At 70.6% G+C, this 115,343-nt stretch carries 91 protein-coding genes and 1 riboswitch (2 of these 92 cut by a window edge); of the genes, 26 read left to right on the top strand and 65 right to left on the bottom strand.

Translation table 11 applies throughout. The annotated features are described in order from the left end of the window. The 4 genes from ACWFRU_RS08765 to ACWFRU_RS08750 form a co-directional block, all read right to left on the bottom strand. A protein-coding gene (locus ACWFRU_RS08765) for a spore photoproduct lyase family protein (protein ID WP_453685407.1) crosses the window boundary here: on the bottom strand, positions 1-861 show its 5' portion. It extends 327 nt beyond the left edge of the window; the window shows 861 of its 1,188 coding nt (coding positions 1-861); the start codon lies at positions 859-861; the stop codon falls past the left edge of the window. 32 nt (positions 862-893) lie between these two features. After that, entirely contained in the window at positions 894-2,261 is a 1,368-nt protein-coding gene (locus tag ACWFRU_RS08760) for a class I SAM-dependent RNA methyltransferase (protein WP_453685406.1), read from the bottom strand. A gap of 107 nt (positions 2,262-2,368) precedes the next feature. Further along, a complete protein-coding gene (locus ACWFRU_RS08755; RefSeq protein WP_453685405.1) occupies positions 2,369-4,417 on the bottom strand; it encodes an APC family permease in 2,049 nt (682 codons plus the stop codon). A 61-nt stretch (positions 4,418-4,478) separates the two neighbouring features. Continuing rightward, positions 4,479-6,764 carry an MMPL family transporter gene (locus tag ACWFRU_RS08750; RefSeq protein WP_453685404.1) on the bottom strand — a complete coding sequence of 762 codons (2,286 nt, stop codon included), beginning with the start codon at positions 6,762-6,764 and terminating at the stop codon, positions 4,479-4,481. Positions 6,765-6,987: 223 nt separating this feature from the next. Between ACWFRU_RS08750 and ACWFRU_RS08745 the strand changes: the two genes are divergently transcribed. The 4 genes from ACWFRU_RS08745 to ACWFRU_RS08730 all read left to right on the top strand — a co-directional run bounded on the left by ACWFRU_RS08745 (position 6,988) and on the right by ACWFRU_RS08730 (position 9,043). Further along, positions 6,988-7,317, top strand: a complete 330-nt coding sequence (locus ACWFRU_RS08745) for an ArsR/SmtB family transcription factor (RefSeq protein ID WP_453685403.1) — start codon at positions 6,988-6,990, stop codon at positions 7,315-7,317. Further along, the gene (locus ACWFRU_RS08740; RefSeq protein ID WP_453685402.1) at positions 7,317-7,556 is read left to right on the top strand and encodes a hypothetical protein; all 240 of its coding nucleotides are present in this window, start codon (positions 7,317-7,319) and stop codon (positions 7,554-7,556) included. The genes ACWFRU_RS08745 and ACWFRU_RS08740 overlap by 1 nt, the downstream gene beginning before the upstream one ends. A gap of 141 nt (positions 7,557-7,697) precedes the next feature. Beyond that, positions 7,698-8,366: a potassium channel family protein gene (locus ACWFRU_RS08735; RefSeq protein ID WP_160507676.1), complete on the top strand. Its 669-nt coding sequence runs from the start codon at positions 7,698-7,700 to the stop codon at positions 8,364-8,366. Next, positions 8,366-9,043, top strand: coding sequence for a potassium channel family protein (locus tag ACWFRU_RS08730; protein ID WP_363209917.1), 678 nt, complete (start codon positions 8,366-8,368; stop codon positions 9,041-9,043). Before ACWFRU_RS08735 ends, ACWFRU_RS08730 begins: the two co-directional genes overlap by 1 nt. 82 nt (positions 9,044-9,125) lie before the next feature. On the opposite strand, the gene ACWFRU_RS08725 is transcribed toward ACWFRU_RS08730, so the two are convergent. The 16 genes from ACWFRU_RS08725 to ACWFRU_RS08650 form a co-directional block, all read right to left on the bottom strand. Continuing rightward, positions 9,126-9,860, bottom strand: coding sequence for a DUF3159 domain-containing protein (locus ACWFRU_RS08725; protein ID WP_453685401.1), 735 nt, complete (start codon positions 9,858-9,860; stop codon positions 9,126-9,128). A gap of 3 nt (positions 9,861-9,863) precedes the next feature. Further along, the gene (locus ACWFRU_RS08720) at positions 9,864-10,262 is read right to left on the bottom strand and encodes an OB-fold nucleic acid binding domain-containing protein (protein WP_453685400.1); all 399 of its coding nucleotides are present in this window, start codon (positions 10,260-10,262) and stop codon (positions 9,864-9,866) included. Between the two features lie 89 nt (positions 10,263-10,351). After that, the gene (locus ACWFRU_RS08715; protein ID WP_249592796.1) at positions 10,352-11,035 is read right to left on the bottom strand and encodes a response regulator; all 684 of its coding nucleotides are present in this window, start codon (positions 11,033-11,035) and stop codon (positions 10,352-10,354) included. Between the two features lie 44 nt (positions 11,036-11,079). Then, positions 11,080-13,626 carry an ATP-binding protein gene (locus ACWFRU_RS08710; protein WP_453685399.1) on the bottom strand — a complete coding sequence of 849 codons (2,547 nt, stop codon included), beginning with the start codon at positions 13,624-13,626 and terminating at the stop codon, positions 11,080-11,082. A 150-nt stretch (positions 13,627-13,776) separates the two neighbouring features. After that, entirely contained in the window at positions 13,777-14,457 is a 681-nt protein-coding gene (locus tag ACWFRU_RS08705) for an ABC transporter ATP-binding protein (RefSeq protein ID WP_453685398.1), read from the bottom strand. A 76-nt stretch (positions 14,458-14,533) separates the two neighbouring features. Continuing rightward, the gene (locus tag ACWFRU_RS08700; RefSeq protein WP_453685397.1) at positions 14,534-15,760 is read right to left on the bottom strand and encodes an alginate lyase family protein; all 1,227 of its coding nucleotides are present in this window, start codon (positions 15,758-15,760) and stop codon (positions 14,534-14,536) included. Positions 15,761-15,858: 98 nt separating this feature from the next. Continuing rightward, positions 15,859-16,779 carry an ABC transporter ATP-binding protein gene (locus ACWFRU_RS08695; RefSeq protein ID WP_453685396.1) on the bottom strand — a complete coding sequence of 307 codons (921 nt, stop codon included), beginning with the start codon at positions 16,777-16,779 and terminating at the stop codon, positions 15,859-15,861. Next, complete coding sequence (locus tag ACWFRU_RS08690) at positions 16,772-19,393, bottom strand: hypothetical protein (RefSeq protein ID WP_453685395.1); 2,622 nt, start codon at positions 19,391-19,393, stop codon at positions 16,772-16,774. Before ACWFRU_RS08690 ends, ACWFRU_RS08695 begins: the two co-directional genes overlap by 8 nt. Positions 19,394-19,690: 297 nt before the next feature. After that, on the bottom strand, positions 19,691-22,960 hold the full coding sequence (locus tag ACWFRU_RS08685; RefSeq protein ID WP_453685394.1) for an FtsX-like permease family protein: 3,270 nt from the start codon (positions 22,958-22,960) through the stop codon (positions 19,691-19,693). A 153-nt stretch (positions 22,961-23,113) separates the two neighbouring features. Then, positions 23,114-23,794, bottom strand: coding sequence for a potassium-transporting ATPase subunit C (locus tag ACWFRU_RS08680; RefSeq protein WP_453685393.1), 681 nt, complete (start codon positions 23,792-23,794; stop codon positions 23,114-23,116). 23 nt (positions 23,795-23,817) lie between these two features. After that, positions 23,818-25,971 (bottom strand): potassium-transporting ATPase subunit KdpB, encoded by a 2,154-nt coding sequence (kdpB, locus tag ACWFRU_RS08675; protein ID WP_453685392.1) that lies wholly within the window; start codon positions 25,969-25,971, stop codon positions 23,818-23,820. After that, positions 25,968-27,632: a potassium-transporting ATPase subunit KdpA gene (kdpA, locus tag ACWFRU_RS08670; protein ID WP_453685391.1), complete on the bottom strand. Its 1,665-nt coding sequence runs from the start codon at positions 27,630-27,632 to the stop codon at positions 25,968-25,970. Before kdpA ends, kdpB begins: the two co-directional genes overlap by 4 nt. 8 nt (positions 27,633-27,640) lie before the next feature. Continuing rightward, positions 27,641-27,730, bottom strand: coding sequence for a K(+)-transporting ATPase subunit F (gene kdpF, locus ACWFRU_RS08665; RefSeq protein ID WP_033264828.1), 90 nt, complete (start codon positions 27,728-27,730; stop codon positions 27,641-27,643). A 387-nt stretch (positions 27,731-28,117) separates the two neighbouring features. After that, entirely contained in the window at positions 28,118-28,891 is a 774-nt protein-coding gene (locus tag ACWFRU_RS08660; RefSeq protein WP_453685390.1) for a DUF3710 domain-containing protein, read from the bottom strand. Position 28,892: 1 nt separating this feature from the next. Beyond that, positions 28,893-29,429 carry a dUTP diphosphatase gene (gene dut / locus ACWFRU_RS08655; protein WP_453443333.1) on the bottom strand — a complete coding sequence of 179 codons (537 nt, stop codon included), beginning with the start codon at positions 29,427-29,429 and terminating at the stop codon, positions 28,893-28,895. Further along, on the bottom strand, positions 29,426-30,010 hold the full coding sequence (locus tag ACWFRU_RS08650) for a PaaI family thioesterase (RefSeq protein ID WP_363209930.1): 585 nt from the start codon (positions 30,008-30,010) through the stop codon (positions 29,426-29,428). The genes dut and ACWFRU_RS08650 overlap by 4 nt, the downstream gene beginning before the upstream one ends. 58 nt (positions 30,011-30,068) lie before the next feature. Between ACWFRU_RS08650 and ACWFRU_RS08645 the strand changes: the two genes are divergently transcribed. Next, positions 30,069-30,515: a DUF3093 domain-containing protein gene (locus ACWFRU_RS08645; protein WP_453685389.1), complete on the top strand. Its 447-nt coding sequence runs from the start codon at positions 30,069-30,071 to the stop codon at positions 30,513-30,515. Positions 30,516-30,536: 21 nt separating this feature from the next. Here the strand turns inward: ACWFRU_RS08645 and ACWFRU_RS08640 are convergent, their stop codons facing one another. The 4 genes from ACWFRU_RS08640 to ACWFRU_RS08625 form a co-directional block, all read right to left on the bottom strand. Continuing rightward, a complete protein-coding gene (locus ACWFRU_RS08640) occupies positions 30,537-31,466 on the bottom strand; it encodes a hypothetical protein (RefSeq protein WP_453685388.1) in 930 nt (309 codons plus the stop codon). Between the two features lie 13 nt (positions 31,467-31,479). Beyond that, on the bottom strand, positions 31,480-31,776 hold the full coding sequence (locus ACWFRU_RS08635) for a DUF4193 domain-containing protein (RefSeq protein WP_055544889.1): 297 nt from the start codon (positions 31,774-31,776) through the stop codon (positions 31,480-31,482). A gap of 393 nt (positions 31,777-32,169) precedes the next feature. Continuing rightward, the gene (locus ACWFRU_RS08630) at positions 32,170-33,402 is read right to left on the bottom strand and encodes a sensor histidine kinase (RefSeq protein WP_453685387.1); all 1,233 of its coding nucleotides are present in this window, start codon (positions 33,400-33,402) and stop codon (positions 32,170-32,172) included. Positions 33,403-33,408: 6 nt separating this feature from the next. Further along, positions 33,409-34,062, bottom strand: a complete 654-nt coding sequence (locus ACWFRU_RS08625) for a response regulator transcription factor (RefSeq protein WP_135331070.1) — start codon at positions 34,060-34,062, stop codon at positions 33,409-33,411. Positions 34,063-34,365: 303 nt separating this feature from the next. On the opposite strand from ACWFRU_RS08625, the gene ACWFRU_RS08620 reads away from it, so the two are divergent. Beyond that, entirely contained in the window at positions 34,366-34,539 is a 174-nt protein-coding gene (locus ACWFRU_RS08620) for a hypothetical protein (RefSeq protein WP_351173867.1), read from the top strand. Between the two features lie 77 nt (positions 34,540-34,616). Here the strand turns inward: ACWFRU_RS08620 and ACWFRU_RS08615 are convergent, their stop codons facing one another. Next, the gene (locus ACWFRU_RS08615; protein ID WP_453685386.1) at positions 34,617-35,414 is read right to left on the bottom strand and encodes an inositol monophosphatase family protein; all 798 of its coding nucleotides are present in this window, start codon (positions 35,412-35,414) and stop codon (positions 34,617-34,619) included. 10 nt (positions 35,415-35,424) lie between these two features. Next, positions 35,425-36,552: a ferrochelatase gene (locus ACWFRU_RS08610; RefSeq protein WP_453685385.1), complete on the bottom strand. Its 1,128-nt coding sequence runs from the start codon at positions 36,550-36,552 to the stop codon at positions 35,425-35,427. Between the two features lie 155 nt (positions 36,553-36,707). Between ACWFRU_RS08610 and ACWFRU_RS08605 the strand changes: the two genes are divergently transcribed. Further along, on the top strand, positions 36,708-37,958 hold the full coding sequence (locus tag ACWFRU_RS08605; protein ID WP_453685384.1) for an MFS transporter: 1,251 nt from the start codon (positions 36,708-36,710) through the stop codon (positions 37,956-37,958). Then, positions 37,906-39,237, top strand: coding sequence for a D-arabinono-1,4-lactone oxidase (locus tag ACWFRU_RS08600; protein WP_453685383.1), 1,332 nt, complete (start codon positions 37,906-37,908; stop codon positions 39,235-39,237). Before ACWFRU_RS08605 ends, ACWFRU_RS08600 begins: the two co-directional genes overlap by 53 nt. A gap of 27 nt (positions 39,238-39,264) precedes the next feature. Here the strand turns inward: ACWFRU_RS08600 and ACWFRU_RS08595 are convergent, their stop codons facing one another. After that, on the bottom strand, positions 39,265-40,527 hold the full coding sequence (locus ACWFRU_RS08595) for a hypothetical protein (protein ID WP_453685382.1): 1,263 nt from the start codon (positions 40,525-40,527) through the stop codon (positions 39,265-39,267). A 462-nt stretch (positions 40,528-40,989) separates the two neighbouring features. On the opposite strand from ACWFRU_RS08595, the gene sepH reads away from it, so the two are divergent. Continuing rightward, positions 40,990-42,087, top strand: coding sequence for a septation protein SepH (sepH, locus tag ACWFRU_RS08590; RefSeq protein ID WP_453685381.1), 1,098 nt, complete (start codon positions 40,990-40,992; stop codon positions 42,085-42,087). 74 nt (positions 42,088-42,161) lie between these two features. Here the strand turns inward: sepH and ACWFRU_RS08585 are convergent, their stop codons facing one another. Further along, on the bottom strand, positions 42,162-43,016 hold the full coding sequence (locus ACWFRU_RS08585) for a sulfurtransferase (protein WP_453685380.1): 855 nt from the start codon (positions 43,014-43,016) through the stop codon (positions 42,162-42,164). Between the two features lie 320 nt (positions 43,017-43,336). Between ACWFRU_RS08585 and ACWFRU_RS08580 the strand changes: the two genes are divergently transcribed. After that, the gene (locus ACWFRU_RS08580) at positions 43,337-44,143 is read left to right on the top strand and encodes a VOC family protein (protein WP_453685379.1); all 807 of its coding nucleotides are present in this window, start codon (positions 43,337-43,339) and stop codon (positions 44,141-44,143) included. A gap of 1 nt (position 44,144) precedes the next feature. Here the strand turns inward: ACWFRU_RS08580 and ACWFRU_RS08575 are convergent, their stop codons facing one another. The 4 genes from ACWFRU_RS08575 to ACWFRU_RS08560 all read right to left on the bottom strand — a co-directional run bounded on the left by ACWFRU_RS08575 (position 44,145) and on the right by ACWFRU_RS08560 (position 49,629). Then, entirely contained in the window at positions 44,145-44,804 is a 660-nt protein-coding gene (locus ACWFRU_RS08575; protein WP_365819590.1) for a thymidine kinase, read from the bottom strand. A 68-nt stretch (positions 44,805-44,872) separates the two neighbouring features. After that, positions 44,873-46,066 carry an alkaline phosphatase family protein gene (locus ACWFRU_RS08570; protein ID WP_453685378.1) on the bottom strand — a complete coding sequence of 398 codons (1,194 nt, stop codon included), beginning with the start codon at positions 46,064-46,066 and terminating at the stop codon, positions 44,873-44,875. After that, positions 46,066-46,662 carry a DUF5998 family protein gene (locus tag ACWFRU_RS08565; RefSeq protein WP_453685377.1) on the bottom strand — a complete coding sequence of 199 codons (597 nt, stop codon included), beginning with the start codon at positions 46,660-46,662 and terminating at the stop codon, positions 46,066-46,068. Before ACWFRU_RS08565 ends, ACWFRU_RS08570 begins: the two co-directional genes overlap by 1 nt. Before the next feature lie 42 nt (positions 46,663-46,704). Further along, positions 46,705-49,629 (bottom strand): bifunctional acetate--CoA ligase family protein/GNAT family N-acetyltransferase, encoded by a 2,925-nt coding sequence (locus ACWFRU_RS08560; RefSeq protein WP_453685376.1) that lies wholly within the window; start codon positions 49,627-49,629, stop codon positions 46,705-46,707. Positions 49,630-49,762: 133 nt separating this feature from the next. Between ACWFRU_RS08560 and ACWFRU_RS08555 the strand changes: the two genes are divergently transcribed. Continuing rightward, positions 49,763-50,044, top strand: coding sequence for an HPr family phosphocarrier protein (locus ACWFRU_RS08555; RefSeq protein WP_190085156.1), 282 nt, complete (start codon positions 49,763-49,765; stop codon positions 50,042-50,044). Positions 50,045-50,184: 140 nt separating this feature from the next. On the opposite strand, the gene ACWFRU_RS08550 is transcribed toward ACWFRU_RS08555, so the two are convergent. The 4 genes from ACWFRU_RS08550 to ACWFRU_RS08535 all read right to left on the bottom strand — a co-directional run bounded on the left by ACWFRU_RS08550 (position 50,185) and on the right by ACWFRU_RS08535 (position 55,009). Continuing rightward, entirely contained in the window at positions 50,185-50,871 is a 687-nt protein-coding gene (locus tag ACWFRU_RS08550; RefSeq protein ID WP_453685375.1) for a GntR family transcriptional regulator, read from the bottom strand. Positions 50,872-51,084: 213 nt separating this feature from the next. Further along, complete coding sequence (locus ACWFRU_RS08545) at positions 51,085-51,888, bottom strand: M23 family metallopeptidase (RefSeq protein WP_453685374.1); 804 nt, start codon at positions 51,886-51,888, stop codon at positions 51,085-51,087. A gap of 12 nt (positions 51,889-51,900) precedes the next feature. Beyond that, a riboswitch (cyclic di-AMP (ydaO/yuaA leader) is annotated at positions 51,901-52,064 on the bottom strand. A gap of 207 nt (positions 52,065-52,271) precedes the next feature. Then, complete coding sequence (locus ACWFRU_RS08540; protein WP_453685373.1) at positions 52,272-53,657, bottom strand: M16 family metallopeptidase; 1,386 nt, start codon at positions 53,655-53,657, stop codon at positions 52,272-52,274. Beyond that, complete coding sequence (locus ACWFRU_RS08535; RefSeq protein ID WP_453685372.1) at positions 53,654-55,009, bottom strand: M16 family metallopeptidase; 1,356 nt, start codon at positions 55,007-55,009, stop codon at positions 53,654-53,656. Before ACWFRU_RS08535 ends, ACWFRU_RS08540 begins: the two co-directional genes overlap by 4 nt. Before the next feature lie 213 nt (positions 55,010-55,222). Between ACWFRU_RS08535 and ACWFRU_RS08530 the strand changes: the two genes are divergently transcribed. Beyond that, entirely contained in the window at positions 55,223-57,676 is a 2,454-nt protein-coding gene (locus tag ACWFRU_RS08530) for a DNA gyrase/topoisomerase IV subunit A (RefSeq protein WP_453685371.1), read from the top strand. Here ACWFRU_RS08530 and ACWFRU_RS08525 read toward each other — a convergent pair whose 3' ends face one another. Continuing rightward, complete coding sequence (locus ACWFRU_RS08525; protein WP_453685370.1) at positions 57,677-58,762, bottom strand: CobW family GTP-binding protein; 1,086 nt, start codon at positions 58,760-58,762, stop codon at positions 57,677-57,679. Positions 58,763-59,122: 360 nt separating this feature from the next. Here ACWFRU_RS08525 and ACWFRU_RS08520 point away from each other — a divergent pair, with 360 nt between their 5' ends. Further along, the gene (locus tag ACWFRU_RS08520; RefSeq protein WP_453685369.1) at positions 59,123-59,665 is read left to right on the top strand and encodes a DUF6082 family protein; all 543 of its coding nucleotides are present in this window, start codon (positions 59,123-59,125) and stop codon (positions 59,663-59,665) included. A gap of 197 nt (positions 59,666-59,862) precedes the next feature. After that, positions 59,863-60,090: a hypothetical protein gene (locus ACWFRU_RS08515; protein WP_453685859.1), complete on the top strand. Its 228-nt coding sequence runs from the start codon at positions 59,863-59,865 to the stop codon at positions 60,088-60,090. 71 nt (positions 60,091-60,161) lie between these two features. Here ACWFRU_RS08515 and ACWFRU_RS08510 read toward each other — a convergent pair whose 3' ends face one another. Further along, the gene (locus ACWFRU_RS08510) at positions 60,162-61,340 is read right to left on the bottom strand and encodes a citrate synthase (RefSeq protein ID WP_453685368.1); all 1,179 of its coding nucleotides are present in this window, start codon (positions 61,338-61,340) and stop codon (positions 60,162-60,164) included. 109 nt (positions 61,341-61,449) lie between these two features. Between ACWFRU_RS08510 and ACWFRU_RS08505 the strand changes: the two genes are divergently transcribed. The 4 genes from ACWFRU_RS08505 to ACWFRU_RS08490 are packed head-to-tail and all read left to right on the top strand — an operon-like array spanning position 61,450 to position 66,060. Continuing rightward, complete coding sequence (locus tag ACWFRU_RS08505; RefSeq protein ID WP_453685367.1) at positions 61,450-62,712, top strand: citrate synthase family protein; 1,263 nt, start codon at positions 61,450-61,452, stop codon at positions 62,710-62,712. A 36-nt stretch (positions 62,713-62,748) separates the two neighbouring features. Then, a complete protein-coding gene (locus ACWFRU_RS08500; protein ID WP_453685366.1) occupies positions 62,749-63,696 on the top strand; it encodes a sucrase ferredoxin in 948 nt (315 codons plus the stop codon). A gap of 28 nt (positions 63,697-63,724) precedes the next feature. After that, on the top strand, positions 63,725-65,383 hold the full coding sequence (locus ACWFRU_RS08495) for a sensor histidine kinase (RefSeq protein WP_453685365.1): 1,659 nt from the start codon (positions 63,725-63,727) through the stop codon (positions 65,381-65,383). Beyond that, complete coding sequence (locus tag ACWFRU_RS08490; protein WP_453685364.1) at positions 65,380-66,060, top strand: response regulator; 681 nt, start codon at positions 65,380-65,382, stop codon at positions 66,058-66,060. Before ACWFRU_RS08495 ends, ACWFRU_RS08490 begins: the two co-directional genes overlap by 4 nt. A gap of 17 nt (positions 66,061-66,077) precedes the next feature. Here ACWFRU_RS08490 and ACWFRU_RS08485 read toward each other — a convergent pair whose 3' ends face one another. The 3 genes from ACWFRU_RS08485 to ACWFRU_RS08475 form a co-directional block, all read right to left on the bottom strand. Further along, positions 66,078-67,670 (bottom strand): solute symporter family protein, encoded by a 1,593-nt coding sequence (locus tag ACWFRU_RS08485; protein WP_453685363.1) that lies wholly within the window; start codon positions 67,668-67,670, stop codon positions 66,078-66,080. Beyond that, positions 67,667-68,188, bottom strand: coding sequence for a DUF485 domain-containing protein (locus ACWFRU_RS08480; protein WP_453685362.1), 522 nt, complete (start codon positions 68,186-68,188; stop codon positions 67,667-67,669). The genes ACWFRU_RS08485 and ACWFRU_RS08480 overlap by 4 nt, the downstream gene beginning before the upstream one ends. A gap of 213 nt (positions 68,189-68,401) precedes the next feature. Next, positions 68,402-70,525 carry a DNA gyrase/topoisomerase IV subunit B gene (locus tag ACWFRU_RS08475; protein ID WP_453685361.1) on the bottom strand — a complete coding sequence of 708 codons (2,124 nt, stop codon included), beginning with the start codon at positions 70,523-70,525 and terminating at the stop codon, positions 68,402-68,404. Between the two features lie 440 nt (positions 70,526-70,965). Between ACWFRU_RS08475 and ACWFRU_RS08470 the strand changes: the two genes are divergently transcribed. Then, positions 70,966-71,193 (top strand): DUF7455 domain-containing protein, encoded by a 228-nt coding sequence (locus ACWFRU_RS08470; RefSeq protein ID WP_160507629.1) that lies wholly within the window; start codon positions 70,966-70,968, stop codon positions 71,191-71,193. A 168-nt stretch (positions 71,194-71,361) separates the two neighbouring features. Here the strand turns inward: ACWFRU_RS08470 and ACWFRU_RS08465 are convergent, their stop codons facing one another. The 7 genes from ACWFRU_RS08465 to ACWFRU_RS08435 all read right to left on the bottom strand — a co-directional run bounded on the left by ACWFRU_RS08465 (position 71,362) and on the right by ACWFRU_RS08435 (position 82,318). Next, a complete protein-coding gene (locus ACWFRU_RS08465; protein ID WP_453685360.1) occupies positions 71,362-72,192 on the bottom strand; it encodes a serine protease in 831 nt (276 codons plus the stop codon). A 190-nt stretch (positions 72,193-72,382) separates the two neighbouring features. Beyond that, positions 72,383-73,927 (bottom strand): RNA polymerase sigma factor, encoded by a 1,545-nt coding sequence (locus tag ACWFRU_RS08460; protein ID WP_453685359.1) that lies wholly within the window; start codon positions 73,925-73,927, stop codon positions 72,383-72,385. 419 nt (positions 73,928-74,346) lie between these two features. Continuing rightward, entirely contained in the window at positions 74,347-75,234 is an 888-nt protein-coding gene (locus ACWFRU_RS08455) for a FadR/GntR family transcriptional regulator (protein ID WP_365819636.1), read from the bottom strand. 162 nt (positions 75,235-75,396) lie between these two features. Next, positions 75,397-77,355: an ABC transporter ATP-binding protein gene (locus ACWFRU_RS08450; protein WP_453685358.1), complete on the bottom strand. Its 1,959-nt coding sequence runs from the start codon at positions 77,353-77,355 to the stop codon at positions 75,397-75,399. Between the two features lie 225 nt (positions 77,356-77,580). Beyond that, positions 77,581-78,342 carry an NUDIX hydrolase gene (locus tag ACWFRU_RS08445; protein WP_363209966.1) on the bottom strand — a complete coding sequence of 254 codons (762 nt, stop codon included), beginning with the start codon at positions 78,340-78,342 and terminating at the stop codon, positions 77,581-77,583. A 199-nt stretch (positions 78,343-78,541) separates the two neighbouring features. Further along, positions 78,542-80,554: a glycogen debranching N-terminal domain-containing protein gene (locus ACWFRU_RS08440; protein ID WP_453685357.1), complete on the bottom strand. Its 2,013-nt coding sequence runs from the start codon at positions 80,552-80,554 to the stop codon at positions 78,542-78,544. A gap of 282 nt (positions 80,555-80,836) precedes the next feature. Further along, positions 80,837-82,318, bottom strand: coding sequence for a DUF4192 domain-containing protein (locus ACWFRU_RS08435; RefSeq protein ID WP_453685356.1), 1,482 nt, complete (start codon positions 82,316-82,318; stop codon positions 80,837-80,839). 133 nt (positions 82,319-82,451) lie between these two features. Between ACWFRU_RS08435 and ACWFRU_RS08430 the strand changes: the two genes are divergently transcribed. Both ACWFRU_RS08430 and ACWFRU_RS08425 read left to right on the top strand, forming a co-directional pair. Further along, entirely contained in the window at positions 82,452-84,641 is a 2,190-nt protein-coding gene (locus ACWFRU_RS08430) for a RecQ family ATP-dependent DNA helicase (RefSeq protein WP_453685355.1), read from the top strand. Positions 84,642-84,855: 214 nt separating this feature from the next. Then, a complete protein-coding gene (locus tag ACWFRU_RS08425) occupies positions 84,856-85,494 on the top strand; it encodes a hypothetical protein (protein ID WP_453685354.1) in 639 nt (212 codons plus the stop codon). Between the two features lie 207 nt (positions 85,495-85,701). Here the strand turns inward: ACWFRU_RS08425 and ACWFRU_RS08420 are convergent, their stop codons facing one another. The 3 genes from ACWFRU_RS08420 to ACWFRU_RS08410 form a co-directional block, all read right to left on the bottom strand. Continuing rightward, the gene (locus ACWFRU_RS08420; protein ID WP_453685353.1) at positions 85,702-86,376 is read right to left on the bottom strand and encodes a hypothetical protein; all 675 of its coding nucleotides are present in this window, start codon (positions 86,374-86,376) and stop codon (positions 85,702-85,704) included. A gap of 77 nt (positions 86,377-86,453) precedes the next feature. Continuing rightward, entirely contained in the window at positions 86,454-87,155 is a 702-nt protein-coding gene (locus ACWFRU_RS08415; protein WP_453685352.1) for a ribonuclease HII, read from the bottom strand. Positions 87,156-87,202: 47 nt separating this feature from the next. Further along, positions 87,203-87,817, bottom strand: a complete 615-nt coding sequence (locus tag ACWFRU_RS08410) for a TetR/AcrR family transcriptional regulator (RefSeq protein ID WP_453685351.1) — start codon at positions 87,815-87,817, stop codon at positions 87,203-87,205. Between the two features lie 124 nt (positions 87,818-87,941). On the opposite strand from ACWFRU_RS08410, the gene ACWFRU_RS08405 reads away from it, so the two are divergent. Beyond that, positions 87,942-89,498: an MFS transporter gene (locus ACWFRU_RS08405; protein WP_453685350.1), complete on the top strand. Its 1,557-nt coding sequence runs from the start codon at positions 87,942-87,944 to the stop codon at positions 89,496-89,498. A gap of 174 nt (positions 89,499-89,672) precedes the next feature. Here the strand turns inward: ACWFRU_RS08405 and ACWFRU_RS08400 are convergent, their stop codons facing one another. The 4 genes from ACWFRU_RS08400 to ACWFRU_RS08385 form a co-directional block, all read right to left on the bottom strand. After that, entirely contained in the window at positions 89,673-91,448 is a 1,776-nt protein-coding gene (locus ACWFRU_RS08400; RefSeq protein ID WP_453685349.1) for a DUF4153 domain-containing protein, read from the bottom strand. A gap of 222 nt (positions 91,449-91,670) precedes the next feature. Continuing rightward, a complete protein-coding gene (locus ACWFRU_RS08395) occupies positions 91,671-92,579 on the bottom strand; it encodes an ADP-ribosylglycohydrolase family protein (RefSeq protein ID WP_453685348.1) in 909 nt (302 codons plus the stop codon). Positions 92,580-92,591: 12 nt separating this feature from the next. Then, positions 92,592-93,251: a histidine phosphatase family protein gene (locus ACWFRU_RS08390; protein WP_365819660.1), complete on the bottom strand. Its 660-nt coding sequence runs from the start codon at positions 93,249-93,251 to the stop codon at positions 92,592-92,594. A gap of 130 nt (positions 93,252-93,381) precedes the next feature. Then, the gene (locus ACWFRU_RS08385) at positions 93,382-93,987 is read right to left on the bottom strand and encodes a YdbC family protein (protein ID WP_383324094.1); all 606 of its coding nucleotides are present in this window, start codon (positions 93,985-93,987) and stop codon (positions 93,382-93,384) included. A gap of 312 nt (positions 93,988-94,299) precedes the next feature. On the opposite strand from ACWFRU_RS08385, the gene ACWFRU_RS08380 reads away from it, so the two are divergent. Further along, positions 94,300-94,827, top strand: coding sequence for a TerD family protein (locus ACWFRU_RS08380; protein WP_453685347.1), 528 nt, complete (start codon positions 94,300-94,302; stop codon positions 94,825-94,827). 111 nt (positions 94,828-94,938) lie between these two features. On the opposite strand, the gene ACWFRU_RS08375 is transcribed toward ACWFRU_RS08380, so the two are convergent. Together ACWFRU_RS08375 and nrdR are read right to left on the bottom strand one after the other, a co-directional pair. Further along, positions 94,939-97,836 (bottom strand): vitamin B12-dependent ribonucleotide reductase, encoded by a 2,898-nt coding sequence (locus ACWFRU_RS08375; RefSeq protein WP_453685346.1) that lies wholly within the window; start codon positions 97,834-97,836, stop codon positions 94,939-94,941. Between the two features lie 134 nt (positions 97,837-97,970). Next, on the bottom strand, positions 97,971-98,525 hold the full coding sequence (nrdR, locus tag ACWFRU_RS08370) for a transcriptional regulator NrdR (protein ID WP_453685345.1): 555 nt from the start codon (positions 98,523-98,525) through the stop codon (positions 97,971-97,973). A 495-nt stretch (positions 98,526-99,020) separates the two neighbouring features. Between nrdR and lexA the strand changes: the two genes are divergently transcribed. Next, the gene (gene lexA / locus ACWFRU_RS08365; protein WP_363209982.1) at positions 99,021-99,803 is read left to right on the top strand and encodes a transcriptional repressor LexA; all 783 of its coding nucleotides are present in this window, start codon (positions 99,021-99,023) and stop codon (positions 99,801-99,803) included. 93 nt (positions 99,804-99,896) lie between these two features. On the opposite strand, the gene ACWFRU_RS08360 is transcribed toward lexA, so the two are convergent. The 5 genes from ACWFRU_RS08360 to ACWFRU_RS08340 form a co-directional block, all read right to left on the bottom strand. Next, the gene (locus ACWFRU_RS08360) at positions 99,897-101,939 is read right to left on the bottom strand and encodes an ATP-dependent DNA helicase (RefSeq protein WP_453685344.1); all 2,043 of its coding nucleotides are present in this window, start codon (positions 101,937-101,939) and stop codon (positions 99,897-99,899) included. Between the two features lie 40 nt (positions 101,940-101,979). Further along, positions 101,980-103,911, bottom strand: coding sequence for an IucA/IucC family protein (locus ACWFRU_RS08355; RefSeq protein ID WP_453685343.1), 1,932 nt, complete (start codon positions 103,909-103,911; stop codon positions 101,980-101,982). A gap of 58 nt (positions 103,912-103,969) precedes the next feature. Further along, positions 103,970-104,842, bottom strand: coding sequence for a GNAT family N-acetyltransferase (locus tag ACWFRU_RS08350; RefSeq protein ID WP_453685342.1), 873 nt, complete (start codon positions 104,840-104,842; stop codon positions 103,970-103,972). Positions 104,843-104,878: 36 nt separating this feature from the next. Then, a complete protein-coding gene (locus ACWFRU_RS08345; RefSeq protein WP_453685341.1) occupies positions 104,879-106,924 on the bottom strand; it encodes an IucA/IucC family protein in 2,046 nt (681 codons plus the stop codon). A gap of 98 nt (positions 106,925-107,022) precedes the next feature. Then, positions 107,023-108,492 (bottom strand): diaminobutyrate--2-oxoglutarate transaminase family protein, encoded by a 1,470-nt coding sequence (locus tag ACWFRU_RS08340; protein ID WP_453685340.1) that lies wholly within the window; start codon positions 108,490-108,492, stop codon positions 107,023-107,025. 330 nt (positions 108,493-108,822) lie between these two features. Between ACWFRU_RS08340 and ACWFRU_RS08335 the strand changes: the two genes are divergently transcribed. Then, positions 108,823-110,058: a trypsin-like serine peptidase gene (locus ACWFRU_RS08335; RefSeq protein WP_453685339.1), complete on the top strand. Its 1,236-nt coding sequence runs from the start codon at positions 108,823-108,825 to the stop codon at positions 110,056-110,058. Positions 110,059-110,255: 197 nt separating this feature from the next. Then, positions 110,256-111,476: a trypsin-like serine peptidase gene (locus ACWFRU_RS08330; RefSeq protein ID WP_453685338.1), complete on the top strand. Its 1,221-nt coding sequence runs from the start codon at positions 110,256-110,258 to the stop codon at positions 111,474-111,476. 149 nt (positions 111,477-111,625) lie between these two features. On the opposite strand, the gene hflX is transcribed toward ACWFRU_RS08330, so the two are convergent. The 3 genes from hflX to ACWFRU_RS08315 form a co-directional block, all read right to left on the bottom strand. After that, positions 111,626-113,125, bottom strand: coding sequence for a GTPase HflX (gene hflX / locus ACWFRU_RS08325; protein WP_453685337.1), 1,500 nt, complete (start codon positions 113,123-113,125; stop codon positions 111,626-111,628). A 170-nt stretch (positions 113,126-113,295) separates the two neighbouring features. Continuing rightward, positions 113,296-114,783, bottom strand: coding sequence for a M1 family metallopeptidase (locus ACWFRU_RS08320; protein ID WP_453685336.1), 1,488 nt, complete (start codon positions 114,781-114,783; stop codon positions 113,296-113,298). A 109-nt stretch (positions 114,784-114,892) separates the two neighbouring features. Further along, positions 114,893-115,343, bottom strand: the end of a protein-coding gene (locus ACWFRU_RS08315; RefSeq protein WP_453685335.1) for a RelA/SpoT family protein. It continues 1,724 nt past the right edge of the window; 451 of the gene's 2,175 nt are visible here — the last part of the coding sequence; its start codon lies off the right edge, out of view; its stop codon occupies positions 114,893-114,895.

Raw genomic sequence — 115,343 nt, 5'->3', positions numbered from 1 at the left:
CGAGAGGTTGAAGTGCACCTCGTAGCCCGCGTCGAGGAAGTCCGCGGCGGCGGCGATCCGCTCGGCGACCGGGCTGGTGCGGATGTCCAGGAGACGGGCGTCGTCGGCGGGCATGAGGGAGAAACGCACCCGGGTGCGCCCTTGCGGGTCGTAACCGAGCAGATCGGGGTTGACGAACTTGGTCGCGAAGGACGCCTTCGCCGTGGGCAGGCCGCGGAACGCGGCGACGAGATCCGCGGTGTTGTCGCAGACCAGGGCGTCGACGGAGCAGTCGCCGTTCTCCCCGATGTCGTAGACCCAGGCTCTCGGATCGCACTGGTTGGGTTCCGTCTTGGGCCCCTGGGCCCGTACGTGGCGCCGGACGTGGGCGACGATCGCCTCGATGTTCGTGAACAGCGTGATGGGGTTGGCGAAGCCCTTGCGGCGGGGGACGTAGCAGTACGCGCAGGCCATCGCGCAGCCGTTGGAGGGGCCCGGCGCGATCCAGTCGGCGGACCTGCCGTTGTAGCGCGTGGTGAGCGTCTGCTTGACCCCGAGGACGAGCGTCTCGGTCTTGATGCGGACCCACCGGCCGATGTTGCCGTCGTTGCCGTGGAGTTCGGGGATGCGCCAGTGCCCGGCCACCTCCGTCACGCGTACGCCCGGCAACCGGGCCATGATCTGCTGGCCGCGCGGCGAGTCGAGCGCCGCCCGCTCCGCGTAGACCTCCCGCACGTCGAGCATCCGCCGGGCCTGCGGACTGTCCCGGAAGGCCCCGGGCGCGGCGGGCGGCGCCGCGGAGGCGTCCGACCACCCGAAGAGAGCCTGCTGCTCGGGCTCTGACGCCCCGGCCCCCGCCGCTCCTGCCGCAGGCTGCTCCACGTGCCGTCCCTTTCCGCGCCGGGAAGCCGGCGTCAGGAACCCTTGGTGGCGGGCTCCAGAATCGCCACGCACTCCACATGGTGAGTCATCGGGAACAGGTCGAACGCCCGCAGCGTCCGCACCCGGTAGCCGCCCTCACGGAAGTACGCCAGGTCCCGTGCCAGCGCGGCCGGGTCGCAGGCCACGTACGCGATCCTGCGTGCTCCCAGACCCGTCAAGTGTTTCACCGTCTGCTTGCCCGCGCCCGCGCGCGGCGGGTCGAGGACGATCAGGTCGACCTCCGTGATGCCGGTGCGTGGCAGGGCGGCCTCGACCTTGCCCTGCTCGATGCGGACGCGGTCGAAGGCGGCGAGGTTGTGGCGGGCGTCCTCGACGGCTCGCTTGCCGGACTCGATGCCGAGGACGGCGCCCTTGTCGCCGACCCGGTCGGCGATGGCGCCCGCGAACAGGCCCACGCCGCAGTAGAGGTCGAGGGCCGAGTCGCCCTTGCGGGGTGTGAGGCCCTGCATGACGGCGAGCATCAAGGTCTCGGCGGCCTTCGGGTGGACCTGCCAGAAGCCGCCGTTGCCGACGCGGTAGGTGCGGCCGTCGGCGCGCTCGCGCACGAAGGGGCGGCCGTGGACGCGGTGGATGCCGCCGTCCTGTTCGGCGACCCGGAGGACCGACACCGGCTTGTCCAGCTCGACGAGCGGCAGGCGCGCGCCCGGCTTCGGTTCGAGGATGACCTGGCGGTCCTGGGAGCCCGTGGCCGCGATCGCCTCGACCGATGCCATGCCGGCCCAGTCGTGCTTCTCGATGCCCAGCTCGGAGACCCCGGGAGCGGCGATCATGCAGTGCTCGATGGGCTCGACCTCGTGCGAGCGGTGGCGGCGCAGGCCCGCGTTGCCGTCGGGGTCGATCGCGTACTGGACGCGGGTGCGCCAGGACGGGACCTCGCCCGGGGGCAGCTTGTCGCCCTCGGCGGGGACGACCGTGCCGTCCCAGCCCGCCTCCTCGGGGGTCAGACCGGCAAGCCGCTGGAGCTGCTCGGCGATGACCTCGCCCTTGAGGCGGCGCTGCGCGCCCGGCTTCGCGTGCTGCCAGTCGCAGCCGCCGCAGCGGCCGGGGCCCGCGTACGGGCAGGGGGCCTCGACGCGGTCCTTGGACGGGTCGAGGACCGTCACCGCGTCGGCACGCAGGAAGCGGGACTCCTCGTCGCCGTCGGTGACGCGCGCGATGACCTTCTCGCCGGGCAGCGTGTGGCGGACGAAGAGGACACGTCCCTCGGCCGTGCGGGCGACGCAGTGCCCGCCGTGGGCGACGGGGCCCACCTCGACCTCGTACTCCTGCCCGATGAGGGAGGCCGCCTGCGAGCCCTCCTTCGAGTTCCCCGCCTGCGATTTCTTCGGTTCTGCCTGCATGGCGGGGTGACTCCACTACGTAAGGGGGCATCGGCCGAAAGGAAACGGCCGGACAACAGCCCACCAGTCTACGTGGGTGTCGTCCGGCCGCTCACCAACCGCGGGGGTCAGGCCTTGTTGCTGGGCTCCTTGGGGCGCTTCTCCACCGGTCCCCGGCGCACCGCACCCGGCGCGTTCCACTCCGACCGCTTCCGGGCCCGCTTCTTCGCGGCCTCGGAGGAGTCGAGCTGGTAGGGGACGGAGGTGACCATCACGCCGGGGGTGAAGAGCAGGCGGCCCTTGAGCCGGAGCGCGCTCTGGTTGTGCAGCAGGTGCTCGTACCAGTGGCCCACCACGTACTCCGGGATGATCACGCTGACCACGTCACGCGGGCTCTCCCGGCGCAGGTTCTTCACGTACTCGATGATCGGCCGGGTGATCTCGCGGTAGGGCGAGTCGAGGATCTTCAGCGGGACGGTGATGCCGCGCCGCTCCCACTCGCCCTTCAGGGCCTTGGTCTCCGCCGGGTCGACGTTGATGCTCAGCGCTTCGAGCGTGTCCGAGCGCATCAGCTTGGCGTAGGCCAGGGCGCGCAGCGTCGGCCGGTGGATCTTGGAGACCAGGACGATGGAGTGCACGCGCGAGGGCCGCACGCTGTCGTCGGACGGGGTGTCAGGGGCGGCGATCTCCTCGGCGACGCGGTCGTAGTGGCGGCGGATCGCCGACATCGTCGCGTAGAAGATCACCATGCCGAGCAGGGCGACCCACGCGCCGTGCGTGAACTTCGTGACGAGTACGACGACCAGGACCATGCCCGTGAAGAAGGCACCGAAGGTGTTGATCGCCCGCGAGCGGATCATGTGGCGGCGCTTGGCCTGGTCCTTCTCCTTGCTCAGGTGGCGGTTCCAGTGCCGGACCATGCCGATCTGGCTGAGCGTGAAGGAGACGAAGACGCCGACGATGTAGAGCTGGATCAGGCGGGTCGAGTCGGCGCCGTAGATGACGACGAGGAGGGCCGCGGCGCCCGCGAGCAGCACGATGCCGTTGGAGAAGGCGAGCCGGTCGCCGCGGGTGTGCAGCTGGCGCGGCAGGTAGCGGTCCTGCGCGAGGATCGAGCCGAGCAGCGGGAAGCCGTTGTACGCCGTGTTGGCCGCGAGGAACAGGACCAGGGCGGTGGCGGCGGCCAGGACGATGAAGAGGAAGCTTCCGTTGCCGAAGACGGCCTCGGCGACCTGGGAGATCACCGGGTTCTGGACGTAGTCGCCGCCGACCGGGACACCGTTGTGGAACAGGTCCTTGGCCGGGTTCTCCGCCATGCGGACCTTGGTCGTCATGGCGAGCGCGATGATGCCGCAGAACATGGTGACGGCAAGCGCGCCCATCAGGGCCAGGGTGCTCGCCGCGTTCTTGCTCTTGGGCTTGCGGAAGGCCGGGACGCCGTTGCTGATGGCCTCGACGCCGGTGAGCGCGGCACAGCCGGAGGAGAAGGCCCGCAGGAGCAGGAAGACCAGGGCGAAGCCCGCGAGGCCCTGGTGCTCGGGTTTGATCTCGTAGTCCGCCGTGGGCGCCTTCATCGTCTCGCCGAGGACGATGCTCTGGAAGGCACCCCAGGCGATCATGATGAAGACGCCGACGACGAAGACGTAGGTCGGGATGGCGAAGAGCTTCCCGGACTCCTTCACGCCGCGCAGGTTCATCAGCGTGAGAAGCACGATGACGGCGACGGCGCAGAGCACCTTGTGCTCGACGACGAACGGGACCGCCGAGCCGAGATTCTCGATGCCCGAGGAGATCGACACGGCCACGGTCAGGACGTAGTCGACGAGCAGCGCGCTCGCGACGGTGAGTCCGGCCTTGGGGCCGAGGTTGGTGTTGGCGACCTCGTAGTCGCCACCACCACTCGGGTAGGCGTGCACGTTCTGCCGGTACGACGCGACGACGGTGAACATCAGCACGACGACGGCGACAGCGATCCAGGGGCTGAAGTGGTACGCCGACACACCCGCGATCGAGAGGACGAGGAGCACTTCTCCTGGTGCGTAGGCCACGGAGGAGAGCGGGTCGGACGCGAACACCGGTAGAGCGATGCGCTTCGGCAGGAGGGTTTCTCCGAGCCGGTCGCTGCGCAGTGCGCGCCCGATGAGGATCCGTTTGGGCACGTCGGTCAGTTTGGACACGCAGAGGATCGTAAGCGTTCGAATGGGTGCCCGCCCACCCACCACCCCCTAACCGCGCCGGTTAGCCACGACGCGCCGCCGGGCGCTCCGCCTCATGCCCGGAAAGCGGACCGCCGTCGGCGGTCTGCGGTGCCTCCGGCATCTCCCGCGCCTCCCGCGTCCCGTACCGCTCGGCCGCCCGCTGCTCGGCGCGGTGGATCGCGCGGGACGGCCACCAGGTGGCACGGCCGAGGAGCAGCAGCGCCGCCGGCAGGATCATGATGCGGATCACGAACGCGTCGAGCAGGACGGCCGCCGCGAGGACGAAGCCCATCTGCTTCATCTCCAGGATGTGCAGCATCACGAAGCTCGCGAAGACGGTGACCATGACGATCGCGGCACTGGTGACGACCTTGGCCGACGAGCCGATGCCCTCGATGACGGCCTGCCGGGTGGGCACGCCGTTCAGGGCGGCCTCCCGGATCCGGCTGACGACGAACACCTGGTAGTCCATCGAGAGCCCGAAGAGGATCACGATGAGGAAGAGCGGCACCCGCGAGGAGATCCCGCCGAGCGAGACGAACGAGAGCAGTTCCTCGGCCCATTGCCCCTGGAAGACCAGGACGAGCAGGCCGAGCGCCGAGGCGGCGGAGAGCAGGTTGAGCACGATGCCGAGCAGTCCGAGGACGACCGAGCGGAACGCGACGACCGTCATGGCGAAGGTCATCAGGAGCAGGAAGCCGAGGACGAGCGGCAGCTTCTCGTTCTGGTGCTCCACGTAGTCCGTGCCGCGGGGCACCTCGCCGGTGACGGCCGTCTCGACGCCGGGCAATGTGCCGACGGTGGCGGGGAGGTGGTCGTCGCGCAGGTGGTCGAGGGAGGCGACGGCCTTGTCGGAGTACGTGGCGTGCGGGGCGTTGAGCTCCAGCGTGGTGGTCCTGCGGTCCTTCGAGGTGCGCAGGAGCGGGGTTGCGGAGGGGTGCGAGAACAGCGGGTCGGCCTGGGCCCTGCGGTCAAGGGCGGTCAGCGCCTCGCGCACCTCGCCGGCCCGCGAGGCCTCGGCCCGCACCACGACCTGGTGCCGGATGCGCTGCTCGGGAAAGGCGTCGAGCAGCCGGTCGTACCCCTGCATGGCCGGGATGTCGCGCGAGAAGCTGTCGCGCGACGGGTCCTTGAGCTCCATGTCCAGGGCGGGCAGCGCCAGGCCGAGCAGGGCGAGGACGGAGAGGCCGAGGGTGAGCGCGGGGCGCTTGCGGGCCGGGGTCAGCAGCGCGTTCCAGGCCCGTCCGGGCTTCTTCTCGCCGTACGTCCGCACCGGCTTGCCCTGCGCCTGCCGCTTCAGCGCCCGCCGGTCCGCGCGCTTGCCGAGCCTGACAAGGAGCGCGGGGAGCACGGTCACCGAACTGACCACGGCGACGGCCACGACCAGGATGGTGCCGGTGGCGAGGGAGTCGAAGATGACGTCGCCCGCGAGGTAGAGGGCGGCGGTGGAGACGATCACCGCGAGTCCGGAGACCACGATGGCGCGGCCCGCGGTGGCCGCGGCCGCCTCGACCAGCGCCTCGGAGGTCAGGCGGCCCCCCGTGCGGGCCCGTTCCTCGCGCTCACGCTTGAGGTAGAAGAGCGTGTAGTCGACGCCGACCGCCATGCCGATGAGCAGGATCATGTTCATCCCGACGCCGGTGTCGGGCAGCAGGTGCGAGGCCAGCATCGCCAGGCCCATGGTCGCCATGATCGAGGTGACGGCGAGGAGCAGCGGTACGCCGACCATGACCACGGAGCCGAAGACCAGGGCGAGCGTGATCAGCGTGACGGGGAGCGTGATCGCCTCGGAGAAGGCGAGGTCCTCGCCCCGCTGGTCGTTGACGCCCTTGCTCACCGAGGCGGCGCCGGTCTCCTCGATCACCAGGTCCGGGTGGGCCTTCTTGACCTGCTCGGTCTGGGCCTGGAGCGGGATGACGTTCTTCTTGCCGTCCTGGTCGGGCCCGTTCAGCTCCACCTGGACGCGCAGGACGCGTCCGTCCTCGGAGCGGACCGGGGCGGCGACCGACGCCACCTCCGGGAGCGACTTCATCCGGGCGGTGACGTCCTTGACGGCGGCGCCGGCCGCCGCCTTGTCCAGCGGGCCCGACTTGGCGCGGATCAGCACCTGTTCCGTGGGCCGCAGCTGGACGCCGCCCTCGGTCGCCAGGGCCTCGGCACGCCCCGCCTCCCCCACGCGGTAGTCCTCGCTGCTCGCGCTGTTCATGCCGGTGGCGATGCCGCCCCCCAGGCAGAGCACCACGAACACCAGCCAGCCGATGATCGCGCGCCCCGGATGCAGCGCGCTCCATCTGGCCACCCCCACCGTGACCGATCGCTTCCCCATGACCATCCCCACCCCTTCGCCATCTCCTGGCGTTCATTCCTTCATGTGTAAGTAGAGACTTACAGGTGAAGGAGTGAGCCGTCAACTGTCATGCGCGGCTGCGCGGAAGCGGGCGGAAGCGGGCGGAAGCGGATTGACAGCGGTTCCCGTCATGCGTAAGCCTTGGCTGACAGGTTTCGGGACCAGCGCGAAGACGGCTGGCAGACCAGCGATAAGGCGGGCCATGGACAGCGAAGAGCTGCTCGCCTTTCTCTCCGCCGTCGGCCACGCCCAGCGGATCCGGATCATCACCGAGCTCGCCCCGGGGCAGCTGTACGTCAGCGAACTGGCGCGGCGGCTCGGTGTCTCCCGGCCCCTGCTCTACATGCACCTCGAACGTCTGGAGAAGGCCGGTCTCGTCGTCGGCCGCCTGGAGCTCTCCGACGACGGCAAGGCGCTCAAGTACTTCGAACTGGCGCCGTTCGACGTGCGCCTGAACGTGGACACGATCCTCGCGGCCGTCCGGGAGGACGCGTCCGACGAGGCCACACAGCACTCACCTGAGGGGTCTTAATGGACGACGTGATCATCCCGGTCGCCTTCTTCCTGATACTCGCCGGCGCGGTGGTGGCGGTCGCCTACTTCCAGTCGCAGCGCAACCGCGAGCGCGACCGCCAGTGGGCCGAGGCGATGGAGCAGTACCGCGAGGTCGTCGAGCGCGCCAGGTCCGAGCAGGAAGCGGCCCGGCTGCAGATCGTGGAGCTCAGCTACCGGCTCAAGAGCGTCGAGGGCCTGCTGCGCAGCGTGGACTGACCCCCGCGCCGCCTCCGTGAGCACCGGCAGGTGCACGGGGGTGCCCTCCGCGGACCGTGCGTGTGTAGCTTGGGCGTCGGTCTGAGACGCTTTTACCGTTCAGCCTGAGCAAAAAGTATTGACACAGCCGGAAGGACGGGCGTGCACATCGTCATCATGGGCTGCGGGAGAGTCGGATCCGCTCTCGCGCAAACCCTGGAACAACAGGGGCACACGGTCGCCGTGATCGACCAGGACCCCACCGCCTTCCGCCGTCTCGGCTCCGGCTTCGGCGGCCGTCGCGTCACCGGCATCGGCTTCGACCAGGACACCCTGCGCGAGGCCGGCATCGAAGAAGCGGGCGCCTTCGCCGCGGTCAGCAGCGGCGACAACTCGAACATCATCGCCGCCCGTGTGGCCCGCGAGATGTTCGGCATCGAGAACGTCGCCGCCCGCATCTACGACCCGCGCCGCGCCGAGGTCTACCAGCGCCTCGGCATCCCCACCGTCGCCACGGTCCGCTGGACCGCCGACCAGATGCTGCGCAGGCTGCTGCCCTCCGGGGCCGAGCCGCTGTGGCGCGACCCCACCGGCGGCGTACAGCTCGCCGAGGTGCACGCGTCCGCGTCCTGGATCGGCCACAAGATCAGCGAACTCCAGGAGGAGACCGGCGTCCGCGTGGCCTTCCTCACCCGGCTGGGCGAGGCGGTCCTGCCGACCTCGCAGACGGTGCTCCAGGAGGGCGACCTGGTGCACGTGATGATGCGCACCGACGAGGTCGAGAAGGTCGAAGCGGCATTCGCCGAAGGCCCCGAGGAAGGCGGTCACTGATGAGGGTCGCCATTGCCGGAGCAGGCGCGGTGGGACGTTCCATCGCCGGTGAGCTCCTGGAGAACGGGCACGAGATTCTGCTCATCGACAAGGCGCCGACCGCCATCTCGGTCGAGCGCGTCCCGCAGGCCGAGTGGCTGCTCGCCGACGCCTGCGAGATCACCTCGCTCGACGAGGCGGCACTCCAGCGCTGCAACGTGGTGATCGCCGCGACCGGCGACGACAAGGTCAACCTCGTCGTGTCGCTGCTCGCGAAGACCGAGTACGGCGTCCCGCGGGTCGTCGCCCGCGTGAACAACCCCAAGAACGAATGGCTCTTCAACGAGTCCTGGGGCGTCGACGTCGCGGTCTCGACCCCGCGCCTGATGTCCGCGCTCGTCGAGGAGGCGGTGAGCGTCGGTGATCTCGTACGCCTGCTGCGCTTCAGCCACGGCGACGCGAACCTCGTCGAGCTGACCCTGCCGCCCGAGTCGGCGCTCGCGGGCACGACGGTCGGCGACGTCCAGTGGCCCCAGGACACCTCGCTGGTGACGATCATCCGCGGCACGCGTGTCCTCGCGCCGACCCCGGACGACTCCCTGGAGGCGGGCGACGAGCTCCTCTTCGTGGCGGCCCAGGCCCGCGAGGAGCAGCTGGAGGATCTGCTGTCGGTGCGGAAGGAAGACGCGGCCAGCTAGCCGGTGGCGAGCCCGCAGCGTTCTACGGAGAGGGGGCGCCCGGAAACTTCCGGGCACCCCCTCTCCGTACAGCAAGCGCTGCTCAGGCCTCGCGGCCGCGCGCGGCGGTCTTGCGCTCTTCCTCGGCCTTCTCGGCGGCCTCCATCTCGGCGAAGACGTCGATCGGCGGCGGCGCCTTCGCCAGGAAGACCCAGGTCAGCCAGACGGCGAGCAGGAAGGGCGGGATCTTCAGGGCGATCAGGACCCAGCCGAACTGCGTCGTGTCCGCCCACCAGTAGAGCGGGAAGAGGATCGCGCACTTCGCGAGCAGGATCAGGCCCCAGGCCCAACTGGCCTTGGTGTACGCCTTCTTGCGGCCCGGGTTGCGGGTGCGCCAGGAGAGGTTCTCCTTGAAGACCGGGCCGAGGATCAGGCCGATCAGCGGGACGCCCGCGATGGCCGTGATGATGTAGGCCAGGGCGAGGCCCAGCGTGTAGAGCATGCCCGGCAGATAGAAGTCCTTGGCGTTGCCGGTCATCATCGCGAAGACGACACCGAAGGCGACCCCGAAGACGCCGCTGAAGGCGTGCTTGACGGTGTCCTTCATGACCAGGCGGACCGCCACGAGCACCAGGGACACCGCGAGGGCCGCGATGGCCGACATGTGCAGATCCTTGTTGATCGTGAAGATCGTCACGAAGAGGAGGCCGGGCAGAACGGTCTCCACCAGACCCCGCACGCCGCCGAAGGCCTCGAAGAGCGCGGCCTCGGTCACGGCCCTGGAATCGTCTTCCTGATCCGTGGTGCCCTGGTCCGTCGGCTTGTCGAGGGACGTCACCGGCTACTCCCGTCCGAGGGGTCTGAGTTCGTATTTCGGGTTGAAGAGCACCCGGCGGCCCCGGCTCATCGAGACCCGGCCGGACGCGATCAGCCTGCGCCCCGGCTCTATCCCCACGATGGAGCGCCTGCCGAGCCACACCACGTCCAGAGCCGCGGAGCCGTCGAACAGCTCCGCCTCCAGGGCGGGTACGCCGGCGCGTGGTCGCAGGGTGACCGTGCGCAAGGTACCAGTAACCGTGACTATCTGGCGGTCGTGGCAGTCTCCGATACGGGTGCATCCAGCCGTCTCGGAGTCCTCGCGCAGCTCCTCCGACTCCAGATCCTCCTGGGAGGAGGACAGCCGGTCGAGCATGCGCCGGAAACGGCCTGCCGGCTTCTCGGAACCAGGAACAGCACTCATACAGGAAGCGTACCGGGGGTCGCCGACAGCGCCGCAATGGGTGCGCTCATCTGTGCTTATGCCCGCTCAGCCCCGCCTTGACCCTTGACTCATCGCTCGAACCTGTAACCCATTCCCGGCTCGGTGATGAAGTGCCGCGGATGGGCGGGGTCCGCCTCCAGCTTGCGGCGCAGCTGCGCCATGTAGACGCGCAGGTAGTTGGTCTCCGTACCGTACGAGGGGCCCCACACCTCCTGGAGCAGCTGCTTCTGGCTGACCAGTCGCCCGGTGTTGCGCACGAGGACTTCCAGGAGGTGCCATTCGGTGGGCGTCAGACGCACGTCGCGTCCGTCGCGGTTGACCTTCTTGGCGGCCAGGTCGACCGTGAAGTCCTCCGTGTCCACCATCACGTCGTCCTCGCCCGCTCCGGTGGGCTCGGCCCTGCGGATGGAGGCCCTCAGGCGGGCCAGGAGCTCGTCCATGCCGAAGGGCTTGGTGACGTAGTCGTCGGCGCCCGCGTCGAGCGCCTCGACCTTCTCGTCCGAGCTGTGCCGCGCGGAGAGCACCAGGATCGGGACGCGCGTCCAGCCGCGCAGGCCCCTGATGACCTCGACCCCGTCCATGTCGGGCAGACCGAGGTCGAGCACGATCACGTCGGGGTGGCGTGCGGCGGCGAGCTGGAGCGCGGTGGCTCCGTCCGGGGCCGCGTCCACGTCGTACTTGCGCGCCTTCAGGTTGATCACGAGGGCGCGTACGATCTGCGGCTCGTCGTCGACCACGAGCACCCGGGTCATGCGTACCTGCCTTTCGGGCTTGTCGGTGGTGGCCGCCTCGGCGGTCATGAGACGACCTGGGCGGAGAGGTCCGGGAGGGGCGGCGGTCCACCCGCCGCCGCCCGCAGGGTGAGGACCATGGTGAGGCCGCCGCCGGGGGTGTCCTCGGCCTCCAGCGTCCCGCCCATGGACTCCACGAAGCCGCGGGCGACCGCGAGGCCCAGGCCCACGCCCGCGCCGCGCGGAGCGTCACCGTAGCGCTGGAAGGGCTCGAAGATGCGGTCCTTGGCGGCATCGGGGACGCCGGGGCCACGGTCCACGACCCGCAGTTCGACGCGGTCGCCGAGCGTGCTCGCGGAGACCAGGACCGGTTCGGCGGCGCGGCTGTACTTGACCGCGTTCTCGACGATGTTGGCGACCGCGCGCTCCAGGAGGCCCTTGTCCACGGAGACCATCGGCAGCGTCTCGGGGATGTCGAGGTCCGCGCTGCCGTCGGGGACGCCGCCGAGCGCCATCGGGACGACCTCGTCGAGGTCGATCGCGCGGATCAGCGGTGTGACGGTGCCGGTCTGCAGGCGGGACATGTCCAGGAGGTTGCCGACCAGGTGGTCCAGGCGGTCGGCGCCGTCCTCGATGCCTTCGAGGAGCTCGGCCTGGTCCTCCTCGGACCAGGCCACGTCGTCGGAGCGCAGGGAGCTGACGGCGGCCTTGATGCCCGCGAGGGGCGTGCGCAGGTCGTGGCTGACGGCGGCGAGCAGCGCGGTGCGGATGCGGTTGCCCTCGGCGAGGGTGCGGGCCTGTTGCGCCTCGTCCCGCAGGCGCTGGCGGTCGAGGACCACGGCGGCCTGCGCGGCGAACGCGGCGAGCACCCTGCGGTCCTCGGCGGGCAGCACCCGGCCGGACAGGGCGAGCGCCATGTGGTCGCCGACCGGCATGTCCACGTCCGCGTCCTCGGGGCGCTCCAGCGTGCGGCCCTCGCCGACCCGGCCCGCGCAGGTCCAGGGGGCGACGTCACTGGCGCGCTCCAGGAGGGCCACCGAGTCCATGCTGAAGGTCTCGCGTACGCGTTCGAGGAGGGCGTCCAGGCTCGTCTCGCCGCGCAGCACGCTGCCGGCGAGGAAGGAGAGTATCTCCGACTCCGCGCGCAGCCTCGCGGCCTGGTGGGTGCGGCGGGCGGCGAGGTCCACGACGGAGGCGACGGAGATCGCGACGCCCACGAAGACGATGATCGCGACGATGTTCTTGGAGTCGGAGATCGTCCAGAGGTGCAGCGGTGGCGTGAAGTAGTAGTTCAGGAGCAGCGAGCCGAACGCCGCCGAGGCCAGGGCCGGCAGCAGACCGCCGAGCAGTGCGGCGGCGACGGTGAGGGTCAGGAACAGGAGCATGTCGTTGGCGAGCCCCAGGTCCGCGTCGACATGGGTGAGGAGCAGCGTCAGGAGCGCCGGGCCGCCCACGCCCACCAGCCAGCCCCAGATGCTCCGGGACCGGCCGAGCCGTGCCCCGCGCGCCACGGGCAGGCCGCGGCCCTTGGCGACCTCGTCGTGCGTGACGATGTGGACGTCCAGGTCGGGGCCCGATTCGCGGGCCACCGTCGCGCCGACGCCGGGTCCGAAGATGTACTGCCAGGTCTTGCGGCGCGAGGAGCCGAGGACGATCTGGGTGGCGTTGACGCCGCGGGCGAAGTCGAGCAGCGCGGCCGGTATGTCGTCGCCGATGACGTGGTGGAAGGTGCCGCCCAGGTCCTCCACCAGGGTGCGCTGCACCGCGAGCTCCTTGGGCGAGGCCGCGGTCAGGCCGTCGCTGCGGGCGATGTAGACGGCGAGGATCTCGCTGCCGGAGCCCTTGGCGGCCATCCGCGACGCGCGGCGGATCAGGGTGCGGCCCTCGGGGCCGCCGGTGAGTCCGACGGCTATGCGCTCGCGGGCCTGCCAGGTGGAGCGGATGTCGTGCTCGCCGCGGTACTGCTGGAGGTACTCGTCGACCCGGTCGGCGACCCAGAGGAGCGCGAGCTCGCGCAGGGCGGTGAGGTTGCCGGGCCGGAAGTAGTTGGACAGGGCCGCGTCGACCCGGTCGGGCTTGTAGATGTTGCCGTGCGCCATGCGGCGGCGCAGCGCTTGTGGCGACATGTCGACGAGCTCGATCTGGTCCGCGCGTCGCACCATTTCGTCCGGCACGGTCTCGCGCTGGCGTACGCCGGTGATCGACTCGACGACGTCGCCGAGGGACTCCAGGTGCTGGATGTTCACGGTCGAGACGACGTCGATGCCCGCGGTGAGGAGTTCCTCGACGTCCTGCCAGCGCTTGGCGTTGCGCGAGCCGGGGACGTTCGTGTGCGCCAGTTCGTCCACCAGGGCGACGGCGGGCGCGCGCCGCAGGACGGCGTCGACGTCCATCTCGGTGAAGAGGGTGCCGCGGTGGTCGAGTTCCCTGCGGGGCACCTGCTCCAGGCCGTGCAGCATCACCTCGGTGCGCGGCCTGTCGTGGTGCTCCACGAAGGCCACCACGCAGTCGGTGCCGCGCTCGATGCGGCGGTGCGCCTCGGACAGCATCGCGTACGTCTTGCCGACGCCCGGTGCCGAACCGAGGTATATCCGAAGCTTGCCGCGTGCCATGGCCCCATTGTCTTCCCGAAACTGCTGTGTACGCAGAGTCGACCTTACGGCCAACATTTGCCGCGAACCGGACGAAGGTGCGCCCGCGGGCGCACCTTGACACAACCCTGATGTGGTGGGCCACGGGCATCGATGCGGCGGGGGCCGTGATCAGGGCCCGACGATCTCGCCGTCGCGCAGTTCCAGGACCCGGTCGGCGAGGTCGAGCAGCGCCGCGTCGTGCGTGGCGACCAGGGCGGTGACGCCCTCGCCGCGGACGACGGCACGCAGCAGCTCCATCACGGCATGACCGGTCTCGGCGTCCAGCTGCCCGGTGGGTTCGTCGGCGATGAGCAGGGCGGGCTTGTTGGCGAGCGCGCGGGCGATCGCCACGCGCTGCTGCTGCCCTCCGGAGAGCTCGCCCGGCCGCTGCTCGGCGTGGTCGGACAGGCCGACGAGGGCGAGCAGCAGCGCGACGCGCTCCTCGCGCGCGTGAGGGTCGGTCTTTCGGAGCCGCAGGGGTACGCCCACGTTCTCGGCGGCGGTGAGGATCGGGATGAGCCCGAAGGACTGGAAGATGAAGCCGACGCGGTCGCGGCGCAGCTCCAGGAGGCCGTCCTCGCCGAGTCCCGCGAGTTCGAGCCCTTCTACGGTGATCTTGCCCGCGTCCGGGGTGTCGAGCCCGCCGACGAGGTTGAGCAGGGTGGTCTTGCCGGACCCCGACCGGCCCTTCAGGGCGACCAGTTCGCCGCGCGGGACAGCGAAGGAGACGCCGCGCAGGGCGTGCACGGCGGACGCGCCGCTGCCGTACGTCCGGTGCAGGTCCTCGACGACGATCGCGCCCTCGGTCATGCCCACTCCCCCCGTGCGGCTCTGTGGGGCCGGGCGCCAGTATGGGCACGGCGCGCCCGGCCCAACAAGGTTGGTGTCAGCGCGGGTTGTCCGCGTGGGTCAGGGTCTCCCAGGCGACGAACAGGTTGTTGGAACCTGCCGGACGGTTGCGTTCGGTGAGCTTCTGGGTGTTGGTCATGGCGTGGCCGAGACGGTTGTGGAGCGCGTTGTAGCCGACCTCGGTGACGGGCCCGAAGCCCCGGTGGACCGATCCGCCGCAGAGCGAGCTCGGCGGGGCCTCACCCAGTTCGTACTTGGCGTGGAAGCCGAGGCCCTGGCGCAGCCGCTCGCCGACGTCCGTCTTGTAGAGGTCCTCGCCCTGGATGCGGCTGGTCTCGGCGACATGGGAGATCGCGGAGAGCCCGTACCCGGTGTGGGTGAAGTCGCGGCACGTCTCCTGCGAGAGCCCGGTGGTGAAGGTGCCCTGTCCCTGCCAGTACTTGACGATCTTGGCGCGGGTGTCCAGGTTCTGGCTGGGCACGGTCTTGGGCAGGTCGCCGTCGGAGGCGAGATAGACGTACGCGGCGGTACGCGTGCGGAACTTCGCCATGGCCTTGTCGTAGGACCCCTTGTCCTCGATGAAGACGGAGATGCCGATGGCGGCCTCCATCATCGAAAGCTCCCAGTTGCCGTTGGAGTGGGAGCCGTTGATGATCTCGGGCAGGTAGACGGTGCGCAGCATCGTCGCGAAGCGGCCCGAGTTGCTCCAGCCGCCGGTGTACGTGTGCTTGATGATCTCGGCGGCCCTGGGCCAGGTCGATCCCGCCCAGCCGGTCTGCAGCGGGGCGTTGCTGTTGGTGTGGTCCTTGATCGTGCCGGACCAGGCGTCCATCAGCTCGATGGACTTCTTGGCGTAGCGGTCGTCACGGGTGATGTACCAGGCGAGGGCGGTGGTGTACGCGGCTATGGCGTCCTCGCGCTCGTCGGTGCACCCGTAGTTGGGGTTCGAGTAGGAGCCGCACTCGACGACCGCGCGGGGCTTCGGTGCGCGCGACAGGGAGGCGTACTTGCTGCCCATCATCTGGTCGTAGGCGCCCTTCCAGGGCTGGGCGCCGGCGTTGACCTTCTCCCTGGTGAAGTCCAGCTGGCCGCGGGAGACGGTGACTCCGGGGTGCGCGAAGGTGCTGGGCGCCGCGTCGGCGCGCTCGGCGCCGGGCCAGGCCAGGACGGCGGCGACCAGCGCGGTCACCACGGTGGCGAGGGTAGCGAGGACCGGCGTGCGGGGTCTGCGGTGGTGGCGCACGGATGTGGGGGTGTGAGCCATGCGAAGGCCATCCATTCTTGTATGTGAACTTCAAGTGCCTTTCTGAACACGCGTGTTGGGCCGTGACCATAGGTACAGACCTGAGGTCCGTCAAGGCTTCAGGAGGTGGGCGCGGACGAATCCGGCCCTTCACCCCAGACTCCGATGTGATCCGGCTCCTCCGTGAGCCGTACGCGACCGCGCAGCCCATAGCGCTCCACGTAGTCGCGCGGCAGCTGCAACCGCCCAGCCCGGTCCAGAACCGTGAACTCCTCGCCCGCACCGCCCCGTTCACGCAGCGTCTCCGTGGCCGTGCGGCCGTCCCGGATGCGCACGGTGCGGCGGACCTGACCGGAGACCAGCGGATCGTGCGTGACCACCAGGACGGTCGCCCCCAGTTCCTCGTTCGCGCGCCGGAGGGCGGCGAACACCTCCTCGCCACTGGCCGTGTCCAGCTCTCCGGTGGGTTCGTCGGCGAGCAGCACCCGCGGGGCGTTGGCGGTGGCGACCGCCACGGCGACGCGCTGCTGTTCACCGCCGGAGAGCTCGGCGGGCCGCCTCGCGCCGCAGTACGCGACTCCGAGTACGTCGAGCAGTTCGGCGGCCCGCGCCGCGCGTTGGCGTCGGGGCACGCGCGCGTACCTCATCGGCAGCGCGACGTTCTCCAGGGCGGTGAGGTACGGCAGCAGATTGCGCCCGGTCTGCTGCCACACGAAGCCGACGGTGTTCCTGCGGTAGCCCAGGCGTTCGCGGCGCCCCATGGAGAGCAGGTCGTGCCCGGCGACCCTGGCCCGGCCGGCGGTCGGCAGATCGAGCCCGGAGAGGATCGACAGGAGGGTGGACTTGCCGGACCCGGACGCGCCCACGAGTGCCACGCACTCCCCCTCACCGACCACCAGGTCGAGTCCCTGAAGGGCCTGTACCTCCACCTTCTCGGTGCGGTAGACGCGTACGAGGTTGTCGCACACGACAAGGCCCTCGTCCCGCGCGGGGCGGCGCGCGGCGTTCGCGCGGGCCTCCAGATCGGCCAGCTCAGTCATCGTTCCTCCCCAGTCGCAGCACTGCTCCCAGTCCCCTTCGCCGCCCCAGCCAGGTCTCCAGACCCACCGCCACGGCCACCAGGGCGACGGTCCCGGCGGCAAGCACCGCGGTGAACAGGGCGTCGGTCCGCAGGGCGGGTGCGGTGGGACCGCCGGTGAACACCCGCAGGTCGAGGGCGGGGCCTAGCAGTCCGGGCAGGGTCAGACCGAGCGCGAGGCCCCCGGCAACGGCCGCGAGCACCATGGGCAGCAGCTGGAGCAGATGCAGCCCGGCGGTGGCGCGGCCGCCGAGCCCCAGCGTGCGCAGCCGGGCGGCCGTGTCGCCGCGGGCGGGCGCGGACAGCAGGAGTTCGAGGACCAGGGCGAGCAGCGCGAGGAAGACGGCCACGGCGGTGCAGGCGGTGTGCGCGACGGTCATGGCCGCGATCAGACCGTCCTCCTCGGCCTCGGACTGCTCCTCGGCGCGAATCCGCAGCTCCCCGGTGGCGGCGCCGGGCGCGGTGCGCGGGACGACCGAGCGCAGCTCACCGGCGTCCAGACGCGGGCCGTACAGGAGCAGGGCGGACTCCTCGAACTCGCTCGCCCCGAAGGCCTTGAGGTCCCTGTTGTCGGCGAGCAGGAGGTGGTCCCTCGCCTCGGTGGAGGAGCGTACGGGGCCCAGGGCGGGGTCGCGTCGCACGGCCTCGGGGAGGGTGCCCACGACGCGCAGGCGGTGCTCCTTGCCGTGCACGGTGATGGTCAGCAGGTCCCCCGCGTCGGCGGCGTCGGCGAGCACCCGGATGTCACGCCCGGCGCCCTTGGCCCCGCCCCCGCTCAGACCGGCGTCCCGCAGCGCGCGAGCCGCCGCCGAACCTCCCGCGGCGGACCGCAGTTCCGTGCCGTCGACGCCCACCAGGCTCGCGATTCCGTACCGCCCGCCGTCCTCGGCGCTCACCGGGTCGACCCGCAGTTGCCGCACCGCCACCGTCTCCCGCACGCCACGCGCGCGTGCCAGGCGCTTCGCGGTGTCGGGGTCGCGCCCCGCTCCCAGGAAGGAGGCATCGGCGCCCACCCGCCAGGCTGCGGTGTCCCGGCGCCCCTCCGTGAGCGTCTGCGCGACCAGGCCGCCGAACACGGCGCCGGCCAGCGTCACCACCAGGACGAGCAGCGCGAGCGCCCGCGCGGGGGCCTCCTTCGCGGCGCCGCGAAGCGCTACGAGAGCCACGGTTCCGCGTCCACGGGCGGCCCGGCGGGCGACGAGGCGTACCGGCCACGGGTAGAGGCGCACCAGGACCACGACCGTGGCGAGCCCCAGGAGTACGGGGACGGCGGCGAGCAGGGGGTCGCCGCTGGCCCCGCCCTCCGTCCCGCGCGCCCGCAGCGCGAGGACGCCCGCGACGGCGACGGCCACCACACTCACCTCGGCGACGACGCGGCGCCCGCCGCTCGCCCCCTTGCCCCGCAGCAGGGCGCGGTCGCGGACGGCCCACCAGGTGAGCAGCGGCTGCACCAGCCACGCGCCCAGGGCGACGAGCAGTCCCCGCCCGTACGCCGCCGACGACCCCGGCAGCAGCGAGGCAGCCGCGCACCCGCCCACGAACCCCAGCAGCACGGCCGGCGCGGTCACCGCTCCGCGCCCCAGGGCGATCCCCGGGGCCGACGCGCCACGCGCGCGTCGCAGCCGATGGGCGTCGAGGCGACGGCGTACGGAGAGCAGCGCGCCGACGACCACGGTGGCGAGGCCCACCGCCGTCACCGAGGCGAGCGCGAAGGAGATCACGACACTGCCCTGCCGCCACTGCTCCTGGAACTCCTCCAGGGCGTCCGGCAGTTCGGTGGCGGTCTCCGTCTCGGCGGCCGGGTGGGCACCGAAGGCGCAGTACATGCCGCCGCCGACCGCCCCCACCTCACACGTGCCCTGCCGTACGGATTCCGGGTAGCGGAGCATGTGGCGCTCGAAGTCGCGCTGCCCCTGGTCGCCGACGTAGCGCGCGGCGTTCTCGCCGGGGTCCAGGCGCATGCCCCACACCACGGTGAGGTCGGCCTCCGCCTGGCTCTGCAGTACTTCCACGCCCTGGGGCGCGAGCAGGGCGCCCGCGTAGCGCACCGCCCCGCCCCGCGGTTCCTGTCCCGGACGCGCGAGGAGGGGGTGCTCGCGCCAGAGCCGCCGCTCGCCCTCGGCGGCGTAGAACCCGACGACCCGTGCCGGGGCGTCCGCGATCTCCAACGCGCCGGGGCCGAGCCGTAGTTCCTGCCCGAGCCGCAGCTTCAGGGCGTCGCGGGTACGGGTGGAGACGGCGATCTCCACGACGCGTCCCCTCGCGGCGGGGGGCCGGCCGGCTGCGTACGCGGAGCGGGGCGGGGCGTCGCTCGCGTACACGAGGGACAGCGTGGTGCCGTCGCGCGTGCGTACGCCGGGCAGGGCGATGCGGGTGGAATCGCGCCGGAGTTCTCCGCGGAGGGCGGCGGGGGTGGCGTTCTCGACGATCTCCGAGAACCGCCGCAGATCGGCGTCCAGGGTGCTGTCCGCGCCGGGCCGCTTCTCCTCGGGCCCGAACCGCATCCGGTGGGTGATTCCCGGGGCGTCCCGCTGCACCTGCTCGAGCCGGTGCCCCAGCGCCTGCCCCGAAGCCACGTCCAACAACCCCGGCCCACCGGCAGCGACACCACAGAGCACCAGAACAACGAGGGCGAGGCCCCCCAACTCCCCCCACACCCAATCCCTACGCCGCATCGCCCCTCCCCGAACAAGCGCTCCCACCCACCAACGCTCTCCCACCCACCCACCCGATCACCCCGCACCAGCGTGCGGGACTGTTCGGGTTTGTGTCGGTGCGATCCCGTCCCAGGCCCCAGGCCCCGGCCCCGCCCACGCCCCCAGCCCCGCCCCGGACAGACCAATCCCGCCCCCACCCCCCGTCCGCAGTCCCCCTCACCCGTCCTCACCCGCCCGTAGCACCCGCCCCAGGTCCACCCGGCCGAGGACCCGTACCACCCCGCTCACCACCCCGCAGATCACCAGCGTCACGCCGGCCGCCACCAGCCAGACCCGCATCCACGGCACCTCGGTGAGCAGTGCGGGGAAGACCGGGGCGCCGGTCGCGTCGACCGTGACCACCGGCATGATCACCGTGGCGAGGCCCGCTCCCAGGAGGGTGCCGAGGAGGGCTGCCATGCCCGCCAGCGTCAGCTGTTCCGTCCACAGGTACGCGGCGAGTTGGCCCCTGCGTACCCCCAGGGCCCGCAGCAGCGCGAACTCCCGTTCTCTGGCCCGCGCCGCGAGCACCGTGTGCAGCGTGAAGGCGATGACGGCGAAGGCCGGTGCGAGGGCGAGGCAGAGCCAGAGGCCGCCACGGGCCCCCCGTCGCAACGGGTCCTCGCCGAGGGCCACGCGCGCGTGCGGCACGTCCACGGCGCTTCCGAGCCGAGGGCTGTCCCGCACCGCCTTCCACGCGGCGCGCGCCTCACCCCGTACCGCCCCCGCCCACCAGGCGCTCTCCGCCCCCGGCAACGCCCCGCTCAGCGCCAACTGGGCCGCCATCGCACGCGAATCGGCCAGGAGACGGGGTCGGTCGCGCGCCTCGCCCGGCACCGCCTCGATCCGTCCGACGATCTTCAGCCGGACACTGCCACCCGTACCGCGCCGCACCGTCACGACGTCCCCGACCCGCACCGCCCCGGAGTCCAGCAGCGCACGATCGGCGAGAGCGGACGCCGCGGGGCGCCCCTTGGCGCTGTCCGTGCCGAGCCGGACGCTCCACGTCGGGTACTTGAGCCGCGTGTCCGGCCCCCGAAGCACCGCGTCGAGCAGGACACCGGCCCCAGGCCTGTCACCGCACAGCACCGGGCCCGGAGCCTCCCCCACCTCCCCGCGCGGCCGCTCGGCCTGGGGGCACCCCGCCCCGTACCGGTCCGGCGCGTCCTCGCGCAGGTCACGCCAGTCGGCCTTCCGGGTGAGCCCCGGCACGCGGTCGATCCGCAGACGGTAGGTGCGCCGTACCGTCTCGTCCGCCATGCTCAGGTCGATCTGCAGGATGCGCAGACCACCGCTTCGTACGGGCACCTTCAAAGGAAGAGTCCGAGGGCCGCCTTCTTTAAGAAGGAGGGCACTTGAGTGGACGAGACCGTCGTCGTCCTCGAAGTAGACCGTCAGCCGCACCGGCACGGTGCGACCGGGCCCATCGGCCGACAACCTCACCCGCAGCGGGAGTTCACGTACGGGGCGAGTACCGCCGACGCCGTCGACACCGCCAACAACCAGCCCGTGCGCCGGAATCCCCCTCCCCAGCGGCGCCACAAGCTCCCCCACGGGCCGCCCCGCAAGATCCCCCCGCAGCGAAGGCACCGGCCCACGCCCCGTGTTGACGCCCGTGACGGCCACCGCGTCCTGCCCGATGTATCCCTCCGTGGTCACCACGGGAGTGACCGCCTCGACCCCGGGCAACGCACCGTACGTCGCACGCCGCTCCCCGGCGGGCACCCCCTCCCCCGGTTCGATCCGCAGGTCGGCGCCCACCTGGAAAGCGGCCTGGTCGTGGTCCCCCCGGTCGAGTATGGCGAGGGCGGTACTGCTCAGCGCCGCCACGGCCAGGGCCAGCGTGACCACCAGGGCGGGGCCCGCGTGCCGCGCCGCCCGCCGCGCGATCTGCCACCCGCCGAGCGGCAGCACGAGCCCTTTGCCGCGCCGGGCGAGGGGGCCGACGGCCCGCGTCAGGAAGGGCAGCAGGCGCAGCACGAGCAGGGCGGCCGCGGTGGTCATCACCACCGGAGCGAAGACGAGCACCGGGTCGACACCGTCACCGGTCACGGGAGAGCGGTACTGCCGCAGCTGCAGCCACCCCAGGACAGCCACCGCCCCAAGGACCACATCGGCCCCCACCCGCTGCGCCCCCGCGAACCTCCCCACCCGCAGGCGAAGCCGGCTCACCGCCTGCCGGTCCCGCACCAACCGCAGCGTCGGCAGCAGCACCGCACACCCGTGCACCACGACGGCGAAGGCGGCACCCACCCACGCGGCACCGATCACGGCGGCGTCCGGCACCCCGCCGTGCAGCACCCCCGCCCCTTCGAGGAGCCGCAGCAGCGGGCCCGCGAGGAAGGGCGCGGCCACCCCCGCCGGCAGGGCCACCACCGCCCACTGCACCCCGGTCGACACCATCAGCCGCCGCGTCCCGGCACCCCGCGCGGCCAGCAACGCCAGCTCCGCGCGCCGGTGTTCGGCGAGTTGCCGCCCGGTGAGCACCAGGGCCGCGACCGCGAGGGCGGCGAGCAGCGTGGCGGGTACGTAGAGCCCCGCGCGGGCCACGGCAATGGGCGTGGTGAGCCGGTCGAGCGCCCTGCGCAGCCCTGCCGAGACCGTCAGCTCCGCCGCGGGGTCCGAGCCCCGCAGCACCGAGAGCGAGGCATCGCTGCCGCCGAACCGCCGGGCCCGCTCGGCCAGCGGCCCGATGTCGCCGAGCCGCAGCCCCCGCGCGTCGGGCACGCCCAGCCACACCGCGCCCGCGTCCTTCGCGAGCCCGGGCCGCGCCGTGAACGCGCCGCGGGGCACGAGCGCGAGGGAGTCGGGCGTCCCGAACGTACTGCTGAGCCCCGCCCAGACCGCGGGCGCGCGCCCCTCGGTCCCGTAGAGCCCGACGACCCGCATCCGCACCAGGCGCCCACCGGCGCCGCGCACGTTCACCGAATCGCCCGTGCGGACCGCGAGTTCCGCGGCGAACGTCCTGGTCAGCACGGTCTCCACGGGCGCGTCGGCCGAGCCGCCGGCGCCCGCGCGCGGCCACCGGCCCGCCACGAGAGCGGCGTGCGATCTGGCCCCTTGGAGCGCGATCACGGACATGGTGACGTCCTCGCGGCGCCGGCCACCGGCCTCGGTCACGGAGAGCTCGTCGTTGCGCGCCGCCGGTGCCCGCAGCGCGAGCCGGGTCCGATGGGGCACCTCGCCGTAGGTGCGGCCGACCGCGGCGCGTACGTCCGCGTCCAGCCGCCGCACGCTGTCGGCGTCGTAGCGCCCGGCGACCTCGACGGCGGCTTCCCGGTCCGCGGCGAGACGCTGCCGCACCCCGCCCTCGACGGCCTTCTCGGTCAGCGCGGCAAGGGCGGCGAGCACCGTGGCCGCCAGCAGGACGGCAAGCCCGGCCGCCCCGAGCACCATCCCGTGGTACCGGCCGCTCCGCACCACGGCGGGCACGCGCCGTCCGCTCACCGCACCGGTCTCCCCCCGCGTGACCGGCACAGTATGGACGTACGCGATTGTGGCCCGCAATGCTTCGGTCGCCGGGATCACCGGGACCGAACCACCGCGAGCCACAAGGGAGTTGAGGAGCAGGAGGCTCCTCTTCTACGGATTCTACGGAGATCAGCCCCTCCCGCCGACAAGCTCCTTCAGCGCCACATTGAGCTGGAGGACATTGACGCGGGGCTCGCCCATGAAGCCGAGGATCCGCCCGTCGGTGTGCTCGTCGACCAGCTTCTCGACCGCGCCCACGGCGAGGCCGTTCCTCTCGGCCACTCGGTGGGCCTGAAGTTCCGCGTACTCCGGGGAGATGTGGGGGTCCAGGCCCGAGCCGGACGAGGTGACGGCCTCGGCCGGCACGTCCGAGGGCCGCACCTTGAAGCCGGCCGTGGAGTTTTCCTTGACCACGGCCGCCTTGGCCGCCTTGACGTCCGCGATCAGGTCCTTGTTGTCACCGGCCAGGTTCGTCGCCCCCGACAGGATCAGGTCGTACTGGGTGTTCACGCCCGCGTCCTGGTTGGAGCCGAGACCGTTGGACGGGCGGGGCTGGAACCACTTCAGGTCGGGCGCGGCGGTCTCCTGGCCCTTCTTCAGCGGCAAGTCGTAGCGCTGCCCGATGAGTTCGGAGCCGACGACCTCGCCCCCGCTCCTGATCTCGGAACCGTTGGCCTTGTCGTGGAACAGGCCCTGGGCGATTCCGGTGACGGCGAGCGGATAGATGACACCGCAGATCACGGTCAGCACGAGCAGCGCGCGCAGACCCGCGCCCAGCAGCCGTGCGGTACTTCCGACGGAGTTGTTCATGACGATAAGCACGCTTTCAGGAACTACAGCCCGGGGATGAGGGAGATGACCATGTCGATGAGCTTGATGCCGATGAACGGGGCGACGAGACCGCCGACTCCGTAGACGCCGAGATTGCGCCGCAGCATCCTGTCCGCGCTCATCGGCCGGTACCGCACGCCCTTCAGGGCCAGCGGCACCAGGGCGACGATGATCAGCGCGTTGAAGACGACGGCCGACAAGATGGCCGTCTCCGGAGAGGACAGGTTCATGATGTTGAGCTTGTCGAGACCGGGATACACCACGGCGAACATGGCGGGGATGATCGCGAAGTACTTCGCGACGTCGTTGGCGATCGAGAAGGTCGTCAACGCGCCCCTGGTGATCAGGAGTTGCTTGCCGATCTCGACGATCTCGATGAGCTTGGTGGGGTTGGAGTCCAGGTCCACCATGTTCCCGGCCTCCTTGGCGGCCGAGGTACCGGTGTTCATGGCCACGCCCACGTCCGCCTGGGCAAGGGCGGGCGCGTCGTTCGTGCCGTCGCCGGTCATCGCGACGAGCTTGCCGCCCGCCTGTTCCCGCTTGATCAGCGCCATCTTGTCCTCGGGCGTGGCCTCGGCGAGGTAGTCGTCCACGCCTGCCTCGTCCGCGATGGCCTTGGCGGTCAGCGGGTTGTCACCGGTGATCATGACCGTCTTGATGCCCATGCGCCGCAGCTCGTCGAACCGCTCCCGCATGCCTTCCTTGACGACGTCCTTGAGGTGGATGACGCCGAGGACGCGGGCCCCCTTCTCGTCGTCGGCGGCGACCAGGAGGGGTGTGCCACCGGCCTGCGAGATCGTGTCGGTCAGGGCCTGGGCGTCCTCGGAGACCGTGCCGCCGTTCCGCGTGACCCAGGCGACGACCGAACCGGCCGCGCCCTTGCGGACCTTGCGCCCCGCGCCGCCCTCGACGAGGTCGACGCCCGACATCCGCGTCTGCGCGGTGAAGGCGACCCATTCGGCCCCCTCCAACTCCCCCTGGTGACGCTCGCGAAGCCCGTACCTCTCCTTCGCCAGTACGACGACGGAGCGTCCCTCGGGCGTCTCGTCGGCCAGCGACGAGAGCTGGGCGGCATCCGCGAGCTCGGCCTCGGTCGTCCCGCGTACCGGCACGAACTCGGCGGCCTGCCGGTTGCCCAGCGTGATGGTGCCGGTCTTGTCGAGCAGCAGCGTCGAGACGTCACCGGCGGCCTCGACCGCCCGTCCGGACATGGCGAGGACGTTGCGCTGGACGAGCCGGTCCATGCCCGCGATGCCGATCGCGGACAGCAGCGCGCCGATGGTCGTGGGGATCAGGCAGACCAGGAGCGCGGCAAGCACGATCATGGACTGCTCGGCACCGGCGTACACGGCGAACGGCTGGAGCGTGACGACCGCGAGCAGGAAGACGATGGTGAGGGACGCGAGAAGGATGTTGAGCGCGATCTCGTTGGGCGTCTTCTGCCGGGCCGCGCCCTCGACCAGGTTGATCATGCGGTCGATGAAGGTCTCGCCCGGCTTGGTCGTGATCTTGACGACGATCCGGTCGGAGAGGACCTTCGTGCCGCCGGTGACGGCGGACCTGTCGCCGCCCGACTCCCGGATGACCGGGGCCGATTCCCCGGTGATCGCCGATTCGTCGACGCTCGCGACACCGTCGACGACATCGCCGTCGCCGGGGATCACGTCGCCCGCCTCACAGACGACCAGGTCGCCGATGCGCAGCGCGGTGCCGGGCACCTGCTCCTCGGCCGTGCCGTCCAGGCGGCGCGCGACCGTGTCGGTCTTGGCCTTGCGCAGCGTGTCCGCCTGCGCCTTGCCGCGGCCCTCGGCCACCGCCTCCGCCAGGTTGGCGAAGATCGTGGTCAGCCAGAGCCAGACCGCGATCGCCCAGCCGAACCAGTCCCCCGGGTCCTTGACCGCGAGGACGGTGGTGATGACCGAGCCGACGAGCACCACGAACATGACGGGCGACTTGACCATCACCCGCGGGTCGAGTTTCCGCACGGCGTCCGGGAAGGACTTCAGGAGCTGCCTGGGGTCGAACAGGCCCCCGCCGACCCGGCCGCCGTCCTGGTGGCCCTCATGGCCGCCGGGCACGTCCTGGTGCGGCGCGCGGGTGGGAGTAACGGTGGACATGGAGCCGGGCTCCTCTGGCTTCTTCGTCGCGGTGGTCATGACGCCAACCCCTCGGCCAGCGGCCCGAGGGCGAGCGCCGGGAAGTACGTCAGACCGGTGATGATCATGATGCTGCCGACCAGCAATCCGGTGAACAGCGGCTTTTCGGTGCGCAAGGTGCCCGCCGTCGCCGGGATCGGCTTCTGCTCGGCCAGCGAACCCGCGAGCGCGAGGACGAACACCATCGGCAGGAAGCGGCCGAGCAGCATCGCGAGACCGATCGTGGTGTTGAACCAGTTGGTGTCGGCGCTCAGTCCGGCGAACGCCGAGCCGTTGTTGTTGGCGCCCGACGTGTAGGCGTAGAGGATCTCCGAGAAGCCGTGCGCCCCGGAGTTGAGCATCGAGTCCTTGGGCGTGGGCAGCGCCATCGACACCGCCGTGAAGCCGAGCACCAGGGCCGGGGTGACGAGGATGTAGCAGGCCGCGAGCTTGATCTCGCGGGTGCCGATCTTCTTGCCCAGGTACTCCGGCGTACGGCCCACCATGAGCCCGGCGATGAACACCGCGATGATCGCCATGATCAGCATTCCGTACAGACCCGAACCCGTGCCGCCGGGTGCGATCTCCCCCAACTGCATGCCGAGGAGATCGAGTCCGCCGCCGAAGCCGGTGTTGGAGGAGTGGAAGGAGTTGACCGCGCCCGTCGAGGTCAGCGTCGTGGCGACCGAGAAGATCGCCGATCCGGCGATCCCGAACCGCGTCTCCTTGCCCTCCATCGCCCCGCCCGCGATGTCGAGGGCGGGAGCCCCGTGGTGGAACTCCGTCCACATCATCAGTGCGGTGAACACGACCCAGATGGTCACCATCGTGGCGAGGATCGCGTACCCCTGCCTGAGGGAACCGACCATCCGCCCGAAGGTCCTCGTGATCGCGAAGGGGATCACCAGGATCAGGAAGACCTCGAAGAGGTTGGAGAATCCGTTCGGGTTCTCGAAGGGGTGGGCGGAGTTGGCGTTGAAGTAGCCGCCTCCGTTGGTGCCCAGCTCCTTGATGACCTCCTGCGAGGCCACCGCGCCGCCGTTCCACTGCCGGCTGCCGCCCATGAACTGGCCGACCCCGTGGATGCCGGAGAAGTTCTGGATCGCGCCACAGGCGACGAGGACGACCGCGCCGATCACCGATATCGGGATCAGGACGCGTACGACACCGCGCACCAGGTCGGCCCAGAAGTTCCCCAGTTCACCCGTGCGGGAGCGGGCGAAGCCGCGTACCAGGGCCACCGCGACGGCGATGCCGACGGCGGCGGACACGAAGTTCTGCACCGCGAGGCCGCCGGTCTGCACGACGTGGCCCATGGCCTGTTCGCCGTAGTACGACTGCCAGTTGGTGTTCGCCACGAAGGAGGCGGCGGTGTTGAAGGCCTGGTCGGGGTCGATCGACCTGAAGCCGAGCGATCCGGGCAGTGAGCCCTGGAGCCGCTGCAGGAGGTACAGGAACAGCACGCTCACGGCCGAGAAGGCGAGGACCCCGCGCAGATAGGCGGGCCAGCGCATCTCGGCGTTCGGGTTGGCGCCGATGCCCTTGTAGATCCACTTCTCGACGCGCAGGTGCTTGTCGGAGGAGTAGACCCGGGCCATGTGGTCGCCGAGCGGACGGTATGCCAGGGCGAGCGCCACGATCAGCGCGAGGAACTGGAGCACACCAGCAAGAACAGGGCTCATGGCCGTACTCAGAACCTCTCCGGGAACACAAGAGCGAGTACGAGATAGCCCAGCAGGGCGACGGCCACGACGAGACCGACGATGTTCTCGGCAGTCACAGCTTCGCCACCCCCTTGGCGATGAGCGCCACCAGCGCGAAGACCGCGAGCGTGGTGACGACGAAGGCCACGTCGGCCATCGTGTGCTCCTAGATGAGAGATGAGATGCGATTGATCCGGCGCCTTGAGCAAACCTCCTCCCTGGCCGGAAACGACCGCCGTTGACGGCTCCCTTACGGTGCTTGGCGCCTCATTGACGACTCTCTTACGTCTGCGGTCGCCCCACCGCTCTCACCTGCGAAAACGCCGATGGGCCGCACTCCCGTCAGGGAATGCGGCCCATCGGCTTGCGACTCGTGGGGCATCAGCGCCCCGTAAGGGGCGCGGGGAACTGCGCGACCAGCCACCACCGGCCCGCGGGTTCATCACCGCACGGGCAGCGGAGCGCTAGCGCACCTCGGTGATCTCGGGGCCCCTCTGGAGCTGGCCCATGCCACCGGAGAAGCGCGAGCCCTCCTGCTGCTCCTGCTGGACCGCGCCCTCGGCGACCATCTGGGCGTCGTCCGGCAGCTTCAGGACGATCGGGTCACGCGGCGCCATCGGGCCGTCGCCACGCACGACGACGGTGTCCCGGAAGATCTGCTCCAGGAGACCCGCGGCCTGCGGCTGCACCGCGCCCTGGCCGGAGATGACCCCGCGCAGGAACCACCGCGGACCGTCGACGCCGATGAAGCGCACGACCTGCACGCCACCCGTGCCGTCCGGCAGCTGCACCGGCACCTGCGCCCGCAGCTCCCAGCCGAGGGGACCCTCGACCTCGTCGATGACCCCGCCCTGCTGGGTGATGCCCGAGGCGATCTCCTCGCGGACCTCGCTCCAGATGCCCTGCTTCTTGGGGGCAGCGAAACCCTGCAGCTGGATGGCGCTGTCCTGGAGCACGACGGTCGCGGCGACGATCGCGTCTCCCGCGACCTCCACCCGCAGCTCCATGCCCTCGACACCCGGTACGAAGAGGCCACCGAGGTCCACGCGGCCCTCGCCGGGCTCCCGGACCTCCGAGACGTCCCAGGGGCCGTCCGGGCGGGGCTCGGGCTCGAGCCTCACGCGCGACTGCGCGGCGGCCGTGTCGTCGCTGTCAGAACCGTCAGGGCCCTCGACGACCTGCTCGGCCTCGCCCGCCGCGTCCTCGGCGGCACTGTCCTTCTTGCGACGTCCGAACACGTCACTGTCCTTCCCGGTCAGATACGACCGATGCGTATCGATTCCCACCCGTTTTGTCACCCGAGCCGGCGCCCACGGCGGCATGGCCGCCGGTGGACCCGAAGCCCCCCTCGGCCCGCGCCGAGTCGGGAAGCTCCGCCACCTCGCGGAAGCGCACCTTCTCGACCTGCTGGACGACCAGTTGGGCAATCCGGTCGAAGCGCTCGAACCGCACGCGCTCGCGCGGGTCGAGATTCACCACGATCACCTTGATCTCTCCACGGTACCCGGCATCCACCGTCCCCGGGGCATTCACTAGGGCGACACCGCAGCGGGCCGCGAGCCCGGAACGCGGGTGCACGAAGGCCGCGTACCCCTCCGGCAGCGCGACAGACACCCCGGTGGGCAATACCGCCCGCTCGCCCGGGGCGAGTTCGCACGCCTCGGTGGTCCGCAGATCCGCTCCGGCGTCGCCGGGCTGCGCGTACGACGGCAGCGGTACATCGGAGTCGACGCGACGGATCAGCACGTCGAGCTCCGGACGGGGTGCGGGGGTCACGGGTTCACCTCGAAGGCACGTGCGCGGCGGATCTGGTCCGGGTCGTCCATGGCGGCCCGGATCTCCTCCGGGCGGCCGTTGTCGATGAAGTGGTCGACCTTGACCTCGATGAAGAGGGCCTCGGCGCGGACGGCCACGGGCCCCTCGGGGCCGCCGATCCGCCCGGTGGCCCGGGAGTAGATCTTCCGTCCGGAGACGGCGGTCACCTCGGCCTCGAGGAAGAGCACGGTGCCCAGCGGAACGGGCCGTACGAAGTCGGTCTCGAGCCGGCCGGTCACGGCGATCACGCGCAGCAGCCAGTTCAGCGAGCCGAGCGTCTCGTCGAGCGCCGTGGCGAGCACTCCGCCGTGGGCGAGGCCCGGAGCACCCTGGTGGGCCTCGCGGACGGTGAACTCGGCGGTGACGCCCACGCCTTCACCGGCACGCGTCGCGAGGTGCAGCCCGTGGGCCTGTCCTTCGCCGCAGCCGAAACAGTGCTCGTAGTGGGCTCCGATGAGCTCGCCGGGGGCGGGCGCGTCGGGGTGGCGGACGGGCGCTATCGCGTCGGCCGGGGGCGTCAGAGCTGCTGAAGTACCACTCACAGCCGCAGACCTTACCCGCGAGTCCGGCCACACAGCTCATCGTGCCAAGCTTGCATACATGCAGCCTTACGAAGAACGCCTGACGGCGCCCCGTTCCTGGTGGCTTGTCTCGCTCCTGGTCGGTGTCGCGACCGCGCTGATCATGGTCCCCTTCGGCACCCTGCCGCTGCTCGGCGGCCTGGTCGCCGGGACGGCGGTCGCCGCGGTCGTCACCAGTTCGTACGGCTCCCCGCGCATCCGCGTGGTGGCGGACTCGTTCGTCGTGGGTGACGCGAAGATCCCGGTCTCCGCCCTGGGCGAGCCCGAGATCCTGGACGCGGAAGAGGCGCGCGCCTGGCGCGGCCCTAAGGCCGACCCGCGCGCGTTCATGCTTCTGCGCGCCTACATCCCCACGGCGCTGCGCGTGGAGATCACGGACCCGCAGGACCCGACTCCGTACGTGTACGTGTCGACGCGGCACCCGGAGGCGCTGGCGACGGCACTCACGGCGGTTCGCGCCTCGTAGACCCGCGGCGGGGGCTCGGCGTCAGGCGCCCAGCTCCTCCGGCGGGCTGCCGGGACGTGACGGGTCAAGGGGCTGCGCGGGCTGCTCAAGGGGCGGCAGCTCGACGAGGGCGCCCCAGGACACCTGCGACCTCCGCAGGTCCGCACGGACCCGCTCAGCGAGTTTCTTGGTGTCCCGGCGGTTCATCACCGCCCCGACCGCGGCGCCGACCATGAAGGGCATCAGGTTCGGGAGGTTCCGCACCATGCGTTTCATGATCTGCTGGCGCAGTTCGCGCTTCATCTGGCCGCCGAGCGCCGCGTTGATCGACGCGGGCTTGGCCACGTCGATGCCGCGCTCCTCGGTCCACGACGTGAGGTAGGCGGTGCTGCGCTCCTTGAGGTTGCCGGGCGGGCGGCGGCCGTAGACCTCGTGGAGTTCGGCGATCAGCTTCAGCTCGATCGCCGCGACGCCGGTGATCTCGGCGGCCAGCTCCGCGGGCATCGCGGGCGGCACGGGCATCATCACCGCGATGCCGATCCCTGCCCCGACCGTCGAGGTCGCGTTGGCGGCGCCGGAGATGAGCTTGTCCGCGAGCTGATCGGGGCCGAGGCCCGGGAACTGCTTGCGGAGGGTGGAAAGGTCGCGGACCGGGATCCGCGGGGCGTTCTCGATGATCCGGTCGGCGAGATAGCCGATGCCGGCCTTGGCGCCGCGTCCGCTCATGCGTACGCCCGCCATGACTCCGTCCGTGACGGCGGCAACGCGGCCCTTGGATCCTTGGATCCCGGACGCCTTGTCGGCCGCCGTCTCGTCCTGTGCCGTCTCCAGGGCGTTCGCCGGTCCGAGCGAGGCTGTTCCTGTGGGGGAAGAGCCCCGCTCGTCGTCACGCACGCCGTCGGGGACGGCGCTTTCTTGGTCCGCTCCGCGCTTACGGAAGCGGCGCTTCCTCGGCGGGGTCGAGCCTGTCACGGCCGACCCTGCCCTAGTCGCAGTCGCGGCAGATCGGCTGGCCGTTCTTCTCCCTGGCCAGCTGGCTGCGGTGGTGCACCAGGAAGCAGCTCATGCAGGTGAACTCGTCCTGCTGCTTCGGGAGCACCCGAACGGCGAGCTCCTCGTTCGACAGGTCCGCGCCGGGCAGTTCGAGGCCCTCTGCGGCCTCGAACTCGTCGACGTCCACTGCCGAGGTCGACTTGTCGTTCCGCCGCGCCTTGAGTTCCTCGATGCTGTCCTCGTTGACGTCATCGTCGGTCTTGCGTGGGGTGTCGTAGTCCGTTGCCATGTCGCTCTCCCCCTCTGGGTGTCTGCGGTGTCTCAGCGCACGTAACGCGTGAGAGGCCGGACTTGTGCCCGACCTGAGGCGGAGATTTTGCCTCACATCAAGGTCTGTTACTCAATCGACACCCAACCGCACCCCTGAAGAGGTGATCGGTTTGGATGGCGATCGGGACCGTACACGGTCCGAATGTCGCACTTCACAGGCGCCACCCCGTGTACTTCCCGTGATCAAGACCCCTGAAAACCCGGATTTTCCCGGCTTTCCAACGACTTTCACGATCACGGAGAGTAGATGGCCGAAAATTCGCCCCTGTGATCGATCGCACAGAAGATCTCTGGGAACAGGTCCCGAAAATTCCGCGCAAAGCGAACATGGCGGCGCGTCTGCGGCAGCATCTCAGAGAGGAAGGGTGACTCGCATCACGAGCCCTCCCCCCTCGCGCGGCTCCGCGATGATACGGCCCCCGTGGGCCCGTGCCACCGACCGGGCGATCGACAGGCCGAGTCCGACGCCCTTGTCGCTGCCCGTCCGCTCGGTCCTGAGCCGCCGGAACGGCTCGAAGAGATTGTCGATCTCGTACGCGGGCACCACAGGGCCCGTGTTCGACACCACGAGGACCGCCTGGCCGTGCTGGGCCTCCGTGGTGACCTCGACCCAGCCCTCGTCCGGCACGTTGTACCTGACGGCGTTCTGGACGAGGTTCAGGGCGATCCGCTCCAGGAGTACGCCGTTGCCCTGCACGACGGCAGGGCCGCGCTCCCCGCGGATCTCCACGCCCTTCGCGTCCGCCTCCGTCAGCACCTGGTCGACGGCGCGGTCGGCGACCTCGGCAAGGTCTACCGGTTTGCGCTCCACGATCTGGTTGTCGCTGCGGGCGAGCAGCAGCAGGCCCTCCACGAGCTGCTCGCTGCGTTCGTTGGTCGCCAGGAGCGTCTTGCCGAGCTGCTGGAGCTCGGCGGGCGCCCCCGGGTCGGAGAGGTGCACCTCGAGCAGCGTGCGGTTGATCGCCAGCGGGGTGCGCAGCTCGTGTGACGCGTTGCCGACGAACCGCTGCTGGGCCGTGAAGGCCCGCTCCAGGCGGTCCAGCATCTCGTCGAAGGTGTCCGAGAGCTCCTTCAACTCGTCGTCCGGGCCGTCCAGTTCGATGCGCCGCGACAGGTCCGTGCCGGCCACCCTGCGCGCGGTGCGCGTGATGCGGCCCAGCGGCGACAGGACGCGGCCCGCCATCGCGTAACCGAAGGCGAAGGCGATCACCGCGAGTCCGAGCAGGGCGAGCAGCGAGCGGCTCAGGAGGTTGTCCAGGGCGTGCTGGCGCTGTTCGTTGACGCAGGCGTTCATGGCGTTGTTGAGCTCTCCGGCCGACGGCGAGCTCGGGAAGTTGCAGCTGTCGCTGGCCACCTGCCCGGAGACGATCTTGAACGGCAGGTCGGCGCCCACGTTCAGTGCCTGCGCGGCCAGCAGGTAGATGATCGAGAGCAGCAGGATGCCGGCGATCAGGAACATGCCGCCGTACAGCAGCGTGAGCCGTATGCGGATCGTGGGGCGCAGCCACGGGAAGGGCGGTTCGGCCTTCCTGGGGTCCCAGGTGGGTTTCGGAGGCGCTGCTGGCGGCGCCGGGGTCGCGGCCACCGGGGATCAGATCCGGTAGCCGGAGCCGGGCACCGTCACGATGACGGCGGGCTCGCCGAGCTTTCGCCGCAGGGTCATGACGGTCACCCGGACCACGTTCGTGAACGGGTCGGTGTTCTCGTCCCAGGCCTTCTCCAGGAGCTGCTCGGCGGAGACGACGGCGCCCTCGCTGCGCAGCAGCACTTCGAGGACGGCGAACTCCTTGGGCGCGAGCTGGATCTCCTTGCCGTCGCGGAAGATCTCCCGGCGGTTCGGGTCGAGCTTGATCCCGGCGCGCTCCAGGACGGGCGGGAGCGGCACGCTCGTACGCCGGCCGAGGGCACGCACGCGTGCCGTGAGCTCGCTGAACGCGAAGGGCTTGGGCAGATAGTCGTCGGCGCCGATCTCCAGGCCCTCGACGCGGTCGCTGACGTCGCCCGACGCGGTGAGCATCAGGACGCGGGTCGGCATGCCGAGCTCGACGATCTTGCGGCAGACGTCGTCCCCGTGCACGAGCGGGAGGTCCCGGTCGAGCACCACGACGTCGTAGTCATTGACCCCGATGCGTTCCAGGGCGGCCGCTCCGTCGTACACGACGTCGACGGCCATGGCCTCCCGGCGCAGTCCGGTGGCCACCGCATCGGCGAGCAGCTGCTCGTCCTCGACGACGAGTACGCGCACGGCGCTGTCCTTCCTCTGTGCCCCTGCGGGCAGGTCTGTTCGTGGGGTGTGGCCTCCATCCTGCCCCTTTCGGCCATAAACCGGCTGTAAGGCGGTGTCCTGGCCGGGGAATGCGGGATTTTCTCCGGGGGTTGAGGTTTCCGTGGAAGGGAGCGAGGGGAGGACGACCTCACACCCGCGATCACGCTTTGTATGTGGCGCGCCACGAACCGCTTCCTCCAGGGCGGCTTGAGACGTGATCGCCCCTTCTTGAGGGCACACCCCCGTGCCATCGACCCACGACCCAGCCGAGGGGGCGCAACCATGGACGCTTTTACCGCAGGACTGCTGCAGCGCATAAAGGCCACGGAATCCGACCTCACGAAGGCCCGTGAGACGGGCGACGACTTCCTTGCCGAGGTCGAGCAGGCCGAGCTCGAAGATCTCCACCGTCTGGCCGCCGAGCACGGGGTGGAGGTCGGCGTGCTGCACGCCTGATCCATCGCAAGCAGAAGGGCCCCGGCATCCGTGGACGAGATGCCGGGGCCCTTCCGCGTGCCGATCTGCGCGGCGGCTCAGTCGTGCCAGGCCCCGAGCTCCTCCAGGCGGCCCTGCAGGTCCTCGAAGAGGCCGGGCGGGGCGGCGATGGTCAGCTCGCCCGTGGGGGGCTCTCCGGGGCGTCCACCGGTCAGGGCGCCCGCCTCCCGCGCGACGAGGTCACCGGCCGCGAAGTCCCAGGGGTTGAGGCCGCGCTCGTAGTACGCGTCCAGGCGGCCGAGTGCGACGTCGCAGAGGTCGATGGCCGCCGAGCCGCCCCGGCGGATGTCACGGACCAGCGGGATCAGCTGCCGGGCCACCTCGGCCTGCCGGACGCGGCGCTCGGCGACGTAACCGAACCCGGTGCCGACGAGGGCCTGCGCGAACGGGGGTGCGGGGCGGGTGCGCGCGGGCCTGTCGTTGACGAAGGCGCCCTCTCCGAGGACGGCCCGGTAGGTCTCCCCGCGCATCGGGGCGTGCACCACGCCGACCAGCGTCTCGCCGTCCTTGCGGGCCGCGATGGACACCGACCAGTCGGGGCGCCCGTACAGGTAGTTGACGGTGCCGTCGATGGGGTCGATCACCCACTGGACGCCGCTGCTGCCCTCGAAGCTCGCGCCCTCCTCGCCCAGCACCCCGTCGTCGGGCCTGCGTTCGGCGAAGAAGTCGGTGATCAGCTTCTCCGATGCGATGTCCATCTCGGTGACGACGTCGACCGCGCTGGTCTTGGTGGCGGCCACGCCCAAGTCGTCCGGGCGGCCGTCGCGCAGGAAGGCTCCCGCGCGGTGCGCGGCCTCCAGGGCGACGGCGAGGAGTTCGGCCTTGAGGTCGGTCACGTCGGCGTCCTTACGCGTACGGGCTGTCGGCGCCCGCGGCCGCGGGCTTGGGGGCGCGCGCCGGGCAGCAGCCCACCGGGCACAGGTCGTGGCTCGCGCCGAGCGCGCCCAGGGCGCAGGGCGCGACCTCGCGGCCGCTCTCCTTGGCGGAGCGTTCGAGGACCAGCTCGCGGATCGCGGCGGCGAACCGCGGGTCGGCGCCCACCGTGGCCGAGCGGCGGACCGGCAGACCCAGCTCCCCGGCCTTCGCCTCGGCCTCGGTGTCGAGGTCGTACAGCACCTCCATGTGGTCCGACACGAAACCGATCGGGACCATCACCACGGCGGGCGCGCCGGCGTTCTTGCGCTCCTCCAGGTGATCGCAGATGTCGGGCTCCAGCCACGGGATGTGGGGGGCGCCGCTGCGGGACTGGTAGACGAGCTCCCAGGGGTGTTCGACGCCGGTCTCCTCGCGGACCGCGTCGGCGATGAGGCGGGCGACGTCCAGGTGCTCCTTGACGTACGCGCCGCCGTCCCCGTGGTCCTCGACGCGGCCGGAGGTGTCGGCGGCCGCGGTCGGGATGGAGTGCGTCGTGAAGGCCAGGTGCGCCCCTTCCCGCACGGCTTCGGGGAGATCGGCCAGCGACTTCAGGACCCCGTCAATCATGGGGCGGACGAAGCCGGGGTGGTTGAAGTAGTGCCGCAGCTTGTCGACGCGCGGCACGTCAAGGCCCTCGGAGGCGAGCACGGCGAGGGACTCGGCCAGGTTCTCGCGATACTGACGGCAGCCCGAGTACGAGGCGTACGCGCTGGTGGCGAGGACGAGGACGCGGCGGTGGCCGTCCCGGACGATCTCGCGCAGGGTGTCGGTCAGGTAGGGCGCCCAGTTGCGGTTGCCCCAGTAGACCGGCAGGTCGAGGCCGTGGTCGGCGAAGTCCTTGCGCAGCGCGTCGAGCAGGGCGCGGTTCTGGTCGTTGATCGGGCTGACCCCGCCGAACAGGAAGTAGTGCTGCCCCACTTCCTTGAGCCGCTCCTTGGGGATGCCGCGGCCCCGCGTCACGTTCTCCAGGAACGGGACCACGTCGTCTGGCCCTTCGGGGCCGCCGAACGAGAGCAGCAGCAGGGCGTCATACGGAGAGGCATCAAGCGCATCGGACATGTATCCGATCCTGCCACTCGCCACTGACAGCCGGAAAATCATGGTGCGTCCGGCCCTGTCGGAACCGTAAGCTGTATGGGCCATCTTTACGCCTTACCGGGGCCCCTCCGCGCACATCCGTGCGAGGCCGTCCCGGCGCCTCAGCGGAGTCCCACGTGCCCAGCCCCTACCGCGCCATCTTCGCCGCCCCCGGCACCAAGGGGTTCTCCACGGCGGGCTTCCTCGGCCGGATGCCGCTGTCGATGATGGGCATCGGCATCGTGACGATGGTGTCCCAGCTGACCGGGCGGTACGGACTCGCGGGCGCGCTCTCGGCGACGGTGGCGCTCTCCGCCGCCGCGATCGGCCCGCAGATCTCGCGTCTGGTCGACCGGTACGGCCAGCGCCGGGTGCTGCGGCCCGCGACCCTGGCGTCCCTCGCGGCGGTCGCCGGGCTGCTGCTCTGCGCGAAGTACGAGCTGCCGGACTGGACGCTCTTCGCCTTCGCCGCGCTGGTCGGCTGCGTGCCGAGCGTGGGGTCGATGATCAGGGCACGCTGGGCGGTGCTCTACCGGGACACCCCGCAGCTGCACACCGCGTACTCCTTCGAGTCCGTGGTGGACGAGGTCTGCTTCATCTTCGGGCCGATCATCTCGATCGGCCTCTCCACGGTGTGGTTCCCGGAGGCCGGCCCGCTCCTCGCCGGGGTCTTCCTCGCTGTCGGCGTCTTCTGGCTGACGGCCCAGCGGGCCACCGAGCCCGTGCCGCACGGCCGAGAACACCACACGAAGGGATCGGCGCTGCGCTCCGGCGGGCTGCAGGTCCTGGTCGCGACCTTCGTGGCGACCGGCGCGATCTTCGGGTCCATCGACGTGGTGACCGTCGCCTACGCCGAGGACCTCGGCCACAAGGCGATGGCGAGCGTGGCGCTCGCGGTGTACGCGCTCGGCTCCTGCCTGGCCGGAGCGGCCTTCGGGCTCGTGCACTTCAAGGGCGCTCCCGCACCGAGGTGGCTGCTGGGTGTCTGCACGACGGCCGTGAGTATGATCCCGCTTCAATTGGTCGGGAACCTTCCGTTTCTGGCCGTGGCGTTGTTCATCGCGGGCCTCTCCATAGCGCCGACCATGATCACGACGATGGCCCTCGTCGAACAGCACGTACCACGCGCGAAGCTGACCGAGGGCATGACCTGGGTGAGCACCGGACTCGCGGTCGGCGTCGCGCTCGGCTCCTCCGCGGCCGGCTGGGTCATCGACGCTGCCGGATCGGATGCCGGGTACGCGGTCCCCGGAGTTTCCGGGGCCGTCGCGGTGGCGGTCGGATTCCTTGGGTATCGCCGGCTGAACACGCCGGCTCCGCAACGGGGAGGGACCCATGAGCACGGCAACGGGCACGGGCAGCGGGAAGAGCACAGCACCGTGGCGTAACTGGGCGGGCAACGTCACCGCACGCCCGGCCAGGGAGGTCACCCCCGCGTCGGTCGACGAGCTCTCCGCCGCGCTCCGCGCGGCCAGGGAGGACGGCCTCAGGGTGAAGCCGGTCGGCACCGGCCACTCCTTCACGGCGACCGCGGCGACCGACGGCCTCCTGATACGCCCCGACCTCCTCACCGGCATCCGGAACATCGACCGCGAGGCCGGCACCGTCACGGTGGAAGCGGGCACTCCGCTGAAGCGCCTGAACGCGGCGCTCGCCCGCGAGGGCCTGTCGCTCACGAACATGGGCGACATCATGGAGCAGACGGTCTCCGGCGCGACCAGCACCGGCACGCACGGCACGGGCCGGGATTCGGCCTCCATCTCCGCCCAGATCAAGGCACTTGAGCTGGTCACCGCGGACGGCAAAGTCCTCGTCTGCTCCGAGAAGGAGAATCCCGAGGTCTTCGCGGCGGCCCGCATCGGCCTCGGCGCCCTCGGCGTGATCAGCGCAATCACCTTCGCCGTGGAGCCCGTCTTCTTCCTCACCGCCCGTGAGGAACCGATGACCTTCGACAAGGTCACCGCCGAGTTCGACGCCCTGCACGCGGAGAACGAGCACTTCGAGTTCTACTGGTTCCCGCACACCGGCAACTGCACCACCAAGCGCAACAACCGCAGCCTCGGCCCCGCCGCCCCGCCCGGCAAAGTGAGCGCCTTCGTAGAGGACGAGATTCTCTCCAACGGCCTCTTCCAGGTGGTCAACACGATCGGCAGGGCCGTCCCCGCGACCATCCCGGGCATCGCCAAGATCTCCAGCAAGGCACTCTCCGCCCGCACCTACACGGACATCCCCTACAAGGTCTTCACAAGCCCGCGCCGCGTGCGCTTCGTGGAGATGGAGTACGCCGTTCCGCGAGCGGCCCTCGTGGAGACGCTGCGTGAGCTGAAGACGATGGTGGAGCGCTCGAATCTGCGCATCAGCTTCCCCGTCGAGGTCCGTACGGCCCCCGCGGACGACATCGCGCTCTCCACGGCCTCGGGCCGGGAGAGCGCGTACATCGCCGTCCACATGTACCGGGGCACGCCCTACCAGGCGTACTTCACCGCCGCGGAGCGGATCTTCACCGCGCACGAGGGCCGACCCCACTGGGGCAAGATCCACACGCGCGGCGCCGACTACTTCGCGCAGGCCTACCCGCGCTTCGCCGAGTTCACGGCCCTGCGCGACCGCCTCGACCCGGAGCGCGTGTTCGGCAACGACTACTTGCGGCGCGTCCTGGGCGCCTGAGAACGGCCGGCCACGGGGAGGGCCCGCCTACGGAGTGGCGGTCTCTCCCCGCTGTACGTCGCTTCCGCTGTCGGTGCCGTCACCGCTCGACGGGGTCGGCGTCGGAGTCGGGGTGGGGGTCGGCGTCGGGGTCGGGTCCGTCTTCGAGCCGTCGTCGTCCCCGGAGTCCGTGCCGGAGTCCGATCCCTTGTCGGGGTCGTCCTTCGAACCGGAGCCCGAGTCGTTGCCGTTGTCCGGCGTCTGCGCGTTCGTCCCGTCCGGGTCCTGCGACGCGTCGCCGCCCTGCTGCGAACCCTCGTCCGTCCCCGTGGAAGCGCCGTCGGACGGCTGCCCGGAGGGATCGGTCGACGGAGTGGGCTGCTGGTTCGGCGAGCTGTTCCTGCCCGAGAAGCCGTTGCCGATCGTGGTGCCGTGGCCCCCGCTGAAGTCCTCGCCGGAGACGAGTTCGTACGTCGTGATGCCGGCCATGGCGACACCGAAGACCACCGCGGCCGCGATCAACGGCCGCTTCCAGCTTCGGACCTGGGTGCGGTGCGTGGTGCCGTGGGTGAACTCGTCCGAGGGAAGCGGTGGCGCCGTCGGCTCCTGGGGCACGGGCGCGGCCGCCTGCCGCAGGACGCGCGTCGCGTCGTCCCGGGGCACGAGCTGGGTGGCGTCGACCGATCCGAGCAGCTGCGTCTTCTCGGCGTCGGCGTCGGCTCCGGTGTCCGCCACGGGCAGCAGGGTCGTGCGGTCCGTGTCGGCGTCGGTGTCGGCGTCCACCACCGGCAGCACGTTCGTGCGATCCGCGTCAACAGCGGAGGTGGCGGGAAGCACGGTCGTGCGGTCCGCGTCCGCGTCACCGGAGGGAGGCGGCACCGAAGCGGCGCCCGGCTCGACCGTCCGTCCCCATGTCGTCGTCACGGGCCCCGCCCCGGTGTGCGCGGCCGCCCCCGTATAGGCCTTCGCTCTGAACGTCTGCGCCACCGGCGCTCCCGAGCCGTCGGTGAGCGGGACCTGACGCGCCCTCGGCTTGGCCTGCACCGTGACGTCACGTATCTGCTCGCCCGTGCGGCTGAAGAAGTGCTGGAAGATCGTGCCGCCGCAGGTCGCGACGGCACTCACCACTCCGGCTCCGAGGATCGTGCCGTAGACACCGAAGCTCGACGCGAGCTTCGCCGCCACGACCGCCGCCACGGCGCTTCCCGCCACCTGTGGCACGCTCAGATCGAGACGCCGCTTCGTCTCCGCCGAGTCCGTCGGTTCCGTCCGGTCCTTCGACTCCTTGCCGGAATCCGGCTTTTCACGCATCTCCGACCCTTGCCTGCCTTTCTCGACTGACTGCACGAGAAAGGGACGTATGGGTGAAGTGGATAGTTCCGCTTTTGGAGATTCCGTGAAGTGTGCCACTCGTACACCACCCTGCCCGGGTATCCCGAGGCGCCAACTCCCGTCCCCCGTGAGAACTTCGGCGGCGCGGCGGACCACCCACATGGCCCGAATGGAGTACTGTTGCGAGCCCTGGGTCCGGTCTCCCACCTGGGTGCCCGGGGCCTTCCAGAACCGCCGGGAGGGGGCTCGCTGCACAGGGTGACCAAAGTGGTCACTGAGAGTTGCGAAGAGGTAACCGTGCCATAACGGCGACCTTGGGCCCATGCCCGACACGCCGGGCAACTCGGCAAGGTTGTGGCAGGCTGCACCCGGGCAGGCCACACTCGACTAGCGGAAGCAGCGACGCACGTGACGTCGGCAGGCACCACCCGGGAGGTCCCCATGCCCGAACTGCGTGTCGTGGCCGTCAGCAACGACGGCACACGGCTGGTGCTGAAGGCTGCGGACAGCACGGAGTACACGCTTCCGATCGACGAGCGACTGCGCGCCGCGGTGCGCGGCGACCGTCCGCGTCTCGGCCAGATCGAGATCGAGGTGGAGAGCCACCTCCGCCCCCGTGACATCCAGGCGCGTATACGGGCCGGTGCCAGCGCGGAGGAAGTCGCCTCGCTCGCCGGAATCCCCGTCGACCGTGTCCGCCGCTTCGAGGGACCCGTGCTCGCCGAGCGCGCCTTCATGGCCGAGCGGGCCCGCAAGACTCCCGTGCGCCGTCCCGGCGAGAACACCGGACCCCAGCTCGGCGAGGCCGTATCGGAGCGTCTGCTCCTGCGCGGCGCCGACAAGGAAACCGTCCAGTGGGACTCCTGGCGCCGCGACGACGGCACCTGGGAGGTCCTGCTCGTCTACCGCGTCGCGACCGAACCGCACTCCGCGAGCTGGACGTACGACCCGCCCCGGCGGCTCGTGCAGGCCGTGGACGACGAGGCGCGCTCGCTGATCGGCGAGACGGACGACATCGCCGCGCCCGAGCCCAGCTTCCCGTTCGTGCCGCGCATCGCACGGCTGCCCCGCGACAGGCCCTCGCTCGACCGGCCCCTTGACCGCGCCCTGGACCGGCAGTTGGAGCGTCCTGCCGTGCCGCTGCCCCCGGAGCCCGCGGAGGAGGGCGCGGCGACCGCCGCGACCGCCGCCGTGTCGGAGTCGGAGCGGGACTCGCTCACCAGCCTCCTGGAGGCGGTGCCGAGCTTCCGCGGCGACATGATCGTGCCGGAGCGCCCCGCGCTCCCGGCGACGGATCTCCCGCCCGCGGAGGAGCCCGAGCAGGACCCGGAGGCCGAGGAGCCCCCCGCCGCGTCGGCGGGCGCGGGCGCCGCGTACGCGGACGTCCTGATGCCGCGCTCGGTGGCCAGCCACCGCGACCGCCTGACCGGTACCACCGACCGCCAGGCGGAGGCCGACGGCGTCCGTCCCGGGCGGCGCGCGGCGGTGCCCAGCTGGGACGAGATCGTCTTCGGCACGCGCCGCAAAAAGCAGGAGTAGCAGAACAGCAGGACGTCGTACGTCGGCCGGGGCCCCGCACCGTGCAGGTGCGGGGCCCCAGTCATGCCCTTCGGCTACTGCGGGTCCGGGCCCTTGGCCACCGGGCGGGACTCGTCCGACGACCACTCCGACCACGAGCCGACGTACAGCGACGCCGGGATGCCCGCCACCGCGAGGGCGAGCACCTCGTGGGCGCCGGACACACCTGAGCCGCAGTAGACGCCGACCTCGGAAGTGTCCGATGCGCCCAGGGAGTTGAAGCGTTCCGCGAGGTCGGCGGCGGGCCTGAAGGTGCCGTCCGCCGTGACGTTCTCCGTGGTCGGCGCGGACACCGCACCCGGGATGTGACCGCCGACGCGGTCGATCGGCTCCACGTCACCGCGATAGCGCTCGGCCGCGCGGGCGTCCAGGAGCAGCCCGGAGCGGGCGAGGGCCGCCGCGGCGTCGGCGTCGAGTAGGTCGGTGGTGTTCGTCTCGGGTGCGAACGACCCCGGGGCCGCCGGACGCTCGTCCCCGGACTCCAGCCGCCCGCCCCACGTGGCGAGCCCGCCGTCGAGCACCCGCACGGAAGGGTGACCCGTCCAGCGCAACAGCCACCAGGCGCGTGCGGCGGCCCAGCCCTGCCCGCCGTCGTACACGATCACGTCCCGGTCGGCCGAGACACCGGCCGCCCGCATCACCGCCCCGAAGTGCTCCACGTCCGGCAGGGGATGCCGTCCGCCCGAGCCGGCCGGACCCGCGAGGTCGGCGTCCAGGTCGACGAAGACGGCGCCGGGGATGTGCCCCTTCTCGTACTCGGCCCGGCCGTCGAAGGCGGGTGCGCCCGCCGCCTTGGCGGTGCTCAGCTGCCAGCGGATGTCCAGGAGCACTGGCGGGTTCTCGCCCGCCAGGTCGCTCGCGAGTTCGGATGCGGAGATGATGGCATTCATGGGCCCATCCTCGCGCACGGGGTGGCCGCATCGGTCAGGTCCGGCTACCCTGCTCCGCCGTACGACCGCCGAACACGCGGCGTATGGAAGCGGGCACACCGTGTACTGCCGAACGACACCACAGAGCAACCGCGCGTTTACGGATGAGAACCGGCAAACCGGGCATCCTCTGGGCGGAGCCGGGACAAGCGGCGCGGCCGGGGCGCGGGGCGCCACAGGTGGTGCGAGCATCTGCACGGGCGGGCCAGGGCGCGACACAGGTACGTGCATTCGAAATGCGGAGCCGAGCGGCCACCTGAAGGGCCGAGGAGAGAGTGACGATGACGGAGGCACGGGGGTCGACGGACCGGAGTGACGGCCCGGGGGCCGTCCGCCGCGCGCCCGGCACACCCACCTGGGTGAGTCTGATGGCGCATGGCCTGGCCACGACCCAGGAGTTCTACGGAGCCTTGTTCGGCTGGGAGTTCCGTCCCGGGCCGGATCAGCTCGGGCCCTACGTACGGGCGCTGCTCGACGGCCACGAGGTCGCCGGGATCGGTCAGTTGCCGCCCGACCACCACCTGCCGATCGCCTGGACGCCGTACCTGGCGTCGGACGACGTGGACGCGACGGCCGAGGCCGTGCGGCACTGCTGCGGCACGATCGGCGTCGGACCGCTGGACGCGGGCCCGGCCGGGCGGATGGCCATCGCGGTGGACCCCGCGGGCGCGGTGTTCGGGATCTGGCAGGCGGCGGAACATGTGGGCGCCGCGCTGGGCGGCGAGCCCGGGGCCACGGCCTGGAACGAACTGGTCACCCAGGAGACGGCAGGCGTCGTCAAGTTCTACCAAGCGGTCTTCGGATATACCGAAGAGGCAGTCGTCTCGGCCGACTTCGACTACGTCACGCTGCAGGTCGACGGCCGCCCCGTGGCCTCGGTGCACGGCGTCGGCCAGGCGCTGCCGCGCGACCGGGGCGCGCACTGGATGACGTACTTCGAGGTCGCCGACGTGGACGAGTCGGCGGAGCGGGTGGTGGAACTCGGCGGCCACGTCGTCAGGCCCGCGCACGCGGGCGCCCACGGACGGGAGGCCACGGTCGCCGACCCGGAGGGGGCGGTGTTCACGCTCGTGCGCTCGGAGAGCTGACTCAGACGCGGGCGGACGTGTCGACCGGCAGCACGTCGGGCGACAGGGCGCCCGCGCGTGATGTCGCCGCCGTCATCCGGCGCCTGTGGTGACGGCGGCACAGCACCTCGTAACCCACTTCGTCCGCCGCGTGGTTGACGTCGCCGATGACGACCTGGGCACCCTCGACGACCATCGCACCGCCTATGGTGCGGGCGTTGTGGGTGGCGCGGGCGCCGCACCAGCACAGCGCCTCGACCTGCAACACCTCGACGCGGTCGGCGAGTTCGACCAGACGCTGCGAGCCGGGGAAGAGCTTGGAGCGGAAGTCCGTGGTGATGCCGAAGGCGAAGACGTCCAGGCCCAGGTCGTCGACGACGCGCGCCAACTGGTCGATCTGGCCGGGCGCGAGGAACTGCGCCTCGTCCGCGATCACGTAGTCCGCGCGGCCGCCCTGCGAGAGGTGGTCGACGAGATGGGCGTAGAAGTCGAAGTCGTCGGCGGCCTCGATCGCGTCCGTGACGAGACCGAGCCGCGAGGAGAGCTTGCCCTCGCCCGCGCGGTCGTCACGCGTGAAGATCAGCCCCTGCAGGCCCCGCGCCGATCGGTTGTGTTCGATCTGCAGAGCCAGGGTGCTCTTTCCGCAGTCCATCGTTCCGGAGAAGAACACCAGCTCGGGCATGGGGAGTTGAGGCCTTTCGGGACGTACGAGGGGACTGCGGGGAGGGCGGCCGGACATCGGGAGACCGGTCAGGGGCGTACTTCGATGAGCGGCACGAGCTGCTCGACGGGGGTCATGGAGCCGTGCATGCCGACCAGGGCCGACTCCTTCGGCTCCCTCTCGGAGGCGATGATCGCCACGTCGTCGTGGGCCGCCGCGATGACGTCGCCGATGCGTCCGTACACCCGCTCGTCCACGGCGCCGGGCGGGCCGAACCAGCCCGCCGCGATCGCCTCGTCCCGGCTCGCCACCCAGAACTGCTCGCCGAGCACCTCGCGCCAGACGGTCAGGACGTCGTTCTCGGCGCCCGGGACCGCGTACACGTGGCGCGCGCGGCCCTCGCCGCCGAGGAGGGCGACTCCGGCGCGCAGCTCCCAGTCCTCGTCGAAGTCGATGCGGGACTGCTCGTCGAAGGGGATGTCGAGCATGCCGTGGTCGGCGGTGACGTACAGGGCGCTGCGCGGCGGGAGCTGCTCGGCCAGGCGCTGGACCAGGCGGTCGACGTACATCAGCTGGCCGCGCCAGGCGTCGGAGTCGACGCCGAAGCGGTGCCCCTTGCCGTCGACCTCCGCGTAGTACGTGTAGACCAGCGAGCGGTCGCCCGCGCCCAGTTGCTCGGCCGCGAGGTCCATGCGGTCCTCGCCGGAGAGCTTGCCGCGGAAGCTGCCGCCGCTCAGCGCGATCTTGGTGAGCGGGGTGTTCTCGAACGTCGGGGAGGACACCTGGGCGGTGTGCACGCCCGCCGCGTGGGCCTGCTGGAAGACCGTGGGGTACGGCTGCCACTTGCGCGGGTCCGACCACGGGTTCCAGCGGAGCTGGTTCATCAGCTCGCCGGTGGCGGGATTGCGCACGGTGTAGCCGGGCAGGCCGTGCGACGAGGGCGGCAGACCCGTGCCGACCGAGGCCAGGGACGTCGCGGTGGTGGCGGGGAAGCCCGCGGTGATCGGGCGGCCCGTGCCGCCGCGCGACGAACTGATGAGCGAGGTCAGGAAGGGCGCCTCGTCCGGGTGGGCGCGCAACTGCTCCCAGCCGAGGCCGTCGATCAAGAAGACGCAGTTCCGGTCGGCCGGGGCGAGTTCCGGGATGACGGGCGTGAAGCCTTCGACACCCTGGTGGGAGACGAGCGTGGGCAGCAGGTCGGCGAGCGAGCCCACGCCGTACTCGGGCAGGGGCGCGGAGTCGAGGGCGAGCGGCTGCACGTCGTCCCAGGCGGGCAGGGACATCAGCGGTTGGTGTCCGCGGTCGCCTCGGACAGCGCCTGGGCGAAGGCCAGGGTCTGGCGCACGGTGTCCGGGCCGTCGCCCGCCTCGCTGACGCGGAGGCTGAGGTCGTCGGCGGTGGAGCTGCCGGTGTACCCGTGGTCCGCCTCGCAGTTGGGGTCGCCGCAGGCGGCGGGCTCCAGGTCGATGCGCGACACGGCGCCCCAGCCGATGGTCAGGACGACCTCGCGGGGCAGCGAGCCCGGGACGTACTTCTCGGGGTTGGCGACGACGCGGCTGACGACCACGGACGAGATCCGGCCGATCTTCACGGACTCCGTGGAGGTCGTCGCGTACGGCGTCGGGGAGGTGCTGTCCGCGGCCTGCTCGTCGGTGTGGCTGACGATGAAGCGCGTGCCCGTCAGGACGAGGACCGTCACGTGCCGGCGCACTTCGTTCGCGTCGAACGTGGTCTCCTGGTGGACCAGGTAGGACCCGATGGGTTCGCCGCCGATCGCGGCCTCCACCGCCTCGGCCACGAGGGCCGGGTAGTAGCCGCTGCGCTCGATCGCCGCGCGCAGCCCCTGGGTCGTCGTACCGGTCTTTGCCATGCCGTCCATCCTACGACCCGACGGAGGGCGCACGGTGCCCCACTGGCCGCCTCAGTACCCGGGCAGGGCCCGCGGGCCGAGGTCGCCGCGGGCCGGCGGGGGCGCGAGCCGCACGGAGGCGCCGAGCACGGAGAGGCCACGCTGGGCGACGACCACGGGCTCCAGGGACACGGCGACCACCTCGGGGTGATCGTCCACGAGGCGCGAGACCCGCTGGAGCAGCTCTTCGAGTGCCGGGGTGTCGACCGGCGCCGATCCGCGCCAGCCGAAGAGGAGCGGGGCGGTCCGGATGGATCTGACCAGGGAACCCGCGTCGCGCTCGGTGACCGGGACGAGGCGGTGCCCGGTGTCGCCGAGCAGCTCGGACGGGGCGCCGGCGAGCCCGAAGGAGAGCACCGCTCCGGCCGCCGGGTCGATGACCGCGCGGACCACGGTGTCCACGCCGCGGGGCGCCATCGCCTGCACGACGGGCCGCAGCTCGGCGGGCTTGCCGAAGGCGCGGGTCAATTCGGCGTAGGCCCTGCGCAGTTGCTCCTCGTCCGCCAGGTCGAGCCGGACGCCGCCGAGGTCGGCGCGGTGGCGCAGGTGCGGGGCCGTGGTCTTGAGGGCCACGGGGTAGCCGAGCGCGTGGGCGGCGGCGACGGCCGCGTCCGGGTCGGGCGCGGGCCGGGCGTCCCGTACGTCGATGCCGTACCGCCCGAGCAGTTCGCGGGCGTCGTCCTGGGCGAGGGTGGCGCCGCGCGGGTCGTCCTGCGCGGCGAGCAGCTCGTCGATCCGCCGGGCCGTGCCGCCCTCGTCGATGTCCTCGTACTCGTGCACCTTGCCGGGTTCCTTGGCCTCGCGCCGCCACTGGGCATACTTCACGGCTTCGGCAAGGGCCCGCACGGCACGCTCGGCGGCGGGGTAGGCGGGGATACGGTACCCCGTCGCTGCCGCTGCCGTGGGCGCCCCCGCTGCGGGTGCGCTCTCGCTAGCCGCCGTTGCTGTGGGCAGGCGTTCCGCAGGGCGATTGGGGTCTCCCCTGCTCGAACGAAGTTGAGAGCTTGGGGAAGGGTGGGCACAGCCCCCGCTGCCGGGCACAGTTACAGCAGCGTCAGGGCGAGTCCGGGTCGCGGCAGCCAACGCTTCGGCGAGCCCGCCGAGTTCCACGTGCACCACGGCCACCGGCTTCGCCGGGCACCCGGCGGCAGCCGACCGCAGCGCAGCGGCAAGCTCCTCCCCCTCGGGGGCAGCAGTGGTGGCCCGGTCCTCCCCCACCCAGGGAATGGCGGTGACGATCACGGCATCGCAGGCCTCGTCCGACAAAGCATCGGACAGCGCGGCGCGGAAGTCCGCGGGAGTGGCCCCCGTGGTCAGATCCACCGGCGGCAGCGGCCGAAGCCCGTCGGCGACACACGCGTCGTATGTGAGGAGCCCGAGCGACTCGGAGTTCCCGAGGATCGCCACCCGCGGCCCGGAGGGCAACGGCTGCCCCGCGAGCAGCAGCCCCGCGTCCACCATCTCCGTCACGGTGTCGACCCGGATGACCCCCGCCTGGCGGAGCAACGCCGACACCGTGGCATGCGGAAGCCGCGTGGCCTGCACCGCGTGCCCCGTGGGCGCGATCCCGCTGTGCTTGGCCCCCTGCACCACGACCAGCGGCTTCGCCGTCGCCGCGCGCCGGGCGAGCCGGGTGAACTTGCGCGGGTTGCCGATGGATTCGAGGTACATCAGGGCGACATCGGTGTCCGGGTCCTCGTACCAGTACTGGAGGACGTCGTTGCCGGACACGTCCGCGCGGTTGCCCGCGCTCACGAAGGTCGACAGGCCCGCGCCGCGCCGGTGCAGGCCGGAGAGAAGCGCGATGCCGATCGCTCCGGACTGCGTGAAGAGGCCGATCCGGCCGCGCTCGGGAGGATGCGGGGCCAGCGACGCGTTGAGCCGCACGTCCGGCGACGTGTTGATGACCCCGAAGGCGTTCGGGCCGAGGATGCGCGTGCCGTACGACCGTGCCTGGCGCACCAGTTCGCGCTGCCGCTCCCGCCCTTCGGGACCGCTCTCCGCATACCCGGCGGAGATCACGACCAGCCCGAGCACCCCGCGCTCCCCGCACTCGTCGACGGCCTGCGGCACCCGCTCGGCGGGCACGGTGACCACGGCGAGCTCGACGGTCTCGTCGATGTCCCGCACGGAGCGGTACGCGGGCACGCCGTCGACCTCGGCGCTCTCCCCTGCCTCGAAGTCGAACGCGCTGTTCACCGCGTACAGCCGCCCCGTGAAGCCCGCTTCGCGCAGGTTGCGCAGGACGCTGCGCCCCACGCCGCCCGGCGTGCGTCCGACACCGATCACCGCGACCGACTTCGGCGTGAGCAGCCGCTGCACCGACCGCGCCTCGGCCCGCTGCTCACGGGCTCGCTGCACGGCGAGCGAGCGGTCGGTCGGCTCCAGATCGAATTCGAGCCGTACGACGCCGTCCTCGAAGCTGCGCTTCTGCTGGTAGCCCGCATCCGTGAACACCTTGATCATCTTGGTGTTCGCGGGCAGCACCTCGGCGGCGAAGCGGCGGATGCCGCGCTCCCTGGCTACGGCGGCGATGTGTTCGAGGAGGGTGGAGGCCACTCCCCTGCCCTGGTGGGCGTCCTGCACGAGGAAGGCGACCTCGGCCTCGTCGGCGGGCGCACTCGCGGACATGCCGCGCTCGTCGATGCGGTCGAAGCGGACGGTGGCGATGAACTCGCCGCCCACGGTGGCCGCGAGACCCACCCGGTCGACCTGGTCGTGATGCGTGAAGCGGTGCACGTCCTTGGCGGACAGCCGTGGGTAGGGCGCGAAGAAGCGGTAGTACTTCGACTCGTCCGAGACCTGTTCGTAGAAGCTGACCAGGCGGTCCGCGTCCTCGGCCGTGATCGGCCTGATCCGGGCGGTGCCGCCGTCACGCAGGACGACGTCGGCTTCCCAGTGGGAGGGGTATGCGTGCCGGTCCGACGGGGTCTGCATGGGCCCAGGGTACGGGTCGCGGGGGCGCCTCGGCCGGGGCAGTCTAGGAGTCGTCGAACAGCCGGCGGAGCACTCGTGACGGCATGAGACACTGGTCTAGACAAGTGTGAGACACCTGGAAGGGCAGCAACACATGGCTGAGCGCCGCGTCAACGTCGGCTGGGCCGAGGGCCTTCACGCCCGACCCGCCTCCATCTTCGTCCGCGCGGCCACCGCCGCCGGCGTCCCCGTGACGATCGCCAAGGCTGACGGCAACCCCGTGAACGCCGCCTCCATGCTCGCGGTGCTCGGTCTGGGCGCGCAGGGCGGCGAGGAGATCGTGCTCGCCTCCGACGCCGAGGGTGCGGACGCCGCCCTCGACCGTCTGGCGAAGCTGGTCGCGGACGGCCTCGAGGAACTCCCCGAGACCGTCTAGTAAAGACTGGTACTCATACGCTGAAGGGCCTGCCCCGAAATAGGGGTGGGCCTTTCGGCTTTTCCACTGCTATTCGGGCAGCAGAAATAAGACCCCGCCCAATAGCGCTTCTTTGCACTTCTTTGTATACGGCGCCTCTGTTAAAGACGCAGACCCGCCGTGTTTACGGAATGTTGCGAACCCCTCACACCGGAGAGATGGCGCACGAAGCGCGGCCGGTGCGCGGAGGCCGTTCGCTCCGTGTGCTGAGTGGTGAGCGCGCGGGCCCGTTCCGCGTCCCCGCGAGCGACCGCGTCGACGATCGCGGCGTGCTCGGCCCAGGCCTCGGCGGGAGCCTCCGTCGGCTCGACCACGTACATCCATGCGATCTTGTGCCGGAGCTGCGTGAGCAGCGCCGTGAGGCCCGGGCTGCCGGACGCCTGGGCGAGCGTCTCGTGGAACCAGCCGCCCAGGGAGCGCAGATCCTCGCTCTGGCCGCGCCTCGACCGCTCCTGGCCGAGCCTGACGAGACCGCGCAGGACCTTCAGGTGCGCCTCCGTGCGGCGCTGGGCGGCGCGGGCCGCGCCCAGGGGCTCCAGGAGCGCGCGGATCTCAAGGAGGTCGGCGGCCTCCTGCTCGGTGGGCTCCGCGACGCACGCGCCCGCGTGCCGGCGCGTGACGACGAAGCCCTCGGCCTCAAGGGTGCGCAGGGCTTCGCGCACCGGGACGCGGGAGACTCCGTAGCGGCGCGCGAGCAGTTCCTCGGTGAGCCGGCCACCCCGTTCGTAGACACCGGAGACGATGTCGTCCCGGATGGCCGTGCATACCGAGTGCGCGGGAATGCGCATGACTGACCTCCGCCTTAATCCCCGCGAAACGCGGTCGATCGACGCCTGTTCTGCGACTCTATTGCAGGACGGCCGAATTTCCGACGGCAGGCCGAAATCCAGGGATACTTTTGGCCAAAGGAGATACGGGAACGGCGAAAGCCCCGGCTCTCGACGAGCCGGGGCTTTCGGTGAATCAGTGGCGCTTCGCGCGTCCGCCTTCGTCCGCCGGGATCAGACGTTGACGCCGTGCGAGCGGAGGTACGAGACGGGGTCGATGTCCGTGCCGTAGTCCGCGCCGGTGCGGGCCTCGAAGTGCAGGTGCGGGCCGCTGGAGTTGCCGGTGGAGCCGGAGAGGCCTATCTGCTGGCCCGGAGTGACCGCCTGGCCGACCGTGACACCGAGGGACGACATGTGGCCGTACTGGGTGTACGTGCCGTCGTTCATCTTGATGACCACGTTGTTGCCGTAGGCGCCGCCCCAGCCGGCCTCGACGACGGTGCCGGAGCCGACCGCGTGGACGGGGGTGCCGGAGGCGGCGTGGAAGTCCACGCCGGTGTGGCTGCCGGAGGACCACATGGCGCCGCCGGTCTGGTAGCCCGTGGAGACGTACGAGCCGGAGATCGGGGAGACGTAGGTGTTGAGGCGCTTGCGCTCGGCCTCGCGAGCGGCACGCTCCTTGGCCTCGCGCTCCTTCTTGGCCTTGGCCTTCGCCTCGGCCTCGGCCTTGCGCTTCGCCTCTTCGGCCTTCTTCTTGGCGGCCTCTTCGGCCTTCTTGGCCGCGGCGGCGGCGTCGGCGGCCTGCTGCTGGGCGGCGGCCTGCGCGTCGATGCTCTCGGCGAGCGAGTCGCCGACGGAGACGGCCTGGGTCAGGCCGGTGTGCTCGAGGGCCGCCGCGTCGTCGGCGGCGAGCGCCGGAGCGGCCAGGCCTCCGATGACACCGGTGGTGGTGAGGGCTGCGACGCCCGCCACGTTCGCGGTCGTACGCGTGAGGCGGCTCGGGCGACGGTGCTTCCCGGTGGCACGGGTGAACGCCATGAAGCGGCTGATCCTTTCCTTCCTTCTCGCCTACCGGGTTAGCTGACGGGTTCGGAGCAGGAAGGTCTCCTACGAGTCCCTCACCTGACGGCAAGGTTCCCGATTCACCCCAAGGGGACATGTGGGTCCCCGGCTCCCCTGGCTCGCGCCGTACGGGGACTCGGCGATGACTGTCCGGTGCCGCGGGTGCGACTACTGCATGACGAACAGCCGGGATGACGCTAAGCGGGCCGTCTTTCAAACGACAAACGGATCAGAGCTTTTGTAGCGCACGCCACAGGTCAGACACGTAACCTCCATAGCAATTCGGACATATGAGAACCCCAGTGGTAAATCTCAGCCACTGGGGTCCCGATATGTCCTGACTGTGACTCAGCTCGCGGTCACCCCGTGACCACACTCACTTCACCGATGCCGAGCGCCCTGACGGGCTCCTCGATCTGCGCGGCGTCACCGACGAGCACCGTCACCAGACGGTCCACCGGGAAGGCGCTCACGACGGCGGCAGTGGCCTCCACGGTGCCGGTCGCGGCCAACTGGCGGTAGAGCTGGGCCTGGAAGTCGTCCGGCAGGTGCTGCTCGACCTGGTCGGCGAGCGTGGCCGCGACGGACGCCGCCATCTCGTACTTGAGCGGGGCCACGCCCACCAGGTTCTGCACGGCGACATCGCGCTCGGCGTCCGTGAGGCCGTCGGCCGCGAGGGTGCGCAGGACCTTCCACAGGTCGTCGAGCGCCGGGCCCGTGGACTCAGTGTCCACGGAGCCGCTGATGGCGAGCATCGCGGCGCCGGTGCCGTCCGGTGCGGAACGCAGGACCTGGGCGAACGACCGTACGCCGTAGGTGTATCCCTTCTCCTCGCGCAGGACGCGGTCCAGGCGTGAGGTGAGGGTGCCGCCGAGGCAGTACGTGCCGAGCACCTGCGCGGGCCAGACACGGTCGTGGCGGTCCGGTCCCACGCGGCCGATGAGCAGCTGTGTCTGGACGGCTCCGGGGCGGTCCACGATGACGACACGCCCGGTGTCGTCCGCGGTCACCGGGGGCACCGGACGCGGCTCGGCGGTGCCGCCCGTCCAGGCGCCGACGGTGTCGGCGAGGACGGCGTCCAGGTCGACGCCGGTCAGGTCGCCCACGATGACGGCGGTCGCCGTGGCGGGACGCACGTGCTTCTCGTAGAAGGTGCGCACCGCCGCCGAGTCGATGGCCGTGACCGTCTCCTCGGTGCCCTGACGGGGGCGCGACATGCGGGAGGTCGCCGGGAAGAGCTGCCGGGACAGCTCCTTGGCGGCGCGGCGCCCCGGGTTCGCGGCCTCGTGCGGGATCTCGTCCAGGCGGTTGCGCACGAGGCGCTCGATCTCGCTGTCCGCGAAGGCGGGGGCGCGCAGGGCGTCGGAGAGCAGGCCGAGCGCCTTCGGGAGGCGGGAGACCGGGACTTCGAGCGAGACGCGTACGCCGGGGTGGTCGGCGTGCGCGTCCATGGTGGCGCCGCAGCGGTCGAGTTCGGCGGCGAAGTCCTCGGCGGAGTGCTTGTCCGTACCTTCGTTGAAGGCTCTCGCCATGATCGTGGCGACGCCGTCGAGGCCGGCGGGCTCGGCGTCGAGCGGCGCCTCCAGGTGGACCTCCACCGCGACGACCTGCTGGCCGGGCCGGTGGCAGCGCAGCACCGTGAGGCCGTTGTCCAGGGTGGCGCGCTCGGGCGCGGGGAAGGCCCACGGCCGTGCCTCGCCCGCCTGGGGCTGCGGGTGGAACTGCATCGTTGCGGCCTCGGTCACTTCGCCGCCTCCTCTTCGTCCTCGTCGGTGGCTTCAGCGCCCGCTGTGTCCGCTACGGGTTCGTACACGAGCACCGCGCGGTTGTCGGGGCGCAGGCGGGCCGCCGCGGCCTCCCTGACCTCTTCCGCGGTGACGTCCAGGACGCGGCCGACGGCGGTGAGGGCGAGCTGCGGGTCGCCGAACAGGACGGCGTAGCGGCAGAGTTCGTCCGCGCGGCCCGCCACCGTGGAGAGGCGGTCGAGCCACTCGCGCTCCAGCTGTGCCTGGGCGCGCTCCATCTCCTCCTCGGTGGGGCCCTCTTCCGCGAAGCGGGCGAGCTCCTCGTCGACGGCGGCCTCGATGACGGGCACCTCGACGTCGCCGGACGTCTTCACGTCGAGCCAGCCGAGCGAGGGGGCGCCGGCGAGTCGCAGCAGGCCGAACCCCGCCGCCACGGCGGTGCGGTCGCGGCGCACGAGGCGGTTGTAGAGCCGGGAGGACTCGCCGCTGCCGAGGACCGTCAGCGCCAGGTCGGCCGCGTCGCACGCGCGCGTGCCGTCCTCCGGGAGGCGGTAGGCGGCCATCAGGGCGCGGGCGGGGACCTCTTCCTCGACGACCTCGCGCAGCTCCTTGCCGATGATGTCCGGCAGCGAGCCGTCACGCGGCGGCTGCTTGCCGTCGTGCGAGGGGATGGACCCGAAGTACTTCTCGACCCAGGCGAGGGTCTGCTCCGGGTCGATGTCGCCGACGATCGACAGGACCGCGTTGTTGGGCGCGTAGTAGGTACGGAAGAACGCCCGCGCGTCCTCCAGCGTCGCCGCGTCCAGGTCGGCCATGGAGCCGATCGGAGTGTGGTGGTAGGGGTGGCCCTCGGGGTACGAGAGGGCGGTCAGCTTCTCGAACGCCGTGCCGTACGGAACGTTGTCGTAGCGCTGGCGGCGCTCGTTCTTGACGACGTCGCGCTGGTTCTCCATGGATTCTTCGTCGAGCGCGGAGAGCAGCGAGCCCATGCGGTCGGCTTCCAGCCACAGGGCCAGCTCGAGCTGGTGGGTGGGCATGGTCTCGAAATAGTTCGTGCGCTCGAAGCTCGTGGTGCCGTTGAGCGAACCGCCCGCGCCCTGCACCAGCTCGAAGTGGCCGTTGCCCTGCACCTGCTTCGAGCCCTGGAACATGAGGTGCTCGAAGAGGTGCGCGAGGCCCGTACGCCCCTTGACCTCATGGCGTGAACCGACGTCGTACCAGAGGCAGACCGCGGCGACCGGGGTCAGGTGATCCTCGGAGAGCACCACGCGCAGGCCGTTGGCCAGCCGGTGCTCGGTCGCTGTCAGGCCGCCGGAGCCGGCCTCGGCTGTGGCCGTGTGACCCATGGGCATGTACGTCCCTTCGATCGCGAAAAGCTGGAAATTCTGCCAGTCCTGACACTGTATGCAAGCGTGCCGACAACCTGTGAAGTTCCCGCTCCGCGCTCGGCGTAGTCGGCCCCGAAGTCCGGGTCGTGGTCGGCGTTGTCAGTGGGACAGTCCACAATGGTCGGCGTCAGATCCCTTTGATGCCCTGGCAGACACCCTGAAGGAGCCGCAGCAGCGATGGCCCGCCGCAGCACGAAGACCCCGCCGCCCGATGACTCGTTCGAGGAGAAGATCCTCGACATCGACGTCGTCGACGAGATGCAGGGCTCCTTCCTCGAGTACGCGTATTCGGTCATCTACTCGCGCGCCCTGCCGGACGCCCGCGACGGCATGAAGCCGGTGCACCGCCGCATCGTCTACCAGATGAACGAGATGGGCCTGCGCCCCGACCGCGGCTATGTGAAGTGCGCCCGCGTCGTCGGCGAGGTCATGGGTAAGTTGCACCCGCACGGCGACGCGTCGATCTACGACGCCCTGGTGCGCATGGCCCAGCCCTTCTCCATGCGCCTGCCGCTGGTGGACGGCCACGGAAACTTCGGCTCCCTCGGCAACGACGACCCGCCGGCCGCCATGCGGTACACCGAGTGCAAGATGGCCGACGCGACGTCCTTGATGACGGAGTCGATCGACGAGAACACGGTCGACTTCGAGTCGAACTACGACGGCCAGGAGCAGGAACCGGTCACCCTCCCGGCGGCCTACCCGAACCTCCTGGTGAACGGTGCTTCGGGCATCGCCGTCGGCATGGCGACGAACATGCCGCCGCACAACCTCGGCGAGGTCATCGCCGCCGCCCGCCACCTGATCAAGCACCCCGGGGCCGACCTGGAGACGCTGATGCGTTTCGTGCCGGGCCCCGACCTGCCCACGGGCGGCCGCATCGTCGGCCTGACCGGGGTCAAGGACGCGTACGAATCAGGGCGCGGCACCTTCAAGATCCGCGCGACGGTGGCCGTCGAGAACGTGACCGCACGCCGCAAGGGCCTGGTCGTCACCGAACTTCCCTTCTCCGTGGGCCCCGAGAAGGTCATCTCGAAGATCAAGGACCTGGTCGGCTCCAAGAAGCTGCAGGGCATCGCCGACGTCAAGGACCTCACGGACCGCTCGCACGGCCTGCGCCTGGTCATCGAGATCAAGAACGGCTTCGTCCCGGAGGCCGTCCTGGAGCAGCTCTACAAGCTGACGCCGATGGAGGAGTCCTTCGGCATCAACAACGTGGCCCTGGTGGACGGCCAGCCCCTCACGCTCGGCCTGAAGGAACTGCTCGAGGTCTATCTCGACCACCGCTTCAACGTCGTGCGCCGCCGCAGCGAGTTCCGCCGCGGCAAGAAGCAGGCCAGGCTCCACCTGGTCGAGGGCCTTCTGGTCGCCCTCCTGGACATCGACGAGGTCATCCGCCTCATCCGCTCCAGCGAGAACTCCGCGCAGGCCAAGGAGCGCCTGATGGAGCGCTTCTCGCTGAGCGAGGTCCAGACGCAGTACATCCTCGACACGCCGCTGCGCCGCCTCACCAAGTTCGACCGCATCGAGCTGGAGTCCGAGCGCGACAAGCTCAACGCCGAGATCGACGAGCTGACCCGCATCCTGGAGTCGGACGCCGAGCTGCGCAAGCTGGTCTCCGCCGAACTGGCCGCCGTGGCGAAGAAGTTCGGCACGGACCGGCGCACGGTCCTCCTGGAGTCCGCGGGCACCCCGGCCCCCACCGTCTCGCTGCAGGTGGCGGACGACCCCTGCCGCGTGCTCCTCTCCTCGACCGGCCTCCTGGCCCGTACGGCCAACGGCGAGCCCTTCGCCGAGAGCGAGACCAAGCGCGTCAAGCACGACGTGATCGTCTCCGCCGTGCCCGCGACCGCGCGGGGCGAGGTGGGCGCGGTGACCTCTGCCGGACGCCTGCTGCGCCTCTCCGTGGTGGACCTCCCACAGCTCCCGGAGACGCACTCGGCGCCGAACCTCTCCGGAGGCGCGCCCATCTCGGAGCTGCTCACCCTGGAGGCGGACGAGAAGCTGATCTGCCTGATGACCCTGGACGAGTCCTCACCGGGCCTGGCCCTCGGCACGGAACAGGGCGTGGTCAAACGCGTGGTCCCGGACTACCCCGCGAACAAGGAGGAGTTGGAGGTCATCACCCTCAGGGACGGTGACCGGATCGTCGGCGCGGCCGAGCTGCGCACGGGCGAGGAAGACCTCGTCTTCATCACGGACGACGCGCAGCTGCTGCGCTACCAGGCCTCGCAGGTGCGCCCGCAGGGCCGTCCCGCGGGCGGCATGACGGGCATCAAGCTCGCGGACGGCGTCAAGGTCATCTCCTTCGTGGCGGTGGACCCGGCCGTGGACGCCGTGGTCTTCACGGTGGCGGGCTCGCGTGGCACGCTCGACGACTCGGTGCAGACGACGGCGAAGGTGACGCCGTTCGACCAGTACCCCCGCAAGGGCCGCGCCACGGGTGGCGTACGCGTCCAGCGCTTCCTGAAGGGCGAGGACTGCCTGAGCTTCGCGTGGGCGGGCCCGACGCCACCGCTGGCGGCCCAGCGCAGCGGCCTGCCGGCGGAGCTGCCGGAGATCGACCCGCGCCGCGACGGCTCGGGCGTCTCTCTGGCGAAGCCGGTGGCGGCGGTGGCGGGCCCGGCGTAATCACTCGCCTTGGGGCTCCTGCGGCTCCTGCAGCTCCTGCGGCTCCTGGACGTACCGAAGCACGCCCCACATGCCGCGCTCATCGGCGCCGGCGTGTGGGGCGTACTCACGGGCGGCCTCAAGCTCCTTCTCCAGGGCGGGTACGTCGATCCCGGCCCCGATGAGAACGAGCTGGGTCAGCCGGGCCTCCCCTGCGGCCCACGGCTCCGGGTAGAACCGCAGGAACCGCCCCACGGCGTGCACGGCGTACTTGTTGCGCGGGTCGGCGGCGCCGAAATCGACGTACCCCTTGATGCGGTAGAGCCCTTCGGGCCGACTGTCGAGGAGGGCCATGAAGGGGCGGGGGCTCATGGGCACTTCGGAGGAGAAGGAGAGACTTTCGTAGGCGGAGTGCAGATGGTCGTGGTCGTGCCGCCCGCCTTCCGACTCATGCTGATGCAGGTCATCGAAGGAAAGCTGCCCAAGCCGCTCCCCCACGGGCTTCCGATCAAGCAGCAGTTCCACATCAACGCGCCCGTAGGAGGCGGGAACGACGGCGGCACGATCGGCAAGCTCACGAACGACACCAAGAACCCGCTCCCGCTCACTCTCTGCCACCCGATCGACCTTGTTGACGACAACAAGATCGGCGATCCCGAGATGCCGGTCGACTTCGGGATGCCGCTCCCGGGTCGAGTCGAACTCAACGGCATCAACAACCTCGACGAGCCCGCCGTACACGATGTGCGGATTCTCGCTGGCGAGCACCATCTTCACGAGCTCCTGCGGCTCGGCAAGCCCACTGGCCTCGACGACGATGACATCGATCGCGGCGGAAGGCCGGGCGAGCCGCTCCAGATACTCGTCGAGCTCACTGGCGTCGACGGCACAGCACAGACACCCGTTACCGAGCGAAACGGTCGAGTCCCCGAGCTGCCCGGCAACGGCCATGGCGTCGATCTCGATGGCCCCGAAGTCATTGACGATCGCCCCGATACGACTGCCACCGCTGCGGTGAAGCAGGTGATTGAGCAGGGTCGTCTTCCCTGAACCCAGGAAACCGGTGAGGACGACGACCGGGATCTGCCCGGCACCCGGCTGAGTCAACGTGCGACCCCTTTCACACTGACGCGTGCACCGGCGTGAGCACCGGCTCTCGTACGACGAATGACTGCTGCCCCAGCATACGAGCGCGTAGAAAGCCCGCGAAGTGAACGATTGTTAGCGGCGCAGGCGGGGCACACATCTGGCACGGCGCCGGGACATGCGACCACTGATGCCCTCATGCGCCTCCTCTCCGCCTCCCCGCCGATCAGAGCCGCTCGGCACCCTGGGAGACGGCAAGCGCGCCGCCCATCGCTCGCCGGTCCGCTTTCTGTCGACCCGCACACGACGACCGGCGGACGGTCGCCTGATTCGGGGGTTGACATGGCACGGATAAAACATGCGGCAGGAGTGTTCTGCTGCTTGGTCACGACCGGCTTCGGTCTGGCCGCGGGAGCCGTGGCGACCACGGCCGCGCAACGACGCGCCCTGGATGCGCTGGAAGCGCGACTCAAATGCGTGGAGCGGGCATCGCGATCCCAGCGTCACGCGAATCTGACCAACCAGCAGCGCCTTCACTGGGAGTTGCTGAGCAAGGCGATGGACGATGCCGACCTTGCCGAGGTACTCGACGCCTACGGAGAGGGGGTCTCGCCCAAGAGGCAACGTCAGTACCTCTACGCCAACGCGATGTACACCAACATGGTGCTCAACTACCGCCTTGGAAACTTCACCCGGGAGCAGTTCTACGGATACGTCCGGGGCATGCTCCAGAACCCGATCGTCCGGGAGTACTGGCATGCGACACAGCATCACAGGGCGACGCTGGACAGCACTACGGAGGAGGCCGACCTCGGCTTGCTCGTCGACGACCTGCTGCAGCAGTTGGAGGAAGCTGACATCGACGAGTGGTGGGTGATCGGCGACGTGGATGAGCCGCCGTCAGGCGCTGAGCGGCACCCTTGATCCCGGCCTGCGCTTTTCGGGGGCGCGCTATGACCAAAGTCACATCGGCCACGCTACTTGGGATAGGCTCCGCCCACACGCACACGCGCGTGAGACTTCCACAAGAGTGCCGACGTTCCTGCGGTCTTGTCGGCCTCCCTGGCCTCGGAACGCTGCGTCGGGCGCAAGGCCAAAGGGAAACGACAGTGGCTCAGATTATCCGTCGGATCGGTGCTTCTCCCCGCGCTCGCGGCTGCGCGACGGGCCAGAATTGCCCCGACATCTTCGAACTCTCCGACGGAAACTTTGCCGTTATCGGCACAGAGGCGACAGCCGCGCTCGACGCCGAACTCCCTGACGATGCCTCACGTGCCGACTACGAGCGCATCGTCATCGTTTCCCGCGAGACTCTCATCCGGGCCAGGGCCGACATTCCGCAAGCCTGACGTGCGACACCGCGTTCCGTGAGTCCAGGGCGCAGACCTGCACCCTGGACTCACCGAACGCACAGACCCGGTCAGGCCATTGCCGGAACCGCCTGCGGCGCCCCCACCCCCACATACCGAGCCGCCGGCCGAATGATCTTCGAGTCCTCCGCCTGCTCGAGGACATTGGCCCCCCAACCCACCACCCGCGCCGCCGCGAACGTAGGCGTGAACATCTCTCGTGGCAGCCCGCACAGCTCCATGACCACGCCCGCGTAGAACTCCACGTTCGTGTGCAGCTCGCGGCCCGGCTTCAGTTCGGCGAGGATCGCCTCCACCTGGCGTTCGACCTCGACCGCGAACTCCACCATGGGCCCACCGAATTGCTGCGCGATCCCCCGCAGCATGCGCGAACGCGGGTCCTCCGTGCGGTACACGGGGTGGCCGAAGCCCATGATCCGGTCCCCCGCGAGCACCCGCTCGCGGATCCAGCCGTCGATGCGATCGGGCGTGCCGATGGCGTCCAGCGTGTCCAGCGCGCGGCTCGGCGCCCCGCCGTGCAGCGGACCCGACAGCGCACCCACGGCCCCCACCAGGCAGGCCGCGACATCCGCACCGGTCGAGGTGATCACCCTCGCCGTGAAGGTGGACGCGTTGAAGCCGTGATCAATGGTTGAGATCAAGTACTGCTCGATCGCCCTCGCACGATCCGGATCCGGTTCCGAACCCGTCAGCATGTAGAGGTAGTTGGCCGCGTACGAGAGGTCCTCGCGGGGCTCTACGGGATCGATCCCCTGACCGAGCCGGTACAGCGCCGTGAGCAGGGTCGGCACGACAGCGGACGCGGCGAGCGCGTCGGCACGGCGCCGGTCGGCGTCGATGTCGTACACCGGACGGAAACCCTTCGCCGCACCGAAGAGCGACAGCGCCGTACGCAGCCCGGAGAGCGGCCCCGACAGAGCGCTGGCGCGGGCTATGGCGGGCAGCGCGGCACGCACCTCGTCCGGCAGGCGGCGGAGGCCCGCGGTCAGCTCGGCGAAGGCGGCCCGCTGCGCCGCGTCCGGGAGCTCGCCGTGGAACATCAGGTGCCAGACGTCCTCGAAGCCGCGGCTCTGCGCGAGCTCGACGGCCGAGTACTGGCGGTAGTGGTAGAAGCCCTCGTATCCCCTGACGTCCCCGAGCCGGGTCTCGGTCACGACGACGCCCGCGAGCCCGCGGGGAACCTCCACGGGGCCGGTGGGGATGGTGGTGGTGGAGCCATTGATCGGCATGTTCTTCCTCGACTTCCTCCCTGGACTTGATTCAACTGTCCATGCTTGACTGAGTCATTGTCAATATTGATCCAATCAACATAAGGTCAGAATGGATACGGTGTCGCCCATGACGGATCAAGAGGCCACCCCGAAGGAAGGCCGACGCCTGAGCACCCGGGAGGCCGCGGAACTCCTCGGCGTGAAGCCGGAGACCGTGTACGCCTACGTGAGCCGCGGCCAGCTCAGCAGCCGCCGCGGCCCCGGCTCCCGGGGCAGCACCTTCGACGCCAAAGAAGTCGAGTCGCTCGCCCGCAGAAACCGCCGCGAACCCGCCGCCACCTCCGCGAGCAGCGAACTCTCCGTCCGCACCCGCATCACGCTCATCGACAAGGACCGCTACTACTACCGGGGCGTCGACGCGACGGAACTCTCCCTGGCGCACTCGTACGAAGAGGTCGCCGAGTGGCTGTGGACGGGCGTCATGCGCCCCGGAATCCACTTCACCGCCCCCGCGGAGACCGCCGACGCCGCACGCCGTGCCGTCGACGCGCTCCCCGAGCACAGTGGCCCGACCGACCGCCTCCGCGTGGCCGCCATCGCGGCCGCCGCGGCCGACCCCCTCCGCTTCGACCTCTCCGAAGACGCCGTCATCGGCACCGCACGCACCCTCATCCCCACACTTGTCACGGCGCTGCCCCCGGTGAGCCGCGCCCACCGGGACGAGGGCCCCCTGGCCCGCCGCCTCTGGGCACGGCTGAGCGGCCGGCGGCCCCGGGAAGCCTCGCTGCACGCCCTGGACACCGCGCTCGCGCTGCTCGTCGACCACGACCTCGCCGCATCGACGCTCGCCGTCCGCGTCGCCGCCTCCGCCCGCGCCCACCCGTACGCGGCGGTGTCGGCAGGCCTCGGTGTCCTGGAGGGCCCCCTGCACGGCGCGGCGAGCGGCCTGGCGCACCGCATGCTCCTGGACGTCCTCGACCGCGGCAGCGCGGCCCCCGTGGTGGCCGACGAGCTGCGCGCGGGCCGCCGCGTCCCGGGCCTCGGCCACCGTCTCTACCCCGGCGACGACCCGCGCGCACAGGCCCTGTTCGCGCTCCTGGAGACCATCCCCGAAGCAGGACCCGCCCTCGCGGCGGCCCGCGACGTGGTGGCGACCACGGCCCGCCACACGGACCTGCACGCCAACGTCGACCTGGCCCTCGCCGTCCTGACCGCCTCCTCCGGGATGCCCGCCGAGGCGGGCGAGACGATCTTCGCCGTGGCGCGCACGGCCGGCTGGATCGCGCACGCCCTGGAGGAGTACGAGGAACGCCCGCTGCGCATGCGCCCCAGCGGGCAGTACGTAGGAGTGCGTCCGCCGCAGGCCATGCCCGCGCCCGACGAGGGATGAATCAGCCCAGACCCGGCGCAGGTTAGGCTCACCTCTGTGAGTACGTGCACCACCGCTTCGCGGGACCTGGACGAGCCTCTCGCGGGGACCGCGGCCACCGCCAGGACCTGGCTGCTCCTTGAACAGCCGGGCCCGTGGGGCGCCAGAGCGCTCACTTCGAGCCACCTGGACCCAGAGGTGGGCCGCGCTCTCGAGGCCGCCGCCGAGGGAACCGGCGTACGTGTCGCGCTCATCCGCCGCCCCGGCCGTCACGCCGACAGCCACCCCTCGGCCCGCCGACGGGTGTACGTGGGCCACACCACGCCCGGCAAGACCTGGCTGCGCGGACATGTCACGGACCGGCCACAGGAGCTGCTCGGCCTCGACTTCACGGCTCTCGGCGCGGGTGACCACGGCGGATTCGGAACCCCGCACACCGGCGACCCGCTCGCCCTGGTCTGCACGAACGGCAAGCGTGACCGTTGTTGCGCGCTCCTGGGCAGGCCGCTCGCCGCCGAACTCGCCACGTCAGGTGAAGAAGGCGCCTGGGAAGTCACTCATCTGGGTGGTCACCGCTTCTCCCCCACCCTCCTCGTCCTGCCCTACGGCTACGCGTACGGCCGCTCCGACCAGACCGCCGTCAAGGAGATCCTCGAAGGGGTGCGTACGGGCCGCGTGGTCACCAAGGGCTGCCGGGGCAGTTCCGCCTGGGAGCGCCCCGGACAGGCCGCCGAGCTGGCGGTGCGCGCCGCGACGGGCGAGGAAGCCGCGGGCGCCCTGAGCGTCGTCCACACGGCCGGCGGGGCCCCGCGCTGGGATGTGACGGTGGTCCACACCGACGGACGGCGCTGGCGCGTGACGGTCGCCCAGGGGGCCTCCCAGCCACCCAGGCCGGAGAGCTGCGGCGCGGCGCTGGCGTCCCCGGCGCGCATGGATGTCGTGGCGGTGCGGCTGATCGGGGACGGAGCCGCACAGGAGATCCCCGCCACAGTGACTTCGGAGTAGCCCTCCGCTCGCCGTACCGTTCGTACACATGAGCCCGACCTCCCCTGCCCGACGACTCCGCCTCGGCCTGCCGCGGCGCGTGTTCTCGCAGGTGCTGCTCATGCAGCTGGCCATCGCCGCCGGGGTCGCCGTGCTCGCCACGGGGCTCTTCCTCGCGCCGCTCAGCGATCAACTGGACGACCAGGCGATGCGCCGCGCCCTCGCCATCGCCCAGACCACGGCCGCCCAGCCGCAGATCGCCGAGGACCTGCGTTCCTCGAAGCCGGCCGTCGACGGGCCCGTGCAGACGGAAGCGGAGCGCATCCGGCGTGCCAGTGGCGCCGAGTACGTCGTGATCATGAACAAGGACGGCGTGCGCTGGTCCCACACCGACCATGGCCAGATCGGCCGCGTAGTCTCCACCGACCCCAGCGAGGCGCTCGCCGGGGACGAGGTCATGGAGATCGACGACGGCACCCTGGGCCGCTCGGCCCGCGGCAAGGTGCCGCTGCGGGACATCGACGGGGACATCGTGGGGGCCGTCTCCGTGGGCATCGAGTACGACAGTGTCCGCGCCCGTCTGATCCACGCCATCCCCGGGCTCTTCGCCTACGCCGGCGGGGCGCTCGCCGTCGGCGCCCTCGCCGCCTATCTGATCTCACGCAGGGTGCAGCGGCAGACCCGTGACCTGGCCTTCTCCGATATCTCGGCCCTCCTTGCGGAACGCGAGGCGATGCTGCACAGCATCCGCGAAGGCGTGGTGGCCCTCGACCGCGCGGGCCGCGTACGCCTGCTCAACGACGAGGCCCAGCGCCTTCTCGGCCTCGGCGCGGAAGCCATCGGGCAACCTCTCGACACCGCGCTCGGCCCGGGGCGTACGACTGACGTGCTAGCCGGACGGGTCACCGGCACCGACCTCCTGACCGTCCGCGGCCAGCGAGTCCTGGTCGCCAACCGCATGCCCACGGACGACGGCGGCGCCGTCGCCACCCTGCGCGACCGCACCGAACTGGAGCAGCTGGGCCGCGAACTGGATTCCACCCGCGGCCTCATCGACGCCCTGCGGGCGCAGGACCACGAACACGCCAACCGCATGCACACCCTGCTCGGCCTTCTGGAACTGGAAATGTACGAGGAGGCGGCGGAGTTCGTCGGCGAGGTGGCCGGCGCGCACCGGGTGACCGCCGAACAGATCACGGAGAAGATCGGCGATCCGCTGCTCGCCGCGCTCCTGGTGGGCAAGGCCACGGTCGCCGCGGAGCGCGGGGTCGTCCTCGCTGTTCCGCGCGAGACCGCGCTGCCCGACCGGCTGATCGATCCCGGCGGTCTGGTCACGATCGTCGGCAATCTGGTCGACAACGCGCTCGATGCCGCGGCGGGCACCCTCCACGCGCGCGTGGAGGTCGATGTGCGCACGGAGGAGCGCTCCGTCGTGCTGCGGGTGAGCGACACGGGCCCTGGCGTACCGGCCGAACAACGCGAGACGATCTTCACGGAGGGCTGGTCCACCAAGGAGCCTCCGGCGCACGGCAAGCGCGGCATCGGGCTCGCCCTGGTCCGCAGGCTCGCCGAGCGGCAGGGCGGCAGCGCACGGGCCGGAGCCTCCCCCGAAGGGGGCGCCGAGTTCACCGTCGTCCTGCCCGAAGCGCTCGCCCAGTCCGAACTGGCCCCGACGTCCGGCCTTGCCCCCACGGAGGAGACACGATGATCGAGGTGCTCGTCGTGGACGACGACGTCCGGGTCGCGGACGTCAATGCCGCGTACGTGGAGAAGGTCCCCGGCTTCCGGGTGGCCGCGAAGGCCCACAGCGCGGCCGAGGCGCTGCGGCGCATCGAGGAGCTCCCCGTCGACCTGGTGCTCCTCGACCATTACCTGCCGGACGAGACTGGCCTCGCGGTGGTCCGCACGCTGCGTGAGCGCGGCCATCAGACCGACGTGATCATGGTGACCGCCGCGCGCGACGTCGCCACCGTGCAGGCCGCGATGCGCCACGGAGCCCTGCAGTACCTGGTCAAGCCGTTCTCGTACGCGGGACTTCGCGCGAAGCTCGACGCGTACGCGACCCTGCGCCGCACGCTGGACGGCGGGGGCGAGGCCGAGCAGGCCGAGGTCGACCGCATCTTCGGCGCCCTCTCGGCGACTCCGGCGCCGGAGCTGCCCAAAGGGCACTCCCCCACCACGGCCGAGCTGGTCCGCAGGGCCCTGATGGGCGCGGAAGGGCCGCTGTCCGCGCAGGAGTTGGCCGACCGCACCCGGCTGAGCCGCCAGACGGCCCAGCGCTATCTGAAACTCCTGGAGCGCTCGGGTCGCGTCCGGCTCAGCCTCAAGTACGGCGACACGGGCCGCCCGGAGCACCGCTACGAGTGGGCGTCCAGCGCCTCCTAGCCGCCGGTGGAGGGCCGTTACGCCGCTCCCGCCCCGGTGAGCGAGCGCACCTCGGTCTCCGCGTGCTTGGCCTCGTCAGCGGGCTCCGAGGAGGTCACGGTGCCCAGCCATCCGGCGAGGAAGCCCAGCGGGATGGAGACGAGCCCCGGGTTCTCCAGCGGGAAGTACTGGAAGTCCACTCCCGGAAAGAGGGAGTTCGGCCCTCCGGAGACCACGGGTGACAGCACGACGAGCACCAGGGAGGGCAGCAGGCCGCCGTAGACCGACCAGACCGCTCCCCGTGTGGTGAAGTTCCGCCAGAACAGCGAGAAGAGCAGCACGGGCAGATTCGCGGACGCGGCGACCGCGAAGGCCAGACCCACAAGGAACGCCACGTTGAGATCGCGGGCGAGCAGCCCCAGCCCGATCGCGACCACCCCGATCCCGGCGGCGGCGAGGCGCGCCACCGCCACCTCGCTGCGCGGCTTCGCGTGCTTGCGCCGCAGCGACGCGTACAGGTCGTGGGCCACCGATGCCGAGGAGGCGAGCGTGATCCCGGCGACGACGGCGAGGATCGTGGCGAAGGCGATCGCGGCGACGATCGCGAAAAGAACCGTTCCTCCTGTGGAGTCCGCGCCGCCCCCCAGATCGAGCGCGAGCAGCGGAACCGCCGTGTTCCCCGCGGCGTTCGATCCGCGCACCGCATCGGAGCCCACGATCGCGGCGGCGCCGAAGCCGAGCACGATCGTCATCAGGTAGAAGCTGCCGATGAGACCGATGGACCAGACGACGGAGCGGCGGGCGGCACGCGCGGTCGGCACCGTGTAGAAGCGGGAGAGGATGTGCGGAAGACCGGCCGTGCCTAGGACGAGCGCGAGTCCGAGACTGATGAAGTCCAGGCGCGAGGTCCAGTCGCCGCCGTACCTCAACCCGGGCGCGAGGAACTGGCTGCCGTGTCCGCTGCGGTCGGCGGCGGTCCGCAGCAACTGGTCGAAGTCGCCGTGGAATCGCACGAGCACGAGCACGGTCAGCGCGATCGCGCCGCACATCAGCAGGACCGCCTTGACGATCTGGATCCAGGTGGTGGCCCGCATCCCTCCCAACGACACATAGATGACCATGAGCGCACCGACACAAATGACCGTCCAGGCCTGCGCCGCCCCGCTCGTCCCACCGAGCAGCAGCGCGACCAGTGAGCCGGCCCCCACCATCTGCGCCACCAGATAGAGAACGGACACGGTCACCGAGGAAGTTCCCGCCGCGATGCGCACGGGCCGCTCCCTCATCCGCGCGGCCACGACATCGGCGAGCGTGAACCGGCCGCAGTTGCGCACCAGTTCGGCCACCAGGAACAGCACGACCAGCCAGGCGACGAGGAAACCCACCGAGTAGAGCAGCCCGTCGTACCCGAAGAGCGCGATCAGCCCGGAGATGCCGAGGAAGGAGGCGGCCGACATGTAGTCGCCCGCGATGGCGAATCCATTCTCCATGGGCGAGAAGAGCCGCCCGCCGGCGTAGAACTCCTCCGCCGAACCGTGCCGGTTGCGGCTCACCCATGTCGTGATGGCGAGCGTGACGGCCACGAACACGCCGAACAGCAGCAGGGCGAGTGTCTGGTGGTCCCCGGTCATCGCTCGCTCCCCCGGACCAGCCGCTCGCTCCCCCGGGCCAGTTCCTGCTCCCGCTTCTGCTCGAACACGGCCCAGCGCAGATCGAGCGCCGCGTGGTCCCTGCGCAGCCGGGCGTGGCGGGCGTACGCCCAGGTCAGCAGGAAGGTGGTGAGGAACTGGCCGAGGCCGGCGAGCATCGCGACGTTCACGGAGCCGGCTACGGGGCGCGCCATCAGCCCCGGGGCCGTCGTCGCGGTCACTACGTAGGCGACGTACCAGGTGAAGAAGACGGCCACCCCGGGGAAGACGAACCGGCGATAGCGGCCGCGCACCTCCTGGAAGGCAGCACTGCGCTGGACCTCCAGATAGATGTCGGCCGCGCTCGCGACCCGGTCCGGCGCGGCCCGGGGCGCCACCACGGGCGCCGGCGCACCCGTGCCGTCCAACTCACCCCAGCCGGACGCAAGCGCGTCGTACCAGGGATCCCTCGGATCGCCGGTCCGCGCCTGCCCCGCATCGCGCCCGTCGTGCTTCTCCACCGAACTCTCCTTGTCCGCAGCCTTGTTCGGCCGCGTGCCCAAGGATGGACAGAACGGGAAGATCCCTGACTCTTCTCTCCCTGCTCTTCACCCCATCAGGTGAAGGACCGCATCAATGGCCCCCGGAAACGGGACATGGGTGGAGCCAAAGGGCTCCACCCATGGTGGAGTGCGTCCCGCGCGAGCGGCACACACCATGGCGTCGCGCGAGCGCTACGCGTCGATGCGCGAACGGTCCAGCGTCGCCGCGGAGCTCGTGATGAACTCCTTGCGGGGCGCCACGTCGTTGCCCATCAGCAGATCGAAGACCTGCTCGGCGGCGTCCAGGTCGCCGATGTTGACCCGTCGCAGGGTGCGGTAGCGGGGGTCCATGGTGGTCTCCGCCAGCTGATCGGCGTCCATCTCACCGAGGCCCTTGTAGCGCTGGATGGAGTCCTTGAAGCGGATCCCCTTGCGCTGGTACTCCAGGAGGGTCTCGCGCAGCTCGTTGTCCGAGTACGTGTAGACGTACTTGTCCTGGCCCTTCTTCGGCTGGACCAGCTCGATCCGGTGCAGGGGCGGCACGGCCGCGAAGACCCGGCCCGCCTCCACCATCGGGCGCATGTAGCGCTGGAACAGGGTGAGCAGCAGGATCCGGATGTGCGCGCCGTCGACATCGGCGTCGACGAGCAGAATGATCTTCCCGTAGCGCGCCGCGTCGATGTCGAAGGTCCGGCCCGACCCCGCCCCTATGACCTGGATGATCGCGCCGCACTCGGCGTTCTTCAGCATGTCCGTGACGGATGCCTTCTGAACGTTGAGGATCTTGCCGCGGATCGGCAGGAGTGCCTGGAACTCGGAGTTCCGTGCCAGCTTGGCGGTGCCGAGCGCCGAGTCGCCCTCGACGATGAAGAGCTCGCTGCGCTCCACGTCGTCGCTGCGGCAGTCGGCGAGCTTGGCGGGCAGCGAGGAGGACTCCAGGGCCGTCTTGCGGCGCTGGGCGTCCTTGTGCTGGCGGGCAGCGATGCGCGTACGGGCCGCGGCGACGGCCTTCTCCATCACGGCGCGCGCCTGCGCCTTGGCGTCGCGCTTGGTGGACGTCAGGAACGCCTTGAGCTCCTTGGCTACGACGTTGGCGACGATGCGGTTGGCCGCCGAGGTGCCGAGCACCTCCTTGGTCTGGCCCTCGAACTGCGGCTCGGCGAGACGGACCGTGACGACCGCGGTCAGCCCCTCCAGGGCGTCGTCCTTGACGATGTCGTCCTCGGCGACGCGCAGCACCTTCTGGGTGCGCAGCACCTCGTTCATCGTCTTCGTGAGGGAACGCTCGAAGCCCGTCACATGGGTGCCGCCCTTGGGGGTGGCGATGATGTTGACGAAGGACCGGAGCGTCGTGTCGTAGCCGGTGCCCCAGCGCAGGGCGACGTCCACGGCGAGTTCACGGGTGACCTCCGTGGGGGTCATCTGGCCGTGGTCGTCCAGGACCGGGACGGTCTCCTTGAAGCTGCCCTGCCCGGTCAGGCGCAGGACGTCGCAGACGGCCTTGTCCTGGGCGAGGTACTCGCAGAACTCGCTGATGCCGCCGTCGAAGCGGAAGGACTCCTCCCCCTTGGTGCCGCCCTCGCCGAGACCGTACTCGTCGCGTACGACGATGGTCAGGCCCGGGACCAGGAAGGCGGTCTGCCGGGCACGCTGGTGCAGCGTCTCCAGGTTGAGCTTGGCGTCCTTGAGGAAGATCTGGCGGTCGGACCAGTAGCGCACGCGCGTGCCGGTGCGGGTCTTCGGGATCTTCTTGGTCTTGCGCAGCTTGGCCGACGAGTCGAAGTCGGCGTCGGGGCCGGGCTTGGCGAAGGCGCCTGGGACGCCGCGACGGAAGCTGATCGCGTGGGTGTGCCCCGCGCGGTCCACCTCTACGTCGAGGCGCGCGGACAGGGCGTTCACCACGGAGGCACCCACACCGTGCAGGCCGCCGGAGGCAGCGTAGGAGCCACCGCCGAACTTGCCGCCGGCGTGGAGCTTGGTCATGACGACCTCGACTCCGGAGAGGCCGGTCTTGGGCTCGACATCCACGGGGATGCCTCGGCCGTTGTCCCGGACCTCTACGGAGGCGTCGTCGTGGAGGATGACTTCGATGTGGTCGCAGTAGCCGCCCAGGGCCTCGTCGACGGAGTTGTCGATGATCTCCCAGAGGCAGTGCAGCAGGCCACGGCTGTCCGTAGACCCGATGTACATGCCCGGACGCTTGCGGACGGCTTCGAGCCCCTCCAGGACGAGCAGGTGCCGCGCGGTGTAGTTGGAACCGTCCCGGTCTGCTCCGGTCAGCAACGCTGTGGACGGCACGGACGTCTCGGCGGTCACGCGGTTCGCTCCTCGCTGAATTTCAAAAGGGGCCTCTTGGGGTAAGGCCTCGGCTTCGGTTGCCGCTCAGAGGGTACCGAGGCCTGGTAGAGCCGTTGTAACGCCACCCTCGTCACTACTCACACTAGTCCAGTGCCGCACGCTTGTTCGATCCCTCGATTGAGTGAAGTGCACGTCACGTTCCCTTCCAGGCATGAACCATTTAGGCTCCGGGCACGTCCTCATGAACAACCGGCAACCCAGCCGGCGGACGACCGACCTGACAGACAGCGCGAAACCGTACGACACGTTAGAGACGTAATACGGCACATTCGCCGCCAACCGGCAGCAGACAGCCGCCTCGGAAAAAACTTCGAGGAAAAGCCACGAGCGGGAACGTTTTCGGCCTGGTTGGATGTTGACCCTGGTACGACAGCTCGTCGAGCTAGAGAAGAGGCGACGTGACTACTGTTCTGACCCCCGCGAGCCCCCTGACGGCCGCTGATCGCTGCGACCGCTGCGGCGCCCAGGCATACCTGCGCGTCGTCCTGTTGAGCGGCGGTGAACTGCTCTTCTGCGCCCACCACGGCCGCAAGTTCGAGCCGGAACTCAAGAAGATCGCCGCTGAGATACAGGACGAGACGGAGCGGCTGACGGCCGTCCCGGAGACCAACGACGAGGATCGCTGACACCTCGCACCCACGACGAGCGATCCGGCGCACGCCAGGCCGGTGACCGGGCGGCCGACCCTGCCAACCCCAGGGTCGACCGCCCGCTCGCGTTGCAGGGGCACTCAGGCGCCTTCTCGGCGGTCCTCACGGCGCCCCTCACCCCGCACTCGGACAACTCCCGTACTTTCAGCCGCGCCCAGGCATCGCCCGCGCGGCGCTCGAGACCCGCGTGTAGACCCCGGGGCTCCCGGTCCGCCCACAGCCGCTCCCCCACGACACCAGGCCGATCAGCCGCCCGCGCGCGACCAGCGGACCGCCGCTGTCCCCCTGACAGGCGTCTCGACCGCCCTCAAGTTCCCCCGCGCACAGCATGGATACGGCCGAGTACTTTCCGTCAGAATTGCCCGGATAGGCCTCCCGGCAGGTGGCATCAGGCAGTACGCGCACCTGCGCGGAGTGCAACGTCCGCGCGTAGTCGCCTGATCCCGTGGTGTCACCCCAGCCGTACACCGTCGCGCGCGTGCCCGGTTGGTACGCCTGGTCCCCCGCCGCCGCCATACCGATGACGTAGCCCTGCGGAAGCGGGCTCGCCAGCGACAGCACCGCGAAGTCGCCGGAGTTCGAGGAACTGTCGTACTCCGGATTGACCTTCGCCTCGCGCACCGGAATCTCACGGCCCTGCGCTCTCCCCAGATCATCCCGGCCGGCGATCACCTTCAGGTCACTCATCTCGCCCAGCCGTACTCCGAGGACTTCCTCTCCCAGGCAGTGGGCCGCCGTGAGGACCGTGGAGCGCCCGACCACCACGCCTCCGCAGAACTGTCCCGAACGCGTACCACCGAACCGGTCACGGCTGGACAGCGCCACCACCCAGGGACTGTCGGCCACCCGGACCGGGCCACCCCCGACGACGACGCTGTCGGCGGACGCGGGGGCCGTGGAAGCCAGCGGCAGCGCCACCACCGGGGCGACAAGGGCCAGCGTCGCCGTAAATGTGCGAGCGAAAGGACGAGGCATGCGATCTCCTCACTCTGGGTTCTCGTGAAACACCCACAGTGATCCAGTGCGTCACACCCCGCACCCGCGCCACGCGCGTCCGCGTCACGGCGAACGTGTCACGGCGGGCGCGTCACGGCGGGCGCATCAACAAACAGAAGACCCGAGGCCTCGCGTGAGGCCTCGGGTCTTCTTCGTGGAGCGCTGGTGACTAGTCGAGGTAGTCGCGCAGGACCTGCGAACGCGACGGGTGACGCAGCTTCGACATCGTCTTCGACTCGATCTGACGGATGCGCTCACGCGTCACTCCGTAGACCTTGCCGATCTCGTCCAGGGTCTTCGGCTGGCCGTCCGTGAGACCGAAGCGCATGGAGACCACGCCCGCCTCACGCTCGGACAGGGTGTCGAGCACGGAGTGCAGCTGCTCCTGAAGGAGCGTGAAGCTGACCGCGTCGGCCGGAACGACCGCTTCGGAGTCCTCGATGAGGTCACCGAACTCGCTGTCGCCGTCCTCACCCAGGGGGGTGTGGAGGGAGATCGGCTCACGGCCGTACTTCTGGACCTCGATGACCTTCTCCGGGGTCATGTCGAGTTCCTTGGCCAGCTCCTCCGGGGTGGGCTCACGGCCCAGGTCCTGGAGCATCTGGCGCTGCACGCGCGCGAGCTTGTTGATGACCTCGACCATGTGCACCGGGATACGGATGGTGCGGGCCTGGTCGGCCATCGCGCGGGTGATCGCCTGACGGATCCACCAGGTGGCGTACGTGGAGAACTTGTAGCCCTTGGTGTAGTCGAACTTCTCGACCGCGCGGATCAGACCGAGGTTGCCCTCCTGGATGAGGTCCAGGAAGAGCATGCCGCGGCCGGTGTAGCGCTTGGCCAGGGAGACCACCAGACGGAGGTTGGCCTCCAGGAGGTGGTTCTTGGCGCGGCGCCCGTCCTCGGCGATGATCTCCAGCTCGCGCTTGAGCTTCGGGGCGAGCTTGTCGGCGTTGGCCAGCTTGTCCTCGGCGAACAGGCCGGCCTCGATGCGCTTGGCGAGCTCGACCTCCTGCTCGGCGTTGAGCAGCGGGACCTTGCCGATCTGCTTCAGGTAGTCCTTGACGGGGTCGGCGGTGGCGCCGGCCGCGGCGACCTGCTGGGCCGGGGCGTCGTCCTCGTCCTCGTCGGACAGCACGAAGCCTGCCTGGGGACCCTCCTCCGAGGTCTCGCCCTCACCGGGCTTGCCCTTGGCGGTCGTCTCCTCAGTGGCCTCGTCGTCCACCATCTCGTCGTCCTGCTTGGACGTCTTCTTTGCCGTCGCCTTCTTGGCGACGGTCTTCTTGGCGACGGCCTTCTTCGCCGTCGTCTTCTTGGCGGCGACCTTCTTCGCGGGCGCGTCCTCAGCGGCGACATCCACGGCCGACGCCTCGGGGGCGGCGGACGCGGTGGCCGGCTTCGCCGTGGCCGTCTTGGCCGCGACGGTCTTGGTCGCGGTGCGCTTGGCCGGGCTCTTCGCTGCGACGCTCTTGCGGGGGCGTTTCGGCTCCGCGGCACTGACCATCAGCGTCACACCCTCTTCCTCGAGGATCTGGTTGAGGCTGCGCAGAACGTTCTTCCACTGAGTGGCCGGAATCTGGTCAGCTTCGAAGGCACGACGCACGTCATCGCCGGCGATCTGCCCATCAGCCTTTCCCCGCTCGATGAGCGCCATGACAGAGACGGATTCGGCGATCTCCGGCGGGAGCGTACGGGATGTGCTGGCCGACACGAACAACCTCTCGGAACGTTGGAAAACGGCTTCCGGCCCCGTCCATTGTGGACCAGGACCGACGACCGACGACTAGGGATGGGCCGACGGCGCAGGCGGGGCCGGGGAGCTACACAGCGCCGCGAACGACTGCTGTATTCCCTCCTCGGCTATCACCTCTTAGGTCATCGCGCTGCCCCGACGAGCGTTACGCCCAATCTACGTGGCCCGAGTCACACCCCGTAAGCGCTCAAAAGCGGCCAGATACGGTCAGAGGCGTGCAGACCTAAGCCCTGACGGCCCTCAACCCCGCAACGGCCGCGTCGCCGGGTCCCTGCCGGATCCCCGAGGAACCCGCAGAAGCCCGGCGACGCCACCGCGCCAACGGAGTGATGAGGTCGGACCGCGAGGCGCATCAGCCGGCCGTACGAACGCAGACCCGGCCGTCAGTGCTCGCGGGGGGCGGGCACGACGCGCTCCACCTCCGGGTGGACGGTGAGCAGCTGGCGCATGGCGGCCTCGGCGCCCGGACCGTCGCCCGCGCCGAGGGCGTCGGCGATGCGCGAGTGGTGCACCAGGGACGCCTCGGTGGGGCGGTCGCAGCCGGTGATCGGACCGCCCGAGACCTGGAGCGCGGCCGAGACGATGCCCGACAGGTGCTCCAGCATGCGGTTGCTCGCGAGCTGGATGAGCAGCGAGTGGAACTCGGCGTCGGCGCGGGAGAAGGTGATCCCGTCGCCCTGGCTCAGGGCGTGGCCCATGATCTCGACCATGTCGGCGAGCCGCTGCTGCACCTCCTCGCGGCCGTGGCCGGCGGCGAGCCGCGCGGCGAGGGGCTCGATCGTCCAACGCAGCTCGCTCAGTTCGCGGCGCTGGTCGTCGCGCTGCGGCCCGAACGCGCGCCATTCGATGATGTCCGGGTCCAGGAGGTTCCAGTCGCTGACGGGGCGCACGCGCGTGCCGACATTGGGCCTGGCGCTGACCAGGCCCTTCGCCTCGAGCACGCGCAGCGACTCCCGGACGACGGTGCGGGAGACCTCGAAGCGCTGGCCGATCTCCTCGGGGACCAGCGGGCGGTCGGCTCCGAGGTCTCCGGAGACGATCATCTGGCCGAGCTGCTGGACGAGTTGGCCGTGCAGTCCGCGGCCGCGACTGCCGGCGGTGCGTCGTCCCACACGGCCGAGGTCGTGGTCGGCGCTGTCCCAGGAGGGCGCGACGACGCGGTCGGCACCCGGAGCCTCGGCGTAGGGGTAGCGGTCGAGTTCGCCCGGACCGGCGAGGCCGGAGTCGGCGGAGCGGGCGGCGGTCATCATGGTGTGCGCAAGGGTACTCACGGAACCTTTGTCGGCGTGGCTCCCAAGTCCCTTGAGGTCTTTGGTGAAAAGCACACGAAAGGGTGATCGCTTACCCCGCCGCAATTGACGCCTTATCGGAAAGAAACGGGCGTTCTCCGGGGGAGTTGTGCGCAGCACGTGAACGGAACCGACGGACGGTTGTCATCGAGCCCTGCCGCGCACCCCGGTGAGCAGATATGCGCAGAGCAGAGCGGTCAGCGACAACGTCAGCGCGCTGCCCACAGGTTGAGCGACCATCCGGACTCCACCGGCCAGATATCGCTCGACACCGAAGGGCCACTGCACCAGCGCGAGGTCGCGCAGCCTCCCTGGGAGCCCCGCCGCCGATCGCACAGACGGCCCCTCCAAGGCCTTTTGTACGAGCGGTACGACGACGATCGGCACCGCGAGAACCGCGGCGAGACCGGCGGTCGTGGAGCGGAAGACTCCTCCGGCGAGGACCCCCGCCCAGGCGCAGCCACCGACCAGGGCGACCCAACTGACGCTCGCCGAGAGCCAGTCGGCGGGAACTTTCGCGACCTCTTCTCCGTATACGAGGTGCAGGAGAGCGGCGTCGGAGACCAGGACAAGCACGCTCAGCAGGAGCGCGGTGGCGGCCGCGACGGTCAACTTGGCGCTGAGCAGCCCCAAACGGCGGGGGACGGTGCCCCGGTCGGCGGCCAGGGCGGGATGACGGAATTCCTCACCGAAGGCGAGGGCGCCGAGCAGTCCGGCGCCAAGCGCCGCGGGCGGCAAGGGAAGTTCCTGGGGCCAGGCGGCCAGCAGGTACGGCTGCGGCGTGTGACCGCTCCTGGCGAGGAAGACGCAGATCACGGCGGAGACGGCGAGCACAGCGGCCGTGGTGAGGTAGCCGGTGCCCACTCCGGTGGCCCGGCGCAGTTCGTAGCGCAAGGGGCGCAGGGGGCTGCGGGCAGGGCGGACGGAGATGGGGGGCGGCAGGTGGGACGGCGCCGCGGGGACCTGCTGGGGGCTGACGGCGGTCGTGGCGGTGACCGGTTCCGTGGTGGCGAGCGGGATGAGGTTCTTGGTCGCGGAGACGGCCTCTTCCGCGGGCGCCCTCTCCGCTTGGGGCGAGGTCTTGGCTCCGGCTTCGGCTCCAGCCCCCGCTGCAGCTGTGGCTGTGGCTGCGGCTGCGGCTGTGTCGGCGATTACGGAGGTGGGTGCGGGCGTCGGCGCGGGGACGCCATCAGTTTCGGGTAGAGGCGCGACAGCCGCAGCTGCCGCAGGCCCCGCATCCCCGATCTCGTCGGCGAGTTGGTGGACGAGGATTCCGTGGCGGAAGGCTGTCTCTCCGATGTCGGCACAGTTGCTGCCGTACACCGAGAGCCGGTTGCCGTCCTCCTTCACCACCTCGATGGAGCGTTGCCCGGCGCGGGCCTCCTTGGCCAGCAGCGCGCCGAGCCGTGCCGCGTGCGGGCTGCGCACCGCGACCCGGGGGCGCAGCCGGGTGCGGGCGAAGTCCCTGGCTTCTTGGTCGGCCACCAGCCGTCCGGCTTCCAGTGTCACGACGCGATCGGCGGCCCGCGCGGCTTCCTTGGGGTCGGCCGTGGAGAACAGGACGGTCCCGCCCTGGGCGGCGTGCGCGCGCAGGACCGCGTGCAGCCAGCCGCCCTCGCGGGCCGAGAGCCCGTCGGCGGGGTCGTCGAGGACGAGTGTGTGCGGGTCGGCGAGCAGAGCGCAGGCGAGGCCGAGACGGCGGTCCATGCCGCGCGAGAGCGTGCCAAGGCGCTGATCGCGAAGGCTCACCAGGCCGACTACTTCGAGTACCTCGTCGGCGCGCTGGACAGGCACGCCTGCGGCCGCGCACAGCATGCGCAGCTGGCCTCGGACCGTACGGCCCGGATGTCCGGGCACCTCGCCCAGCAGGACGCCCACCTCGCGTGACGGATAGGTGATGCGGTGCAGCGGACGCCCTCTGAAGTAGGTGACACCTCGGCCCTGTTGGAGTTCGAGCATGAGCCTCAGCGCCGTCGTCTTGCCGGCGCCCTGCGCGCCGAGCAGTGCCGTCACACGGCCTGTTCGCGCCTCGAAGGACACGTCGTCGACGGCAGGCGGCAGCTCCTGGCGGGGATTGCTTGTCAGTCCGATGGCCTGGATCATCGCTTCTCTCGCGGGATGTGCGACCGCTCGACGGCCGGGGTTCGTCCGCCGGGTCGGGGACGGACGAACTCCGTGGGTACATCAGCAAGATAACGCGATATTTCTGGCATTTCGGTCAGGGCGTGGGCCACGGGTGTTCATCACGCCGCCAGACCGACGGGGACCGAGTGGTGACCGGCCGGGCGACCAGCGGAGCAATCCCCCGCGCGACCCGTGCCGCGAGCCTCAGACTTCGGGGCGCAGCATCGGCGGGTTGAGCAGCGTCGCACCGCCCGCGCGGAAGAGCTGAGCGGGGCGCCCACCCTGGCGCGTGGTCGTGCCGCCGGTGGGGACGAGAAAGCCCGGCGTGCCGGTCACCTTGCGGTGGAAGTTGCGCGGGTCGAGCACGACGCCCCACACGGCCTCGTAGACCCGGCGCAGCTCGCCGACGGTGAACTCGGGTGGGCAGAAGGCCGTCGCCAACGACGAGTACTCGATCTTCGAACGGGCACGCTCCACGCCGTCTGCCAGGATCTGCGCGTGGTCGAAGGCGAGCGGCGCCGCCTGCTCGTCCTCACGTCCGTATCCACCCTGGTTAAGCAGCGCCTCGACCGGCGCCCAGCGCGCACTGTTCGCGTCGCCGCCGGCACGCGGGGCGGGGAGGTCGGGAGCGAGCGCGAGGTGGGCGACGCTGACGACCCGCATCCGCGGATCACGCTTGGGATCGCCGTACGTGGCCAACTGCTCCAGATGCGCGCCGTTCGCCTGGGCCGGAGAGTCCGGATCGTGCGCGCACAGCCCCGTCTCCTCGACCAACTCTCGCGCGGCGGCCGCCGACAAGTCCTCGTCGTCACGCACGAATCCGCCGGGCAGCGCCCAACGCCCCTGGAACGGCGACTCGCCCCGGCGTACGGCAAGCGCGCAGAGCGCGTGACGACGTACGGTCAGCACGACCAGATCGACGGTGACAGCAAACGGCGGGAAGGCCGACGGGTCGTAGGGCGACATGCCGCGATCATAGTCGTCTGCCTGACGATAAACAGCTCCTCCGGCATCCGAACCCGGTCGGATTCACCGCCCCTCGCGTCGGGTTTCGGCCACGCCCACCGCAGGTGAGCCACACCGGCCGCCGGTCCTTCCGGGTATAAGGGCCACACCTCTGCAGCGTGATCCCCCTCGGTCCGTGAGATCCCCCTCGGTCCGTGAGTCACACTCCCAGCTGCAGTCCGTCGGCTGCTTCCTCGACCATGGCGAGGCCGAGTCGGCTGACGCGCACGGAGAACGGGGCGCCCGCGACGCGCAGCCCCGTCAGCTCCAGCTCCCCCAGGGGTGCGCTGCGGACGGGGCTCAGCGTCACCGTGCCCGACGGGGCGTCGGGCCGGATACCGGCGAGCGCGGTGAGGAGCTGCACCCCGGCAGCCGCGGCGGTGGCCGCCGGGCGGCAGGCAGCGGGATGCGGCAACGGCGCACCGCCCTCCGTGCGCTGCTCCCCCGCGTACATCTCAGGCAACCGGTATCCGAACGTCTCGGCTGCCGCCATCACCCCTCGCAGCAGCGCGTTCGCCTCCTTCTCGTAGCCCGCGGCGGCCAGACCCGCGACGGCGACCGCCGTCTCATGGACACGGACCGCCCCTCCACGATGTCCGAAGGGGTTGTACGCCGCCTCCTTGACGCCCAGGCTCCGCAATCCCCACCCCGAGTCCATGGCGGGCCCGCCCAGCAGCCGGGCGAGCTGCTCCGTCCGCACCTTGTCCAGCAGCCCTGGCGCGAGCACGCCCGCTCCGAGCAGCCCCGTGTCGAGGAGGTACGCGGCCCCGCCGGTGAGCAGCGGCACGGGGCGCCCGTCGGCCAGGCAGGCCGCGGCGGGCCGGCCACCCGCCCGGCCCTCCACCCAGAGGGCCTCCCGGAAGGCGCCTCGCAATCGCTCCGCCCACTGGCGCAGGTCGGCTCCGCCCGGGCGGCCATGGGCGTCCAGCAGGTCGGCGCCGAGCAGCGCGGCCCTGTGGGCGTGGGCCTGTGTCTCGCAGCGCGCGGGCCCACCCGGGTACGGGTCCGGCAGGAGCCCCCGGTCGCCGCCAACCGCCGCGGCAAGCAGCCACCGCAGGCAGCGCTCGGCCGCCGGGAGCAACTCCTCCGTCTCCTGAGCGGGCAACCCCCAACGCCACGCCTCCGCCAACAGCACCGGAAAGAGCAGCGTCGCCTCGACCCCCGTGCACCCGGGCGGCAGATGCGGCCCCGCGTTCCGCAGCGGCCCGGGGATCATGCCCACCCGTGGCCCCTTGCCCGCGAGTTGACGGCGGGCCAGCGTGCGCAGTGTCCCCACGGCGATCCCGGTGCCGAGCGGCAGGGCCATCCGCGCGGCAGCGAGCGCCTCGGCAGGCGCGAGCCCGCAGCGCCATGGCGCCCCCGCCCCCAGGTGGACGTCGGTCGGGTGCCCGGGGTCCCGCAGCAGCAAGGCCTGGAGATCCTCCACGGACCGGTCCAGGAGCGCGCATGCCCTGGGGTCGTCGCCCGCGGCCCGCGCCGTGGCGAGGGAGCGGGTCATCCCGTGCCCGACCGCCCTCACCGGGCCCGCGCCCTCCGGCCGGACGCGCAGCTCCAGACTCCAGGTGCCGCCCGGCGCCAGCTCCACCTCCCAGCGCAACAGGCCGGCGGAGGCCAGCGCGTCCGCGGGCGCCGGGTGCGCGGTGACCACACAGGTGCCTGACGGCGCGGACCAGCGCATTCCGGAGTCGTGCACGGTGGGCGACAATTCGGGACCGGTGTTGCCGGAGGCGACCGCTCCGAGTTCCGCGAGATCCGTGCCGAGCGAAACCTCCACCGGTAGTCGCAGATACCGGCCGGCGACACTGCGCAGGATGATCTGCTCCGTGCCGTCCGCGTACCGGGTCCGCTCGACGATCACGTCCGGATCCGGGCCGCCGTCCGCGGCGGGACGCAGCGTCGACATGAAGCGGGCACGGTCGGCCGAGAGCATCCGTGCCTGCACGGCGATCGGCTCGCGCCCCGCCACTCGTAGCTGACAGCGGGACAGCAGCCTGCGCCCCGCGCGGTAGAACCCCTCGAGTCCGCGGCCGGTCAACTGCCCCTGGTCCGTGGAGATCGCGAGTGCCGGCAGGGCGACACAGATCAGCGTGGCGTGCGCGGGCGGCAGCTGCGCTAGGCGCCGCGGCGCGGGAGCGCGCGTGGATACGCCGGGAGGGAGCGTGGAGCCCGGCACGGGCCTCTGGGGACCCCCTCTGCCGGAGACGGGGGACGAGGCGGGCAGGGGCATGAGATGGCCTCTTCTGCGCTGTCCGCGCTACGGGAAGTCGGAGGTCGTACGGCGATTCGGCCCAGGTACCGATACAGGCACACGTACCGCCACTCAGGTGAACGGGCCTGCCCCGCACCAGGTCACGCCCACCGGACGGGAAGCCACTCGCCCGGCCCTGGCCTCCCCTGTACGGCAGCACGACTGGCACTCGTCCCGCCCTTGCCCTCCGGTGCCGCACACCCGCGTTCACGTGTCGTTCCTCGCCGTGCGACGGATGGTGCGGCGGCGGTTCTGCGGCCCCGTGGACGGACGGTCGGTCGTCGGCCTGCCGGTGGTCGGCCTGCCGGTGACCCGTACGCCAGTGCCGCCCTTCGGGCGTGCGGGGCGGCGGCGAGCAGCTACACCCACCGGCTCACCCGCAGGGTCCGACGACCCCGAAGCCCCCGAAGCCCCGGAAGGCTCCGAAGGCTCCGAAGGCTCCGAAGGCTCCGAAGGCTCCGAAGGCTCCGAAGAGATTGGCAGTTCGGTCTGCACTGCCGTGGCATTACGGTCGCTTCGCTCCGTGCGCAAGCAGCGGCGGATCGGCTCGGGGTCGAGATCTCCGGTGCAGGCATGGTGCAGAAGTTGCGCGAAGGTGTAGCTCGGATCGGCACGCAGCGCCATGGCCAGGGCTTCCTGGCCCTCCGTGGTGTCGCCCAGGGACCAGGCGACCCACCCCGCGAGCGACAGCGGCGCCGCCGCGTGCTCCCCGTACGCCCCGACGCAGCGGCGGGCCAGGACCCTCCAGAGACGCAGTGCCGATGCGGCGACATCGCCTTCCATCCACTCCGCGGCCCGATCGCGCGTCGTACGGTCCTGCAGACCGAGGATCAGCGCGGCGGCCTCGTCGTGCGCGAGGAGCTCGTCGTCCTGGAGGTCCGCCTCAAGCCTGTCGACGACAGCGGGGGCAGCCACCATGCGTGCCATGATCCGCCGGGCCAGGTCAAGCGTGTCGGCGGCGACCTCGGCCTGCCCGTCCTCCCCCAGCATCCGGTGTACGAGCGCCATGCCCGCCGCGTCGAGCGCGGCTTCCTGGTCGGCTGCGGCGACGGATTCCCAGGGAGTCAACCGCGCCCGCATCTCCCGCGTGGTGACGCCAACTTGGATGCCCGCGTAGGCCGTGGCGGCGGCCAGTACCGAGGTGCCGGGGCGCAGCAGTGGCACGCCCTCCGGCGGGCAGCACTGCTTGTTCGGGCAGCAGTAGGTCCAGAAGGTGCCCGCCGAGATGCACACGACCTCGAACACCGGGACGTCGAGCCTTCCGCAGGCGGTGCGGAGCACCTGTGCCAGTGGCCGCAGGCGCTCCATGACCTGCCGGCCGGTCTCCGTCCCGACCGGCTCCGCGCACAGGAAGGCCACGATGCCGTCAGGCCGGGCGCCGCGCCGCTCACAGCCGCCCACCAGGCACTGGGCGAGCTGCTCCGCGATGGGCGGCCAGTCCTCCGCACGGCCGGGAATACCGAGGCGCACCCGGCCGCCGAACCGTCCCCGCTCGCCGTGCAGGGCGATGAGGACGACACTCTCCTCGGGCCTGAACCCGAGCAAGTACGGCAGGGCGTCCGCGAGTTCGGCGGGGGTGCGCAGGGTGACCGTCGTGTCGTCGATGAATGCGGTTCGCTCGCTCGAATTGATCGAGTTGGTCGAGTCGATCGGGTCGGTCGGGTCGTTTTGCTCGCTGTGATTCGTCATGCGCCGACTCTCCCGCGAATGGCCAGGTTCCGGTTTGACCTGTGGATAAGTGCGGTCAGGGGCACGCCAAGAGTTATCCACAGCTCGGCGGACCCGTTCGCCTAATGTCAGACCCATCGGGTTGCATGGGGGCATGAGCAACGAAGATCTGCGCACGGCGGCCGATGCCGTACTCGCCCGCCTCGTCGCCGGCCCCGCGCCCGCAAGCGGCGAGGCACCGCCGTCGGACGGCCCACGGCTGCGTGAGGACCAGTGGCGCGCGATCGAAGCGCTCGTCGCCGACAAACGACGGGCACTGGTCGTGCAGCGCACGGGCTGGGGAAAGTCCGCCGTGTACTTCGTCGCGACCGCGTTGCTGCGGGAGCGGGGCAGTGGCCCCACCGTGATCGTCTCCCCGCTGCTCGCGCTCATGCGCAACCAGGTGGAGTCGGCGGCGCGAGCCGGGATCCGCGCCCGCACGATCAACTCCTCCAACACCGAGGAGTGGGAGACCATCCAGGCCGAGGTCGCCTCCGGCGACGTGGATGTCCTCCTCGTCAGCCCCGAGCGGCTGAACAACCCGGACTTCCGCGACCAGGTCCTGCCCAAGCTCGCCGCCGCGACCGGCCTGCTCGTGGTCGACGAGGCGCACTGCATCTCGGACTGGGGCCACGACTTCCGGCCCGACTACCGACGGTTGCGCACGATGCTCGCCGACCTCCCCCCGGGTGTCCCCGTCCTAGCGACCACCGCGACGGCCAACGCGCGTGTGACGGCTGACGTGGCCGAGCAGCTGGGCACGGGTGGCAGTTCGGATGCGCTCGTGCTGCGCGGCCCTCTCGACCGCGAGAGCCTGAGCCTGAGCGTTCTCCAACTCCCCAATGCGGCACACCGGTTGGCCTGGCTCGCCGACCACCTGAGCGAGCTGCCGGGCTCGGGGATCATCTATACGCTCACCGTCGCCGCGGCCGAGGAGATCACCGCCTTCCTGCGGCAGTGCGGGCACACCGTCACCTCGTACACCGGAAAGACGGAGAACTCGGACCGCCAGCAGGCCGAGGAGGATCTGCTCGCCAACCGCGTGAAGGCCCTCGTCGCCACCTCCGCCCTGGGGATGGGCTTCGACAAGCCCGACCTCGGTTTCGTGGTGCACCTCGGCTCCCCCTCCTCCCCGATCGCGTACTACCAGCAGGTCGGCCGTGCGGGCCGAGGCGTCGATCACGCGGAGGTGCTGCTCCTTCCGGGCAAGGAGGACGAGGCGATCTGGAACTACTTCGCCTCGCTCGCCTTCCCTCCCGAGGAGCAGGTCCGGCGCACGCTGGACGTGCTGGCGCAGGCGGGCAGGCCACTGTCGCTGCCCGCCCTGGAACCGCTGGTCGAGCTGCGCCGCTCACGCCTGGAGACGATGCTCAAGGTCCTCGACGTGGACGGAGCGGTCCGGCGCGTCAAGGGCGGCTGGACCTCCACGGGGATGCCCTGGGCGTACGACGCCGAGCGGTATGCCTGGGTCGCCAAGCAACGACAGACGGAACAGCAGGCGATGCGTGACTACGCAACGACTCCCGGCTGCCGGATGGAGTTCCTTCGACGGCAGCTGGACGACGAGGCCGCCGCTCCCTGTGGCCGCTGCGACAACTGCGCGGGAGCTCGCTTCACCGACGCCGTGTCGGCCGGGGCGCTCGACACGGCGAAGGGCGAACTGGTCCGCGCGGGCGTCGACGTGGAGCCGCGCAGGATGTGGCCCACCGGGCTCGCCGCGATCGGCGTCGACCTGAAGGGACGCATTCCCGCCGGGGAGCAGGCGTCGCAGGGCCGGGCCTTGGGGCGCCTCTCGGACATCGGGTGGGGCAACAGGCTCCGGCCGATGCTCTCGCCGCAGGCCCCTGACGGGCCGGTGCCCGACGACGTGGCGAACGCCGTGGTCGGTGTCCTCGCCGACTGGGCGAAGGGCCCCGGTGGCTGGGCATCGGGCGGCGCCGACGCGCAGCCGCGACCGGCCGGCGTCGTGACCATGTCCTCGCACACCAGGCCCCAGCTGATCCAGTCGCTGGGCGCGCGGATCGCGGAGATCGGCCGCCTGCCCCTCCTCGGCTCCGTCGAGTACGCCGCGGGAGCCGATTCGGCGCACGTTCCGAGGAGCAACAGCGCCCAGCGTCTGCGCGCCCTCGACGGGACGCTGACCGTGCCCCCCGAGCTCGCCGCGGCGCTCGGGGAAGCGGACGGCCCCGTGCTGCTCGTCGACGATCTGACGGACAGCGGCTGGACCCTGGCGGTGGCCGCGCGCATGCTGCGCCGAGCCGGTGCCAAGGGGGTGTTGCCGCTGGTCCTGGCTGTACAGGGCTGACGAAAGCGTCAAGGAGGGGCGCCTTGGGCAGGGATATAGAAGGCGCATCACCAAATACCGGTCGGCGGGCCCAATTGCTCGTTGCCGCAAGGCAGTCCGACGGGAAGAATTGGTAGCGCTCCCCGCGCGGCTCCCCGTGGCCCGGCAGCGCTGTGCCGCGGTGCGCTCCCCCAGTCCGACCCCGCCCTCTGGGCGCGTAGCCGAAGGGAGGACCGTGACCTTCGGATTCGCTCCGTCCGCTGCGGCATCGATGTCGGAGTCTTCGACGTCGGCTGAGATGTCCGCCGATTCCGCCCACCGACTGGCCCGGATGCTGGAGCCCGCGGAGTGGTCAGCCGCGGGGATTCCCCTGCTGCGCAATCCACGTGAGGTCGTCAGCGGCCTGCATGCCCGGCATCGTCCGACGCCCGCGACAGCCGTCGTCGCCGTCCTCGATCCGGAGGAACGGCTGCGGGCGAGCGCCTCGTTCACCCGTCGGCCGAGCGCGGCGGACGGCTGGGTCTTCCGTAACGCCCTGCTCGCGCAGTTGCGCCGGATCATCCCGCACGACCTGCGCCGCCGCACACCGGTGCGTACGGCTGTCCTGCTCTACTGCCGTGACGGGGACGCGCGTTGGACGCAGGAGGACGGGGCGTGGATGTGGGGACTGAGGGATGCCTGCACGCTGCACGGTCTGCGGTGCGGCGCCTACATCACGTTGACCCGTGACGGCTGGCAGGTGCTCGGTGAGGGGCGCGGCGGCCGTCGGCCGAGCACCGGCTCACAGCCCGAGACCTTCGCCGACACCGATCCGCCGCCACCACGCACGGGCGGCGCCGCCTCCGACGTCCTGCGCCGAGCGGCGGCACGCTGAGGCGTCCGCCGTACCACCCGCAGCGGAGCGGGTCACAGGCATGGGCCGGCGCGCGCCCGCCGGCGGCGTCGCGCGAGGCGCGACACGCACGGCCAAGGGCTCACTCCGCCATGCCACCGAAACCGGTCGCCCCACGCCGCGACTTCGTCCACCTGACGACGAACGTCAGGCAGGCGAAGCCGAGGCGCGGATGTCGGACAGCGAGCGTCAGACGCCCGCGCCCAGCATCGCGTTGATCCGCTGCGGGTCACCGCAGACGATCAGCAGGGTTCCGGCCCGGGCGAGCGCCGTCGGCAGTGCGCCGACCGCGGTCTCCTCGCTGCCGCCGTTGATGGCGACGACGACCACGGGGCGGGACGCGGCACGGTCCAGGGCGGCGGCGTCCGCGTAGAAGACGTCGTCACCCGCGTCGTGCTGAGCCCAGTAGGAGGCCTCGCCGAACGACAGCTCGTGCGTGGCCCACGGGTGCGGGTCGCCGGTGGTGATCACCAGCACCTCACCCGGAGCGCGGCCCGAGTCGAGCAGCAGGTCAACGGCTTCCTCGGCGGCGTCGAGCGCCCCCTCGACGGGAGCCGGGATCAGCTGGATCTGCGGAACCGAAGCACCGGCGTCCGTTGCGGGGCCCGCGGGGACACCGGCGGGAGCGACGGAAGGTACGGGAACAGCCGGGGCGGACGGCCCGGGCTTGGCGGCCGGCTCACGCGGCACGCGCTGCGCCGGCGGCGTCGGCCGGGCGGGGCCCGGTCGGCCAGGACGCGGCGCGGCCGCGGGACGCGGGCCGGGTACGGGGCGGGGGGTCGGCGTGACGCGGCCACTGGCCGGGGTCACGCGGGGACCCTGGGCACTCTCGTGAATCTGAGGCTCCTCGGGACTGAGAGGCATGCGTTGTTATTTATCAAACGCCGATGCGGGTGGCATCGGCGGGTGGCACTGGAGTGCGACGGGAACTGCCGGAAGCGTCAGAAATCGAAGCCGAGCTGGCCCTCGATCTCCGGAACGCTTCCATCCGCCCAGGTGCGGGCCTTCTTGAGGTGCCGCCACTGGGGCAGCGCATCAAGATACGCCCACGACATCCGGTGGTACGGGGTGGGCCCCCGCTCCGCCAGCGCGGCCTTGTGCACCGGCGACGGATAGCCGGCGTTGGCCGCAAAACCGAAGTCTGCATGTTCGATACCCAGTTCGGCCATCATTTTGTCGCGCCGAACCTTCGCGATCACCGACGCCGCGGCGACGGCCACACAGGATTGATCGCCCTTGATCACCGTACGAACCTGCCAGGGAATCCCGAGATAGTCGTGCTTCCCGTCGAGGATCACCGCTTCCGGACGCACCGGAAGCCCCTCCAGGGCGCGCACCGCGGCGAGCCGCAGCGCGGCGGTCATCCCCATGTCGTCGATCTCCTCGGGCGAGGAGTGCCCCAGGGCGTAGGCCGTGACCCAGCTCTCCAGCTCCCCCGCGAGCGCAGTGCGCCGCTTGGGAGTGATCAGCTTGGAGTCGGTGAGCCCTTCGGGCGGCCGGCGCAGGCCCGTGATCGCCGCACATACGGTGACCGGTCCCGCCCACGCGCCGCGCCCGACTTCGTCGACTCCGGCAACGATCTTCGCTCCGGTGGTAGCGCGAAGGGAGCGCTCGACGGTGTGGGTGGGTGGTTCGTACGGCATGGCGCCTGACAGCGTACGCCGCCGCATGCCACCGGCGACACCCAGGTCTACCGACGAAGCAGCGGAACCATGACCTGATCGATCAGCTCGGTGAACTCCTCGTCCCCCCATTCGCTCCCGCACACCTTCGACCGGTACATCATCATCGCCGGAATGACATCGCATACGTACGCGTTCGTGGCCTCGGCACGGACCTCTCCGCGCTCGACCCCGCGGCGTACGACCTCTTGGATCAGTCCCACGCTCGGCCCGATGACCCCGTCGACGATCACGCCGTGAAACCGCTCGGCCGTCACGGTGTCGCACTCGTGAAGGACGGCACGGAGAGCGAATCCGGGCCGCGAGAACATCGCCTCACGCATCTGCCTGCACAGCTGGAGGAGATCTTCCCTGACTCCTCCGCAGTCCGGTGCGGAGTCGAGTTTCGGAAGGCCTGCCTGCAGCGCTTCGACGACGAGGTCCTCCTTCGAGGGCCAGCGGCGATAGACGGCGGCCTTGCCGGTCTGCGCGCCCGCGGCCACGCCTTCCATCGTCAGGCCGGCCCAGCCGACGGTGCTGAGCTGTTCGAGCGTGGCCTCGAGGATCGCCCGTTCGAGCACGGGGCCCCGGCGGCGCAGGGAGGCCGTTTGAGCGGCTGCGGCGCTCCAGCGCGAAGTAACCATCGATATCTCTCCGTTGGAGTACGAGGCAGTGTCAGTGAACGGTTGCGTTCACTGATGGGGAGTCACTACCGTGGACGGGACAGTGAACGGGAGCGTTCACTAACGCACTTGTGGGGGACCCATAGTGACAACCTCTCAGTTAGCCAAGGATCAGAAGCCCGGTGCCGCCCGCCGAGAAGGCCGACCCGGTATCGCCCTGACCGTCATCGCGGCCTGCCAACTCATGGTGGTCCTCGACGCGACGATTGTGAACATCGCGCTCCCGCACATTCAGGACGCGCTCAAATTCTCCACCACGGACCTCACTTGGGTCGTCAGCGCGTACACCCTCACGTTCGGCGGCCTGCTGCTTCTCGGCGGCCGGGCCGGCGACATCCTCGGCCGCCGCCGCGTCTTCATGACCGGCATCCTGGTCTTCACCCTCGCCTCGCTCCTGGGCGGATTCGCGCAGGAGCCCTGGCAGTTGCTGGCCGCGCGCGCCCTCCAGGGCGTAGGTGGCGCGATCGCGTCGCCCACCTCCCTGGCCCTCATCACCACGACGTTTCCCGAAGGCCCCGAGCGCAACCGCGCGTTCGGTGTGTTCGCGGCCGTCTCCGCGGGCGGTGGCGCCATCGGCCTGCTGGCCGGCGGCATGCTCACCGAGTGGCTCGACTGGCGCTGGGTGCTGTTCGTGAACGTACCCATCGGCGTCCTGATCGCCTTCCTCACCCCGCTCTACATCAGCGAGTCCGAGCGTCATCCGGGCCGTTTCGACATCGCGGGCGCCCTCACGTCGACCCTCGGCATGGCCTCCCTGGTCTACGGATTCATCCGGGCGGCCGAGGACGGCTGGAGCGACAGCCTCACCATGGGCTCGTTCGGTGCGGCGATCGTGCTGCTCCTCGCCTTCGCCCTGATCGAGAGCCGCGCGAAGGAACCGATCACTCCGCTGAAGATGTTCGCCGACCGCAACCGCTCCGGCTCGTACGTGATCATGCTGAGCCTGGCCGCGGCGATGTTCGGCATGTTCTTCTTCATCGTGCTCTTCGTCCAGAACGTCCTGGGCTACACACCGATCGAGGCGGGCCTCGCCTTCCTGCCGGTCACGGTCGCGATCGTGGCGGGCGCGGGCATCTCCCAACGGCTGCTTCCGACCCTCGGCCCCAAGCCGTTCATGGTGATCGGTTCGGCCCTCGTGGCCATCGGGCTCGGCTGGCAGACCCTCATCAGCCCGGACAGTTCGTACGTGAGCGGAGTGCTCGGCCCGATGCTCCTGTTCGGCTTCGGCATGGGTCTGAACTTCGTGACCCTGACACTGACAGCCGTCTCCGGAGTGGCCCCACACGAGGCGGGCGCGGCATCAGGCCTGCTCAACGCGACGCAGCAGGTGGGCGGTTCGCTCGGCCTCTCCATCCTGACCACGGTGTTCGGCACGGCGAGCCGCGAGGAGGGCAAGGAACAGATGGCGGACTTCATGGCGAACGCCTCGCCGGAACAGAAGGCCGCCTTCGCCAAGACCGGCGAGCTGCCCGCGCCCTGGGGGCACGAGGTGCTGTCCGAGGGGATCTCGACGGCCTTCATACCGGCCGTCGCCATGGCCCTGCTCGCCCTCGTCATCGCGCTGGTGGTGATCCGGGTGCGCAAGAGCGACATGGACGCGTTGTCCGGGACAGCGAGCGCGGCGGGCCCGGCGGGCGGCTGACGGACCGGCGGGCGGCTGACACGCACGCACACGCGTACGTGCCGGGTCGCCCACCGCGGCGGGTCGCCGGTCGTCCACGGCGGCGGGAGAGCGACTCGGCACTCGCCACCGTGGACGACCACTGTCTGCCGTGCTCTCGCCGCCCAAGAGACCAGCGACCCGACGGCGCGCGACCTAGCGGTACAAGGACTCCTCGTCATGTCCCGTGCAACCCGACGAGGGTGCCTTGGGCGGCCGGTCCTCGAGGATCTCGCGGGCTCGGGCCTCCCCCAGGCTGGTGGCGTACCAAGGGCCGCGCTCGGAGCCGAGACTCGTCTCGATGCCCTCAAGGACGCAGGAGCGCAGCGGTTCCGGCAGCCCGTCGAGGGCCGGTGCCGCATCGGCGGACAGCCCCCGCGCGTACTCCAGATCGAACTTCCCGGTGTCTTCGTAGCGCTGCACATTGCGCTCGGCGATGAGTCCGTCAGGTGAGAGGAGACCGAAGGCCAGTACACCAGCGGCCGCGCTCGCGGCAACGGCGCGCGGCAACCAACGCGCGCCCCACACTCCGGCCGCCATGATCAGCACGATGACCAGGCCTAGCCAGAGCTCCACGGCCACGACCGACACCCTCAGCCTGGTCAGGCCGTACGCCTCGACGTACATGTCCATCCGCCGCACCGCCGACGCTACGACGACGAGGGTGAGGGCGCAGAGCGTCCCGAGCACGGCGCGCACCAGGCCCCGGTCCCGCGCCCCGTCCCTCGGCGCCCAGCGCAGGGCGAGGACGATGACGACCAGGGTGAGCAGCGTGGCGAGCAGCAACTGCCAGAAGCCTTGGCGTGCGTACGCGGCGTAGGAGAGGTCGGTCTTCTCCAAGACCGCGTCGTATCCGCCGAAGAGCACGGCGAGCTGCACCACGTTGAACGCCGCGAACAGCAGGTTCAGGACGATCAGCGGCAGCGCCCACTCGACGCGACCGCGCTCCCGTCCGGGACCCACGACGAGCCGGTCCCAGCGCACGGGCGCGGCAGCGGTGTGGGCCGCGGCGAGGGCCCCTACGACGCCGGCCGCGAAGAGCAGCAGACGCCATGGCCCGTCGGCAACGGACGCGTCCGGCATCAGATCGCCGAGCAGCCCCGCGAAGGCGGCGTCGGCCCCGGCGAACAGCGCGCCGAAGACCAGCAGCAGCACGGCGGTCACCGCGACCGCCCGCAGTACGGGACCGCTCCTGGACCCGCTCGCCCGGTCCCGCGCCCCGCGCCAGCCCCAGCCGAGACCGGAGAGCACCGCTTCGAAGAGACCGATCGGGCCGAGCAGCACGCCGGGCCAGGTACGGCAGCCGTGCAGCGCGAGCGAGCCGAGGCCGACGGCGCCGACGATGGCGAGGAACGAGGGCCAGCCCGCGTCCCGCAGCGCGGGCACGGCAAGCAGCGCGAGGCCGCCCACCGCCCAGGCCAGCGTCCAGGGGCGCGGCCTGCGACCGGCCTGTTCGGCGGCGAAGTACGCGGCGAGCGTGGCGGGCACGGCGACGATCAACAGGTTGATCGCGAGCCCGTCACCGAGCAGCAGCATGCTCAGCAGGCCGGTCGCGAGGACCGCGCCGAGCGTGCCCGTGCGCACCGGGGCGGGCGGCTCGGATCGCAGGTCGGCCAGCAACGGCTCGTGCTTGTACGTGCCCTCCGGGTACGCCCAGTCGGGACGAGGCCCCGGATTGCCCTGCGCGGCGCGCGGCCGGGGCACGGCGTCCTGGGGTTCCTCAGTTGCCTCGCCTGCCTCGCCGTGGCTGTCGGCGTTGGCTCGCTGCGCTTTCGGCGGCTCTTCGGCCGGAGCTCCTGCCGAACGTACGGATGAATCATCCACAGCTGACGGCGCAGGATCTGATGGCGCGCGTGATGGCGCGAGTTCTGATGATTCAGGATCTGATGACTCAGGATCTGATGGCTCAGGCGTGGACGGTGAATCGGACACGGGACCCCCTCCCGGCCGGCCCGCACGTGCAGCGGACGGCACGCACGCGTGGCGGGGCCGCCGGGCGACCGGCATCTCGTTGAGGCGCTAGTCATGATCAACTCGCGGCCTGCCGGAAAGAGTAGCCGGGCTGCCGGCGACGGCCCCCGCATCCGCCATGCTGTGGCATGACCGTGACAGTCACGCCGGAACCCCTGAGTCGGGACGCCGTGACCGCCGGAGTCAGTCCGCCGTGACCGGCACCCAGTCGGGCAGCGCCTCGGTCCGCTCCAGCCACGCGTCGGAAGGCTTTCCACCCTCACCGGCAGCGACCACTCCGCCCACGATGGCGCAGGTCGTGTCCATGTCGCCGCCCACCTGAGCAGTGGACCAGATGGCCCGCTCGTAGTCGCCGAGGCCACGGGCGGCCGACCACAGCGCGAACGGCACCGTGTCATGAGCCGTAGTGCGGCGCCCGCAGCCGAGGACTGCGGCGACCGTCGCCGCGTCCCCGTAGTCGAGCATGTCCCGCGCGCGACGGAGCCCCGCCCCCACGGCACTGCGGGGCACGAGGTCGATCACGCCGTCGAGCAACGTCTTGGGTGCGGGCGGCCCTGCGGGATCGGCTGCGAGCGCCGCGGCGGCGGCCACCGCCATGGCCCCCACGACCGCCTCACGGTGCTGGTGCGTGGGGTAGGCGGAGATCTCCGCCTGGTGGGTCGCCTGCTCCGGATCGTCCGCGTACCAGGCGCCGAGCGGGGCGATCCGCATGGCCGCCCCGTTGCCCCAGGAACCCTGCCCCTTGAACAGCGCGGAGGCCAGCTCCCGCCAGTCCCCGCCTTCCCGGACCTGCCTGAGCAGCCGGTTCACGGCAGGGCCGTAGCCGCGGTCGAAGTCGTGGTGCTCGGCGAAGGACAGAGCCAGGGCGTCCTGGTCGATCCGGTCGTGCCGGATCAGGACCGCGACCACGGAGCAGGCCATCTCGGTGTCGTCGGTCCACTGCCAGGGGTCTGGGGGCGTTTCGCGGCGCTTCAGCAGGGGGTAGTTCGCGGGCACGAAGAACTGAGAGCCCAGCGCGTCCCCCACCGCCAGTCCGCGCAGGCTGGCCAGAGCGCGGGCCAGGCGCCGGTCGGGAGAGGAGTCAGCGGTCATCGCCCTGCCACTCTATCCGGTGACGCCGTAGGGCTCGGGTTCGCGCCAGCGTTCGAACGGGCGGTCCAGCGTGTACTTGCCGTCGTCGCCGAGCACCAGCGTCCTCATCTCGCCGTTCCCGGGGTTGGACAGCGACTCGAACTCCGCCACCGACCAGTGGAACCAGCGCATGCAGAAGAGCCGCATGGTCAGGCCATGGGTGACGAGAAGGACGTTCGGCGGATGGTCCGGGGCCTCGAAGCTCCGGTAGAGGCTCTCCAGGAACGCGCCCACCCTGTCGTACACGTCGGCCCCTGACTCGCCCTGGGCGAAGCGGTAGAAGAAGTGCCCGTACGCGTCGCGGTAAGCCTTCTGCAGCCTGACGTCGTCCCTGTCCTGCCAGTTTCCCCAGTCCTGCTCCCGCAGCCGCGGCTCCTCGCGGATTCTCACCAGTTCGGGGTCGAGCCGCAGGGCCCGGAAGGTCTCGTGGGTCCGGCGGTAGGGCGAGACGTACACGCTCACCCGCTCCCGGCCCACGGCCTCCCGTAGCTGCTCACCCGTCTCGTCCGCCTGGCGCCAGCCCTTCTCGGTGAGCGCCAGCGCGTGATCGGGTTCGCGTTCGTACACGGTGTCGTCGGCGTTTCCGGCCGACTCGCCGTGCCGGACAAGGAAGATGCGCTGCGGACGTGCCATACGGAAACCCTAGATCGGCCCCTCCCCCGCGGCTCAACCGGTCGGCCGTCGGGGCTCCATCCGGCGTACGCGGTCGCCACCGACGCCGCCTCCTACAGCGACAACGCCGCAGGTCAGCGCATGCGGGACGTCACACCGTCCACGACGGTTCCAGTTCCACGATGTCACCGGCCAGTGCCGCGACATCGGCCTCCGTCTGGGCCCGCAGCGAGAGGCGCTCCACGCGTTCCCTGCGGTACTTGCCGTGCTCAGCGGCCGAAAGCCACATGGAGAGCACGAGGAACTCATGTCCGGGCGCCTCCCCGAAGAGCCCGCGCACCATCCCCGGAGAGCCCGCCATCGCCGGGTTCCAGACCTTCTCCTGCATGAGCGCGAAGTGCTCCACCCGCGCCTCGCGGACCCGGCAGTGCGCCACCCGCACCACGTCCGCGTCCGTGAAGCGCGGTTCGAAACCCGTCTTCACGTCGAAACGGTGGTCGAAGAGCTTGATCTGGATGTCCTTGAAGGTGCCGGACTGCGTCGCGGCGAGCCGGTCATGGGAACGCGCCATGAAGGAGTCGTAGAAGGCCCGGCTCTCCCAGAAGCCGAAGACGTGCGCCACGCCCGGCCGCTCCCGACTCCACCCCCCGCCCTGTCCCCGGAACCCCGGCTCCCCCAGAAGCCCCGCCCACTTCCGCTGTCCCCGCTCGAACCCCCGTCGGTCCACCACGGTGCAGCGAATCCACTTGACCAGCACCGCGCCATCGTACGGCGCGGAGCGTGGCCCGGGTCACGCTCCGGCGTAGTGCGCCCGGATCAGCCCGGCGCGATCATCGGCGGTCAGTTCAATACCGAACTCACGGGCGAGGACATTCCCCGACTCCTCGGCACACAGTGCATCGCGCGAGCATCATCTCCAGGTTCTCGATCAGCCCCAACAGCCTTACCCATCAGGAAACTTCAGTGATGTCAGTCATAAGCCGTAGCGTGTCTGTAGGACATGCCGTACGGACATGTGCGGTGCGGCAGCGCCGGCCGGGATTTCGAAAGTACGAAGAGGGGGAGCTCCGTGAGCAGTGTCAGCAAGGGGATCAAGAAGGTCGAGGTGGGGCTCAAATGGGACCCGAGCCCTGTCGGTGCGCCTCCCCATGATCTCGACATCATCGCCGCGACCTACGCAGCCCACGCTCCGTACGACAGCCCGGTGTACCTGGTGCACTTCGACAGCCGTGCCCCCGACGGGACGATCACCCTCAACAGGGACAGCAAGACGGGCCAGGGCTTCGGCTTCGACGAGGTCATGACCCTGGAGCTCGACCGGCTCGCCGCTGCCTACGCGCGCGTGGTCGTCGGTGTCGCCATACAGCCCAACGAGGCGCGGAAGGTGTTCGGCGACATCCCGAACACCGGGGTGCGCATCCGCGAGGGGCACACCGACCTCGCGCAGAACGATCTCTCCGCGGTCTCCGAGCACACCGCGGCGACGATCGCCGAGTTCAACCGCGACGAGTCGGGCGCGTGGTCCTTCCGCGAGATGATCCGTGGGTTCGAGGCCGACCCGACGTCGTTCGCCGCGGTGATGGGCACCGAGATCTGAGCACGGCGCCCGGACCGGGAAACGCCAAGGGCGGTGATGCCGATTTCTCGGCATCACCGCCCTGGACGATCAGGCTTCACTCCCGACCGGCGCCGGGAGCTCCCGGTCGGGTCAGCTGCAACCGCTGGTCGAGCCGCAGCCCTCGCAGATGTAGCAGGAACCGGCCCGCTGCATCTTCGTGCCGCAGGAGAAGCACAGCGGCGCGTCGGCCTGGATGCCGAGCTGCATCTCGACGAGCTCGGCGCTGGTGTGCGCCTGCTGCGGAGCGGGCTTCTCGGCCTCGGCCTTCGGTTCGGCGACGGCCTTCAGGACCTCGGGCTGCCGCGGGGCGGACTGGGCCAGACCCTCGACGTCTACGTCCGAATCGTCCATCGACGGCTCGTACGAACCCGTCTCCAGGTGACGCTGACGCTCCTCGGCCGAGTGGATGCCGAGCGCGGAGCGCGTCTCGAAGGGCAGGAAGTCCAGCGCCAGGCGGCGGAAGATGTAGTCGACGATCGACTGCGCCATCCGCACGTCCGGGTCGTCCGTCATGCCGGCCGGCTCGAAGCGCATGTTCGTGAACTTCGAGACGTACGTCTCCAGCGGGACGCCGTACTGCAGGCCCACGGAGACGGCGATCGAGAAGGCGTCCATCATGCCCGCGAGGGTCGAGCCCTGCTTGGACATCTTCAGGAAGACCTCGCCGAGACCGTCGTCCGGGTAGGAGTTGGCGGTCATGTAGCCCTCGGCGCCACCCACGGTGAAGGAGGTGGTGATCCCCGGGCGGCCCTTGGGAAGGCGCTTGCGGACGGGGCGGTACTCGACCACCTTCTCGACCGCGGCACGGATCGTGTCCTCGGCCTTCTCGGTGACCTCGGCCTTCTCCTGCTCCTTCTTCTTGGCGGAGAGGGGCTGGCCGACCTTGCAGTTGTCGCGGTAGATGGCGAGCGCCTTGACGCCCATCTTCCAGGCCTCGTAGTAGACCTCTTCGACGTCCTCGACGGTCGCCGTCTCCGGCAGGTTGACCGTCTTGGAGAGCGCTCCGGAGATCCACGGCTGGATGGCCGCCATCATCCGGACGTGACCCATCGCGGAGATGGAACGCTCACCCATGGCGCAGTCGAAGACCTCGTAGTGCTCGGTCTTCAGGCCGGGGGCGTCGATCACATTGCCGTGGTCGGCGATGTGGGCGACGATCGCCTCGATCTGCTCCTCCTGGTAACCCAGGCGACGCAGGGCCTGCGGCACGGTGCCGTTGACGATCTGCATCGAGCCGCCGCCGACGAGCTTCTTGAACTTCACCAGGGCGAGGTCGGGCTCCAGGCCCGTGGTGTCACAGGACATCGCGAGACCGATGGTGCCGGTCGGGGCGATGACGGACGCCTGGGAGTTACGGAAACCGTTCTTCTCGCCGAGGCGGAGCACGTCCTGCCAGGCCTCCGTGGCGGCGGCCCAGATCGGCGAGTCCAGGTCGTCCACGCGGGGCGCCGTGGCGTTGGCGTCGGCGTGCTGCTTCATGACGCGCTTGTGCGGCGTGGCGTTCTTGGCGTAGCCGTCGTAGGGGCCGACGACCGCGGCGAGCTCGGCGGAACGCTTGTACGACGTACCCGTCATCAGGGAGGTGATGGCGCCGGCCAGGGAGCGGCCGCCGTCGGAGTCGTACGCGTGGCCGGTCGCCATCAGGAGGGCGCCGAGGTTGGCGTAACCGATGCCGAGCTGGCGGAAGGCGCGGGTGTTCTCGCCGATCTTCTGCGTCGGGAAGTCCGCGAAGCAGATGGAGATGTCCATCGCGGTGATGACCAGCTCGACGACCTTGGAGAAGCGCTCGGAGTCGAAGGACTGGTTGCCCTTGCCGTCGTCCTTCAGGAACTTCATCAGGTTCAGCGAGGCGAGGTTGCAGGACGTGTTGTCCAGGTGCATGTACTCGCTGCACGGGTTCGAGCCGTTGATCCGGCCGGACTCCGGGCAGGTGTGCCAGGCGTTGATGGTGTCGTCGTACTGGATGCCGGGGTCGGCGCAGGCCCAGGCGGCCTCGGCCATCTTGCGGAAGAGCGACTTGGCGTCGACCTCCTCGATGACGTCGCCCGTCATACGGGACGTCAGGCCGAACTTGCCGCCCTCCTCGACCGCCTTCATGAACGTGTCGTTCACGCGGACCGAGTTGTTGGCGTTCTGGTACTGGACGGACGTGATGTCGTCGCCGCCCAGGTCCATGTCGAAGCCCGCGTCACGCAGGGCGCGGATCTTCTCCTCTTCCTTCACCTTGGTCTCGATGAAGCCCTCGATGTCGGGGTGGTCGACGTCGAGGATGACCATCTTGGCCGCGCGGCGCGTGGCGCCACCCGACTTGATCGTTCCTGCGGACGCGTCGGCACCGCGCATGAAGGAGACCGGTCCCGAGGCGTTGCCACCGGAGGACAGCAGTTCCTTGGAGGAGCGGATGCGGGAGAGGTTCAGGCCGGCGCCGGAGCCGCCCTTGAAGATCATCCCCTCTTCCTTGTACCAGTCGAGGATGGAGTCCATGGAGTCGTCGACGGCCAGGATGAAGCAGGCGGAGACCTGCTGCGGCTGGGGCGTTCCGACGTTGAACCAGACCGGCGAGTTGAAGCTGAAGATCTGGTGCAGGAGGGCGTACGCCAGCTCGTGCTCGAAGATCTCGGCGTCGGCGGGCGAGGCGAAGTAGCTGTAGTCCTCGCCGGCCTTCCGGTACGTCTTCACGATGCGGTCGATCAGCTGCTTGAGGCCGGTCTCGCGCTGCGGGGTGCCAACGGCCCCGCGGAAGTATTTGCTGGTGACGATGTTGACCGCGTTCACCGACCAGAAGTCGGGGAACTCGACGCCACGCTGCTCGAAGTTGACCGAGCCGTCGCGCCAGTTGGTCATGACGACGTCTCGGCGCTCCCAGACCACCTCGTCGTACGGGTGCACGCCGGGCGTCGTATGGATGCGCTCGATACGCAGACCCTTGCTGGCCTTGGATCCCTTGGCTCGGGAACCTCGTGCCGGGCCGCTCGTCGTCTCGGTCATGCCGCCTCCCTGTATCAGGCTAAAACGCCCTGAAGTGCCACGATGTTCCCGTGACACGGTGTTGTCTGGTGCCGCGAAAGCCGCGAAGGCTCCCGCAACAGGTCTGTGTGTGCCGCCGTCGGCCGTTCAGCCGGTCAGTCGGCGGCAGTGGCGGGCACCGGGACTTCGACAGTCCCTCCGGGCCCGCAGTCGTTCGCGCCGGGCTCCCCGCCGGCGCCCTGCGGCTCTTCGTCGAGCCGCTTCTCCCGCTGGTCCCTCAGCTCCCCGACGGCAGCCTCGAAGTCGTCGAGCGAGTCGAACGCCCGGTACACGGACGCGAAGCGCAGATAGGCCACGAGGTCCAGCTCCTGCAGCGGACCGAGTATGGCCAGACCGACGTCGTGCGTGGTCAGTTCGGCACTCCCGGTGGCCCGCACCGCCTCTTCGACCCGCTGGCCGAGCTGGGCGAGCGCGTCCTCGGTCACCGGCCGCCCCTGGCACGCCTTGCGTACGCCGTTGATCACCTTCGTACGGCTGAACGGTTCGGTCACGCCGCTGCGCTTGACCACCATCAGCGAACACGTCTCCACGGTCGTGAAACGACGGGAGCAGTCGGGGCACTGGCGGCGCCTGCGGATCGACGTGCCGTCATCGGTGGTGCGACTGTCGACCACGCGACTGTCGGGGTGCCTGCAGAAGGGGCAGTGCATGGAACTCCCAACCCTCCTTCACGACACGACTCATAGGCCTCAACAGGCCCGTGAGGCCCTCGAAGCAGCCCCAAGCATAGGCGATGCCCAAGGCCTGAAAAGACCCGGGGACCACAACTTCTGGGCCACGGTCGCAATCCAACCACTAGATCTTGGGTTTGACCGTAAATCCGGCCCCATCGCGTGTCGCGCACCCACAGCCCGCCGGGAAGCGTACGAGTTCGTGTCGCGCGCCGCACGGGAAGGGGGCGGTGCGGGGTTGACCGGGTGCCGAGTGGCAGTATGGGAGCCCCACTGAGGGGGCTGCGGCCCTGGCGGTGAAGCGTACCGTAATGAACCGAAATGCCAGTCGGCTCGAACGTTAGCCATACACCCAGACGCATGATCAGAACAGGCGATCTGCGATTTTTCACTCGAACGTGTGTTTGGCGCAACCTTTCGAAAGCAACTACCGTTGGCTAACTAGGGAGAACATCTCGAGAGGGGCCGACCGACGTGACCACCACCGCAGACAGCGCCACCATCACCGCCCAGGACCGCCAGAGCCGACTCGAGCCGGTGCATGCCATGAATGACGCAGCCACGAACCAGGAGGGCCCCAAGCCCACACGCTCCCTACCGGGCCGACCTCCTGGCATCCGCGCCGACAGTTCAGGGCTCACCGACCGGCAGCGGCGCGTCATCGAGGTCATCAGGGACTCGGTGCAGCGGCGGGGGTACCCGCCGTCCATGCGGGAGATCGGGCAGGCGGTAGGCCTCTCCAGCACCTCATCGGTCGCTCACCAGCTGATGGCCTTGGAGCGCAAGGGCTTCCTGCGCCGCGACCCGCACCGCCCGCGGGCGTACGAGGTGCGTGGCTCGGACCAGCCGAGCAGCCAGCCCACGGACACGGCAGGCAAGCCCGCCGCTTCGTACGTCCCGCTGGTCGGCCGCATCGCGGCCGGTGGCCCGATCCTGGCCGAGGAGTCGGTGGAGGACGTCTTCCCGCTCCCCCGGCAGCTCGTCGGTGACGGTGAGCTCTTCGTCCTCAAGGTCGTCGGTGACTCGATGATCGAGGCCGCCATCTGTGACGGGGACTGGGTGACGGTCCGCCGCCAGCCGGTCGCCGAGAACGGCGACATCGTCGCCGCCATGCTCGACGGCGAAGCCACGGTGAAGCGGTTCAAGCGCGAGGACGGTCACGTGTGGCTGTTGCCTCACAACTCCGCGTACCAGCCCATCCCCGGTGACGAGGCCACGATCCTCGGCAAGGTGGTGGCGGTGCTGCGGCGAGTGTGAGCCTCCGCCCCTGACCGGGCCCCGGAACCAACTGCGCCGGTTCCGGGGCCCTGCTGCGTCCGCAGCCGTCTCACCGGGCCGTCAGGCCGTTGCCTACGCCTCGGCAGCCTCGTCCTCGTCGTCCGTCTGGGGATTGGTCTTGGGGTCGGGCTCGGGGTTCGGCTTCGGGTCTGCCTTGGCTGCCGCATCGATCGCCGCCAACGAGCGGCGGGCCTGATTGCGGTCCGTGGTGTACCAGAAATCGGGCAGCGAAGCCCTCAGATAGCTGCCGTAGCGCGCGGTCGCGAGCCGGGGGTCCAGGACGGCGACGACACCACGGTCCGCGGAGGCCCGCACCAGCCGGCCCGCGCCCTGCGCCATCAGGAGCGCGGCGTGGGTCGCGGCGATGGCCATGAAGCCGTTGCCCCCTGCGTCGTCCACCGCCTTCTGGCGAGCGCTCATGAGGGGGTCGTCAGGGCGCGGGAAGGGGATCTTGTCCATGACCACCAACTGGCAGCTGGCGCCCGGCACATCGACGCCCTGCCACAAGGAGAGCGTCCCGAACAGGCAGGTCTGCGGGTCCGCCGCGAAGTTCTTGATCAGCTCGCCCAGCGTCTCCTCGCCCTGCAGCAGGATGGGCATGTCGAGACGGCCACGGAGCTCCTCGGCGGCCGTCTGAGCGGCGCGCATGGAGGAGAACAGGCCGAGCGTACGACCGCCTGCCGCCTCGATCAGCTCCGCCAACTCCTCGATCATGTCGCTGCGCGTGCCTTCGCGGCCCGGCCGGGCCAGGTGCTGGGCGACGTACAGGATTCCCTGCTTGCGGTAGTCGAAGGGCGAACCGACGTCCAGGCCCTTCCAGGCAGGGGCGTCCTCGGACTCGACACCCTCGGGGGCGAGCCCCAGGGAGGCGCCCACGCCGTTGAAGTCGCCGCCGAGCTTGAGGGTGGCGGACGTGAGGACGACCGAGCGGTCGCTGAAGAGCTTCTCGCGGAGCAGGCCCGACACGGACATGGGAGCCACCCGCAGGGAGGCTCCGAAACGGTCGTGCCGTTCGTACCAGACGACATCCCACTCGGAGCCGTTCGTGATGCGCTCCGCCACGTCGTGGATCGTCTCGACGGAGGCGAGGGCCTGCTTGCGTACGGCGTCCTCGTCCTGGACCGATTTGTCGCGGGTGGAGCCGAGCGCCGAGATGACCGTACGAGCGGCGTCACGCAGAGCCATCAGCGCGTACCCGAGATCCTCCGGGACCTCCTCGAGGCGGCCGGGGAGTGCCAGCTCCATCACCCGCTCGAAGCCCTCGGACGCGGTCTGGAGCTGATCTGCCGCCTTTTCGTTGACGAGCTTGGCGGCTCGGCGCACGGCTCGGTTGACCTGGCCAGGCGTGAGCTCGCCGGTGGCGACACCGGTCACCCGGGACACCAGTTCGTGCGCCTCGTCCACGATCAGCACCTCGTGCTGAGGAAGGACGGGGGCGCCCTCGATGGCGTCGATCGCGAGGAGCGCGTGGTTGGTGACGACGACCTCGGAGAGCTTGGCCCGCTCCCGTGCCGCCTCGGCGAAGCACTCCGCTCCGTACGCACACTTCGACGCGCCCAGGCACTCCCTGGAGGAGACCGAGACCTGGGACCAGGCACGGTCGGAGACCCCGGGAGTCAGGTCGTCCCGGTCGCCGGTCTCGGTCTCGTCCGCCCAGTCCCGCATCCGCAGCAGGTCCTGGCCGAGCTTGCTGGTGGGGGCAGCGGCCTCGAACTGGTCGAAGAGGCCCGGCCCGTCCTCCTCTTCCTGCGGCACGCCTTCATGGAGGCGGTGCAGGCACAGGTAGTTCGAGCGGCCCTTCAGCATGGCGAACTGGGGGCGGCGGCGCAGCAGCGGATGCAGGGCGTCCACCGTGCGCGGCAGATCGCGCTCCACGAGCTGGCGCTGCAGCGCGAGGGTGGCCGTCGCGACCACCACCCGCTCGCCGTGCGCGAGCGCGGGCACGAGATAGCCGAGGGACTTGCCCGTGCCGGTGCCAGCCTGGATCAGCAGATGGGAACCGTCGTCGATCGCCTCGGCGACGGTCTCGGCCATCGTCACCTGGCCAGGGCGCTCTGTGCCGCCGACGGCGGTGACGGCGGCGTGCAGGAGCTCGGGAAGGGAGGGCTTTGTCATAGCGCGACCACCCTACGGGTCTCCACTGACAATCCCTCGATCAAGGCTGATGCAGAGGGTTCGAAACGCTCCCGTGCACGGCGGCGTGTGGTCGCTCGGGACGATCCCGGTACCCGTCGAGGTGCAGCCGGTTGCGGTTGAGACACAGGCGCTCGATGCGCGGCGTGAGCAGGTCGAACATCTCGTACCGCTCCTTGAGCTGTGGCGCCCGCGCCTGATGGCGGAGGATCTCGGCGCGGACGAGGGACCAGAAGGCCGCCTCCGGGATGCCCAGCTGTTCATGGCAGAGCGGGGCGAGATAGCGGAAGACACCTACGAAGAGCCCTGAATGGATGAACTGCGTGAGGAAGTCGGGGCGTTCGGTGAGCAGCACCTCACGGACGTCGTCCGGCATCGACGCGTGTTCGGGAAGCGCCTCGGCGCTGACATTTATGTCGTCCACGAAGTCCTTCACCGCGAGTCGGACGGGGACGTCCTTGTCGTCGAAGACGACGATGGCGTTCTCCCCGTGAGGGGAGAACACGGTGCCGTACCGGTAGAGGAACTGCAGCAGCGGAGGAAGCAGAGCACCGAAGAGGTGCCGCAGCCAGACCTCGGGGGTGAGCCCGGAGCGCTCGACCAGCTCGGCGACGAAGGCCCTGCCGTCCGGATCGGTGTGCAACAAGGAGGCGAGCGTCCGGGCACGCTCGTCGGGGGCGAGATACCGGGTGATCGGTTCACGCCAGATCACCCCGAGCAGTTCTTTGTATTGGTAGGGAACCTCAGGAAGGCCGTCGTACAAGGGATGCTCGACGGTCACCGAGGCGACCTCGCCGAGCAGGATCACCCGGCATTCGTCACGCAGGAAGGGGTCTGCGTCACGCAGGGCGTGCATCCACGCGGTGACGGCGGGGGCGGCGAGAGTGCGCTCGGTCGGGAGCCCGCGCCACACCAGGGTGTTCAGGACCGACAGCGGCAGCTTGACGGTGTGCCGATCGGGACGGGACAGATTCAGGAACGTACGGATGGACTGCTGGGGCAGCCGCAGATCACCGTCGGTGGGCAGCGGCACGATCGCGTCCTCGGCCACGGAGGGGGCGAAGAGGGGCAGCACGACGTCGTCCCACTGCCACGGGTGCACCGGCAAGTAGAGGTAGGCCTGCGGGTCGAGCCCGCGTGCCGTGAGAGCGTCCGCGAAGAACTCCCGGGTGGCGGGCGCGAGTTCGCGCGAGTAGAGCTTTTCCGCCGTGTCCAGGCCCGCGACGCCTCGGTAGGCGGCGAGGTCGGCATGGACCGCGATCCACGGGAGCTGCGCGGTGAGGCGGGCCTCGGGCGCCCAGCGGGCGGCGTCAGTGGCGGAGAAGCCGATGCGGCCCTTGTTCAGGACCAGCCAGGGGTGTCCGGTCTGATGCCCCTCCAGTTCGGCGTAGCCGAGGTCGGCGAGCTGCGCCGCGGTGAGGGCGGTCTGGTCGAGCCGGGCGTCGGCGGTGAGCGTGATGGTCAGCTCGCGGATGAGGTGGCCGAGCGTGGCGCCGTCGATGCCCAGGGTGCGGCGGGCGCGGGTGAGGAAGCGGAGGGGGTCGCCGAAGGGGAGCGGCGCTCCGTCGCCCTCGGCCAAGGCGAGGCTGGCCGGGTCGACGTGCCAACTGCCGTACGAGCCGCGGCGGGCGCGGAAGAGGAGGCGGGGTGCCGGCTGTCGCCGGGGTTCGCCGGGCTCGTCGTCGGCGCCGGCTGAGTCGTCGCCATCGCCGTCGAGCCGGAAGCTGTAGTTGTCCAGCCGGAGGTTGTAGCCGTACGGGTCGTCCGGTGCGGCGGGGGCGGGGTTTCGCGGCCTGGCGGGTACCGGCTCGATGATCTCCTCGTAGGCGAACTCACCGACCATTTTGGCGAGGAGGCGGCGCCCGGCCGTCGCCCACCTGTCCGCGGTCAGCTCGGGCGGGTCATAGAGAGCGGACGGCTCTCGGGGTGTCGGGGGGACGGACGGATTCGGCACGGGAACTCCTCAGGGAGGGAACCGGATCAGGTCGAGCGGTGTACCAAGAGTGAGCGGGTCAGAGCACTGCGCGCAGTGCCCGGTCACGGACCATGAGCGCCGCCCGCTTGTCGGGGAGATCCACTTCGGCGGCGTAGCGGAAACCGGCGCTCAGGAATGCGGAGACGGAGGGGGTGTTGCGCAGGTCGGGTTCTGCGATGACGCGTGCGCAGGAGGCGCGGTGGTCGAGCACGAGGTCGGCGACGGCTCTGAGGAGAGAGGTGCCGAGTCCTCGGCCGCGGTCGGCGACACCGCCGATGAGGAGGTGAAGACCGGTGTCGTGCGGGCGGGCCGGGTAGTGCCGGGCCAAGGCGTCGAGGTCCGCACGGTAGACCTCCCAGTAGCTCATCGGCGTGCCGTCAAGGACACCGAGACAGGGGACGCTGCGTCCGTCACCGCCGATCTGGTCGCGCAGATGCGCCTCCGTGACGGCGTCGGGGCCGGCCAGCTCCCAGAATGCCGCCACGGCAGGGTCGTTCATCCACCGGCTGATGAGGGGGAGGTCGCGTTCGATACACACGGGGACGAGTTGGAAGACACCGGCTGAGGTGGTGGCGGGGCCCCAGTCGGCGACGTTGTCGAGCAGGTCCTCGGCTGACGAGCCGGCGGGCGGGGCCGGGGCACGGAATGCCGTGCGCGCGTCGGCGCCGACGCGACCGACGTACGCACCCTGCGCTTCAGCAGCGCCGACCGCGCCGCCCGTGCCGTTCGCGCCGCCCGCACCGAACAGAGCGATGAGTTCGTCCGGGAGGCGCAGGTCCAGGGTGTCCTGGACGTCCGCCCTGTCGGCGGCACAGGACTCGACGGCGGGTTCGGCGGTGGGTTCCGCGACAGGTTCGGCGACGGACTCGGTACCGGCGTCGGCGCTCGCATCAGGGGGAGGCGGAGGCACGGCGTCGCTCCTCTCAGAAAAGGCGGGTCATGTTCCTCAGGAATGAAGGGGGTTGGCGATGGAGACGTAGACGGACTGGGTATCGACCGGGCCCACGAGTTCGTCGAGGCCACGGAGACGGGTCAGCAGGTTGGCCTTGCACCGCAGGACGGGTGAGTCGAGAAGCAGGGCGGGCAGCGGCGTGTTCAGCGCGGCCGGGCCGGAGACGATGTCGCCGAGGAAGCGGCGGAAGGCCGCGAGCAACAACCGCTCTTCGGCCAGGCGTTGGGCGCCGAGGGCTCCGATGAGGCCGAGGACGTTGTTGATGCCGAGGTAGTAGGCGAAGCGCTCGTCCGCCACCTCGTCGGACACGAAGGTGTCGCTGTGTTCGCCGATGCCGGGGAGCCTGCGGTCGAGGTCGGCACGTCGGGACTCGCGGTAGTAGTAGCCCTGGTTGTCGCGGTAGCGCCCGCCCACGGGCCAGCCGTCGGAGTCGAGCAGCAGCAGGGTGTTCTGCTGGTGGGCTTCCAGGGCGACGCCTGCCTCGCTGTCCAGCCAGAGCACTGGGCGCACGACGTTCTGCAGGTAGCGCAGGAACCACTCCGTGGCGACGGCTCCCCGAGGGCGGCCCGTCCGTCCGGCGAGGCGGGTGACGATCTCGCCGAGCCGGGAGCGCATCGGGGGACGGTCGTGCCCCGTGGAGTGCGGTGATGGCCTGGGCGATACGAGACCCGCGATGCAGGTGGCGTCGTCGCCGGGGCCGAAGGGGTTGTGCCGGATCATCACGTCGAGCCCGGTCACGGGCGCGCCGTCAGGGCCGGTCACGGCGAGCCAGGCCGGGTCGCGGATCACGTCGAAGCCCGGGTGGACCGCCTGCCACTGCTCGCCGAGGCCGCTGCGCAGCAGTCGGTGGACCTCGACGCCTCGATGGAGTTCCTTGCGGAGATTCTCACGACGGGAGTTGGTGATGCGCAGGCCGAGCGAGAGCTTCAGCATGGCCGGGGCGCCCGAGCGGTAGAGGGTGCGCACGGAGGAGGTCGGGTACCACGGTGCGCCATGGGGGCCGAGGTCCTGGAGGAGGCCGTCGTCCAGGAGCGCGGCGGTCGTGGGGCGGTGCCTGAGCTCACGCATCTGCCACGGGTGCAGGGGCAGGGCGGCGTGGCCTTCGGGCAGCGGCAGGTCCGGACCGGCGAGGCGGGCGGTGAGCTGCTCTGCCGGGAGGGTGCGGCCACGCTCGGTCCAGGCCGAGTCCGCGGCCAGCACCGACGGGTCGACGGCGAGCCAGTGCAGCGCGAAGGCGCCGCGCAACTCCGGTGAGTAGAGCCGGGATTCGGTGTCGGAGAGCCCCTCGCGGCTCTTCGGGGTGGGGTGCAGGGGGTGGCCGAGCAGCAGGGACTGCTCGGCGGCGAGGAAGAGGTCGGGCTCGTCGCCGGGGTTGTTCCGGCGATCGGCGATGAAGGTGGCGGTGCGCCGCACCGAGTCGGCGACGCGGCCGACGAGGTCCCCGCCGCCTTCTACTCGCTCGCCGTCGTCGCTCCCGGGGTCGATAGGGCAGGCCTCACCCTCCAGACCGGTCTCACCCTCCGGGCCAGCCTCACCCTCCGTGCAGCGCTCACCGTCCGAGTCGTCACCGTCCGAGCCAGGCTCACCCCCCGGGTCCAGGGCTCCGCTGCGCTGGCCCGTTTCGCGGCCCAGCAAGGCGGCCACGGTGACGGCGTCGGCCGGGGGCGCGCTCTGGGGGCCGTCTTCCAGATAGGGGAGGCCGAAGCGGTGCCAGCCGGTGGCCGACCAGTAGTACACGGGGACGAGGAGGGCGGTGCCGCTTGCCGCGAGCGGGATACGCAGGACGCCGTGCTCGGGGGCGGGGAAGTCGTTCTCGCGTACCCAGCAGCGCAGGAGGTTCTCGATGGCCGCCACCTGCGCGGCGGTGTGCGGATCGGGGTGCTCCAGGAGATCGGCGGTCGCGCCTCGCAGCTGCTCGGTCTGCAGGCCTCCCTGCTGCCTGGGGACCGTACCGGGCTCCGCCACCAGTGAGGATTGCTTGCCGCACGTGCCTGGCACGTGGGGGTGGGGTGGACCGTCGGATGCGGGGGTGGCGTTCAAGAGAGCTTCCTTGTGAAGTCGTTCGGGCTCCGGGGCGACGGGCTGGAGCTGTGCTGTTGTCTCTTGGCCGTCCGCGGGACGGCCCGGGTCCGGTGTGGCTATCCGTGGTGCGGACGCGCCGCCGCGGAGATCGCGTCGGAGAGGCGGTCGAGGATCGCGGCCGCCTGCTCGTCCGTGATGGTGAGAGGAGGAAGGAGGCGTACGACGCTGGAGTGCCGTCCGCCCAGTTCGACGATGAGGCCGCGGCGCAGGCATTCGCGTTGCACCACCGCGGCGAGTTCGGGTGCCGGGGGAAGTGGTCGCGAGGCGCGGTTCAAGGCACCGTCCGGGGCGCCGGTGTCAGTCGGAGCGACCGGGTCCGCCGCACCAGGAGCGGTCGGGTCCGCCCCGGTCGCCGCGGCGGGGGCCACGAGTTCGACGCCGATCATCAGGCCTCGGCCGCGTACGTCGCCGATACAGGGGTGCTCGGTGGCGAGCGACCGCAACTGGGTGAGCATGCGGGTGCCCAGGGCGCCCGCGCGTTCCGCGAGGCCGTTCTCCCGGACGTAGGCGAGGGTGGCCGCGCCTGCGGCCATGGCGAGCTGGTTGCCGCGGAAGGTTCCGGCGTGGGCGCCCGGTTGCCAGACGTCGAGGTCGTCGCGGTAGATCACGACGGCCAGTGGCAGGCTGCCGCCGATGGCCTTGGACAGCACCATCACGTCCGGAACCACACCGCTGTGCTCGACGGCCCAGAAGGTGCCGGTGCGCCCGACGCCGGTCTGGACCTCGTCCGCGATGAGCGGGATGGAGCGTGCGGCGGTGATCTCGCGCATCCGGCGCATCCAGCCGTCGGGGGCGGGATTCACACCGCCCTCGCCCTGCACCGGTTCGAGGATCATCCCGGCCGGTCGGGGCACACCCGACTTGGTGTCGTCGAGGAGGTTCTCGGTCCAGCGGGCCGCGAGTTCGGCGCCGTCCGCACCGCCGATGCCGAACGGGCAGCGGTAGTCCTGCGGATAGGGCAGGCGGGCCACGCGTACGTCCGGTGCGCCGCCGGAAGCGGAGAGCGCCCCGGCCGTCATGCCGTGATAGGCGCCGGTGAACGCGAGCATGCCGTCGCGCCCGGTCGCGGTCCGCACGAGTTTGAGCGCGGCTTCCACCGCGTCCGTGCCGGCGGGGCCGCAGAACTGGATCCGCGCGCGGTCGGCGAGTTCGCGGGGCAGCGTGTGGAACAGCTCGGTGGTGAACGCGTCCTTGACCGGTGTGGCCAGGTCGAGGACGTGCAGCGGCGCCCCTGAGTCCAGGACCTTTCTGATCGCCTCGAGCACGACCGGGTGGTTGTGCCCGAGGGCCAAGGTCCCCGCACCCGAGAGGCAGTCGAGGTAGCGCTGTCCGTCGGCGCCCTCGATCGTCAGGCCGCGCGCCCGCACCGGCACGATCGGCAGAGCGCGCGCGTAGGTGCGCGCGGCCGACTCGCGCGCCGACTGGCGTCGCAGGATCCCCTCGTGTGCTGTGGAGTGCCCCACGGAAGCGACGGAAGCGGAGGGTCCCGCGGAAACCGCCGCGGGCGCCGGCTCGGTCACGGCCACGACTGTTGGTCCTCCCGCTGGGAATGGGCGCTTCCCACGCGAACTGGGCCAGCGCGCCGACGAGTTGGCAGGGGAGATGAACACAGGCAGCCACTCCCCCGTACGTACCAACGACGGGGACCGCGGAGGAACACGGGTAATCGGAAGATCCTTGCCGTGACGGAACCGTTGCCGTTCCGTCGGCTGTCCCCTATGGCACCGGCATAGTGTGGGGTGCCGTTCATCCGCGGCAGGGGTGCGCAGCGCCACGCACGTACGGTGCTCGATGCCCCGTACCGCACGCGGTGTCCGGCATGTGAACGATCTCGAAGCCCAGGGGGAATCTCTACTATGCGACCCATACGCCCGCTCAATACCGCTCGTCGTGGGAAGAGCGCGCGCGGCAGGACGTCCCCCGTGGCGGCCGCTGTCGCCATCGGCGCGGCACTCGTCCTGACCGCGACGGCCTGTGGCCCGAGCGAGGACAACGCGGGCGACGATCCGGCCGCCTCCCAGCCCGCCGACGGCGGCAACGACGACGGCAAGGTCGAGCTTCCGCAGGACATCCAGGACCGGCTCAAGGAGCACGGCATCGACCTGGACAAGTGGCGGGACGGGGCCTGGAAGAACTGGGACAAGGACGACTGGCTCCGCGAGGCCGGTGACTACGTCAACCCGATCATCGAAGGTCTGTGGGACTCGGACCGCATGCGGGACGCGGACAAGAACCCCGACCGCGGTGTCGAGGAGAACGACATCTCCGGCGACCAGGGCGTGACCGACCCGACGCCCGAGCCGGTGGAGGCGGCGGCCCTGAAGACGCCGTACGACGCCAGTGCTCCGGCCTCGGGCAAGCTGTTCTTCGACGGACCCGAAGGCTCGATGGTCTGCTCGGCCACCGTCGTCGAGGACCCGGCGAATCCGGGCAAGTCCAACATGGTGTGGACCGCGGGTCACTGCGTGCACGCCGGCGCCAAGGGCGGCTGGTACCGCAACATCGCCTTCGTGCCCTCGTACAACAACAGCGGCAAGTCGGCCGCCGAGCTGCGGAACGCCCCCAAGGAAGAGGTGGCTCCGCACGGCGTCTGGTGGGGTGACTGGGCACAGACCTCCGACCAGTGGATCGAGAAGGGCGGCCCGACGGGCGGCACGGGCGCGCCGTACGACTACGCGGTCATCCACGTCACGCCCGAGAAGGGCAGCGAGGGTCAGTCGCTCGAGGAGCAGGTCGGTTCGGCGCTCCCGGTGGACTTCAACGCTCCGGCCGTGCCGCAGATCGCCGACATGACGGCGACCGGCTACCCGGCGGCACCGCCGTTCGACGGCCAGAAGGCGTTCCAGTGCGCCGACAAGCCGGGCCGGCTTTCGATCAGCAAGCCCGACCCGACCATGTACCGCATCGGCTGCACGATGACCGGTGGTTCGTCCGGCGGCGGCTGGGTGGCCAAGGGCTCGGACGGCAAGCCCGCCCTGGTGTCCAACACCTCCATCGGCCCGGTGACGGCCGGCTGGCTGGCGGGTCCGCGGCTCGACAAGGGTGCCAAGGGCATCTACGACGCGGTGAGCAAGAAGTACGCCGACAAGTAGCCGCCGCGTAAGGGCCGCTTGATGTGACGACGGCGGGGTCGCCGCAAACCTTCACGACCCCGCCGTCATTCGTCCTCAATCGCACAGGCATAGTGAGGTGTCGCGTCGGCGGGGAGCTCTCGGAGCACTCCCGTCCACACATGACAAGTACATGGCAATAGCAGCAATCACGCGTTCAATTCGGGGGTTACCACAGCATGCGTTCCATTCGTGCGCCCTTCGCGCGCAGTCGCGGGCGTCGTCTCGCACTCGCCGCGACCGGGCTCACCGCGACTCTGGCACTCACCGCCACGGCCTGCGGTCCCAGCGACAACAAGGCCGGCGACAAGGCCGGTTCCGACACCGCGCAGGGCGCCGACAAGGGTTCCGACACCGACACGGGCTCCGATGCCAAGCTGCCCGGCGACATCGCCGACAAGCTGAAGGACCACGGCATCGACCCGGACAAGTGGAAGGACGGGGCCTGGAAGAACTGGGACAAGGACGACTGGCTCCGCGAGTCCAAGGACTTCGTCAATCCCGTCATCGAGGGCCTCTGGAAGCCCGAGCGGATGAAGAAGGCCAAGGACCCGAACAAGACGATCGCCGCGAAGGACGCACCTTCGGACCAGGGGGCGACCGATCCCGAGCCGGCGCCGGTCCAGGCCAAGCGCGAGAAGACCCCGTACCACAAGAACGCCGCCCCGGTCGGAAAGATCTTCTTCGACTCCCCCGAGGGCTCGATGGTCTGCTCCGGCACGGTCGTGAAGGACCCGCGCAACCCGGGCAAGTCCAACCTCGTGTGGACCGCGGGCCACTGCGTGCACGCCGGTTCCGCCGGCGGCTGGTACCGCAACATCACCTTCGTGCCGGCCTACAACGACCTCGGCAAGTCCGAGGCCGAGCTGAGCAACGCGGCCCCGCAGGAAGTCGCCCCCTACGGCCAGTACTGGGCCGACTGGGTCTCGACCTCCGCCGAGTGGATCGACCAGGGCGCCTCTTCGGGCGGCGCCGGCGCTCCGTACGACTACGCCGTGATGCACGTGAAGCCGGAGCAGGGCTCGAAGTCCCTCGAGGAGACGGTCGGCAACGCGCTCGCGGTGGACTTCTCGGTGCCGTCGACGCAGAGCGTGAGCTCGATGGGCGCCTGGGGTTACCCCGCCGCTCCCCCGTACAACGGCCAGATCATGCACAAGTGCATCGACAAGCCGGGCCGCCTCTCGCTGAGCTCCGCCCAGCCGACGATGTACCGCATCGGCTGCACCATGACCGGCGGTTCGTCCGGTGGCGGCTGGTTCCGGATGGTGGGCGGCAAGACGCAGCTGGTCTCGAACACCTCGATCGGCCCGGCCGAGAACACCTGGCTGGCCGGACCGCAGCTCGGCAAGGGCGCCGAGCAGGTCTACGACATGATGAGCGAGAAGTACGGCTCCAAGTAGGCGCGCGGCTACGGCTCCAAGTAGCCGCGCGGCGGGCGACGACCGCCGCACCTCGCGTCTGACACGGCGAAGGCCCGCCCCTTACGAGAGGGGGCGGGCCTTCGTTTCGTCATGCGTGCCGCGTGAACGGCGCCTTCACGGGCCTGCGTTCAGCCCGCGACCGGCACGTACGGCGCGAGATCCGCCGCCAGTTCCGGGTGCACCTTCGCCTTGAGCAGCGTGCCGTCGGCGGTGTGCTCCTCGGAGAGCACCTCGCCCTCGGCGTGCGCCCGCGAGATGAGCTGACCCTGCGTGTACGGCACGAGGGCCTCGATCTCGACCTCGGGCCGGGGCAGTTCGGTGTCGATCAGCGCCAGCAGCTCTTCGATGCCCGCGCCCGTGCGCGCGGAGACAGCGATCGCGTGCTTCTCGTTGCGCAGGAGCCGCTGGAGGACCAGCGGATCGGCCGCGTCCGCCTTGTTGACGATCACGATCTCGGGCACGTCCGTCGCGCCCACATCACGGATCACCTCGCGCACGGCGGCGAGCTGCTCCTCCGGCACCGGGTGCGAACCGTCCACCACGTGCAGGATCAGGTCGGACTCGCCGACCTCCTCCATCGTGGAGCGGAACGCCTCGACGAGGTGGTGCGGCAGATGCCGTACAAACCCGACGGTGTCGGCCAGGGTGTAGATCCGGCCGCTCGGCGTCTCGGCCCGGCGCACGGTCGGGTCGAGGGTGGCGAACAGCGAGTTCTCCACCAGGACGCCCGCGCCCGTGAGGCGGTTGAGCAGGGAGGACTTGCCCGCGTTCGTGTAACCGGCGATCGCGACCGACGGCACCTTGTTGCGCTTGCGCTCCTGGCGCTTGATCTCGCGGCCCGTCTTCATGTCCGCGATCTCCCGGCGCATCTTCGCCATCTTCTCGCGGATCCGACGGCGGTCCGTCTCGATCTTGGTCTCACCGGGACCACGTGTCGCCATGCCACCGCCACCGCTGGATCCGCCGCCACCCATCTGACGGGAGAGCGACTGACCCCAGCCACGGAGGCGCGGGAGCATGTACTGCATCTGGGCAAGGGCGACCTGCGCCTTGCCCTCTCGGGACTTGGCGTGCTGGGCGAAGATGTCGAGGATCAGGGCGGTCCTGTCGACCACCTTGACCTTGACGACGTCTTCCAGGTGGATCAGCTGGCCAGGGCTCAGCTCACCGTCACACACGACGGTGTCGGCCCCGGTCTCGAGGACGATGTCGCGCAGCTCCTGTGCCTTGCCCGATCCGATGTACGTGGCCGGGTCGGGCTTGTCGCGGCGCTGGATGACGCCGTCGAGCACGAGCGCGCCCGCCGTCTCGGCGAGTGCGGCCAGCTCGGCGACCGAGTTCTCCGCGTCCTGCACTGTGCCCGAGGTCCACACCCCGACGAGCACCACTCGCTCCAGACGGAGCTGTCGGTACTCGACCTCGGTGACGTCCTCGAGCTCGGTGGAGAGGCCGGCGACGCGGCGCAGGGCCGCGCGCTCGGAGCGGTCGAACTGTTCGCCGTCCCGCTCTCCGTCGATCTCGTGGCTCCAGGCGACGTCCTCTTCCATCAGGGCATCGGCCCGAAGACCTTCGGGGTAGTTCTGCGCGAGGCTCTGCGCGTCCTGGGAAGGGGAAGAAGAGGAGGTCATTGGATCCTTACGTCGATGGGATTCTTCATAGGGGTCAACGCTCGGGGCCGCCCCGAGATTCCCCGGGCCGGCCGGTGCGGTCCCTGAGATCCCCCCGAAGGGTTTTCCCGGAGCCGCAGCGGCGCCGACCTGAAGATGGTTGCACGGAACGGCCCGTCTCGTCACCCAGGTTATTTCCCTGCCGGAGCCGCCTTACGCCAGTCCGGGTGGCCCGGCATCGGCGGAGTCTTCGCACCGTACAGCCAGGCGTCGAAGAAGCCGCTCAGATCACGGCCCGCGGTCGCCGAGGCGAGCCGCACGAAGTCCGCGGTCGTCGCGTTCCCGTCCCGGTACGTGCGCACGAAGTCGCGCTCCAGGCGATTGAAGTCGTCCTGCCCGATCTCCTGCCGCAGGGCGTAGAGCACCAGCGCGCTGCCGTCGTACACAACCGGCCGGAAGATGCTGATCTTCTGGCCCGGCGCGGGACCCTTCGGCGCGGCGGGCGGGCCGCCCGCAGCGCGCCAGCTGTCCGAGTGCCGGTAGGCCTCACGCATGCGCTTCTGGAGGGGCTTCTTCGACTTCTCCTCGGCGAAGAGTGCCTCGTACCAGGTGGCGTGCCCTTCGTTCAGCCAGAGATCGGACCAGGAGCGCGGGCTCACGCTGTCGCCGAACCACTGGTGCGCCAGCTCGTGCACCATGATCGAGTCCACGTACCACTCGGGGAACTCGGGCCGCTTGAACAGGTCGCTCTCGAAGAGGGAGAGGGTCTGCGTCTCGAGTTCGAAGCCGGTCCGTGCCTGTGCCATCAGCACGCCGTACGCCTCGAAGGGGTAGCGGCCGACCTTCTCCTCCATCCAGCGGATCTGGTCGGGCGTCTTCCTCAGCCAGCGCTCCATCGCCTTGCGGTCCTTGGTGGGCACCACATCGCGTACGGGGAGGCCGTGCGGCCCGGAGCGGTGGACCACGGTGGAGCGGCCGATGGACACCTGCGCCAGCTCCGTCGCCATGGGGTGGTGGGTGCGGAACACCCGGGTCGTGGTGGACCCCAGGTGCGCCGTGGCGACGGGCAGGCCGTTGGCGACGGCGGTGAGCCCCTTCGGGGTGGTCACACGGAACGTGAAGTGTGCCTTGTCGGCGGGGTGGTCGTTGCACGGGAACACGCGGTGCCCGGCGTCGGCCTGGTTGGCCATGGCGAGCCCGTCGGCGGTGGGCACCCAGCCACCGTCCTGGTTCTTCGTGGGCGCGGGGTCGCTGGTGTGCCGGACCGTGACCCGCATCCGCTCGCCCTGGCTCAGCGGCCGGGCCGGCGTGACGACCAGGTCCTCACCGGTGGTCTCGAAGCGGGCGGGGGCGCCGTTGACCTCGGCGGAGCGGACCTTGCCGTGCGCGAAGTCGAGGTTGACCCGCTCCAGCGGTTCGCTCACCCGGGCGTCGATGACCGTGACGGCGTCGAGCGGCTTCTTGTTGTCGCCGCGGTAGGTGAAGGCGATGTCGTACGCCAGGACGTCGTACCCGGGGTTGCCCAGGTGCGGGAAGAGGCGGTCGCCGATGCCGAGCGGTTTGGCCGGTGACGGCTCGCCGGCGGCGAGAAGGGTGGCTGAGGTGGCCGCGGCCAGGAGCGCGGTCGCGATGCGGAGGGTCCTCGGCCGCGAGGCCTTGACCCGGGGGGTGAGCAGCATGAACTACCGCTATCAGCGCGAACCTTCCACACCGGTGTCGGCGCGCGTCATGCCACTCGAACGGGTCGCCCGTAGGAGGCCGATACGACGTCGGCGCCCAAGTCGACTCCTACGAAGTCGCTGCCGCAGGGTGCTGGGCACGACTGACGTCGTACACCCCGGGCACCGCACGCATCGCGCGCATCAGTCCCGGAAGGTGCGCCGCGTCCGGCAGTTGCAGCGTGTACGTATGGCGTACGCGCTGCTGGCTCGGCGGCTCGACGGTCGCCGACATGACCTCGACGCCTTCCAGGGCGATGGCTTCGGTGAGGTCGGCCAGGAGATGCGCCCGCCCGAACGATTCGGCGATCAAGGTGACCCGGCACTCGGCGCTGTCTCCCCAGCGCACGCCGACCTCCGCACGCCCCACTCCCTTCATGCGGGCTACGGCCGGACACTCGACGCGGTGCACGGTGACGACCCCGCCGCGCACGGCGAAGGCGGTCACCTCGTCGGGCGGCACCGGCGTACAGCAGCCGGCGAGGCGTACGGTCGCGCCTTCCCTGTCCACCACGGCGTTC

Source organism: Streptomyces sp. NPDC055099 (genome assembly GCF_053607685.1).
Note: the sequence above shows the minus strand (reverse complement) of the source record. Positions and strands in the feature narration are given on the sequence as shown.

Coding starts and splice junctions, on each gene's coding strand:
- ACWFRU_RS08720 (WP_453685400.1), bottom strand. CDS start 10,262: ATGAGTGCTGTTCCTGGTTCCGAGAAGCCGGCAGGCCGTTTCCGGCGC.
- ACWFRU_RS08490 (WP_453685364.1), top strand. CDS start 65,380: ATGATCGAGGTGCTCGTCGTGGACGACGACGTCCGGGTCGCGGACGTC.
- ACWFRU_RS08320 (WP_453685336.1), bottom strand. CDS start 114,783: ATGCTGCTCACCCCCCGGGTCAAGGCCTCGCGGCCGAGGACCCTCCGC.
- ACWFRU_RS08705 (WP_453685398.1), bottom strand. CDS start 14,457: ATGACCGAGGGCGCGATCGTCGTCGAGGACCTGCACCGGACGTACGGC.
- ACWFRU_RS08555 (WP_190085156.1), top strand. CDS start 49,763: ATGGCTGAGCGCCGCGTCAACGTCGGCTGGGCCGAGGGCCTTCACGCC.
- ACWFRU_RS08465 (WP_453685360.1), bottom strand. CDS start 72,192: ATGCCTCGTCCTTTCGCTCGCACATTTACGGCGACGCTGGCCCTTGTC.
- ACWFRU_RS08375 (WP_453685346.1), bottom strand. CDS start 97,836: ATGACCGAGACGACGAGCGGCCCGGCACGAGGTTCCCGAGCCAAGGGA.
- ACWFRU_RS08450 (WP_453685358.1), bottom strand. CDS start 77,355: ATGATCCAGGCCATCGGACTGACAAGCAATCCCCGCCAGGAGCTGCCG.
- ACWFRU_RS08745 (WP_453685403.1), top strand. CDS start 6,988: ATGGACAGCGAAGAGCTGCTCGCCTTTCTCTCCGCCGTCGGCCACGCC.
- ACWFRU_RS08620 (WP_351173867.1), top strand. CDS start 34,366: ATGGACGCTTTTACCGCAGGACTGCTGCAGCGCATAAAGGCCACGGAA.
- sepH (WP_453685381.1), top strand. CDS start 40,990: ATGCCCGAACTGCGTGTCGTGGCCGTCAGCAACGACGGCACACGGCTG.
- ACWFRU_RS08595 (WP_453685382.1), bottom strand. CDS start 40,527: ATGCGTGAAAAGCCGGATTCCGGCAAGGAGTCGAAGGACCGGACGGAA.
- ACWFRU_RS08535 (WP_453685372.1), bottom strand. CDS start 55,009: ATGCCCATGGGTCACACGGCCACAGCCGAGGCCGGCTCCGGCGGCCTG.
- ACWFRU_RS08415 (WP_453685352.1), bottom strand. CDS start 87,155: ATGCCGTACGAACCACCCACCCACACCGTCGAGCGCTCCCTTCGCGCT.
- ACWFRU_RS08445 (WP_363209966.1), bottom strand. CDS start 78,342: ATGTCGCCCTACGACCCGTCGGCCTTCCCGCCGTTTGCTGTCACCGTC.
- ACWFRU_RS08505 (WP_453685367.1), top strand. CDS start 61,450: ATGACGGATCAAGAGGCCACCCCGAAGGAAGGCCGACGCCTGAGCACC.
- ACWFRU_RS08545 (WP_453685374.1), bottom strand. CDS start 51,888: ATGGCGTTCACCCGTGCCACCGGGAAGCACCGTCGCCCGAGCCGCCTC.
- ACWFRU_RS08610 (WP_453685385.1), bottom strand. CDS start 36,552: ATGTCCGATGCGCTTGATGCCTCTCCGTATGACGCCCTGCTGCTGCTC.
- ACWFRU_RS08485 (WP_453685363.1), bottom strand. CDS start 67,670: ATGACCGGGGACCACCAGACACTCGCCCTGCTGCTGTTCGGCGTGTTC.
- ACWFRU_RS08600 (WP_453685383.1), top strand. CDS start 37,906: ATGAGCACGGCAACGGGCACGGGCAGCGGGAAGAGCACAGCACCGTGG.
- ACWFRU_RS08680 (WP_453685393.1), bottom strand. CDS start 23,794: ATGAACAACTCCGTCGGAAGTACCGCACGGCTGCTGGGCGCGGGTCTG.
- ACWFRU_RS08390 (WP_365819660.1), bottom strand. CDS start 93,251: ATGGCACGTCCGCAGCGCATCTTCCTTGTCCGGCACGGCGAGTCGGCC.
- ACWFRU_RS08750 (WP_453685404.1), bottom strand. CDS start 6,764: ATGGGGAAGCGATCGGTCACGGTGGGGGTGGCCAGATGGAGCGCGCTG.
- ACWFRU_RS08550 (WP_453685375.1), bottom strand. CDS start 50,871: ATGCGCATTCCCGCGCACTCGGTATGCACGGCCATCCGGGACGACATC.
- ACWFRU_RS08530 (WP_453685371.1), top strand. CDS start 55,223: ATGGCCCGCCGCAGCACGAAGACCCCGCCGCCCGATGACTCGTTCGAG.
- ACWFRU_RS08585 (WP_453685380.1), bottom strand. CDS start 43,016: ATGAATGCCATCATCTCCGCATCCGAACTCGCGAGCGACCTGGCGGGC.
- ACWFRU_RS08730 (WP_363209917.1), top strand. CDS start 8,366: ATGAGGGTCGCCATTGCCGGAGCAGGCGCGGTGGGACGTTCCATCGCC.
- ACWFRU_RS08575 (WP_365819590.1), bottom strand. CDS start 44,804: ATGCCCGAGCTGGTGTTCTTCTCCGGAACGATGGACTGCGGAAAGAGC.
- ACWFRU_RS08510 (WP_453685368.1), bottom strand. CDS start 61,340: ATGCCGATCAATGGCTCCACCACCACCATCCCCACCGGCCCCGTGGAG.
- ACWFRU_RS08495 (WP_453685365.1), top strand. CDS start 63,725: ATGAGCCCGACCTCCCCTGCCCGACGACTCCGCCTCGGCCTGCCGCGG.
- ACWFRU_RS08335 (WP_453685339.1), top strand. CDS start 108,823: ATGCGACCCATACGCCCGCTCAATACCGCTCGTCGTGGGAAGAGCGCG.
- ACWFRU_RS08710 (WP_453685399.1), bottom strand. CDS start 13,626: ATGGCACGCGGCAAGCTTCGGATATACCTCGGTTCGGCACCGGGCGTC.
- ACWFRU_RS08435 (WP_453685356.1), bottom strand. CDS start 82,318: ATGACGAATCACAGCGAGCAAAACGACCCGACCGACCCGATCGACTCG.
- kdpA (WP_453685391.1), bottom strand. CDS start 27,632: ATGAGCCCTGTTCTTGCTGGTGTGCTCCAGTTCCTCGCGCTGATCGTG.
- ACWFRU_RS08645 (WP_453685389.1), top strand. CDS start 30,069: ATGCAGCCTTACGAAGAACGCCTGACGGCGCCCCGTTCCTGGTGGCTT.
- ACWFRU_RS08410 (WP_453685351.1), bottom strand. CDS start 87,817: ATGGTTACTTCGCGCTGGAGCGCCGCAGCCGCTCAAACGGCCTCCCTG.
- ACWFRU_RS08700 (WP_453685397.1), bottom strand. CDS start 15,760: ATGGCTCACACCCCCACATCCGTGCGCCACCACCGCAGACCCCGCACG.
- ACWFRU_RS08695 (WP_453685396.1), bottom strand. CDS start 16,779: ATGACTGAGCTGGCCGATCTGGAGGCCCGCGCGAACGCCGCGCGCCGC.
- ACWFRU_RS08740 (WP_453685402.1), top strand. CDS start 7,317: ATGGACGACGTGATCATCCCGGTCGCCTTCTTCCTGATACTCGCCGGC.
- ACWFRU_RS08760 (WP_453685406.1), bottom strand. CDS start 2,261: ATGCAGGCAGAACCGAAGAAATCGCAGGCGGGGAACTCGAAGGAGGGC.
- ACWFRU_RS08330 (WP_453685338.1), top strand. CDS start 110,256: ATGCGTTCCATTCGTGCGCCCTTCGCGCGCAGTCGCGGGCGTCGTCTC.
- ACWFRU_RS08635 (WP_055544889.1), bottom strand. CDS start 31,776: ATGGCAACGGACTACGACACCCCACGCAAGACCGACGATGACGTCAAC.
- ACWFRU_RS08395 (WP_453685348.1), bottom strand. CDS start 92,579: ATGACCGCTGACTCCTCTCCCGACCGGCGCCTGGCCCGCGCTCTGGCC.
- nrdR (WP_453685345.1), bottom strand. CDS start 98,525: ATGCACTGCCCCTTCTGCAGGCACCCCGACAGTCGCGTGGTCGACAGT.
- ACWFRU_RS08570 (WP_453685378.1), bottom strand. CDS start 46,066: ATGTCCCTGCCCGCCTGGGACGACGTGCAGCCGCTCGCCCTCGACTCC.
- ACWFRU_RS08565 (WP_453685377.1), bottom strand. CDS start 46,662: ATGGACGGCATGGCAAAGACCGGTACGACGACCCAGGGGCTGCGCGCG.
- ACWFRU_RS08430 (WP_453685355.1), top strand. CDS start 82,452: ATGAGCAACGAAGATCTGCGCACGGCGGCCGATGCCGTACTCGCCCGC.
- ACWFRU_RS08560 (WP_453685376.1), bottom strand. CDS start 49,629: ATGCAGACCCCGTCGGACCGGCACGCATACCCCTCCCACTGGGAAGCC.
- ACWFRU_RS08420 (WP_453685353.1), bottom strand. CDS start 86,376: ATGCCTCTCAGTCCCGAGGAGCCTCAGATTCACGAGAGTGCCCAGGGT.
- kdpB (WP_453685392.1), bottom strand. CDS start 25,971: ATGACCACCGCGACGAAGAAGCCAGAGGAGCCCGGCTCCATGTCCACC.
- ACWFRU_RS08360 (WP_453685344.1), bottom strand. CDS start 101,939: ATGACAAAGCCCTCCCTTCCCGAGCTCCTGCACGCCGCCGTCACCGCC.
- hflX (WP_453685337.1), bottom strand. CDS start 113,125: ATGACCTCCTCTTCTTCCCCTTCCCAGGACGCGCAGAGCCTCGCGCAG.
- ACWFRU_RS08580 (WP_453685379.1), top strand. CDS start 43,337: ATGACGGAGGCACGGGGGTCGACGGACCGGAGTGACGGCCCGGGGGCC.
- ACWFRU_RS08715 (WP_249592796.1), bottom strand. CDS start 11,035: ATGACCCGGGTGCTCGTGGTCGACGACGAGCCGCAGATCGTACGCGCC.